Source organism: Cupriavidus sp. 30B13, from assembly GCF_049059565.2.
In the GTDB taxonomy this organism is placed as follows: domain Bacteria; phylum Pseudomonadota; class Gammaproteobacteria; order Burkholderiales; family Burkholderiaceae; genus Cupriavidus.
In genome coordinates, this window is record NZ_CP188223.1 from 4,045,817 (window position 1) to 4,159,886 (window position 114,070).

Here is a 114,070-nt window from a genome sequence, read left to right on the forward strand (position 1 = left end):
CGGCCTACCTGGACGCGCCGGTGTCGGGCGGCGAAGTGGGCGCCAAGGCGGCCTCGCTGACCATCATGGTGGGCGGCCCGCAGGAGTCGTTCGAGGAGGTCAGGCCGCTGTTCGAGCTGATGGGCAAGAACATCACGCTGGTGGGCGGCAACGGCGACGGCCAGACCACCAAGGTGGCCAACCAGATCATCGTGGCGCTGAACATCCAGGCGGTCTCGGAGGCGCTGCTGTTCGCCTCCAAGGCGGGCGCCGATCCGGCGCGCGTGCGGCAGGCGCTGATGGGCGGCTTCGCGGCGTCGCGCATCCTGGAGGTGCATGGCGAGCGCATGGTCAAGCGCACCTTCGACCCGGGCTTTCGCATCGAGCTGCACCAGAAGGACCTGAACCTCGCGCTGCAGGGCGCCAAGGCGCTCGGCGTGGCGCTGCCCAACACCGCCACCGCGCAGGAGCTGTTCAACGCGTGCGCGGCCAACGGCCTGGGCAAGCAGGATCACTCGGCGCTGTGCCGCGCGATCGAGATCATGTCCAACCACGAGATCGCCAAGGGCGGCAAGTAAGTACGCCAGCGCGGCCTGCCAGCGCCGCAGGCCAGTACCGCTCCCCGGCCGTGCCGGGGAGACAGCATTTCCGGATCCAGCCATGTACGCCACCGATTCTTACTCCGCCCTGCTGGTGCCGCCACGCCCGGCCGGCCTCAGCGATCCCCGCGCGCTGCTGCGCGACCTGTTCGACACGGCCGTGGCCGCCGCCAGCGCCGGCCATTGCCTGCCGCCGCGCCTGCCCGCGCCGCCCAGGGGGCGCACCGTGGTGATCGGCGCCGGCAAGGCCGCCGCCGCGATGGCGCAGGCGGTGGAGCTGCACTGGCAGGGCGAGTTGTCCGGGCTGGTGGTCACGCGCTATGGCCACGGCGCGCCGTGCCGCAAGATCGAAGTCGTCGAAGCCGCGCACCCGGTGCCCGACGAGGCCGGCCAGCAGGCTGCCCGGCGCATGGTGGAACTGGTCGGCGGCCTCACCGCCGACGACCTCGTGCTGTGCCTGGTCTCGGGCGGCGGCTCGGCGCTGCTGGCCGCGCCCGCGCCCGGCATCACGCTGGCCGACAAGCAGGCCGTGAACCGCGCGCTGCTCAAGAGCGGCGCCGACATCGGCGAGATGAACTGCGTGCGCAAGCACCTGTCCGCGCTCAAGGGCGGCCGCCTGGCGCTGCACTGCGCGCCGGCGCGCGTGGAGACGCTGCTGATCTCCGACATTCCCGGCGACGATCCCGCGCTGATCGCCAGCGGCCCGACCCTGCCCGACGCCACCACCTGCGCCGACGCGCTGGCGGTGCTCGCCAGGTACGGCATCGCGGTGCCCGCCCACGTGCGCGCGCACCTGGAGAGCGGCGCCGGCGAAACGCCCAAGCCCGGCGACGCGCGCTTCGCCGGCCACCGCAGCATCACGCTCGCCACCGCGCAGCAGGCGCTGGAAGCGGCCGCCGCGCGCGCGCGCGAACTCGGCATCGAGGCGCACGTGCTGTCCGACAGCGTCGAGGGCGAGGCGCGCGAGGTGGCGCTGGTGCACGCCGCCATCGCCCGGCAGGTCGCCCAGCACGGCCAGCCCTTCCGCAAGCCGTGCGTGCTGCTGTCCGGCGGCGAGACCACGGTGACCGTGCGCGGCCGCGGCCGCGGCGGGCGCAACGCCGAGTTCCTGCTGGCGCTGGCGGCCGCGCTCGACGGCCAGCCCGGCGTGCATGCGATCGCCTGCGACACCGACGGCATCGACGGCTCCGAGGACAACGCCGGCGCGCTGCTGTCGCCGGACACGCTGGCGCGCGCGGGGGCGCGCGGCCTGTCGGCGCTCGCCCGCCTGGCGGACAACGACGGCTACGGTTTCTTCGACGGCCTCGGCGACCTGATCGTGACCGGCCCGACCCGCACCAATGTGAACGATTTCCGCGCGATCCTGATCGTGTAGGCAACGCGTACGAACCCAGGCGCGCCCGCCGCGGCGCGCCGCCCGAGAATGGAAGAGGAGACAACATGAGACGCCAGCGCAAAGCCAAGATCGTTGCCACGCTCGGCCCGGCCAGCACCGACATCGCGGTGATCCGGCAATTGTTCGAGGCCGGGGCCGACGTGTTCCGCCTGAACTTCAGCCACGGCTCGCACGAGGACCACCGCCGCCGCTACGACGCGGTGCGCCAGGTCGAGGCCGAGACCGGCCGGCCGATTGCCGTGCTGGCCGACCTGCAGGGCCCGAAGCTGCGCATCGGCACCTTCGCCGCCGGCAAGGTGGCGGTCCGGGCCGGCGACGTGTTCGTGCTCGACAGCGACCCCAGCCCCGGCGACGCCACGCGCGTGCACCTGCCGCATCCGGAACTGTTCCGCGTGGCCGCGCCCGGGCAGTCGCTGCTGATCGACGACGGCAAGGTGCAGCTGACGATCGAATCGGTGGCCAGCGGCAGCATCGTCACGCGCGTGGCCAACCACGGCACGCTGTCCGACCGCAAGGGCGTCAACGTGCCCGACGCGGTGATCCCGATTCCCGCGCTGACCGAAAAGGACCGCAAGGACCTCGACTTCGCGCTGGCGCTGGGCGCGGACTGGATCGCGCTGTCGTTCGTGCAGCGCCCGGCCGACATCGTCGAGGCGCGCGAGATCATCGGCACGCGCGCCGGCGTGCTGTCCAAGATCGAGAAGCCGGCCGCGCTGCAGCAGCTCGAGGAAATCGTGCGCGTGTCGGACGCGGTGATGGTGGCGCGCGGCGACCTCGGCGTGGAACTGCCGCCGGAGCGCGTGCCGGGCGTGCAGAAGCGCATCCTGCGCGTGTGCCGCGAGCACGGCAAACCCATCGTCATCGCCACGCAGATGCTGGAGTCGATGATCGACTCGCCGGTGCCCACGCGCGCCGAGGCCTCCGACGTGGCCAGCGCGATCTACGACGGCGCCGACGCGGTGATGCTGTCGGCCGAGTCGGCCAACGGCCGCCACCCGGTGGCGGCGGTGGCGATCATGAACCGCATCATCGCGGAGGTGGAACGCGACCCGCTCTACCGCAACCTGCTCGACGCCCAGCACGAGGCGCCGCTGTCCACGCGCCAGGACGCCATCTGCGCGGCGCTGCGCGAGGTCACGCGGATCATCGGCGCGGTGGCCACGGTCGCCTACACCTCGTCCGGCGCCACGGCCTTGCGCGCGGCGCGCGAGCGGCCATGCGCGCCCATCGTCAGCATCACGCCGAACCTGGAGATCGCGCGCCGGCTGGCGATCGCGTGGGGCGTGCACTCCACCGTGAGCCCGGACGTGCAGAGCGTGGACGAGATGGTGAACGCCGCCATCCGCGCGGCGCTGGCCGAGGGCTACGCGCAGGCCGGCGACCAGATCACCATCGCGGCGGGCATGCCGTTCGGCCAGGGCGGCACCACCAACCTGCTGCGCGTGGCCGAAGTCACGGCCGCCGAGCCGGCGCGCGCGCAGGCCACCGCGGTGGCGGCCGCGTCCCCCGCCACGGTTACGGCCTGATACATCACTCCCATGCGCTGGCCGCACCGCCGTTGCTATACTGACCGGCACGCCGCGGCACGCTTCGTGCCGCGGCCACCGGACACCAGCCAGACCAGCAATGCGGAGCCACCATGCGTCTCGATGACGAAGCCGAAAGCCAGAACATAGAAGACCGCCGCGGCGACGGCGGCGGCGGATTCGGGGGCTTCGGCGCGGGGCCGAAGACGATCGGCATCGGCACCATCATCGTGGCGCTGGCCGCGTCGTATTTCTTCGGCATCGACCCCACCGTGATCATGCAGGGCGCCTCGGTGCTGCAGGGGCAACAGCAGCAGGCGCAGCCGCGCGCGCCCAGCCACCCGCCCGCCAACGACCAGATGACGGTGTTCGTGCGCAAGGTGCTCGGCAATACCGAGCGCACCTGGTCGCATATCTTCGAGACCGATCTCAACCGCCGCTACGCGCCGCCCACGCTGGTGCTGTTTACCGGCGCCACGCCCACCGCGTGCGGCACCGGCCAGTCGGCCATGGGCCCGTTCTACTGTCCCGGCGACCAGAAGGTCTACATCGACCTGGCCTTTTATGACGAACTGCGCAAGCGCTTCGGCGCGGGCGGCGACTTCGCGCAGGCCTATGTGATCGCGCACGAGGTGGGCCACCACGTGCAGAACCTGCTCGGCGTGTCCGGCAAGGTGGACGCCGCGCGCCGCCGCATGGGCGAGGCGCAGGCCAACCAGCTCTCGGTGCGCGTGGAGCTGCAGGCCGACTGCCTGGCCGGCGTGTGGGCCGCCACCGCCGAGCGCATGAACCAGCAACTGCTCGAACCGGGCGACATCGAGGAAGGCCTGAAGGCCGCCGCCGCCATCGGCGACGACCGGCTGCAGCGCCAGGCGCAGGGCTACGTGGTGCCGGAGGCATTCACGCACGGCACCAGCGAGCAGCGCGTGCGCTGGCTGCGCCAGGGCCTCGACAGCGGCGACATCCGCAAGTGCGACACCTTCGCCGCCAAGCAACTGTGAACTGTGAACTGTGATGACGCGCGAACGGCATCGACCGCGTTCAGGCGGGCCGGGATGAGATAGCTGCGGGGAAACTGTGCCGGAAACGGCGCGGGAGCAACCGGTGGCGGACTGGCGGCGGACTGGCGGCGGACTGGCGGGGGGGGAAAAATCACCCGCCCGGCGGGAGAGAGAAGGAGGAGGAGGTCAGCCGGGCGGGTGGGAGATAAAGCGGTGATGCGGTGCGGCAGCACGTTACGGCGTGCCGTAACGCGAGGCGGCCACCTAAGTGACCGCCAGGCGACACGGGCGCCGGGTCAGACCCGGTAGCCGTACAGCGAGCCGTCGCCGGAGCGCGAGTTGTCGAGCGAGGATGCCGCGACTTCGCCGGTGAAGGCGGCATGCCTGCCTTCACTGAAGGAGTCGAACTTGCCCTGGCGCAGGCCGTCGGTGAACGGGTCGAACTTGTCTTTCTTGGCGCCGTCCGTGTACACGTCGGCCTTGCTCAGCGCGTCTGCGTAGACGTCGAACTTGCCGACCTTGCTGCCGGCGGGGGCCGCCAGGGCCGCGGCCGACGAGGCCAGGATCAATGCGCCTAAGGCGCTGCCAAGGATGCGTTTGGCATTCATTTGGGACTCCTTCAACTGATTTATGTATCTTTTTCTGTCTGCTTTGCTGGCTGCCCCGGCAAATCTGTGTTGCGCTGCAGGCACGGACTGAAGATTAGTGGGTTGGGCCGCAACGAGAAATACCACTGCGACGAATGGTGCGTTGTGTGTCGTGAAACGCTGGAAGTGCGGACGAACGGCGTCTTTGCCGCGACGAATGGCGCCCGCGGGACGCGGACGACGGCGGGACGGGGTGGCGCAAAGGCCGCCCCCAGGCGGCGGCCAGCCCAGGCTGGAGGCGGGCTGGCGGGAATCCGGGAGGCGCGCGAAGCGGCATTTTTTCGCCGCCGGCGCGGCATGGCGGCGCGGGCCGGGAACGCCCGCAGGCGGTGTTCCCGAATCTGCGTAATGTGGCGATTGCGGCGATTGCGCCGCTTGCCGATTTACAGCGTGAACTGGCCGTTGGCCTCGGGCTGGAACGACAATTCGAGGACGGTGACTTTCTGCTCGCGCCCGTCCGGCAGGCGGTAGCTCACGCTGTGGCCCGCGCGCGCGCCCAGCAGCGCCTGGCCCACCGGCGACAGCACCGAGAGGCGGCCGGCGTCGAAATCGGCGGTGTCCGGGTAGACCAGCGTCCACTGGCGCGGCGCGGCCTCGCCTTCCAGCGCGCACGTCAGGCTGGAGTTCATGGTCACCACATCCTTCGGAATGGCATCGGCCGGCACGATGGCGGCGCGCTCGAGGATGCTGTCGAGCATCTCGGCCAGCGGCGCCGCGCCGGCGCGGCTGGCGATGCGCTCGAGGCGGGTGACGTCGAGTTCGGTGAGGTAAAGGGTCGGTTGCTGCTTGGATGAAGCCGTCATGGTGGATCCTCGCTCAATGGCGATGCGTGGACCCGGCCCGCGGGCACGGTCCGCGCGGGACCGGCCCGGTGCTGCCAGGTCATGGAATAAGTCGGACCGTCAGGTGCGACGGGAAAAACCGCGAACAGGGGGTGTGGCTTGGCCCGGTTCGGTGCTTGCCTGCGTGCGGGGAGACGTCAGGCGGGGAACCGGGCGGGATCAGGCGGTGCGCTGACCCGGCGGCAGGCCGTGGCCTGTTTGGCTTGCGCGCGCCGTGCCGGCGCTACCCGCGCGCGCGCGCCGGCCTGCCCGGTACGGGCAAGCGTGGCAGCGGTCGGAGCGAGGCAGCGAGGCATCATCGGCGGACGGCAAGAATGTGGTGGGCGGTCTGCAACGCAGACAGCGGATACGAACTGTGGAAAAGCGCGCCGCGGGCGGCATGCGGCGAGAGCGATGGCTCACTCGGGCGCCGCCGGCCGGTTGTCCGGCATGCCCCATCCGCTGCGTTTTCACCGACGTGGCGCGCGGCGCAGGCGCTGCGGAGTCTCCACAGACAAGGGGGATCGTAGCACAGGCGGCGTCTTCTTTTAAGAAGGCGCCACATACGTCAGTGATGGCCCTGGGGGTGCGGATGGCATTCGCAGGCGGCGCCGGCCGCGGCCTGCTGCAGGTTCTGCAGGATGCCGCATTCGCTGGCCGGATGCGGCTGGTCGCAGGTGTGGCGCAGGGCCCGGAGCTGGCCTTCGAGCGCCTCCAGCGCCACGCGCTGGGCATGGATCTGCTCGATCTGGCGGTCCAGCAGCGCGTTGATGTCGTCGCAGGCGAGCGTGGGGTCGCGCTCGAAGTCGCGCAGCCGCCGCACGTCGGACAGGCTCATGCCGAGCGAGCGGCAGTGCCGCACGAAATTGAGCTGCAGCAGGTGGCCGTCGCCATAGCGGCGGTAGCCGTTGTCTTCGCGCTGGGGCGCGTCGAGCAAGCCCTCGCGCTCGTAATAGCGGATGGTTTCCACGTCGCAGCCGCTGTGGCGGGACAGTTCACCGATTCTCATGCCGACTCCGGATGATGCCTGCATCAGGCAGAAGACCCTGTAGTCATTACAGGGTTGCCTTGAGTCTAGTCCATCGCGCCCGGTCCTGCCAGCGCGGCTCGCGGCGCGCCGGTCCGCATCCTGTTCGCGCATGCCGACCTGTCCGGCCTGTACCCCGCGCGCGGCTGCATGCGCATGGCGGCATCCTGTAGAATTCTCGGCACGGTTTCGTGTCGAACATCGTGTCGAGCAATTCGATCCCGATTCGATCCCGCGAATCCGAACCCGACGTCATCCTTCGTGCGCGCCATCCGCCTGTTGCTGCTGCTCCTCATGCTTGCCGTGATGCCCTTCCAGAGCTGGGCAGGCGGCGCCACGTGCGCGGGCGGCAACGCCGGCGCACCGCACGAGCAGGCGTTCGCCGCGGTGGCCGGCGAGAGTGGCGGCCAGGCTGCCGTGATGCTGGCGGCATTCGCCCCGGACGCCGCGGACACCGGCGCCGCCGGCCATGGCGACAGCGACGGCTCCGACGTGAAAGACCCGGCCCAGGGCGGCGCCGACCTGGCCGAATCCCTGCTGCCCGCCGCGCCGCTGCGCTTTGCCGCCGGCCTCGCGCGCGCCGGCGCGCCGTCGCACCGTCCGGGCCTGCTGCCCGATCCCGACCTCCCGCTCCAGCAGCGCCCCCCGAGCGCCTGAGCCCGCGCGCCTGCCTGGCGCGCCCTTCGTTTCCCGCACCTTGCCGCTGGCACCCGTGCGCCGTGCGCGGCGCGCCGCGTGCGCACAGTCAGCGCGATGCGCACGCGCGCAAGGTGCCAGCGCCGCTTTGCCGTTTTTCCCTTCGAACAGACAGACCTTCCTCACAGACAAGAAATGAAACGCGTCCTGCTCTTCCTGGCGACCAACCTCGCCGTCATGCTCGTGCTCAGCTTCACCGCCAGCCTGCTTGGCGTGAACCGCTTCCTGACCAGCAACGGGCTCAATCTCGGCATGCTGCTGGCGTTCGCCGCGCTCATGGGCTTCGGCGGCTCCTTCATCTCGCTGCTGATGTCCAAGACGATCGCCAAGTGGTCCACCGGCGCCCAGGTCATCACGCACCCGAGCAACAGCACCGAACTGTGGCTGGTGCAGACCGTGCAGAAACTGGCCCAGCGCGCCGGCCTGCCGATGCCCGAAGTCGCCATCTACGAAGGCGAACCCAACGCCTTCGCCACCGGCGCCACCAAGAACAGCTCGCTGGTGGCGGTGTCCACCGGCCTGCTGCAAAGCATGTCGCACGACGAGGTGGAAGCCGTGCTGGCGCACGAAGTGGCCCACATCGCCAACGGCGACATGGTCACGCTCACGCTGATCCAGGGCGTGGTCAACACGTTCGTGATCTTCCTGGCGCGCGTGGTCGGCTACTTCGTGGACTCGATGCTGCGCAAGAACGACGAAGAGTCGAGCGGCCCCGGCATCGGCTACATGATCACCGTGGTGGTGTGCGAGATCGTGTTCGGCATCCTGGCCAGCATCATCGTGGCCACCTTCTCGCGCCACCGCGAGTTCCGCGCCGACGCCGGCGCGGCCAGGCTGATGGGCACCCCCACGCCGATGGTGGCCGCGCTGCGCCGCCTCGGCGGCCTGGAGCCCGACGGCCTGCCGCAGAACATGCAGGCGATGGGCATCGCCGGCGGCAAGTCGTGGCTGTCGCTGTTCTCCAGCCACCCGCCGATCGAGCAGCGCATCGCCGCGCTGCAGGGGCAGCGCTGAGCGGGCTTGCGCCCTTCGGGTCATGCGCGGAACGCCGCGCGGTAACGCTCGGGCGTGGTCTGCATGTGCCGCTGGAACGCCTGCCGCATCACGTCGGCATTGGTGAAGCCGGTGGCGCGGGCGATGCCTTCCAGGCGGCGCCCGTCTTTCTCCAGCAGGCGCCGCGCCGCCTCCACCCGCAGCCGCTCCACGTAGCGCGCCGGCGTCTCGCCGACCTGGCGCGCGAACACGCGCGCGAAGTTGCGCGGGCTCATGGCCACGCGCTCGGCCAGCACCGGCACCGACAGGTCGCGCGCCAGGTGCTGCGCCATCCATCCCTGCAATTCCCGCAGTTCCGGGTTCTGCGCGCTCTGCGCCTGCAGCAGCGTGGAGAACTGCGCCTGGTTGCCGGGGCGCTGCAGGAACAGCACCAGCTCGCGCGCCACCGCCAGCGAGGCGGCGTGGCCGAGATCCTCCTGCACCAGCGACAGCGCCAGGTCCATGCCGGCGGTGACGCCGGCCGAGGTATAGAGCTCGCCCGCGCGGATCCAGATCGGGTCGGGGTCGACCTGCACCTGCGGATGCTGCGCGGCCAGCCGCGCGGCGTGGCGCCAGTGCGTGGTGGCGCGGCGCGCGTCGAGCAGGCCGGTGCGCGCCAGCACGAAGGCGCCCGTGCACACGGCGCCGAGCCGGCGCACCCGGGGCGCCTGCGCGCGGATCCACTCGATCAGGCGGGCGTCCCCGGCCGCCGCGCGGTGGCCCGCGCCGCCGGCGATCAGCAAGGTGTCGATGGGGCCCGGCAGCATCTCGCCGATGCGATGGTACGGCGCGTCGGCCAGCAGCCGGATGCCGCTTTCGGTATGCACCACGGCGTCGTCGCGCGCGCTGGCGACGCGGATGTCGTAGGCCGGCACGGTCCTGCCCTCGAGGCGGTTGGCGTGGCCGAAGACCGCGCTCGGTCCGGTCACGTCGAGTTCCTGCGCCGGGTCCGGCGCGACGATCACCACGATGCGGGGCGGATCGTCCGGCAGGGGAAGGCTGGCTGGCATGGCGTCTGGCCCGGGTCGGGAGCCTGTCGGAATGGATGGCCCGTCGATCATACCGGCGCGCGTCTTCATCCGGCCAGCACCGCGCGGCGCGCCACGCCGCGCTGCCAGCCCAGCGTGACCAGCAGCGCCACCGCCAGCGCCGGCAGCACGGCCAGGTTGACCGCCTGCCAGCCATGGCGGTACAGCACCTGTCCGGCCGCCAGCGTGGCGAGCGCGGTCAGCGCCGCGGCGCTGAATTCGGCCAGCGCCTGGGTGCGCGCGCGCTCGGCCGGGCGGTAGCTCTGCGCCAGCAGCGTGGTGCCGCCGATGAACATGAAATTCCAGCCCACGCCCAGGCACAGCAGCGCCACATAGAACGCCGGCACCGCGGTGGACGCCAGCGCCACCAGCGAACCCGCCGCGGCGAGCGCGATGCCGCACATCAGCATCGGCCCGCGGCCGAAGCGCTGCAACAGCCAGCCCGAGAAGAACGACGGCGCGTACATGCCGACCAGGTGCCACTCGATGATCTGCGCGCCCTGGCCGATGGTGTGGCCGCACGCCACCGCGGCAATCGGCGTGGCGGTCATGACGAACATCATCACCGCGTTGCCGATGCCGTTGTTGGCGAAGGCCGCCAGGAACACCGGCTGGCGCGCGATCTGCGCGAGCGGGCGCGCGGGCAGCGCGGCGGCGCTCTCCTGCGCCGCGGCGTGGGCGGGCGCGTCGCGGTAGCCGAGCGCCAGCAGCAGGACCGTGGCCAGCCCGAACCCCGCCACCACCGCGTAGGACCCGGCGAACGGCTGCGCCACCAGCAGGTCGCTGCTCCACGCGGCGATGGCCGGGCCGCACACCGCCGCCACCACGCCGCCGGTGAGCACGGTGGAAATCGCGCGCGGCTTGTCGGCGGCCGGCGCGGCATCGGCCGCGGCCAGCCGGTAGAAGCGCGCGAAGGCCTGGAACACGCCGACCAGCGCGGTGCCCACGCAGAAGGCGGCGAAGTCATGGTGCGAAATGGCCCACACCGACACCAGCCCGCCCGCGCAGCAGGCCATCCCGCCCAGGCAGAACGCCGCGCGGCGGCCCAGGCGCTCGATCAGGAAGGCCGCCGCGATGGCGGTGAAGGCGGACGCCACCGTGATCAGCGCGAACGGCAGCGTCGCCAGCGCCTTGTCCGGCGCCAGCGTGTAGCCGACCAGCCCGGTCAGCGTGAGGTCGACCGACAGGGCCGAGGTGAAGAGAGCCTGGCAGACCGCCAGCAGGCGGGCTTGGGGGATCGCGGGACGTGCCATCGGGGCGCTCCGGTAAAGTCCGGCAAAGGACATGGGGCGTTGGGGATGGCACCGAGCGTAAGGAAAGCGCCGCCGCGCCGGCTGACAATGATCCGCGCAATCCTGCCACGCCGCGGCGGCAGGTCCGTGAGAATCAGTTGAAGACGTCCTGCCGGTAGCGGCCCTGCGCGACCATGCCGGCCAGCCACCCGGACGCCGCCGCTTCCGCCATGCCGCCCTCTGCCGCGGCGATCTCGATCAGCGTGCGGCGCACGGCGGGCGCCATCTGCCGCCCGTCGCCGCACACATAGATGGTGGCGCCGTCGCGCAGCAGCGCCCACACCGCGGCGCGGTCGCGCCACAGCAGGTGCTGCACGAAGCGCCGGTCGGGCGCGCTGCCGGTCGAGTACGCGGCGTGCGCCTGCACCACGCCGGCCTGCTGCCAGCGCGCGATGTCGTCGCGGTACAGCCAGTCGTGCGCGGGATGGCGGCAGCCGTAGTAAAGCTGGCTGGCGGCGACGCGCGCGCCGGCGGCCTGCTGCGCCGCGCGCTCCTCCAGGAAGCCGCGGAACGGCGCGATGCCGGTGCCGGGGCCGACCAGGATCATCGGCCGGGCGGGATCGGCGTCGGGTGCGAACGGCGGGTTCGGCGTGCGGATATTGGCGGCCACCACCGCGCCGGGCGCGAGGCCCTGCAGCCAGGTGGACGCCACGCCGCGGAACATGCCGCGCCCGGACAGCGCGGGCGCCCACACGGTGCCCACCGTGATCGCCGCCACGTCGGGCGACACCGCCGGCGACGACGCGATCGAATAGAAGCGCGGGCGCATCGCCACCGTGCAGGCCAGCAGGCCCGCCAGCGTCAGTTCGATGGCGGGATGGCGCGCCAGCACGTCGGCCAGGCCCAGGCGCGGCGCCGCCACCTGCGCGGCATAGCCCGCGGCGGGATCGTCCGAGCCGAGCTGCTCCAGCGCGGCGCGCGTGTGCGGGCAGCGCGTGTATTGCAGCAGCGTGCGCAGGGTCTGGCGCGACACCACGTCCTGCAGCTCGATGAAATGCGTGAGCAGCTCGCGCACCGGCAGCGCTTCTTCCAGCGGCAGGCCGCGCGCGGCGCCCGCGTGCGCGGCCGACAGCGTCACCATCGCAGCGGGGTCGAGATCGAGCCGCGCGCACAGGTCGTCCACCACGGCCGGCTGGTTCTGCGGATAGACCGCGAGGTGGTCGCCGGTGGCGTAGCGCGCGCCCGGCGGCAATTGCAGCCGGATGTCGCGCGTGGAGGTGCGCGGCGCTTCCTGCGCGAAGTCCCACAGCCCGGCGGGATCGTTGACCAGCTCGGTATTGGCCAGCACCGTGAACGCCTGCGTGGACGGCGGCAGCGTGCCGGCGCGGATGGCGGCAATGTCGCGCAGCCGCACCTCGATCGCGCCGGCCGCGGCGGCGGGCGCGTCCGGCCCGGCGCCCTGCGCTTCGCGCAGCGCCTGCAGCGCCTGCCACAGCGCGGCCAGCCATTGCTCGGCGGCGTGGTCGAAGTCGCCGTTGCCGTCGGCCTCGCCGCGCGCCAGCAGCGGCGTGGCGCCGGCCGCGTCGAAGAACGCCTGCACGCGCCGGGGAAACGCCTGGTAGGTGGCCCATTGCGAGTTGCCGCAGCCGAGCACGGCAAAGCGCAGGCCGGGCGCGCGGTAGCCCGAAGGCGCCTGCGCCTGCGCATCGAGCATGGCCTCGAAGCGGCGCGCCGAATCGGGCGCGCGGCCGTTGTAGGTGGCCGCCACGATCACGGCCAGCCCCGCGGTGGGCAAGGCATCCACCGCTGCGTCGAGATCGCGCAGCGTGGCGGCGAAGCCGGCCTGCAGCGCGCCCGCGTGGATCTGCTCGGCCAGCTCGCGCGCGGTGCCCAGGCTCGAGCCGCACAGCACGGCCAGCGGCTGGCCGTCGCCGCGCACCGCGGGGCGCGCGGCGTGCGCGCCGGCCGCGCTGGGCTGCGCGGCGGCGATGCGCTCGTGCGGGCGGCGCCGGCGCGCGCGCAGCGTGAAGCCGTCGGGCTTGAGCGTGAGCGTTTCCTTGATGCGGAACTGATAATCGTGCGGATCGCTGAACTGGAAGTTGCGCAGCATCAGCGCCAGCGCCAGCTTGGCCTCGGTCAGCGCGAACTGCCGCCCGATGCAGGCGCGCTCGCCGTTGCCGAACGGCTTGTAGGCGTGCGGATGGATGCGCGCCTCGTTCTCGGGCAGGAAGCGGTCGATGTCGAAGCGGTCCGGATCGGCCCACACCTTGGGGTCGCGGTGCAGCCCGGTGAGCACCACCGAGAGGCGGCGGTCCTTCCTGATGAGGTAGCGCCCGCCCAGCAGCGTGTCCTCGAACGGCGCCACCGAGAAGCCCGGCGCGGTCGGCCACAGCCGCAGCGTTTCCTTGAGCACGCGGTCGATCACCTGCAGGCGCGCCAGGTCGGCGTAGACCGGCGGCGCGTCGCCGGGCAGCACGGCGTCCACCTCGGCATAGGCCTGCGCCAGCACGCCGGGATGGCGCATCAGCTCGTACAGCGCGAAGGTCAGCATGCCGCTGGTGGTCTCGTGCCCGGCGATCAGGAAGGTGATGACCTGGTTGCGGATGTTCACGTCGTCCAGGCGCTCGCCGCTCTCGGGGTCGCGCGCGTCGAGCATCAGGTTGAGCAGGTCGGGCTCGGGCGCCTGGCCGCGCGCGGCGGCGGCGCGGCGTTGCCGGACCACGTCGTCGACCAGCTCGCGCATGAAGCCGACGTCGGCGGCGAACTTGCGGTGCGCCGCGTGCATGAACTTGTCCTTGATGGCCATGCGCGTGAGCTTGCCCATCGCCTCCTCGAGCGCGCCGACCATCGCGTCGATGAACGGATGCAGCTGCGCGCTGGCGAAGGAATCGAAGTCGTAGCCGAAGCCGGACAGCGCGATGGTGTCGAGCGTGAGCCGCGTCATGTCGTCGGCCACCGCGATGTCGGCGTCGGGGCCCTGGCGCTCCCACTTGCCGACCAGCCGGTTGGCCACGCGCAGCATCACGTCGAAGTAACCCTTCATGGCGCGCTGGCTGAAGGCCGGCATCAGGATGCGGTGCGCGCGGCCCCAGTTCTGCTCGCCGTGGTCGGCGGTAAACAGGCCGTCGCCGCCGACGTCGCGCAGGTAGGACAGCGGCGGGCCGATCAGCTTGCGGAAGCGCCGCTCGTCGGACAGCTCGGCCACCAGCCCGGCATCGCTGACGAAGGCCACGCGCCGGCCGGCGAAGTTCAGCTCGAAGATGCCGTCGAACTCGCGGCTGCGCGCCAGCAGGTGCTGGGCGACCATGCCCGGCGTGACCTGCAGCAGGTTGCCGACCACCGGCCAGCCGGGCGCCTGCGGAATCGGTTCGGGCGGGCGCGCGGCCGGCGCGGCGGCGGCGGCAGTGGTGGCGTCGGCGGCGGATGCCGGGTTGGAGGCTGGCTGCATGTTCAGGTCACCGTTCGGAAGCGGCGTGCAAGGCGCCGGGGTTGTCTCGCGTTCGTTGTTCTTGTGGGCGTAGACAAATGTCTACTTTTGCAGCAAAGTAGACGAATGTAGACCGAGTGTCAATTCCAAACCGGCATTTCACGGCAGGTGCGCGCAACGGGCGGCACGGCCGTGCGCCGGCTTGCGCCGCCACGATATTGCAGACAAAGAGACGCCAAACCATGGACGACGTTGCCGCCGGCAAACGCAAACTGATCGACGCCGCGCTGCGCCTGGCCGCCGCGCGGCGCAGCTTCGCCGGCCTGGGCCTGCGCGAGCTCGCGCGCGAAGCGGGGCTCAACCCCAACACCTTCTACCGCCATTTCCGCGACATGGAAGACCTGGCGCTGACCGCCGTGGCCGAGGTGGGCGGCGAGCTGCGCCCGATGCTGCGCGCGGTGCGCTGGGCGGCGGCGCGCGACAACCCGGACGAGGTGGCCGCGCGCGCGTGCGCGGCCTTCTTCGCCTACGCCGAGGCGCACCGGGATGCCTTTTTCGTCGGCGTGTGCGGCAGCACCGGGCCACAGCCGGCGCTGCGCGACGCGGTGCGCCAGCTGCTGGCCGACATCGCCGCCGAGATGGCGGAGGACATCGAGCGGCTGGGGCTTTGCCCGGGCCTGCCGCGCGCGGCCATCGACGACCTCTCCGGCTACGTGGTGTCCTACCTGTTCCACCTGTCGACCGATTATCTCGAAGACGACGCGGCGGGCCGGCGCCGGCGCGTGGAGCAGTCGCGGCAACTGGTGTGCTGGCTATTGCATGGCGCCGCCGAGCAGCAGCGCGGGCTGGCGCATGCCCAGGCCGCCGCGCCGGCGGCGGGACGCAAGCGCAAGCCGCCGCCGGGCGTGCCGCATTGAACGCGGCGGCGGGCGCCGCCGCTCAGGCCAGCCGCGCGTAGCCGGCCGCCGCCGCGGCGCGCGCCATGTGCGCCACCGGCGCGTAGTGCGCGAAGCCGGTGCTGGCGATGCCGCGCAGGCGCAGCCGTTGCGCCAGCGCGGGCTCGGCATCGATCACCTGCGCCAGCACGTCGCCCACGCGCGCGCTCAGCGCCGGACTCGCATGGCGCGAGCTCACCAGCGGCAGGCCGGGCGCGGCCGCGGTGCTGGCGATCTGGCGCAGCGGCGCCAGCCGTGCGGGCAGGTGATCGCGCGCGAAGGCCAGCGTGACGCAATCGATGGCCGCCACGTCGGCATCGCCGCGCGCCACGGCATCGAGCGAAGCCAGGTGCGAACCGGTGCGCAGCGCCGCGGCGAAGAAACGTCCGCCTTGCGCCAGCGGCGCCACCGCGTGGCGCAGCGCGTTCATGCCGCTGTGCGAAGCCTCGTCGTTGTACGCCACGCGCAGCCCGCGGCATTCGGCCAGGCTGTCCGGGCCGCCGGCGCGCGTCACGATCGCGCTGCGGTAGCGCTCGCCCTCGCAGCCGGGCGCGTCGAACAGCGGCGTGCCGATCACGCGCACGTGGCGCTGCAGCCCCTGCACCAGCGGGTAGCCGCAGGTCTGCGACAGCAGCAGGTCCGGGCGGCGCCAGAAATCCTGCAACTGCGCGTGCGTGGCGCCGGGCTCGACCGCGCGCAGGAACAGCGGATCGCGCCCGCGCGCGAGCCCTTCCGCCACGCGCGCGATCAGTGCCAGCCAGTCCTCGCGCAGCGCGGGCGATACGTTGTACATGGGCAGCGCGGCCACCCAGTGCTTGCGGTCATCCATCCGGTCATCCATGCGCGCTCACCCCGTCAGCCGTGCCCGCGCGTCGTTGCCGGCCCGCCTGCCCGCCGCAACCGGCGTTGCCGGCGTTGCCGGCGCGGCCGGCGTGACCGCGGCGGCGGTGCCGCCGCGCCGCGGGCCGCGGAACAGCGGGTGCACCACCGGCGCGGCCGGACGCAGCGCGAAGCGCGCCAGCCATTCGCCGTAGCCGTTCACCACGAAGCCGCCGCTGCGCCGCCGGTAGCCGGCCTCGCGGGCGCGATAGACACGGCCCAGCGCAAACCACGGCACCACCGGCAGATCATGGTGGACGAGGTGGAAGTTGTTGTTGAGGAACAGCAGGCGCCACGGCCATGCCGCCTCGTTGAGCACGCTGCGCCGCGCCGGCAGCGCGTGCGGGCGGTGCTCCTGGAACGAGCGCACCGACGACAGCGACAGCGCCGGATACGCCACGCCCGCCAGCATCAGCCACGGCGCGATGCCGCACACGCGGTCGAGCCACGCCAGCAGCGCGGCCAGCGCGAGCAGGTGCGCGGCCCACATCGGCAGGTCGCGCAGGTCGCCGGCGCGCAAGCGGCGCGCCGCGTCGGCCGCCGTGCGCGCGATGGCGAAGGCCGGGCCCAGCAGCACGCGCCCCGCCATGGTGTTGCGCCAGCGCAGCAGCGTGCGCAGCAGCGGGCCGGCGGCCTGCCAGTCGCCCGGCAGCAGGAAATAGCTCTCCGGATCGGCGCCGGGGTGGGTGAGATCGTCGTGCGCGTGATGCTGCAGGTGTTCGCGCCGATAGAGGCCATACGGAAACCACACCGCCAGCGGCGCCATGCCGAACAGCGCGTTGAGCCACGGCAGGCGCGTGGGATGGCCGTGCAGCAGCTCGTGCTGCAGCGACATGTACCAGGTGGTGGCGAGCGCCAGCAGCGCCAGCGCGAGCGGCAGGCCCAGCCGGGCCGCGTTGAGGGCGGCGCCGAACCACAGCGCGTAGACCGCCGCGATCAGCAGCCAGGTGGGAAGCTCGGTGCGCCAGAGCCAGGCGCGGCTGGCGCGCGCGATCTCCGCGCGCTGGATGTCGTCCAGGTAGATTGCCATGGCTGCGTCATCGTTGAACGGTGGCGGGTTGCACGGCAAGCGAGGCGATGCGGACACCCAGGGCATCCCCGTTGCCGGCGCCGCCCGTGTGGCGCCCGGCGCGAGGATGTCAGTCCAGCTTACGCGCCATGGCGCAAAACGGAACGAAGGAAAGCCGATATGGATATGCGCGCCCGGGAGCCGGCACGCGCATGCGATGCAAGCGGCGCGCCGGCAGCGCGCCACGGGCTCAGTCGAGCACCTTGCCGCGCATGGCCTTGACCTGGCTGCGCTGGCTTTTCCCTTCCAGCCGCCGCATGCGCGAGCCGAAGGTGGGACGCGTGGGGCGCCGCGCGCGCGGCGGCGTGGCCACGCTGCGCACCAGTTCGTGCAGGCGCCGCACGGCTTCCTCGCGGTTCATCTCCAGGCTGCGGTGCTGCTGCGCCTTGATCACCACCACGCCGTCGCGCGTGATGCGGTGGTCATGCAATTGCAGCAGGCGCGCCTTGTGGTCCTCGTCCAGCGATGCCGACGCGCGCACGTCGAAGCGCAGGTGAACCGCGTTGGACACCTTGTTGATGTTCTGCCCGCCCGCGCCCTGCGCGCGGATCGCGGTGATCTCGTACTCGGTGTGGGGGATGACGGTTTCGCTCGGCATCGGGCAATGATAGCAAGCGCGCCGCCCGGGCGTGGCGGGCAGCGCCCGCCGGGGCCGGTCAGGCGACCGCCGCGAGCTTCACGATGTGCAGGCTGGCGCGGCCCTCCAGCACCTTGCCCAGCGCGGCAAGCGCCGCGCCGCGCCCGTGCTGCGCGAGCGCGTCTTCGTCGCGCCAGCGCTCCAGCATCACGAAGCGGCCGGCGTCGTCCAGGTCGCGATGCAGTTCGTAATATTCGCAGCCGGGCTCCAGGCGCACCTGCGCGACGGCCTGGCGCAGCGCGTCCTCGACGAGCTGCCGGTGGGCCGGCTCGGGCACGATGGTGGCGACCACCGCCACGGGTGGCTTGCGGGATTCGCTCATGATGGCTCCTGTCTGGTATGCAAAGGACATGCGGAGCCCCGATCATCCCCCAATCCGCGCCAACGGAAAATGCGCCGGAGCGCAAAAGAGTTTCCGCGATTCGGCGCAAATGATCCGTCCCCGGCCGGCGTGCTAGTCGACCTGCGCGTTGGAGCGCTTCACCACCGCGGTCCACTTCTGGATCTCGCCGTTGACGAAGCGCGGCAACTGCGCCGTGTCGAGCCGGGCGATCTCCAGCCCCTGCTCCGCCAGCTTCTTCTGCACGCCCGGATCCTGCATCACCGCCTGCATCGACCTGGTCAGCCGGTTGCGCACTTCTTCGTCCATCCCGGCCGGGCCGGCAAGCATGAACCAGGCGGTCAGGTCGAAGCCGGGATAGCCCGATTCGGCCACGGTCGGCACCTCGGGCGCGCTCACCGAGCGCTGCTGGCTGCTGACGGCCAGCGCGCGCAGCTTGTGCGCCTTGAGGTAAGGCAGCACCGCGACCGGGTGGTAGAACATGAAGTCCACCTGCCCGCCCAGCACGGCCGTCAGCGCCTGCCCGCCTTCCTTGAACGGCACGTGCGTCATGTTGATGCCGGCCATGGACTTGAGCAGCTCGCCGGCGAGATGGCCGGAGGTGCCGCTGCCGGCCGAGCCGAACGACAGCTTGTCCGGATTGGCGCGCGCATAGGCCACCAGCTCGGCCAGCGTCTTGTACGGCGCGTCGGCGCGCACCACCAGCAGCGTCGGCGTGTAGCCGGGCATGGCCAGATACGAGAAGTCCTTGGCCGGGTCGTACGGCAGGTTGCGGTAGAGCGCCTTGTTGATGGCCAGCGTGCCCACCGTGCCGAACGTCAGCGTGTAGCCGTCGCCCTTGGACTTGGCCACGTAGTCGGTGCCGATGGCGCCGCCGGCGCCGGCCTTGTTTTCCACCACGAAAGGCTGGCCGAGCTTCTTCGCCATCGCCTCGCCGAGGATGCGCGCGGTGATGTCGGTCGAGGTGCCGCCGCCGAACGGCACCACCAGCCGCACCGGCCGCGACGGATAGTCCTGCCCCTGCCCCTGCCCCTGTGCCTGCGCGAGGCCGGCGCCGCAGCTCATGGCCAGCATGGCGGCCATCATTATCTTTTTCATGTCTCCTCCTGTTTTCGGCTTACCTGGAATCGGTTTGCGCCGTGCTTCGCGTTCGCGCCAGCGCGGCGCGCACCTCGTCGTTGTGTTCGCCCAGCAGCGGCGGCGCCGTGACCTCGAGCGGGCGCTCGCCGTCGAACGACACCGGGCTGCGCACGGTCTTGAACTCGCCCAGCGTGGGATGCGTGCCCGTGACCAGCAGCTGCAGGTGCCTGGCCTGCGGGTCTTCCAGCGCTTCGCTGGTGTCGTACATCGGCGCGTGCGGCACGTCCTCGGCCTGCAGCCGCTCGCACCATTGTGCGCGCGTGCGCTGGCGGAACAGGCCGCCGAGCAGGTCGATCAGCGCCTCCTGGTTGGCGATGCGCTGCTCGCGCGAGGCGAAACGCGCGTCGGTGAACAAGGCCGGGCGCTCGATCGCGTTGGCCAGCCCCTGCCAGAACTTCTCGGGCGAGGACATATGCAGCGCGATCCATTTGCCGTCCGCGCATTCCAGCACGTAGGACTGCGACACGCTGGGCCGGCTGTACGGGCCCATCACCTCGCCGGCCGCATAGTAATGCGTGAACGCGTCGAGGTTGAAGTGGCTCATTGCCTCCAGCATCGACACCTCGACCTTGCGGCCCACGCCGGTGCGGTTGCGCTCGTGCAGCGCGCCGAGGATGCCGTAGGCGGCGTAGAAGCCGGTCATCGCGTCGGCGATGGCGGGGCCGACCACGCGCGGGTTCGCCGGGTTGACCAGCAGGTTCAGGAAGCCGCTGGCCGCCTGCGCGACCGTGTCGTAGCTCGGGCGCGAGGCGGCCGGGCCGGTCGCGCCGAAGCCGCTGATGGCGCAGTAGATCAGGCGCGGGTTGAGCGCGCGCAGCCGTTCCTCGCCGGCGCCCAGGCGCTCGGCGGCGCCGGGGCGGAAGTTCTGGATGTAGACGTCGGCCTCGCGCACGAGGTCGTCGAAGACCGCCAGGTCCTCGGCGTTCTTGGTGTTGAGCGTGATGCTGCGCTTGTTGCGGTTGTAGGTCTGGAAATGCGGGCTGTACAGGCCGCCCTTGAAGGCGCGGAACGGATCGCCCGTGTCCGGCTGCTCCAGCTTGACGACGTCGGCGCCGAGGTCGCCCAGCAGCATGCCGGCGGCGGGCCCGGTGATGAACGTGCCTTGCTCCAGGACTTTCACGCCCTGCAGGACTTTGATCATGGCTGCGGCTCCTTGCGCGCGCGGGTATGCGGGTTCATGGGCAAACTCATGCGTGAACTCATGCGCGTGGATCGAAGCCCGCCGGCGTGCTGCCGGTGTAGACCACTTCGCGCGTGGCCTGGTACGACAGCGCGAAACCGATCGACTGGCGCAGCTCCTCGCTGAGGTGGGCGATCAGGCCGCCGGTGCGCGCCAGGATCGGCACGCCCTTGAGCGCGTTGAGCGGGAAGCCGACGCCCAGCAGCACGGCGGGGATCGCCGCCGAGACGTTGAGGCTGAGGTCCTTGCCGACGATGCCCGGGATGGCCGCCTCGACCGCCTCGGCGATCTCGATGTAGGTCAGGTCCGCGCCGGCCTCGCGCGCCACCGCGAACAGCGCCGCCACGCGCGGGTCGCGCGCCTTGTGCAGCGGATGGCCGTAGCCGGGAATGGCGCGCCGGGCTTCCCGCCAGGCCGACACCACCGCGGCGGCCGCCTGTTCCTTCGCCTCCCCGCCGGCGATGCGCACGCGCACCTCCTCGAGCAGGTGGCCGGCGGTCTCGGAGGCGCCGAGGATGACCGAGCCGCAGCCCAGGATGCCCGCCGCCACCGCGCCCTGGAGCGCATCCGGCGCGGCTGCCAGCGTCATGCGGCTGGCCTGCACGCTCGGCACCAGGCCGTGCTCGGCGATGGCGACCAGGGTGGCGTCGACCACCTTGACCGCGGCCGCGTCGGGCCGCCGGCCGGTGACGAGGAAATAGAAGTATTCGGTAAAGCTGAGCTTGCCGATCAGGTCCTGGCACAGGTCCGCGCCGCGCACCACGATGGTCTCGGTGTTGGACGTGCTGATGCCGGTCTGGGGAATGGTTTCCTTGCCGATCTTCATGGTTCTGCTGTCTCCGTGCTGGGAATGGGCCGGGCGCGTGGCCGGACCTCGTGTCGTGTATGGGCAGTCTATGGGCGGCGCGTCACAGATGGAAATGATGAATATCGATCAAAATGATCGATGGCATCTATGTAGAATGCGGCGCATGCCCCGTACTCATGGTGAAAACCGTGGAACTCAGACACCTGCGCTACTTCGAAGCCCTCGCCGAGACGCTCAATTTCACGCGCGCCGCCGAGCGCATGCACGTGACGCAGTCGACGCTGTCGCACCAGATCCGCCAACTGGAAGAGGAAGTGGGCCAGCCGCTGTTCGACCGCGCCGGCAAGCGCGTGTCGATCACCGAGGCCGGCGAGACGCTGCTGCTCCACATCGGGCCCGCGCTGCGGCAGGTGGACCACGCCATCCACGCCGTGCGCGGCGGCAAGGAGCCGCTGGTGGGCGAGGTCCGCATCGGCGCCACCCACAGCTTCAACATCCAGCTCATCCCGCAGTGCGTGGCGTCGTTCCTGAACCGCTACCCGGCCGTGCGCGTCATCGTGGAGGAACTCAGCGCCGCCGACATCACGCAGCGCATCGTGGCGGGCGAGCTGGACCTGGGCGTGTCGTACCGGCCCGAGCAGACCGAGGCGCTGTGGTTCGAGCCGCTGTACAACGAGGAACTGAAGCTGGTGGTCAGCGAGCACCACCCGCTGGCGGGACGCCGGCGCGCGCGCATGGTGGAGCTGCACGGCATGCGCATGGTGCTGCTGCCCGCGTATTTCGCCACGCGCCAGTTGCTCGACGAGTGCTTTCGCGCGGCCGGCGCGGAGCCGCTGGTCATCGCCGAGCTCAACTCGATCGCGCCCATGCTGGAGCTGGTGCGGCAGACCGGCCTCGCCGCCGTGATCGGCGAGAGCGCGGATTCCGGCAGCGACAGCCTGCGCTTCATCCCGCTGGAAAGCCCCACGCCGCACCGCACGCCGGGCCTGCTGTGGAAGCGTGGCGCGCAGCGCGCCACGCCGGTGCGGTTCTTCGCCACCGCGGTGCGGCGCGCGGTGGCGCGGCTGGAAAAAAAGGACTGAGAAGGCGGACCGGGGAAGGCCGGGCGTGGCGCCACGGCCCCCGGACCCTCAGTCGATCTTCGCCCCGCTCTGCGCGATCAGCTCGACGTCGAGCTTGCCTTCGTGCGCGGCGAACGCCTTGAATTCGGCCTGCGACCTGGACGGCGCCGCTTCTTCCCCGCGGCCGGCCAGCTGCTTCTGCAGAGTGGGATCGGCCAGCACCCTGGCCGAGGCGGCGAACAGGCGGTCGACGACCGGCTGCGGCGTGCCGGCCGGCGCGAACAGGCCGTACCAGTTGGACAGGCTGTAGCCCGGCACGCCGGCTTCGGCGATGGTGGGATAGTTCGGCATCACCGGCGAGCGCCTGGCCGAGGTGACGGCGAGCGGGACCGCCTTGCCGGCGTCGATCATCGGCTGCACCGAGGCCGGCGTGGCAAAGCTGACCTGCGCGTCGCCGGCGGCCACGGCCTGCGCCGATTGCGCGCCGCCCTTGTAAGGGACGTGGGTCATGGTGACGCCGGCCAGCTTGGCGAAGTGCACGCCGGCGAGGTGGGTGATGACGCCGTTGCCGGACGACGAGTAGTTCAGCGAGCCCGGTTGCTGCCTGGCCTTCTGCAGTAGTTCGGCGACGTTGCGGATGCCGGCGGTCTTGCCGGCGACCAGCAGCAGCGGCGCGGTGGTCAGCTGCGTGACCGGCATGAAATCCGCGGGCGTGTAGCGCAGCTTCTTGTACAGCGCGTTGTCGCCGCCCATCAGGCTGGCGCCGCCGATGTACAGCGTGTAGCCGTCCGGGGGCGACTTGGCGGCGAAGTCGGCGGCGATGGTGGTGCCGGCGCCCGGGCGGTTGTCGATCAGCACGGTCTGTTTCAGCTCCTTGGCAAGGGCGTCGCCGTAGATGCGCGCGATGGTGTCGGCCGCGCCGCCGGGCGGGAAGCCGATCACGATGCGCAAGGGCCTGGACGGATAGGCGTCCTGGGCTGCCGCCGCGCCGGCGGCGCAGAGCGTGGCGACGGCAAGCAGCCGGCTTGTGTTCCAAAGCATGATGTCTCCTCTTTGATTTTTTGTTTCTTCTGATGGTTGATGCACTGCCGGATGCACGACGGGATGCACGGCCGGATGCACTTGGGACGCGCGGGCGGCTCGGGCCCGCGCGCCGCCGCCGGGGCGGCCGGCGCTCAGCGCCCGCGGAAGACGGGCCGCCGCTTCTCGGCGAAGGCCTGCCGCCCTTGCGCGTAGTCCTCGCTCGCCGCGGCCCCGTCGACCAGTGCCTGCACCGCCTCGGCCGTCATGGGGCCCGCGCCCGACGCCAGGCTGTTGAGGATGGCCTTGGCCCCGCTGATCGACAGCGGCGCGTTGTCGGCCAGGATCGCCGCGGCCTGCCGGGTGTGGCCGGGCACGTCCTGCACGATGGCGTCGACGAGGCCGATGCGGTAAGCGTCGGCGGCGTCGAGCCGCTCGCCCGAGAACAGGATGCGCTTGGCGTTCGCCAGCCCGACCAGATGGAACAGGCGGCGCGTGCCCTTGATGCCGTAGACGATGGACAGGCGCGCGGCCGGGATGGCGAACTGCGCGCCGGGGACGGCATAGCGGAAATCGCACGCCATCGCCACGTTGACGGCGCCGCCCATGCAGAAGCCGTTGATGGCGGCGATGGTCGGCTTGGATACCGCCTCGATGGCGTCGCAGCAGCCGTCCACCGCTTGTTCGTATTCGGCCACCTGGTGCTCGTTGGCGCGCACGGTGGCGAACTCCGCGATGTCGGCGCCGGCGCAGAAGCTGGTGCCGGTGCCGGTCAGCGCGATCACGCGCACGTCGTCGCGCGCGTCGAGCCGGGCCATGGTGTGGCCGATCGCGCGCCACATGGCCAGCGTCAGCGAGTTGCGCTTCTCGGCGCGGTCGATGGCCAGCACGGCGAGGCCGTCCTCCACCGTGAGCCTGAGGTGCGGATGGGGCCGGGGCAGTTCGGCGGCGGGCAGGATGGCGGCGGCGGCATTGTGCATGGTTGTCTGCGCCACGGTCAGATGGCCTCGGCTTCGGCCACCGACGGCACGCCGGCCGGGGCGGGCCGCGGCGCCTGGAGCACGGCGCCGCACGCGACCAGCCGTTCTATCTCCGCGTCGGTGAAGTTGAAGTCCCGCAGGATCTGCGCGGTGTCCTGCCCCACGCGCGGCGGCGCGCCGGCGGCGATCCTGGTCTTGCCGTTGAACAGGATCGGCAGGCCGAGCGCGCGCGCGGTGCCGCCGTCGGGCGCCTCCACGTCCACCACCATGCGGACCGCGCGCGCCTGCTCGTGCTCGAGCGCCTGCCCGACGTCCTGCACCGGGCCCGCCGGAATGGCGGCGGCATCGAAACGGTCGAGCCAGCTGGCGAGCGTGTCGGTGGCCAGCACCGCTTCGATCAGCGTGGCGAGCGTCTTGCGGTTGGCCAGGCGCAGGTCGGGGGTGTCGAAGCGCGCGTCGTCCTTCCATTCCGGGTGGCCGAGGATGTCGGCGATGCGTTCCCAGTTGGCCTGGTTGGCGCCGCCGATGGCCACGCGGCCGTCCTGGCAGCGGTAGACCTGGTAGGGCGCGATCAGCGGATGCGCGGTGCCCGACGGCTTGGGGACGATGCCGCGCGAGAAATAGCCCGCGGCATACCAGTAGAGCTGCTGCATCGATGCCTGCAGCAGCGAGGTGTCGACGCGCTGGCCCTTGCCGGTGCGCAGGCGGTGGATGTAGGCGGCGAGGATGCCGACCGCCGCCAGCACGCCGGCATTGACGTCGGCGATGGAGACGCCCGGCTTGACCGGCTCGCCGCCGTCTTCGCCGGTGACGCTGATGAGGCCGCTGAACGCCTGCAGGATCAGGTCGAAGCCGCCCTTCTTCGCGAGCGGGCCTGCGCGGCCGTAGCCGGTGATGGAGCAGTAGATCAGCGCCGGGTTCACTTCCCTGAGCACATCGTAGCCGAGCCCGAGGCGCTCCATCACGCCCAGGCGGAAGTTCTCGGTGAGCACGTCCGCCTGCGCCACCATGCGCAGCAGCGCGGCCTTGCCTTCCTCGGACTTGACGTTGATGCCGATCGAGCGCTTGCCGCGGTTGAGCATCATGAACGACGGCGGCAGGCCGCTGTCGCCTTCGCGGCGGTAGTTGCGCGCATCGTCGCCGCCGGGGAATTTCTCGACCTTGTAGACTTCGGCGCCCATGTCCGCCAGCATCAGGCCGCAGGTCGGCCCCGCCATGATCTGCGACAGCTCCAGGACCTTGACGCCTTTCAATGGCTGCTCGAAGGCCGCGCCGGCCAGGTCCCCCTGGCCCGCTTCGTTCGTTTGGTCCGCTCTGTCCGCGTCGCTCATCTGCGTCTTCCCTATTCTGGTGTGCGATGGCCGGCGCGCTCACGGTGCGCCGATGGCCTTTGGTACGCACCAGTATAAGAACGCCGTCGCTCGCAAAAAAATATGGAATGCGGATGGGTCGATAGGAAATTACGATGGATCGGCGAGTAAGGGCGAGCCCGGCAGCGCCTGCGTGCCCTTCCATTGCCCGGAGGCCAGGAGCCTGCCCAGTATGGCGGTCACGGTCGCGCGCACCACCTCCGCCGCGCGGCTCAGCGGCAGGGTGTCCGACACGCACAGGGAGATCTCGCGGTCCAGCCGGTAGCCGGCGATGGGCAGCGCGGCGATGCGGGTCTGCAGCGACACTTCGTCCGACAGCGCCGACCACGGCAGCACGGTCCAGCCGAGCCCGGCCGCGACCAGGCGGATCAGCATGTCGGTGGCGCTGATCTCGCTGACCAGGCGGTATTTGAGGCGCTTTTCCAGCAGCGCGGCCTCCACGCGCTGGCGGATCGTGCTCGGCGCGCTGGGCAGGATCAGCGGGCTGTCGGCGAGCTCCCTGAGCTTGAGCGCCTGCCGCTCGCCGGCCGCGGCCTGCGGCAGCACCGCGTACAGCGCCTCGGTGAACAGCGGTGTGACCTGCGCGCCGCGCCGGGGCTGCGCATCCACCGTGACGGCGATGTCCAGCTTGCCGGCGGCGACCAGGTCGACCAGCTCCGCGCTGGGGCGCTCCACGATCTCGAGCAGGATGGCGCCGTTGGCGAGGATCTCGCGCAGCAGCGGTTCCGCCAGCATCTTGCCGGTGCTGCCGGGAATGCCGATGGCGGTGCGGCCGGTGGGATGAAGTGCCTCTTGCGACACCGCCTGCCGCACGTCTTCCTGCTGGCGCAGCAGCGACTTGGCGTAGCTGTAGAGGACTTCCCCGGGGCTGGTCAGCCGCGCGCCGTAGACGCCGCGGTCCAGCAGGCGCGTGCCCAGCTCGGCCTCCAGGTTGGCGATCTGCTGGCTCAGCGCCGGCTGGGCGATGCAGAGCACCTCGGAGGCGCGCGTCATGTTGCCCAGCTCGGCGATCTTGACGAAGTACTTGAGTTGCTTGAATTCCATCGTGCGTGTGCGCTCGCGCGCCGGAGCCACCGGCATCGGCCGGCCGGCCGGCGTCCAATAAGAATAAGCGATGGACCAATACCGATTCAATATTTTTACTCGATTGAAGTCGTCCCTATACTTGGTCGCATAAAAAGGGAGCCTTGCCAATGAGGCGACGCCCGGCGCGCGATTGCGCGGCGCAGGCCCGCCCGCGGCCGACCGGCCGATATTCGACGGAGACAGACCAATGACCGCAAGACTGGACAGCGCCATCGCCGCGGCGCCGCCCCTGCTGGCGCCGGGGAGCTCGCAGCGGCGTGTGATCCTGGCCTCATCCCTCGGCACCATGTTCGAGTGGTACGACTTCTTCCTGGCGGGCTCCCTCGCGGTGCAGATCTCCGCCAACATCTTCTCCGGCGTCAACCCGACCGCGGCGTTCATCTTCACGCTGCTGAGCTTCGCCGCCGGCTTCGCGGTGCGCCCGTTCGGCGCGCTCGTGTTCGGCCGCATCGGCGACATCGTCGGGCGCAAGTACACCTTCATGGTGACCATCGCGCTGATGGGCGTGGCCACCTTCGCCATCGGGCTGCTGCCCGGCTATGCCAGCATCGGCATCGCCGCGCCCATCCTGTTCGTCGCCATGCGGATGCTGCAGGGCCTGGCGCTCGGCGGCGAGTACGGCGGCGCCGTGGTGTACGTGGCCGAGCACGCCGCCAACCACGAGCGCGGCGCCAAGACCGCGTGGATCCAGGCCACCGCCGCGCTGGGCCTGCTGCTGTCGCTGGCGGTGATCCTGCCCACGCGCTACTTCCTTGGCGAGGAGAGCTTCACGGCGTGGGGCTGGCGCGTGCCGTTCCTGGTGTCGCTGCTGCTGTTGCTGGTCTCGCTGCGCATCCGCATGAAGCTGCACGAGTCGCCGGAATTCGAGCACATGAAGCGCGAGGGCACCACCTCCAAGGCGCCGATCTCCGAAGCGTTCGGCCAGTGGCGCAACCTGCGCCTGGTGCTGCTGGCGCTGTTCGGCATCGTCATGGGCCAGGCGGTGGTCTGGTATGCCAGCCAGTTCTACACCATGTTCTTCCTCACCCAGACGCTCAAGGTGGAGGGCGGCACGGCCAACCTGCTGATCATCGTGGCCACCATCGTCACCACGCCGTTCTACGTGATCTTCGGCAAGCTGTCGGACCGCATCGGGCGCAAGCCGGTGTTCCTGGCCGGCTGCCTGCTGGCGGCGCTGTTCTTCTTCCCGCTGTTCAAGGCGCTGACCCACTACGCGAATCCGGCGCTGGAGCGCTCGCAGCAGTCCGCACCGATCGCGGTGCTGGCGGACCCGGCGCAGTGCAGCTTCCAGTTCAACCCGGCCGGCACCTCCGAGTTTAAGAGTTCGTGCGACATCGCCCGCGCGGCCATCGCCAAGGCCGGGCTCAACTACACGTCCGAGGCGCTGCCCGCCGGCCAGCCCGCACGCATCGTGGTGGGCCGCACCACCATCGAGAGCTTCGAGGGCGGCGGCCCGGATGCCGCGGCCCGCACCAAGGCGCTCAATGCCGCGGTCGGCGCGGCGCTGAGCGAGAACGGCTATCACGTCGGCCCGGCGGACCCGGCCCAGATCAACAAGCCGATGACGGTGCTGGTGCTGATCACGCTCATGCTGTTCGGCACCATGACCTACGGGCCGATCGCGGCGATGCTGGTGGAGCTGTTCCCCTCGCGCATCCGCTACACGGCGATGTCGCTGCCCTACCACATCGGCATCGGCTGGTTCGGCGGCTTCCTGCCGGCCACCACCTTCGCGATTTCCGCCGCGGTCGGCGACATCTACGCGGGCCTCTGGTACCCGGTTGCGCTAGCCGTGGCATGCTTCGTGATCTGCGCGGTGTTCGTGCGGGAAAGCAAGGGTGTCAACATCTATTCGGCGGGCGACCAGCGCGCGGCGCGCTGACGCCGGCCCTCACATCGAGGCCATCATGCAGTTTGCAGAATCCAGCGGCGTCAAGCTCTTCGTCGAGTCCACCGGAACAGGCACGCCGATCGTCTTCGTGCACGAGTTCGCCGGCGACTACCGCAACTGGGACGACCAGGTCCGTTTCTTCGGCCGGCACTTCCGCTGCATCACCTTCAATGCGCGCGGCTATCCGCCCTCCGAGGTGCCCGGCGACGTGGAGCACTACAGCCAGGCGCTCGCGGTCGAGGACATCGCCAGCGTGCTGCGCTGGGCCGGCGTCAAGGACGCGCACATCGTGGGCGTGTCGATGGGCGGCTACGCGACGCTCAATTTCGGCCTCGCCCATCCCGCGATGGCGCGCTCGCTCACCATCGTCGGCGCCGGCCACGGCTCCGATCCCGAGCGCCACGAGCAGTTCCTGCGCGACAGCGGCGAGCTCGCCGGGCGGCTGGTCAGCCTGGGCATGGAGGAAGGCATCGTGCACTACGCCAACAGCACCATCCGGCGCCGCTTCAAGGAAAAGGACCCGCGCGGCTTCGCCACCTTCAACCGGCAGTTCGCCGAGCATTCTGCGCTGGGCTCGTCGCTGACCACGCGCGGCTGCCAGATGCGCCGGCCCACCATCTACGAGCTGGGCGAGCGCATGGCGAAGCTCGACGTCCCCACCCTGATCGTGACCGGCGACGACGACGAGCCGTGCATCGAACCGGCCTTGTTCATGAAGCGCACGATTCCCGACGCGCGCCTGTGGATCGTGCCCCGCACCACGCACGCGGTCAATCTGGAAGAGCCCGAGGCCTTCAACCGGGTAGTGTCCGACTTCATCACGGCGGTGGACCGCCAGCGCCAGGAGTAACCAGCATGGATCTGCATCTCACCGGAAAATCGGTACTCGTCACCGGCGGCACGCGCGGCATCGGACTGGCCTGCGCCAGGGCCTTCGCCGGCGAAGGCGCCAGCGTCACCATCGCGGGCAGCACGCAGGCCTCCGCCGACAAGGCGCGGCTTGCGCTGCGCGGCGAGGGCATCGAAGTGCAGGCGCTGTGCGCCGACCTGTCGCGCACGCAGGAACGGCAGGCGCTGGCCGAACGGCTGCGCAGCGTGGACATCCTCGTCAACAACGCCGGCGCCATCCCCGGCGGCGGGCTGACCGCCCTGAGCGACGAGCAGTGGCGCAGCGCCTGGGATCTCAAGGTGCACGGCTACATCGACACCACGCGCCTGGCGCTGCCGGAAATGATGGCGCGCGGCGCGGGCGTCATCGTCAACGTGATCGGCATCGCGGCGCAGATGCCGCGCTACGACTACCTGTGCGGCTCGGTCGGCAACGCGGCGCTGTCGACCTTCACGCGCGCGGTCGGCGCGCATGCCACCACGCGCGGCGTGCGCGTGCTCGGCGTCAATCCCGGGCCCACCGAGACGGACCGCCTGGTCAAGCTCTACAAGGCGCGCGCGCTGCAGAAGTTCGGCGACGAATCGCGCTGGGAAGAGATGCTGCGGCACCTGCCGTTCGGGCGCGCGGCGCGCCCGGACGAGATCGCCGACCTCGTCATCTACCTGGCCTCGGACCGCGCCTCCTACCTGAGCGGCGTCGTCATCGACGCCGACGGCGGCGCGCAGTATATGGGCGGTTGAATGCGTCCCCGAACGGGCGCCTGAGCGCCTCGCCAACCCATCCCGCATCCGGAGTCGACCCATGAGCAGTTTTGTTTTCCAGACCGCGCCGCAGATCGTCTGCGCGCAGGGCGCGGCCCTGCGTCTTCACGAACTCGCGCAATCGTTCGGCGCGAAGCACGTTTTCTTCGTCACCGACCGCGGCGTGCTGAACGCCGGCATCGCGGCCGGGCCGCTCGCCGCGCTGCAGCGCGCCGACATCCAGGCCACGGTCTTCTCCGACGTGCAGGCCGACCCGCCCGAGGCCGTCGTGCTGCAGGCTGTCGAAGCCGCGCGCGCGGCCGGCGCCGACATGGTGATCGGCTTCGGCGGCGGCAGCTCGATGGACACCGCCAAGCTGGTGGCGCTGCTTGCCCGCACGCCGCAGCAGCTCGGCGCGATCTACGGCATCGGCCTGGCCGCCGGCCCGCGCCTGCCGCTGGTCCAGGTGCCTACCACCGCCGGCACTGGCTCCGAAGTCACGCCGATCTCGATCGTCACCACGCCCACCGCGGAAAAGAAAGGCGTGGTCACGCCGCTGCTGCTGCCCGACGCCGCCGTGCTCGACAGCCTGCTCACGCTGGGCGTGCCGCCCGCGGTCACCGCCATGACCGGCGTCGACGCCATGGTGCACGCGATCGAATCGTTCACCAGCCGCCACAAGAAAAACGCCATCTCCGACGCGCTCGCGGTCAAGGCGCTCCAGCTCCTGTACGCGAACCTGCGCGAGGTGGTGAGCGCCGGCGCTAGCCCCGGCGCGCGCGAGAACATGCTGCTGGGCTCCATGCTGGCCGGCATGGCCTTCGCCAACGCGCCGGTCGCGGCCGTGCACGCGCTGGCCTACCCGCTCGGCGGCCACTACCACCTGCCGCACGGCCTGAGCAACTCGCTCATGCTCGCCGTGACCCTGCGCTTCAACCTCTCCCACGCCACCGCCGAATACGCGGCGCTGGGCCGCGCCATCCTGCCGGCGCTGGCCACCTCGCCGGACGCCGAAGCCGCCGAAAGCTTCGTGCAGGCCATCACCGACATCGTCGGGGAAATGCCCTACGCGCAATCGCTCGGCGAAGCCGGCGTGCCGCGCGACGCGCTGCCGCTGCTCGCCGGCGATGCGATGAAACAGCAGCGCCTGCTGGTCAACAACCCGCGCGAGGTCACGCCCGGCGACGCGCTCCACCTGTACGAAGCCGCATTCTGAAGAGGCCGCCATGCGCGACGAAGTCCGGGAGAACTTCCCGCACCTCACCCCGCTCACCACCCGCTGGATGGACAACGACGCCTACGGCCACGTCAACAACGTGACCTACTACAGCTACTTCGACACGGCGGTCAACAAGTACCTGATCGACGGCGGCGCGCTCGACATCCACGCGGGCAAGATCGTCGGCCTCGTGGTCGAGACCGGCTGTTCGTACTTCCGCCCGATCGCGTTCCCCGATGCGCTGGAGGTAGGCATCCGCGTCGGCCGCATCGGCACGTCGAGCGTGCGCTACGAGGTCGCGATCTTCCGCGCCGGAGACGAGCGCGCCTGCGCGGCGGGCCACTTTGTCCACGTCTACGTGGATCGCGGCACGGGGCGGCCGGTACCGGTGCCCGGGCAGACGCGGGAATTGCTCGACGCGCTGCGGTGGCCGCGCGAGGCGCGGCGCGATTGAGATAGGCGAAAGACGGGGTGGCGGCGGGACGGCAGCGGAACAGCCGCGCGGCTGATCCGCCGGCAACGCCGGCCGGCCGCGCCGCTTGAGCAGCGCCTGCGCCATCTTCTCGCCGGCCAGCTGGGGCAGCGCCTCCCGCGCAGGCCGCATGCGCGCGAGTTCCGCGCCGCGATAAATGTGAAGATATGCCGCGGGCGTCGCTCGCTGTGACGCCTGCTCGCGGGATTCGCGAACTCGAGAAGACGGAAACCATGCGCGGTGCGTCACAGCGTCGCAGGCGGAAATGCCAACGCCCAAGCCGGAGGCAATTCAGGTGCAGTCGCCTCCCGGCAGAACGGGAAACGCGGGAAAGACCTTGCGGTGATTGGTGCGCCCGGCTGGGATCGAACCAGCAACCCCTGCCTTCGGAGGGCAGTACTCTATCCATTGAGCTACGGGCGCGGAGGGTATGACGCTGGCAACGCACGAATGGCGCCGCCGGAAAGTCGCATAGCATACAGCGTTTGCCGGCCAGCGTCCATGACCGGTGCCCTTTCGGTGGCGCCGCGACGTTTCTTTCAAGCCGCTTTTGCTTCGATCCCGGGGGGCTTTGGGGATATAATCGCGAGTTATTTGTGTACAAACGGGGCTGCGCCGCGTCCACATGGAGTCAGGGACGGGGCAAGGCTGGCTCCGCCTGCCGGCGCTCTCAGGGCTGGCGGGGAATGGATAACGGTCGATGCGCGCAACTGGCCGGGAGGTTCGGCCACTGGGCAAGCGGCCTGACAAGGCAGCCATCGCGAGCTGCTACGGGTTTCCTGCAAAATCGAGAGTTCAGCATGAGCGACGTCCAAAACGAGCACGAAGAACACGAGTCTGTCATCAAGACCCCCAAGCAGCTGATCGCAGTGGTGATTGCGGCCTTCCTGGTGCCGATCATCGTGATCATCCTGCTGGTCAATTTCGTCGGACATGGCTCCAAGGAAGGCGCCGGCTCCTCTTCCTCGGCCGAAGCCGTCAATGACCGCATCAAGCCGGTCGCCTCTCTCGAACTGAAGGATCCCAATGCGCCGCGCGTCTTCAAGACGGGCGAGCAGGTCTACAAGGAAGTGTGCGCCGCCTGCCACGCCACCGGGGCCGCCGGCGCGCCCAAGTACAGCAACGCGGGTGACTGGGCGCCGCGCATCGGCCAGGGCTTCGACGGCCTGCTGAACTCGGTGCTGCACGGCAAGGGCGCCATGCAGGCGCGTGCCGGCACCACGCCGGACGACTATTCCGATTACGAACTCGGCCGCGCCGTGGTCTACATGGCCGACGCCGGTGGCGCCAAGTTCCCCGAGCCGGCCGCGCCGGCCGCCGCCGCGCCGGCCACGGCTGCCGCTTCGGATGCCGGCGCTGCGCCCGCGGCCGAGGCCGCCGCACCTGCGGCGCCCGCGGCACCTGCTGCGGCCCCGGCTGTCGCTGCGGCCCCGGCTGCCGCCGCCGCGCCGGCTTCGGCCGAGGTGGGCAAGAAGGTCTACGAGCAGGTCTGCGCCGCCTGCCACGCGGCCGGTGTCGCCGGCGCGCCGAAGTTCGGCGACAAGGCGGCCTGGGCGCCGCGCCTGAAGGAGGGCATGGATGCGGTCCACGCGTTCGCCCTGAAGGGCAAGGGCGTGATGCCGCCGAAGGGCGGCTACGCCGGCCCCGACGCCGACGTGATCGCCGCGGTGGACTACATGGCGAACGCCGCGAAGTAATTGCCCTGCGCCGCGCGAGCGGCGTGGCGGCCCCAGGAAAAAGCCCGGCGCATGCGCCGGGCTTTTTCGTTGGGGGGCCCGCAGGATGCGCCGGCCTCAGACCACGCGCGAGTAGCGCAGCGGCGCCTCGGCGGGCGTATGCGCCGGTGTATGCGCCGGCGTACCCGCATCAGCGTCGCGCGCCGGCGCGGCGGCCTGGGCGGCGCGGCCGGCATCGGCGCGCAGGTAGCTGTCGAACACCATCGCCACGCGGCGCACCAGCAGCCGGCCCAGCGGCGTGACTTCGATGCGCGCGGGTTCGATGCGCACGAGGCCGTCGGCGGCCAGCGTGGCGAGCTCGGCCAGCTCGACGGCGAAATGCGCGGCGAAGTCGATGCCTTCGCGGGCCTCCAGCGCCGCGACGTCGAGCACGCCGTTGCACATGAGGGCGCCGATCACTTCGCGCCGCAGGCGGTCTTCGCCGCTGGTGGCGAGGCCGCGCATCACCGGCAGCGCGCCCCGGTCGAGCGCGCCATAGTAGTCGTCGAGGGTGCGCGCGTTCTGCACGTAGCGGCCCGCGACCGCGCCGATCGACGACACGCCGAAGCCGAGCTGGTCGTGGCCGGCGTGCGTCGAGTAGCCCTGGAAGTTGCGCTGCAGCCGGCCTTCGCGCTGGGCCGCGGCGAGCGCGTCGCCGGGCAGCGCGAAGTGATCCATGCCAATGTAGACGTAGCCGGCCGCGCTGAGCTGCGCGATGGTGCCGACCAGGATGTCGAGCTTTTCCGCGGGCGCGGGCAGCGCGCGCTCGTCGATGCGCCGCTGCGGCTTGAAGACGTGCGGCAGGTGCGCGTAGCTGTAGACCGAGAGCCGGTCCGGGCGCATCGCCAGCACCTGCTCGACGGTGGCGGCGAAGCGCGCCGGGGTCTGGTGCGGCAGGCCGTAGATCAGGTCCATGCTGACCGAGCGGAAACCGAGCCGGCGCGCGGCGTCGACCACGGCACGGGTCTCGGCCTGCGACTGCACGCGGTGGATGGCCTGCTGGACCTCGGCATCGAAATCCTGCACGCCGAGGCTGATGCGGTTGAAGCCGAGCCCGGCCAGCAGCGCCATCTGCGCGTCGCCGACGCGGCGCGGGTCGATCTCGATGGAATGCTCGCCGTCGGGCAGCAGGTCGAAGTGCGCGCGCATGGCGTCCATCACGCGGCGCATCTCGGCGGCGTCGAGGAAGGTCGGCGTGCCGCCGCCCCAGTGCGATTGCACCACCGCGCGCCGCGCGCCGAGCCGCCCGGCCACCATGCGCATCTCGCGCACGAGGTAATCCACGTAGCGGCCGCTGCGGCCATGGTCGCGCGTGATGATCTTGTTGCAGCCGCAGTAGTAGCAGATGTTCTCGCAGAACGGGATGTGCACGTAGAGCGAAAGCGGCGCCGGTTGCGCGGCGCAGTCGGCCAGGGCCTGCAGGTAGTCGGCCTCGCCGAAGCGGCCGTGGAAGCGGTCGGCGGTGGGGTAGGAGGTGTAGCGCGGCCCGTTGATGTCCATGCGCCCGGCCAGCGCGCGGAAGTCCGCCAGCGCGTGGCCGCCGGGCTGCTTGCCGGTGCAGGCTGCGCCGCAGTTGCCCGAGCAGGCGCGCGGCTGGCCGGCGGCGGAAACCGGGATGCGGAGGGCGGACGGCGGGGTGGCGTGCGGGGCGGGGGCTGGCGCGGACATGGGGCGGCCTTCGTGTCGGATGTCGATGGCCCATCCTAGAGGCGGCCGGCCCGGCCGGCGTTGACCGGCGTCAAGCCGCGGCCAGTGCGGCCGGGCCGGCATGCCGCGGCGCCGCGCCGGCGTCACCCGCGGGCTCAGGCGCGCGGCAGCGTGATGCGCACGCGCAGGCCGCCTTCCGGGCGGTTGGCCAGGTTCAGCTCGCCGCCGTGGCGCGCGACGATGTCCGAGGCGATCGACAGCCCCATGCCGACCCCGCCGGTGGTGCGGCTGCGCGACGTTTCCAGCCGGTAGAACGGCTCCAGCACGCGCGCCATGTCTTCGGGCGGGATGCCGGGCCCGTTGTCGCACACGTCGATGAGCACGCGCTCGGGGCTGTCGGCCAGCTCGATGCGGGCGCTGCCGCCGTAGCGGTGCGCGTTTTCCACCAGGTTGACCACGGCGCGGCGCAGTTCGGCCGGGTAGGCCAGCAGCGGCGCGGCGGCGCCGGCCAGCGTGACGTCCTGCCCGATCTCGTTGGCGTCGTCCACCACGGCCTGCAGCAGCGCGTGCACGTCCACGCGCTGGCGCGGCGCGGCATTGCCGTCGCGCTCGCGCAGGTAGTAGAGCGTGGCGTCGATCAGCCCGTTCATCTCGGCCAGGTCCTGGCGCAGGCGGTAGCGCACGCGGTTGTCCTCCACGCCTTCGATGCGCAGGCTCATGCGCGTGAGCGGCGTGCGCAGGTCGTGCGAGACGGCGGCCAGGAAGCGCGACTGCTGCGCGAGCTGGGTGCGGATGCGGCGCTGCATGTGGTTGAACGCGCCGGCCGCCGCACGCGCCTCGGCCGGGCCGCTGTCCTCGTCGAGCGGCGGCGCGTGCACGTCCTGCGCCAGCCGGCCGGCGCCGCTGGCCAGGCTCTGCACGGGCCGCGCCAGCAGGCGCGCGCCCGCCCACGAGGCGGCGATGATGGCGGCGAACTGGAACAGCAGGCCGAGGCGCGGCGGGCCCAGGCCACGCGGCGGATGAAGGTGGTGGTGCGTCGGCGCGGGAGCGCCGCCGGCGGCGGCGCCAGTGGCCGCCGGCGTGGCCGGAAGCGCCGCGGCGGGACTGTTGCCGGCGTTGCCGGCGCGGGGCTGGCCCGGATCGTCGGGCGGCGGGTCGTCGCCCGGCAGCAGCGCGATGCCGATCGCGCCGGGGCGCGGGAAGATGCTTTCGATCACGGTGACGCCCAGCACGTGCACGGCCAGCATGATGGCCGTCATCACCAGGAACAGCCGCACGAACATCGTGTCGTGGCGGGCCAGCCAGCCCGCGCGCTCAGCCTTCGACGGTGCCGGTGAAGACATAGCCCTCGCCTCGCACGGTGCGGATCAGCGCCGGGTCGCGCGGGTCGTCGCGCAGCTTCTGGCGCAGGCGCGAGACCAGCAGGTCGATGCTGCGGTCGAATACGTCGAGGTCCCGGCCGCGCGCCTGGTTGATCAGCAGTTCGCGGTCCAGCACGCGGTTGGGATGCTCGATGAAGGCCAGCAGCAGGCGGAATTCGGCGTTGGACAGCGGCACCACGGTTTCCTCGCCGTCCACCAGCTGGCGCAGCGTGGTGTTGAGCCGCCAGTTGCCGAAGCGCAGTTCGTGGCCGGCCACCGTCGCCGGGCGCTTCTGGCCGGCGCCGCCGCGCGCGCGGCGCAGCACGGTGTGGATGCGCGCCACCAGCTCGCGCATCTCGAACGGCTTGGTGACGTAGTCGTCGGCGCCCACTTCCAGGCCCACCACGCGGTCCGCCAGCTCGGTGCGCGCGGTCAGCATGATGACGGGCAGGTCGCCGCGCTCGCGGATCTCGCGGCACAGCGCCAGGCCGTTCTCGCCGGGCAGCGACAGGTCCAGCACCACGAGGTCATAGTCGCGCGCGGCCAGCGCGGCGCGCATGGCGGTGCCGCCCTCGGCGCCGTCGGCCGCGATGCCGAAGGTGGCCAGGTATTCGGCCAGCATGGCGCGGATCTGCGGATCGTCGTCGACGACCAGCAGGTGCAGGGGCGAGGCGGGGGACAAGTCCATCGGGATATCGGTGTGGCAGGTTGCGGCAGTTGGCGGCATGGCTGGCGGCGCGGCGGCGCCGGGAGGTCTGCTGGCGCGCGGCGCGCGCGCCAAGGCGGGCAGGCGCGTTGCCTGCGCCAGGCGATCACTCTACCAGCATGGCGGCGCGCACAGATGGGTGCGGTGTGGCTTCTTTGTATCGAAATCGACATGAAGCGGGCGGCGGCGCACGCCAGTGTCTGGCCGTCCGTGGCCAAACGCGCAAGCAGCCGCGCGCGCGTCTCCTAAGATGGTATGTGCGTGCCGCACCGCTTTGCCGCGAGCTGTCCCGGCGCGGCGGCGCCCGCTATGCTGAACGTGACCGGCATGAGAAGCCGGGGCGCGGGAATGCCGCTTCCCCGCGCCTGCCACTGGAGACTGCCATGAATCCACTGCAAGCCGCACCGGCATGGCCGCGCAGCCCGCCGCCGGCCGGGGGCGCCGCCGGCGTACCCGGCGCTGCGCCGCCACGCCGGGAGGGCACCCGCGATGCGCGCTAAGCCCGCCTTGCCGGATGACGGCCGGCGCCGCTTCGTGGGCGGCGCCCTGGGCGCGGGCCTGCTCGGGCTGGCCGGCGAGGCCGGGGCCGCGCGCGGCCCCGTCATGCCGCCCCTGTGCACACTGACGCCGGAACTGACCCAGGGCCCTTTTTATATAGACCAGGCCCTGGTGCGCAGCGATATCCGCGACCGCCGGCCCGGCCTGCCGCTGCGGCTGCGCGTGGTGCTGATGGACACCGCGCGCGGGTGCGCGCGGGTGCCCGGCGCGGTGGCCAGCATCTGGCATTGCGATGCCGGCGGCCGCTACAGCGGTGTCGAACGGGACGACCCGCCGCCGGACGGCGCCAGCGCGCCGCGGCCCGTGGCAGGCCCCGCCGCGCCCGGCAATGCGCAGCGCTTCCTGCGCGGCGTGCAGACCACCAGGCGCGACGGCAGCGCCCAGTTCCTGACCATCTATCCGGGCTGGTACGCGCCGCGCGCGGTGCATATCCACCTGAAGATCCATCTGGGCGAGCAGGCCGTGCTGACCACGCAGATGTTCTTCGACGACCGGGTCAGCCGCGTGGTGCATACGACCCATCCCGCCTACCGCGCGCGCGGCCCCTCGCCGGTGGCGACGCGCCAGGATCCGCTCGCCGGCGCGCATCCCGGCCTGGTGATCGTCCACCGCACCAGCGAGGGCGCGCTGCTCGAAGGCGAGTTCCTGGTCGGCGTCGCGCTGGCCTGAGCCGCGGCAAGCGCACAAAAAAACGCCCCCGGACGCAGGGTGCGGGGGCGTCGAAACAGGGAAGAAGTCGGGCATACCGCCCGGCCGCGCCCACTCCGAAGGGACGGAGCGGCGCGGCGCCCGGACCCGTAAAGCAGTCGAGGCACCTGCGATGGTAGGAGGCCGGGGGCCGGCGATCTTGTCCCCCTTGTATGCCAATGTATCGACTTTGTACGACGGGCCGGCGGCCGCGGCCGGGCGTCAGGGCGCGGCGGTCTTGCCCGGCGTGCCGAGCAGCGCCTTGAGGCCGGCCAGCCGGTCCTTGGGGCTCATGGCGGGCGTGGCGTCGGCCGGCGCCGGGGCCTCTTCGAGCTTCATCTCGCCGATGAAGCGCGAGGGCTCGCAGGAATAGGTGTCGCGCGCGCGCTTGCGCTTCTTGCACCAGCTGATGTGCAGGCTGCGCTGGGCGCGCGTGATGCCCACGTACATCAGGCGGCGCTCTTCCTCGATCTTCTCGTCGCCAAGGTCTTCGTCCTCGCGGCAATGCGGCAGGATGCCTTCTTCCACGCCGACCAGGAACACGTGCGGATATTCCAGCCCCTTGGAGGCGTGCAGCGTGGACAGGCGCACCGCGTCGGGATCTTCCTCGCGGCCTTCGAGCATGCTCATCAGCGCCACGGTCTGGGTCAGCTCGAGCAGGTTCTTGCCTTCGTCGCCGAAGCCGTCGGCGGTGTCGAAGCCGGTGGCCTCGCCCTCGCCGGTGCCCTCGGGCTTGGTGCCCTTGCGCTTGAGCCAGTCGAGGAATTCGAGCGTGTTGGTCCAGCGCGACTGGGCCTGGCGCTCGTCGAAGGTGTCGTACAGGTAGGCTTCGTAGTGGATGCCTTCCATCATGTCGTCGAGCACTTCGCTGGCGGGATCGCTGGCGGCGCGGCCGGCCAGGCGCACCATGGCTTCGCAGAACACGCGCAGCGGCTCGAGCTGGCGCGGCTGCAGCTTGCCTTCGATGCCGCCCATCATGGCCGCCTCGAACAGCGAGACCTTGGCCTGGCCGGCGAAGGTGCCCAGCACTTCCAGCGTGGCGTTGCCGACGCCGCGGCGCGGCGTGGTGATGGCGCGGATGAAGGCGGGATCGTCGTCCGGGTTGGCGATCAGGCGCAGGTAGGCGCAGATGTCCTTGATCTCGGCGCGGTCGAAGAAGCTCTGGCCGCCGGACAGCACGTAGGGAATGCGCTCGCGCCGCAGGATCTGCTCGAACAGCCGCGCCTGGTGGTTGCCGCGGTAGAGGATGGCGTAGTCGCGGAACTGCGCGCGCCGCTCGAACTTGTGCGCGGACAGGCGGAACACCACCGACTCGGCCTCGTGCTCCTCGTCGTTCATCGGGTTGACGGCGATGGGGTCGCCCATGCCGTGCTCGCTCCACAGCTTCTTGTCGAACAGCTTGGGATTGTTGGCGATGACCGCGTTGGCGGCTTCCAGGATGCGCACCGTGGAGCGGTAGTTCTGCTCCAGCTTGATCACCTTGAGGTCGGGGAAATCGGTCTGCAGCAGGCGCAGGTTGTCCAGCGTGGCGCCGCGCCAGCCGTAGATGGCCTGGTCGTCGTCGCCGACCGCGGTGAAGGCCGGCGCGCGCAGGTGCGAGCCGCCCGCCAGTTGCTTGAGCAGCGCGTACTGGCAGGCGTTGGTGTCCTGGTACTCGTCCACCAGGAAATAGCGCAGGCGGTTCTGCCATTTCATGCGCACCGCTTCGTCGCGCGCGAACAGCTCGGCCGGCAGGCGGATCAGGTCGTCGAAGTCCACCGCCTGGTAGGCGTGCAGCGTGGCCACGTAGTTGCGGTAGACCAGCGCGGCCTGGTGGTCGTCGGCGCTCTCGGCGGTGGCGATGGCGGTCTCGGGGTCGACCATGCCGTTCTTCCACAGCGAGATGGTGCTCTGCACGCTGCGGATGAGCTTCTTGTCGGTGGTGGCGAGCTGCTCCTGCACCAGGCCGAAGCAGTCGTCCGAGTCCATGATGGAAAAGCGCGGCTTGAGGCCCACGTGCTCGGCCTCGGCGCGCAGGATCTGCACGCCGAGCGAGTGGAAGGTGCTGACCGTCATCTGCTTGAGCGGAATGCGGCGCCCTTCGCGCGTGGTCTTGCCCTCCATCAGCTTGGCGATGCGCTCCTGCATCTCCTTGGCGGCCTTGTTGGTGAAGGTCACCGCGGCGATGTGCCTGGGCTCGAATCCCTTGTCCTCGATCAGGTGCGCGATCTTCTGCGTGATCACCCGCGTCTTGCCCGAGCCGGCGCCGGCCAGCACCAGGCAAGGGCCGTCGAGATAGCGGACGGCTTCGGATTGGGCGGGATTGAGTCCGTGGGTCATGCGTTTGGCTTGGTGGCGGAAGCGGATGGCGAAATGGCTGGCGCAGACGGAACGGCCAGGGCTGCCTGTGAAGACCGCGGCACCGCGGCGGCGGGGCCGGCGGCGTAGCGCAGCGGCAGATGTTAACACGCCGGGGGCGTGCCGCCCGGTGCCCGCGCGGCACGCGTTGACAAGCCACCGGGGCTGCCTGTAGAGTCGCGCCATCCGGCCGGGAGAGCGCGCAGATCTTGCGCCGCCGAAGGGGTATCACCCGAAAACTCTCAGGCACCATGGACTGGTCGGATCGGCGTTCAACATGCACACGATGCACGCCGTACTCTGGAGAGCGGCACCCGCCATCCACGCAGCGCACCGGCGCATTGCGTGAAGCCTGGCGAGCGTGCCCACCGAAGGGGCGCGCAAGGCACTGGTCCGCGGGACCGCCTTGTAATCTCTCAGGTATCGAGGACAGAGGGGTCATCCGCCGCGGCGGACCTGGCAGCGCCATTGCGCGCCGGGTCCGGCGGCGGATGACCCTTTTTTCGTTTTCGAACCGAGATTTCCGCCTTCCCGAGGATTACATGACGCTCCAGGCCACGCCCCTCAATGCCATCCACCGCGCGCTCGGCGCCCGCATGGTCGACTTCGGCGGCTGGGACATGCCGGTCAACTACGGCTCCCAGATCGAGGAACACAACGCCGTGCGCACCGACGCCGGCATGTTCGACGTGTCCCACATGTGCGTGGTCGACCTGGCCGGCGCCAATGTGCGCGCCTTCCTGCGCGGCCTGCTGGCCAACAACGTGGACAAGCTGCAGACGCCGGGCAAGGCGCTCTACTCGTGCATGCTCGACGAGCACGGCGGCGTCATCGACGACCTGATCGTCTACTTCTTCGCCGAGGACCGCTTCCGCCTGGTGGTCAACGCCAGCACCGCCATCGGCGACATCGAGTGGATCGTGGCGCGCAATGCCGCCACCGGCAGCGGCGTGGCCATCACCCCGCGCCGCGCCGACAACGCTCCGGCCGGCGCGGCGCCGCTGGCCATCGTCGCGGTGCAGGGCCCCAACGCGCGCGCCAAGGTGTGGAGCGCCTTCCCGGCCACCCAGCCCAGCGAAGCGCTCAAGCCGTTCAACGCCATCGTGGTGCAGGACCCGGCGCTGGGCGAAGTCATGGTGGCGCGCACCGGCTATACCGGCGAAGACGGGTTCGAGCTGGTGGTGCCGGCCGAGAACGTGGCCGGCCTGTGGGAAAAGCTGATCGCCGCCGGCGCGCGCCCGGCCGGCCTGGGCGCGCGCGACACGCTGCGCCTGGAAGCCGGCATGAACCTGTACGGCCAGGACATGGATATCCACACCTCGCCGCTCGACGCCGGCCTCGCGTGGACGGTGGACCTGCAGAGCGAGCGCGACTTCACCGGCAAGGCGGCGCTCGCCGCCGCCGGCCAGGCCCGCCAGTTCGTCGGCCTGATCCTGCGCGAAAAGGGCGGCGTGCTGCGCGCCCACCAGAAAGTGATCACCCCGGCCGGCGACGGCGAGATCACCAGCGGCACCTTCAGCCCTTCGCTGAGCCAATCCATCGCTTTTGCCCGCCTGCCGCTCGGCGTTGCCATCGGCGCCGAGGTGCAGGTCGAGATCCGCGACCGCAAACTCGCCGCGACTGTGGTTAAACTGCCGTTTGTGCGCAATGGCAAGGCACTCGTGAGCTGAACGCTCGCACCCGGTCACAGCGCGCCCGCCGGCGGCTACCCCCGCTCCAAGCGATCCCCCGCCCGGCTGGCGCTGAATAACAAACTGCATCTGGAGAATCCCATGAATTTCCCCGCCGACCTGAAGTACACCGAATCCCACGAATGGGTGCGCGTCGAAGCCGACGGCACGCTGACCATCGGCATCACCGACCACGCGCAGGACGCGCTGGGCGACATCGTCTTCCTGGAGCTGCCGGAAGTGGGCAAGTCGGTCGGCGCGGGCGACGCGCTGGCGGTGGTGGAATCGGTCAAGGCCGCGTCCGACATCTACGCCCCGGTGGCCGGCGAAGTGATCGCCGTCAACGAGGCGGCCGTCGCCGCGCCGGAAAGCGTCAATGCCGACGCCTTCGACGCCTGGCTGTTCAAGCTCAAGCCGGCCAACAGCGACGACGTCAACGGCCTGATGTCGGCCGACGCCTACAAGGCCAACGTCGGCGCCTGACACCGCGCGCCGCCACACCGCGCCGTTCCCGCGCCGCAGCCATGCCGCGGGACGGCGACTGAATACCGATGCACGGCGGCCAGGCCGACCACCTGCCGCCCTGCGCTCCAACGAGGTTCTTGCCATGAACGCCCCGCTTCCCACCACCGCCGCCCAAGGTGCCCGGCCCACGCTGGCCGAACTGGAGGCGCGCGACGCCTTCGCTTCCCGCCATATCGGCCCCGACGCCGCCGAGCAGCAGCACATGCTCAAGGTGCTCGGCTACGACAGCCGCGCCGCGCTGATCGATGCCGTCATCCCGGCCGCCATCCGCCGCCGCGACGGCATGCCGCTGGGCGAATTCACCGAGCCGCTCACCGAGGAAGCCGCGCTGGCCAGGCTGCGCGGCCTGGCCGGCAAGAACCAGGTGTTCAAGAGCTTCATCGGCCAGGGCTACTACAACACGCTGACGCCCGGCGTCATCCTGCGCAACATCTTCGAGAACCCGGCCTGGTACACCGCCTACACGCCGTACCAGCCGGAGATTTCGCAAGGCCGCCTCGAAGCCATGCTGAACTTCCAGCAGATGGTGACCGACCTGACCGGCCTGGACATCGCCAACGCCTCCATGCTCGATGAAGGCACTGCCGCGGCCGAGGCCATGACCCTGCTGCAGCGGGTCAACAAGCACGCCTCCAATACCTTCTTCGTCGCCGACGACGTGCTGCCGCAGACGCTGGAAGTGGTGCGCACGCGCGCGCTGCCGCTGGGCATCGAGGTCAAGGTCGGGCCCGCGGCCGACGCCGCCGGCGCGCATGCCTTCGGCGTGCTGCTGCAATACCCGGGCGTCAACGGCGACGTGGCCGACTACCGCGCCATCGCCGAGGCCGTGCACGCCGCCGGCGGCCTGGTGGTGGCCGCCGCCGACCTGCTGGCGCTGACCCTGATCGCCGCGCCCGGCGAATGGGGCGCCGACGTGGCGGTGGGCAATTCGCAGCGCTTCGGCGTGCCGCTGGGCTTCGGCGGCCCGCACGCGGGCTACATGGCGGTCAAGGACGCGTTCAAGCGCTCGATGCCGGGCCGCCTGGTCGGCGTGACCATCGACGCGCAGGGCAACAAGGCCTACCGCCTGGCCCTGCAGACGCGCGAGCAGCACATCCGCCGCGAGAAAGCCACCTCCAATATCTGCACCGCGCAGGTGCTGCTGGCGGTGATGGCCTCGATGTACGCCGTGTACCACGGCCCGCAGGGCCTCAAGCGCATCGCCCAGCGCGTGCACCGCCTGACCGCCACGCTGGCCGCCGGCCTGGAGGCGCTCGGCTACACCCGCGCCAACGCGGCCTTCTTCGACACGCTCACGCTGGTGACCGGTTTCCACACCGAGACCATCCATGCCGCCGCCACGGCACGCGGCATCAACCTGCGCCATGCCGGCGCCAACCGCATCGGCATCTCGCTCGACGAGACCGCCTCGCGCGCGGACGTGGTCGCGCTGTGGGAAATCTTCGCCCAGGGCAAGCCGGTGCCCGCGTTCGACGCGCTGGAAGCCACCGTGCAGGACGCCTTCCCCGCCGCGCTGGCGCGCCAGAGCGCGTACCTGACGCACCCGGTGTTCAACACGCATCACGCCGAGCACGAGATGCTGCGCTACCTGCGCGCGCTGGCCGACAAGGACCTGGCGCTGGACCGCACCATGATCCCGCTCGGCTCGTGCACCATGAAGCTCAACGCCACCAGCGAGATGATCCCGGTGACGTGGCCCGAGTTCAGCAAGATCCACCCGTTCGCGCCGCTGGACCAGACCGTGGGCTACCGCGAGATGATCGACCAGCTCGAGGCCATGCTGTGCGCGGCCACCGGCTACGCCGCGGTGAGCCTGCAGCCCAACGCCGGCTCGCAGGGCGAGTACGCCGGCCTGCTGATCATCCACGCCTACCACGCCAGCCGCGGCGAGAGCCACCGCGACATCTGCCTGATCCCCTCCTCCGCGCACGGCACCAACCCGGCCTCGGCGCAGATGGCCGGCATGAAGGTGGTGGTGGTGGCCTGCGACGAGAACGGCAACGTCGACCTCGAAGACCTGGCGAAGAAGGCCGAGCAGCACAGCCGGAACCTCGCCGCCATCATGATCACCTACCCGTCCACGCACGGCGTGTTCGAGCAGGGCGTGCAGCAGATCTGCGAGATCGTGCACAAGCACGGCGGCCAGGTCTACGTGGACGGCGCCAACATGAACGCCATGGTCGGCACCGCCGCGCCGGGCCAGTTCGGCGGCGACGTGTCGCACCTGAACCTGCACAAGACCTTCTGCATCCCGCACGGCGGCGGCGGACCCGGCGTGGGCCCGGTCGCGGTCGGCGCGCACCTGGCGGACTTCCTGCCCAACCAGGACAGCGTGGGCTACCGCCGCGACGACAACGGCATCGGCGGCGTGTCCGCCGCGCCGTTCGGCTCGGCCAGCATCCTGCCGATCTCGTGGATGTACATCGCCATGATGGGCTCGGCCGGCCTCACCGCCGCCACCGAGAACGCGATCCTGGCCGCCAACTACGTGGCGCGCCGCCTGTCGCCGCATTTCCCCGTGCTCTACACCGGCCAGCACGGCCTGGTCGCGCACGAGTGCATCCTCGACCTGCGCCCGCTGCAGAAGACCACGGGCATCTCCAACGAGGACGTGGCCAAGCGCCTGATGGACTACGGCTTCCACGCGCCGACCATGAGCTTCCCGGTGCCGGGCACGCTGATGATCGAGCCGACCGAGAGCGAGGCGCTGCACGAGCTGGACCGCTTCATCGACGCCATGATCGCCATCCGCGCCGAGATCGCGCGCGTGGAGGACGGCAGCTTCGACCGCGAGGACAATCCGCTCAAGCACGCCCCGCACACCGCCGCGGTGATCACGGCCGACACGTGGGAGCACAAGTACACGCGCCAGGAAGCCGCCTACCCGGTGGCCTCGCTGCGCACGCAGAAGTACTGGCCGCCGGTGGGCCGTGCCGACAACGTGTACGGCGACCGCAACCTGTTCTGCTCGTGCGTGCCGATGAGCGAGTACGCCGAGGACTGAAGCACGCCCGCGCGGATCTGTCGGGCGGCGTCCGGCAGACGCGGACGCCGCCGCTGCGCTATGCTGCGGCAGGCAAGCGCCGGCGCGTGCCGCGCTCCTGAGCGGAGGTCTGGCCGATGTGGAATCTCAGCGCCCCCTGGTGGGAATTCGTCCTGCGCGGACTGATCGTGTACGTCAGCCTGCTGGTGCTGCTGCGGCTGTCGGGCAAGCGCCAGATCGGTCAGCTCACCTCGCTGGACCTGGTGCTGCTGCTGGTGCTGTCCAACGCGGTGCAGAACTCGATGAACGCGGGCGACAACTCCGTCACCGCCGGGCTGATCCTGGCCGTGACGCTGGTCGGCGCGAACCTCCTGCTGGCCTGGCTGAGCTGGCGCAGCCGGCGCTTCGAGGACGTGGTGGAAGGACGCCCTCAGGTGCTGATCCACGAAGGGCAGGTCTATCCCGACGTGATGAAGAACGCCTTCATCAGCCGCGACGACCTGCACAAGGCGCTGCGCCATGCCGGCTGCGAGCGCGTGGCGGATGTGCATTTCGCGATTCTCGAGAACGACGGCACCATCAGCGTGATGGTGCGCAAGGATGCGCCCGCCACGCCGCGCGACGCGGCCACTTCGCTGTGGCGCACCCCCATCAACAACGATAGCGACGCGCCGGTCTGAAGCCGGCGCCAGCAGTTTCCCCCCCCCAGGAGCCATGCCGTGGCAGTCAGCGTCTTCGACCTGTTCAAGGTGGGCATCGGCCCGTCCAGCTCGCACACCGTGGGACCGATGCGCGCCGCGCTGATGTTCGCGCAGGGGCTGGCACGCGACGGCCTGCTGCCGCGGGTGGCCAGCGTGCGCATCGAGCTGTACGGCTCGCTCGGCGCCACCGGCCGCGGCCACGGCACCGACCGCGGCGTCATCCTCGGCCTGCTGGGCGAGGCGCCCGACACCATCGACCCGGACACCATCGAGCAGCGCCTGGCCGCGCTGCGCGCGGCCCGCACGCTGGCGCTGCTGGGCACGCACCCGGTGCCCTTCGTGGAGAAGGAGCACATCGTGTTCTACCGGCGCGAGGCCATGGCCGAGCATCCCAACGGCATGAAGTTCCACGTCTACGACGCGGCCGGGCAAGCGCTGCGCGAAGGCCGCTATCTGTCGGTGGGCGGCGGCTTCGTCGTCACCGCCGGCGCGGCCAACACGCATATCCTCGACGCCGACCAGCTGTTGCCGCACCCGTTCCGCAGCGGGCGGGCGATGCTGGAGATGGCCGCCGCCAGCAAGAAAAGCATCGCGCGCCTGATGATGGAAAACGAATGCGCGTGGCGCAGCGAGGCCGAGGTCAACGCCGGCCTGCTGCAGATCTGGGCCGTGATGCAGGCCTGCGTGGCGCGCGGCTGCCGCACCGACGGCGAGCTGCCCGGGCCCTTCAAGGTCAGGCGGCGCGCGCCGGAGCTGTTCCGCAATCTCACCGAGCATGCCGAGCGCGCGCTGGCCGATCCGCTCTCGGTGATGGACTGGGTCAACCTCTACGCCATCGCCGTCAACGAAGAGAACGCCGCCGGCGGGCGCGTGGTGACCGCGCCCACCAACGGCGCGGCCGGCATCATCCCGGCGGTGCTGCATTACTACGACCGCTTCGTGCCCGGGGCCAGCCCGCAGGGCGTGATCGACTTCCTGCTGACCGCCGGCGCGATCGGCATGCTGTACAAGCTCAACGCCTCGATCTCGGGCGCCGAGGTCGGTTGCCAGGGCGAAGTCGGGGTGGCCTGCTCGATGGCGGCCGGCGCGCTCGCCGCGGTGATGGGCGGCACGCCGGAACAGGTGGAAAACGCCGCCGAGATCGGCATGGAGCACAACCTGGGCCTGACCTGCGACCCGGTCGGCGGGCTGGTGCAGATCCCCTGCATCGAGCGCAATGCGATGGCCTCGGTCAAGGCCGTCAACGCCGCGCGCATGGCATTGCGCGGCGACGGCGAGCACTATGTGTCGCTCGACTCCGTGATCAAGACCATGCGCGAGACCGGCGCCGACATGAAGACCAAGTACAAGGAAACGGCGCGCGGCGGGCTGGCGGTGAATATCGTGGAGTGCTGAGGCGCCGGGGCCGGAGTGCCTGGCCGAACCGGCGCTTTCTGCTACGCTAGCCCGGCTCACCACCAACCACCACGACGGAGACCCGGCATGATCAAGATCAGCATCCTCTATCCGTACCGCAAGGACGGCAAGTTCGATTTCGACTACTACCGCACGCGTCACATGCCGCGCGTGGTCGAGCTGTACGGCGCCCAGCCGGGCTACCGCGGCGTGGCGGTCGAGCGCGGCCTGGGCGGCGGCGCGCCGGGCTCCGACCCGGCCTACACGGCGATGTGCCACATCCTGTTCGACTCGCTGCCCGAGTTCGCCGCCGCCTCCCAGGTGGCGGGCAAGGAACTGCAGCAGGACATCCCCAACTACACCGACGCCGTGCCGGTGGTGCAGGTCAGCGAAGTGGTGGAGATCGGCTGAAGGCCGCCCGGGCGAGGCAAAATGGCGCCGCGCGCGCCCGCCGCGGCGCTATCATGCGAGCAAGTTACCGAGCGGGCGGCGCCATGCAGACCTTCCACCAGCTGTTCGACGAAACCTCGTCGACCTACACCTACCTGCTGATCGACGCGGCCACGCGCGAAGCGCTGCTGATCGACCCGGTCGACCGCCAGCTCGGGCGCGACCTGGCGCTGCTCGCGGCGACCGGCGCCACGCTGAAATGGGTGGTGGAGACCCACGCGCACGCCGACCACATCACCTCCGCCGGCCACGTCGCGCAGCAGACCGGCGCCCGCACCGCGGCGCCGTCGGGCTGCGACATCCGCCCCGCGCAGATGCAGCTGATCGACGGCGACACGCTGCGGTTCGGCGCCCAGGTACTGCGCGCGCTCCACACGCCCGGCCACACCGCCGGCAGCATGAGCTACCTGTGGGAAGAAAGCACGCCGGCCGGGCCGGTGCGCCGCGTCTTCACCGGCGACGCGCTGCTGATCGACGGCTGCGGCCGCACCGACTTCCAGTCCGGCGATGCCGGCACGCTGTACGATAGCCTGACCACCCGCCTCTTCGCGCTGCCGGCCGACACCGTGGTCTACCCGGCCCACGACTACAAGGGCCGCACCGATTCCACCATCGGCCACGAGCGCGCGCACAACAGCCGCGTGGCCGGCCGCACGCGCGCCCAGTTCGTCGAGATGATGGGCCAACTCAACCTGCCCAAGCCGAGGCTGATCGACGTGGCCGTGCCGGCCAACCGGCGGCTCGGGCTGCGCGAAGGGGAGCAGGTGCCGCACGGGGTCTAGCGGCACGCACGCGAGGCGAAACGAGGCTTCTCAGCCCGCCCAGCAGTCGCAGGTCTGGCGCACCGTCTCGCGCAGGCTGCGCGTGTCGGCGTCGATCTGGCGCACGCGCTCGGCGTCGCCGTCGCGGCTCCTGGCGAGCGCGCGGATATTGGCCAGCGCATCGAGCGAGCCGAGCGCCTCGGCGTGCGGCACCAGCGCGTCGCAGATCGTCACGATGTGATCGGCGATGGGCATGCGCGTGAGCTCGTTGGGGTGCACGTACTCGCCTTCGAGGCCGAAGCGGCAGGCCTGGAAGCGGTTGAAGGTGTAGACCAGGTAGTCGTCTTCCTGCGGCATGAACGGGCGCGACAGCAGCAGGTAGCGCGCCAGCGCCTGGATGTAGGCGGCGATGTCGCAGGCGCGCTGCACCGTCAGCGGGGTGTCCATCACGCGAACCTCGATGGTGCCGAATTCCGGCTTGGGACGGATGTCCCAGTAGAAGTCCTTCATGCTTTCGATCACGCCCGTCTTGCGCATCTTCTCGAAGTAGGCGGTGAACGCGTCCCAGGTCAGCAGGTGCGGCGCGCGCCCGCTCATGGGGAAGGCCGCGACCGAGTTCAGCCGCGCCGAGGCGAAGCCGGTGTCCACGCCCTGCACGAACGGCGACGAGGCGGCCAGCGCGATGAAATGCGGCACGTAGCGGCCGATGGCGTGCAGCAGGAACAGCGATTCGTCGGCGCTCGGGCAGCCGATGTGCACGTGCTGGCCGAACACCGTGAACTGCTTGGCGAGGTAGCCGTACAGCTCGGAGATGTACTGGTAGCGCGGCGAATCGGAGATGGTGCGGTCGGCCCATTGCTGGAACGGGTGCGTGCCGCCGCCGCAGATGCCCAGGTTGAGCGAGTGCGAGGCCTCCACCATCAGGTCGCGCATGGTGCCGAGCTCGTCGAGCGCCTGTGCATAACTGTGGCAGATGCCGGTGCTGATCTCGATCATCGACGGGCTGATCTCGGGCTTGATGTCGCCGGCGTGCTGGGCGCCCTTGAGCGCACGCAGCAGGTCCGGCGCGAACGGCGCCAGGTCATAGTCGTGGCGGTTGACCAGCTGCAGCTCCAGCTCCACGCCGAAGGTCAGCGCCTCGGAGTGCTTGAACGGTTCGAGTGACATCAGCGCCCTCCTCCATTGCCTCTGACCTCGCCCGCATAGCGAAGTGCCCAGGCGGCCACGGTGGGCCCCAGCAATTGCTCGATCGCCAGCGTGCACAGGATGATGGCGGCCAGCGGCTCGCCGGTGGCGGGATAGAGCCGCGCCACGTCGCTCATCAGCAGGTAGGCCAGCCCCGACATCGGCGCCAGCGCCAGGCCGAGCGCCACGCACTGGCGCAGGCTCAGGCCCGAGAACGACCCCAGCGAGGCCACGCCGGCCAGCTTGGCCAGGTGGCGCAGCACCACCAGCGCCGCCGCGGCGCTGCCGCCGATGGCCCAGTCGTGCGCGGTCAGCGGCAGGCCCAGCGACACCACCATGACGATGATGAGCAGGCTGCCGGCGCTGCCGAAGTGCGCCGGCCACACGCGCGGCTGGCTGTCCTGGTGCTTGAACACCACGCCGGCCAGCATCAGCGTGAGCGGCATGGACAGCTTGAGCACGCGCGTGAGCGCCAGCGTGAACAGCACCAGCCCCACCAGCACCAGGAAGCTGTAGTGGTCGTCCGAGGCCATGCGCGCGTAGATGGCGTGGCCCAGCTTGCCCACCACCCAGGCCAGCAGGCACGAGCCCACCAGCAGGTAGAGCGGGTGCAGCAGCGCCGCGCCGAGGTTGCCGTATTCCGAATGCAGCCAGCCGGTGGCGACCTGCACGATGGCGGCGGCGTAGATGCTGTTGAGGGCGGCCATGGCCAGCAGCCGCTCGGTCACCTGCCCGTCGGCGCGCAGTTCGTTCTTCAGCTGCAGCACGATGGTGGGCGAGGTGCTGACCGCGATGCCGCCGGCCAGGATGGCGACCGCCGGCGTCACGCCCATCCATTGCAGCGCGGCCGCCACCAGGCCCCAGGTCAGCAGGCTCTCGAAGGCGCTCGTAAACAACAGCCAGCGGTTGGCGCGCAGCCAGGTCAGCGACAGGCGGTGACCCAGCTCGAACAGCGCCAGCGCGAGCGCCATGTCGATCAGGATGCGCGTCTGCGCGATCATGTCCTCGGTCACGATGCCGCGGCCGAGCAAGCCGGCAAACAGCCCGGTGGCGGCATAGCCGACGATGCGCGGCAGCCCCAGGTAGGTGCGGCATACCTCTCCCGCCAGCCCCGCCCCGACCAGCGCAAGCCCGACCCAGAACAGCCCGCCCGGTGTCAGCGGCAGGCTCGGAAACAGTTGGCTCAGTCCATTCATGGGTGACATGGTAACGGAGCCTTGTGACATTCCGTGTCGGAGTTTGTCCGACAGGGCACGTAAGTTGCAGGGAACGTGGTGCGTTCGTGCATAAAAAAACGCCATCTCTCAGGATGGCGTTTTTCCGCAAGCGTCCCGCGGGCAGCTTGCTACACCCCCCAGAACTTCCACGCGGGCCGGGTGGCGCGCAGGCCGGTTTCCATGCGCGCGTACTGCGTGCGCGTGCGGCCCTGCGCGGCGCCGGCCGCGCGGGCCTTCTCGAAATAGGCCAGCGCGGTCTCGCGCCGGGCCAGCCCGAGCGCGGCTTCGACTGCGCCGAGCCAGGCCTCGCCGTCCCAGCCGTCGCGCGCGGCGAAGGCGGCCTCGAAGTCGGCCAGCGCCTCGGCATGCTGCTTTTCGCCGTTGCGCAGCAACGCGCGCTGCACGCGCGGCAAGGCCTGGTCCCACGGATCGCCCTCGGTCAGCGCGATGGCCTGCTCGAACAGCGGCAGCGCGCGCTCGGGCGCGCCCAGGTCGCGCCAGACCAGGCCGAACGCGTTGCACAGCCAGGCGTCCTCGATCAGCAGCGCGCGCCGCTGCAGGGCCTCGATCTCGGCCAGCGCGTCGGTGCGGTCGTGCTGGTCCATGCTGGCGGTGCCGTTGCGCAGCAGGCCGGCGAAATGCGCGCGCGCGTGGGCCAGCGCATGCGCGGCCTGGCTGCGCTCTTCCACCGGCAGCGCATCGGCGCGGGCATCCATGTGGGCCAGCGCGTCGCGCGCCGCCGACGTCACCTCGAGGCCGCCGATGCCCTTCCAGGCGTCCATCAGGCGGCTGAACACCCAGCCCACGTTGGCCGGGTCGCGCTCGAGCGGGTAGCGGTTGAGCACGTCGCCGGCCACCTCCACCGCCTTGGCGTGCTGGCCGCCGGCCACCAGGCAATCGAGCAGGTCGATCCAGTGCTCAATGAACTCGCTGGCCGCGATGCCCTTCTCGTGCAGCGCGATGCGCTCGGCGCGCTGGCCGGCGCCGTCGAGCCGCTGCGCCAGGTTGTGGCACAGCATCGAATACAGGTGCGGGTCGGCGTCGTCGTAGCCGCCTTCGCCGCTGGCGAAATATTGCTCGAAGCGCGCCAGGCCGAGCCGGTAGGCCTTGACCACATGCGGCGCCAGCGCCGCCTCGGCGGCCGGCACGGTGTCGATGAATTCGGCCAGCGCCACGCCGGCGTTGTAGTAGCCGGCCGCGTCGGTGGCGTTCTCCGCGAAGGCGAAGCGCGTCCACGGCTGTTCCTCGCCGGCCTGGTGGCGCCATTCCAGCTCGCGCACCTGCGCCTTCGGGTCCGGCGCCTGGCGCTGGTAAGTGGCCAGGTCGTCCCACGCGCCGTCCAGCTCGCCGGCGCGGTAGCGCAGCGGCGCGCGGATGCGGCGCGCATGGGGATGATCGGGCCGGCCGGCCAGCACGATGGCGGCCTGCTCGGCGGCAAAGGCATCGCCGGCGGCTTCGTCGAGCTCGAGCAGGTCGGGGTTGTCCAGCCCGATGCGCGCCAGGCACAGGCGCAGCATCGGCTCGGCCTGCGCGCCGGCGGCGTTCACGTGCGCCGCGGCCTGCGCCAGGATCTCTTGCGCGCCCAGGTCCGGCGCGCGGTACAGCAGGTCGTACCAGTAGGCGCCGGCGCGGGCGAAATCGCCCAGCCGGTAATGCACCAGCCCGGCGTGCAGCCGCGCGCTCCACTCGCCCGAGGACAAGCCGTTGCGCAGCGCGGCTTCGTCCAGCCAGGGCTGCGCTTCCCGGAAACGCTCCATGCTCACCAGCAGCATGCCGTAGCGGTGCGCGACGATGCCGCGCGAAGACCAGCGGTGCGCGGGATGCAGGTTCAGCCCCGGCAGCTTGGCCAGCGCGGCGTCGAGCACGGCGAAGGCCTGGGGGGCATCGCCGCGGTCGAAGTGCAGGCGCGCCCGCAGGCAATCGAAATCCACCACCTGCGGCTGCGCCTGCGCGAGCTGGTCGAGAATGACCAGCGCCTCGTCGTAGCGCTCGGCATTGGCTAGCTCGATGGCGTGGTCGTAACTGACTTCCTGCACGGACACGGACAGCTCCTTCTGGGGTGGAATGTGCGAGTGCGGGATTATGCGCCATGCGCAGGTTTCGCGGTCCGCAGTGGAAGGGGGCCTTCCCGGCCCGTTTCCACCGCGGCGGCGCGGGCACGGGAAGCCCGCGGCGGCCTCCTGCCCCGTTCAGGGGCGCCGGCCCGACCTGAGACTCCCGCCGGCGCCGCGCCGGTCCGACCACGCGAACAGGCAGGCCAGCAGCAGGTAGACACAGGCCACCGCCTCGGCGCGGAACAGCGGCGTGGTTTCCGCGTGCACCGGCAGCGCGCCGGCCAGGCCGCACAGGACCAGCAGCAGCGCCAGCCACCAGCCCTTGAGGCGGCCGTCGAGGATGGGGTCGGCGCCGAACACGGCGGCGTTGAGCCACAGCCAGGCGGCCACCGCCAGCCACGGCTCGGCCGACAGGTCCCATTGCATCTGCACCGCCAGCAGCGCGGCGCCGGCGGCCAGCGCCGCGCACTGGCCCTGCAGCAGGCGCGCGCGGTGGCGCTGGCGCAGCCAGGCGCGCGTGGGCAGCACCAGCGACAGGTTGGCGCAGGCCAGCAGCAGGCCGAGCGGGAATGCCAGCGCATGCGCGAACGGCGCGAACAGCGCCACCGCCAGCACCACGTACATGCCGCCGATGGTCAGCGCGCCGCCCACGCCGATGCGCTGCAGCGCCGGCAGGTAGAGCAGCGCGAAGGCCAGCAGCAGCGCGTACAGCTCAGCGCCGATGAACCAGCCGTAGAGCGACGGCAGCGAGCCCGCGAACATGGCGAACGCGCCGATCACGGCATAGAGGCCGAACCAGCTCCACTGCACGCCGGGCCGTGCGCGCCAGCGCGCCAGCCGCTGCATGACGGCCTGCTGCCAGAACCGCACGTACCAGATCCACAGCAGCATCGGCGCCGCCAGCACGGCGCCGCAGGTGCCCAGCGCCAGCCACGGCGACACCGCGCCGCGCCCGGCGCGCTCCTCGTGCATCACCACGATCATCAGCGCCACGCTGGCCGCGATGGCGCCGATCCACAGGGCGTGGAACAACTGGCCCCACGACAGCAGCGGGCGCGACACCGCGTCTTCCCATGCCGCCAGCACGCCGTCGTCGAAATGGAAATGGCGCGTCTCGGGGGTCTTCCAGCGCAACTGCTCCAGCAGCGCGCGCATGTCCCTGACGAAGCCGCCGCCCATCAGCGCCCGCCAGCCGATGCGGGCCGGCGGCGGCGCCAGCAGCGCCCGCGCCGCCGCCGAGCCCTTGGCATAGGTGCGGAAATAGCTGAACTGCCGGTCCGCCAGCGCGCGGGCGACGGCGTGCCGGGTCAGCGCGCCGTCGCGCCGCGCCAGGTGGGCGGCCTGCTCCTCCCAGCCGAAGCCTTCGAACAGCGCCGTGCGCGCCGCCGGGCTGGCGTCGTCGCGCGCGCAGTAGCACAGTGCCAGCCACTCGAACTGGGCGCGCGCCTCGATGCTGACGAAAGCGTCGTCCTGCAGGCAGCGCTGCAGCGCCTCGGCCACCGGCAGCGACTGCGCGGCCAGCTCGCCGCGGTCGGGGCCGGCGTGGCTACCGGCGGACGCTGCCGGCGGCGGCGGGAAGCTGGCGGCCAGGCGCGCCCACATCGCCTGCGCCAGCGCGGCGGGGTCGGGCAGCGCGGCGGCCGGCGGCACCGGCGAAGTGAACGGAACGGGGGACGCCGGCGAGCGCGACGGCAGGGATGGCGACGGCTGGGCCGGCGGCGGCGCCGGCAGCGGCAGCGGCAGCGGGCCGATGGCCGGCAGGCTGCCGCGCACCGGCGAGGCGGCCGTGACCAGCGGCGACGGCGGCGTCGCCTCGGCCTGCGGCGCGCCCGGCGGCGGCGTGCCGGCCGCGGCCTCGGGCGTGCCGGCAGCGTCCGGGGACCCGGCCGCGTCGTCCTGCGCATGGTGGCGCGCCCACTCCAGCGCGAACTCGTAGGCGGCGCGCAGCGCCTGGAACGCCTCGGCGTCGTCGTCGGGGCGCGTGACCTTGAGGCGGGCGGCGTAGGCGGAGCGGATGCGGCGCGTGTCGGTGGTGGGCGCCAGTTGCAGGACTTGCCAGTGCATGGGACGGGGCGGGAGGAGGTGCGTGGCGGGCAGGCGGCGAATGAGCGGCGAATGAGCGGCGGACAGGCGGCCCGGTCAGTCCCAGAGCTGGGTGTCGAGCGAGTCGAGCAGGCGCCGGACGGGCGCGCGCAGCGCGCGGATGCGCTCGCCGTCCTGCGCCTCCAGCGCGGCCTGGAACTGCGCCAGCGCGCCGCCGATCTGGTCGCGCTCGTGGCCCAGGCATTGCTGGTAGAGGCGGTCGGCGCGCGCCACCAGTTGCGCGTTCTCGGCCTGGTCGCGCGGATGGATCTTGATCCCGGCGAGCGCGGCCAGCCGCTCGGCCACCTCTTCGTCGCTCAGCACGCCGGGGTTTTCCTGGATCACGATACGGTGCGCGGCGCCGGTGGCCACCACCGTGGCCTGCACTTCGAGGATGCCGTTGACGTCGTAGGTGAAGCGCACGTCCACGCCGGACTCGGCGGCGCTCAGGCGCGGCAGCGGCACGGCGACCTCGCCGAGGAAGACGTTCTCCGCCACCATCCGCCCCTCGCCCTGGAAGACGCGCAGCGCCAGTACTTCCTGCTGGTCGGCGAGCGGGTGGAGGCGCTCGACGCGGCTCACCGGCACCACCGAGTTGCGGTCGATCACGGGCTGGTAGTGGCCGTGGGTGAACGCTTCCGGACTTACCCGGCGGCTGGTCTCGATGCCCAGCGAATACGGCGCGACGTCGGTCATGACGACTTCGTCGAGCGCCGCGTCGCGCGCTTTCAGGCCGGCCTGCACGGCGGCGCCGAGCGCCACCACTTCGTCGGGATGCAGCTCGGTGACCGGGAAGCGGCCGAACATGCGGCTCACCAGCCGGCGCACCAGCGGCATGCGGGTGGCGCCGCCGGCCAGCACCACGCTGTCGAGCTCGGCCGGGCGGATGCGCGCGTCGCGCATGGCCTGCTCGATGGGCTTGCGCAGGCGCTCCAGCAGCGGCGCGCTGAGCTCGGCGAACCCTTCCTGGGTCACGGTGGCGGCGAAGGCGCGGCCGTCCCACTCCACCGACATGGCCACGCTGGCGGCCTCGCCGAGCGCCCGCTTGGCGCTCTCGGCGGCGTTGCGCACGCGCTCGCGCAAGGCCGGGGGCCAGCGCTCGGGCTGCTCGTCGCCGGCGAACGAGCCGCGCGCGGCAAGATGCGCGTCGAGGCCGCTGTCGCGGCCGAAGGCGCGCATCAGCGCGCTAACGAAATCCTCGCCGCCGAGGAAGTTGTCGCCGGCCGAGGCGCGCACCTCCATCACGTTGTCGAACAGTTCCAGCACCGAGACGTCGAAGGTGCCGCCGCCCAGGTCGAACACCAGGAAACGGCTTTCCTCCTTCTGCTGCAGGCCGTAGGCCAGCGCCGCGGCGGTCGGCTCGTTGAGCAGCCGCTCCACGCGCAGCCCGGCCAGCTCGCCGGCCACGCGCGTGGCGCGGCGCTGGGCGTCGCTGAAATAGGCCGGCACGGTGATCACCGCCTCGTCCACCGGCGCGCCGAGCCAGGCCTCGGCGTCGGCCTTGAGCGCGCGCAGCAGGAACGACGACAGCTCCTCGGGACGGTAGCGCCGCTCGCCCAGCGCGGTGGCGCGCGCGGTGCCCATGTGGCGCTTGAACAAGGCGGCGCTGTGCGCGGGATGGGTCAGCAGCCGGTCGCGCGCCGGCTCGCCGACCACGATGGCGCCGTCCTCGAGCACGCTCACGCAGGACGGCGTGAGGCGCTTGCCGAGCGAATTGGGAATGATCTGCGCGTGCCCGTCGCGCCAGACCGCGGCCAGGCTGTTGGTGGTGCCAAGGTCGATGCCGATGATGGTGTGCTTGCGTTCCATGTTCCGGTCTTGCTGGTGGCGGCGCTCGGTTGCGCAGCAAGCGCAACATTAAGCGGCAATCCGGCAGGATGGAAATGGTGGCGGCACGCCATGTTGTGCCTGCGAGACATTGTGGCGGGTGCGCGAAAAAAAGCGCCACCCGGAGGTGGCGCTAGGGCGGCTTGCATGCATCCCGTCGCCCGAGGTTTGCTCCCTGACCACCCCTGAAGAAAGGACAGGGGGAAAGAAGAAACTTGTGGTGGTCTAATGATCCTGGACACTTCAAAAGGTAGACTTCCGGTCAACTAGAGAGGTGATGATGGGACGCAGAGATTTCTCCGACGAGTTCAAGGCCGACGCAGTGAACTTGGTGCTAGAGCAGGGGTATTCAGTGACCAATGCCGCCAAGGCACTGGACATTGGTGAGACAGCGCTTCGTCGCTGGATTGGCAATCGCCAGGCGAAGCCGGTACCGACCACAAGTGACCCGACGAGCTTGACGCCCGACCAGCGCCGCATCCGGGATCTGGAGCGGCAAGTGGCCCGGCTGGAGCGGGAGCGTGACATCCTAAAAAAGTCCACGGCCTTCTTCGTCAAGGAACTCGATCGCAATACGAAGTGATCGAACAGGCGGAGAAGGTCTGGCCGGTGGCGGTGGTGTGCGAGACCCTGGGCATGCCGCGCAGCACCTACTACGCGTGGAAGGCCCGGCAAGCCAAGCCGCGTGCCCAACGTGAGGCGCTGATGGGTCAGGTCCAGGCGATTCATGAGACGAGTGGGCAAAGCTACGGCAGCCGCCGCATGTCGCAGGAGCTGCGCAGACGAGGCCATGCTGTCGGACGCCATCGAGCCAGAGGATTGATGCGGGAAGCCCAGGTCGCGGTCCGGAAGGCTCGCAAGCATTATTACTCGAAGGGCGGGAAGTCCTCGGCCATAGCGCCGAACCGATTGAACCGGCAGTTTGCCGTCGCGCAACCGAACCGGGTGTGGGCTGGAGATGTGACCTTCATCTGGACGCAGCAAGGCTGGCTGTACCTGGCCGTGGTGATGGACCTATTCTCGCGGCGGGTGGTGGGTTGGGCTTACTCGAATTCGGCCGACACGCGGCTAGTGGTGAGGGCACTGAGAATCGCGCTGTCGAGCCGGCAGCCGGCCGAGGGCCTGATGTTTCACTCGGATCAGGGCAGCCCGTATGCCAGCCATGCGTTCCAGGAATTGTTGCGCGAGGAAGGGATCACACCGAGCATGAGTCGGGCGGGCAACTGCTGGGACAACGCGGTCGTCGAGCGTTTCTTCTGCAGCCTGAAGGGCGAGCGCATCCGCGACCGGATCTACTGCGACCGCGCGGAGGCACAGGCGGACATCACGAACTACGTGCTGTTCTTCTACAACCAACAGAGATTGCACTCGGCCGCGATGAACATGCCGCCAGCCGAGTACGAGAATTTAAAGGTGGAAGTGGCCAGAAAAGTGTCCACGATTACTTGACCACCACAACTCTCACATGGCGAGCAATTTGAGGATTCGGAATGAGGCGCCATGCAGATATTTCTTGCCCCCAATTCAGCAATTGCTGATTGAGAGCCCAAGTACCTCAGACCTACCTTGGACAAATAGGGTCCTCTCGATCCTCCAAGCAGTTTCGATACTAGATCGCTCGGGTCATTGGGCTGGTCGGTGCGACTATACGATCACGGATGGCTACATTTCCGCAAAACCGGCATGCAGGCCACCTATGTGCGCCAGTTATCGCCCTCCAATTCGCGGGTTGTATCGCTGCGACAGATTCGTTATCGATGCCTATACGCCGCTAGGAGGCGGAAACCTGACGATGTGGACCAGTATGTTCAAGTCCACGACGCCCGAAGGCCTGTTCAGCCTGCTAAACGAACGTGGCGTGGTGATCGGAAAAAATAACGCTGGATATGACGCCATGAAGCTACGCCTCGCCCTGCCTGGACTGGCCGCCGTGGCCCTGGCCGGTATAGCCTCGCTGTTCTTCGCCCCTTCGGCCGAGGAGGCGGGCCGGAATACCCCGGCCATGCGAGAACCCGCCGCCGTCGCGGCCGCTTCCATGGCGCCGCCGGAGGCTATCGGAAAGCGAGACATGGACGACGCCGCGGCGCTTCCGCGCGGAACCGGCTTCGAGACGCTCCGGCACCGCACGCAAAAGACGGTCTCCGACCCGGCCTTCACGGCCGCGCAAAAATTCGATGCGCTGTGGCGTGATTTCGAGCGCTTGGATCACGATCCGGCAGGTGCGCAATACCTGCTGGACACGATGCGATTGCTGCCGCTTCAGCCTAGCGCGGCAAGAGCCTCGAAGATCGAGGCCGGCCTGTATGGCGGAATCCACGCGGAGCCGGTCAAGCGCTCGCTGGTCAATCTCCTGGCGTCCCAGTACGAGACCGATCTCACGCTGTCGGCCGCGGAACAAGCCCGCCTCCGCGCCAACCCCCAGGTCGCCGCCATGCTTGCAAGGGCCGCCCGCTCTCCCGACGCCGAAATCGCGCATCAGGCAGTCATGCAATATGCGAGGGCAGGCCTCTTCCCCGACAGTATTTCGATCCTGGACGCGGCGTTGGCCAGCGGCACGATCACTCGCGCGGAATACACGAAGGAACTGGGATTTCTTCTGCCCCTGATCCAGGCACCAGAGGCCCAGCAGCAGGCATTGCAGGCGATCCGGCGCGCCGGCGTGTCCGACAGCGCGATTGCGGAAGATCTGGCGGCGATGGTCCTGCTGCCCCACGCGCTCGCATCGATCCACGGACAAACGCTGCGCTCGCTGCAAGATATCCTCGCCGGGGCCGAGCCGGCTTTCGCCACGCCCCCCGCGCCCATGGACTTTCTCGATCTGGTTCGCTACAGCGACTGGATCTCGGCCCGCGCCGCGATCGATGCAACGCTGTCCGGCGGCAGCAAGGAAGACCGCGTCGCCACGCTCGTCATGCAGGAAAACACCGATCCCCGAGGACTGCTTGCAGTCCTCGCCTCGCCTCTGGCGGAGCAGGTATCCCGTGCTCTGGCGCAACGCGGCCAGACACAAGCGGCCCAGCAGCGGCTCTCGCACCTGTCATTGCAGACAGGCAATGATGCGGCGGCGTTTCGCATGATCGAGGAGGCCCGGATCCGCATCTCCCAATCCCCGCGATGAACGGGCGCGAGTGCCGCTTCGCGAAGCGGCACTCGCGTCGTCTCGCCGCTCTCAAGCCACGCACAAAAAAAACGCCATCCGGCCGGGATGGCGTCCATGCGAGGCGGTGCATGCTCCCGGCCGGGAGCCGGGCCTTGGGCCTTACTTGCCGCCGACCGTCTCCAGCACGGTCCACTTGCCGCCGACCACCTTGTAGACGGTGATGCCGCCGTCCTTGAGGTCGCCGCGCGCGTCGTAGGCCAGGGTCTTGGTGGTGACGCCCTGCATGCTGGTGGCGGCCAGCACCGGCAGGTAGCGCGCCGGGTCGGCCGAGCCGGCCTTGATCATGGCGGTCATCATCGCGGTGGCGCCGTCATAGGCGTAGGGCGAGTAGGTCTGCACCTTGCCGCCGAAGCGCTTCTCGTACTTCTGCTCGTAGGCGGTGCCGCCGGGCATCTGCTCCAGCGGCAGGCCGGCCAGCGACACCACGGTGCCTTCGGCAGCCGGGCCGGCCAGCTTGAGGAAGTTGTCGGTCTTCGACATTTCGCCCGACACCAGCGGCGACTTCATGCCGAGTTCCTTGACCTGCTTGGCCATCGGCGCGGACTGGGTCTCGGCGCCGCCGTAGAAGATCACGTCCGGGTTGCTGCGCTTGATGTTGGTCAGCACGGCCTTGAAGTCGACCGCCTTGTCGTTGGTGAACTCGCGGCGCACGATCTTGCCGCCGGCCGCGCGCGCGGCCTTCTCGAACTCGTCGGCGAGGCCCTGGCCGTAGGCTGTGCGGTCGTCGACGATGGCGATGTTCTTGGCGCCGAGCTTCTTCACCACGAAGGCGCCGATGACCGAGCCCTGCTGGGTGTCGGAGGTCATCATGCGGAAGGTGGTCTTGAAGCCCTGGCGGGTGTATTCCGGCGCGGTCGCCATCGCGATCTGCGGGATGCCGGCGCGGTTGTAGACCATCGACGCGGGGATGCTGGTGCCGGAGTTGAAGTGGCCGAGCATGCCCTGGATGCCGCCGTCGACCAGCTTCTGGGCCACCACCGAGCCGGTCTTCGGGTCGGCCTGGTCGTCCTCGGAAAGCAGTACGAACTTGACCTCCTTGCCGCCGATCCTGGGCTTGGTGGCGTTCATTTCCTCGATGGCGAGGACCACGCCGTTCTGCATGTCCTTGCCGTACTGGGCCTGCCCGCCGGTCATCGGCGCGGCGAAGCCGAGCTTGATTTCCTGGGCCTGGGCGAAGGCGGCCGAGCTGGCGCACACGCCGGCGAGGGACAGGGCAACGGTCAGTGCCGTCTTGTGGAAAGTCGAGTTCATCAGTTCTCCTTGGTGGCTTTTCGATAGCCTTCTGCTGCGTTTCTGGATGCGTCCGGGTGCGGCGCGAAACGCTCCCCGATTGACATACGCAAGGCGTGCGGGATCGCCGCCGCCCTGCGTCTCTTCGATCGACGCCCGGCTGCTCAGCCGATCGTCATCAAACTGGCATTGCCGCCCGCCGCCGCCGTGTTGACGGACAGCGAACGCTCGATCAACAACCGCTCGATGGCCACGTTCGGCTCACCGTGCGCGAGGCCCTGCACAGCAATAATCGGGCCGGGCCGCGTCGCCAGCTGTTCGCTGACCGCGCGCAGCTGGTCGGAATCCCCGTGGTGCAGCACCGCATCGAAACCGGCGTCGCCGGCGGCCCAGTCGGGCACCAGGCGGACGCGCGATTGTACTGCCTTCGGCAGGCGTGCCGACAGTGCGCGGGCCACCGGGCCGTCCGGCCACACGGCCTGGCTGCCGGCGGCCAGCACGGCGGCCAGCTGCACGGCCAGGTCGGCCTCCTGCCGGGCCAGGCACAGCACGGCCGCGCGCGGCAGCAGCGTGTAGGTGTTGCGCTCGCCGGTGGGCCCGGGCAGGGTCACCGACAGGCCCGCCGGCGAGGCGGCGGCGAAGCGCTCGCACGCGTCGGCCAGTCCGGGCAGCGCGGCACCTTCGCTGTGGGCCCAGGCCTTGAGCGTACCCAGCGCATCGGCCACCGCGGCGCGCACCGGGCCGGCCTGCGCGGCGGCGCCCGCCACGTCGGAGGCGCGCACGGCGCGCGCCACGGCGTCCTGCGGGCAGACCGACAGCAGGCGGTGCAGGTAGAGCGGGCCGCCGGCCTTGGGGCCGGTGCCCGACAGGCCTTCGCCGCCGAACGGCTGCACGCCGACCACGGCGCCGACGATATTGCGGTTGACGTAGAGGTTGCCCACCTCGGCGCGCTCGACGATCTCGGCGATGGTTTCGTCGATGCGCGTATGGATGCCCATGGTGAGGCCGTAGCCGGTGCCGTTGATCTGGTCCAGCAGCGCGCCCAGCGCGGGGCGCTGGTAGCGCACCACGTGCAGCACGGGGCCGAACACCTCGCGCTGCAGTTCCTCGATGCTGTCGAGCTCGATCAGCGTGGGCGGCACGAAGGTGCCGTTGCGGGTGGCGGCTTCCTCCGCTTCGCCGCGCGCGGCCTGGTGGATGCGGCGGCCCTTGGCGCGCATGGCCTCGATATGGCGCACGATGTTGCCGCGCGCTTCTTCGTCGATCACCGGGCCGACGTCGGTGGACAGGCGGTCCGGGTTGCCCATGCTCAGCTCGTCCATGGCGCCCTTGAGCATGGCCAGCACGCGCTCGGCCACGTCTTCCTGCAGGCACAGCACGCGCAGCGCGGAGCAGCGCTGGCCGGCCGAGTCGAAGGCGGAGCTGAGCACGTCGCCCACCACCTGCTCGGCCAGCGCGGAGGAGTCGACGATCATGGCGTTCTGCCCGCCGGTCTCGGCGATCAGCGGCACCAGGCGGCCGGCCGCGTCCAGGCGCCCGGCCACGCTGCGCTGCAGCAGGCGCGCCACCTCGGTGGAGCCGGTAAACATCACGCCCTTGACGCGGGCGTCGCCCACCAGCGCCGCGCCCACGGTCTCGCCGCGGCCCGGCAGCAGCTGCACCGCGCCGGCCGGCACGCCGGCCTCGCGCAGCAGGCGCACGGCCTGCGCGGCGATCAGCGGGGTCTGCTCGGCGGGCTTGGCCAAAACGGTGTTGCCGGCGGCCAGCGCGGCCGCGACCTGGCCGGTGAAGATGGCCAGCGGGAAATTCCACGGGCTGATGCAGACCACGGGCCCGAGCGGGCGGTGGGTGTCGCCGGAGAAGGTCTCGCGCACCTGGGCGGCGTAGTAGCGCAGGAAGTCCACCGCCTCGCGCACTTCGGCGATGGCGTTGGAGAAGGTCTTGCCGGCCTCGCGCACGATGATGCCCATCAGCGACTGCATCTGCGCTTCCATCAGCTCGGCGGCGCGCTCCAGCACGGCGGCGCGCACGTCGGCCGGGGTGGCCTGCCAGATCGGCGCGGCGTTGACGGCGGCCTGCAGCGCGGCATCCACCTCGGCCGCGCTGGCTTCGGTGACGTGGCCGACGATGTCGCGCAGGTCGGCCGGGTTGCGCACCGGCACCGGCGGGTTCGCCTGCGCGCCCGGCGCGGCCTCGGCGCCGAGCAGCGGCACGGCGGCGACGGCCTCGCCGGAGCCGGCCAGCAGCGCCGAGGACAGCGAGGCCAGGCGATGCTCGTTGGACAGGTCGATGCCGGCGGAATTGGCGCGCGCGCCGCCATACAGCGCGCGCGGCTGCGGGATGCGCGGGTGCGGCAGGCCGAGCGCGCCTTCTTCGGCGTTGATGCGCTCGACCACGGCGACCGGATCGGCCACCAGTTCGTCGAGCGAGATGGAATCGTCGGCGATGCGGTTGACGAAGGACGTGTTGGCGCCGTTTTCCAGCAGGCGGCGCACCAGGTAGGCCAGCAGCGTCTCGTGCGTGCCGACCGGCGCGTAGATGCGGCACGGGCGGTTGTACTTGCCGTCGGCCAGCGGGCCGACCACCTGGTCGTAGAGCGGCTCGCCCATGCCGTGCAGGCACTGGAACTCGTACTGGCCGGGATAGTAGTTGTGGCCGGCGATCTGGTAGATGGCCGCCAGCGTGTGCGCGTTGTGGGTGGCGAACTGCGGGTAGATCGCGTCCGGCACCGACAGCAGCTTGCGCGCGCAGGCCACGTAGGACACGTCGGTGTAGACCTTGCGCGTGTAGACCGGGTAGCCCTCCAGGCCGTCGACCTGGGCGCGCTTGATCTCGCTGTCCCAGTAGGCGCCCTTGACCAGGCGGATCATCAGGCGGTGGCGGCTGCGGCGGGCCAGGTCGATCAGGTAGTCGATCACGAACGGACAGCGCTTCTGGTAGCCCTGCACCACGAAGCCGATGCCGTTCCAGCCGGCCAGCTCGGGCTCGAAGCACAGGCGCTCGAGCAGGTCCAGCGAGATCTCCAGGCGGTCGGCTTCCTCGGCGTCGATATTGATGCCGATGTCGTACTGGCGGGCCAGCAGCGTGAGCGATCTGAGGCGGCCATACAGCTCGGTGACCACGCGCTCGTGCTGGGCGCGGCTGTAGCGCGGGTGCAGCGCCGAGAGCTTGATCGAGATGCCCGGGCCTTCATAGATGCCGCGCCCGCGCGAGGCCTGGCCGATGGCGTGGATGGCCTGCTCGTAGGAAGCCAGGTAGCGCTGCGCGTCCGCCTCGGTCATGGCGGCCTCGCCGAGCATGTCGTAGGAGTAGCGGAAGCCTTCGGCCTCGTACTTGCGCGCGTTGGCCAGCGCCTCGGAAATGGTCTCGCCGGTGACGAACTGCTCGCCCATCAGGCGCATGGCCATGTCCACGCCCTTGCGGATGAGCGGCTCGCCGCCCTTGCCGATGATGCGGGTGAGCGCGCGCGACAGGCCGGCCTCGGTGTGGGTGGCGACCAGCCGGCCGGTCAGCAGCAGGCCCCAGGTGGCGGCGTTGACGAACAGCGACGGGCTCTGGCCCAGGTGCGACTGCCAGTTGGCGCCGCTGATCTTGTCGCGGATCAGGGCGTCGCGGGTGGCCTTGTCGGGGATGCGCAGCAGGGCCTCGGCCAGGCACATCAGCGCCACGCCTTCCTGCGACGACAGCGAGAACTCCTGGATCAGGCCCTGCACCAGCCCTTCGCGGCCGGTGCCGACCTTGCGCTCGCGCAGCCGCGTGGCCAGCGCGCGGGCCATGGCCAGCGCGGCTTCGGACTGCTGCCGCGGCAGCCGGGCCTGCTCCAGCAGCACCGGCACGCACTCGGTCTCGGGGCGGCGGTAGGCGGCGGTGATGGCCGCGCGCAGCACCGACTGCGGCTGCACGCTCTGGGCGAATTCGAGGAACGGCTGCGGCGCGCCTTCGGCGCCGGCCGCGTCGAAGCCGTCCGCGCCGTCCGCCGCGCCGTCGGCGGGCGCGCCGGCGGCACCGGCCTCGGCCGGCTGCTGGCCGCGCTCGACCTGCTCCAGGTAGGTGAAGATGGCCTGCTTGATGAGCCAGTGCGGCGTGCGGTCGATGGACTGGGCAACGCGCTTGAGGCGCTCGCGGGCAGCGTCGTCCAGCTTGACGCCGAGGGTGGTGGTAGCCATGCGCTTGATTCTCCGAAGGGTGCGGATGCAAGGCGCCGAGACTCCCGAAGCGCCCGCGGGTTGGCGCGATCATACTCCCGGGCAAACCGAAGGTGCAACTAGGTACAACCACTGAATCCCAATCGCACCACAGGTTGCACCTGACCCGGGCCGCATGCACCGGAACGTGCCCTGCGCAGGCAGGATCAGATGCGCAGCGGGTCGATCTCCAGCTGCCACTTCACCCCCCTGGCAGCGGCCAGGACGTCGCCAAAAGTCTGCACCCACTCGCTGACAAACCGTTGCAGGGCAGCGCGCGAGGTGCTCTCCACCAGCATCTGCGCGCGCTCGCGGTTGGCCACGCGCACCATCGACATCGGCACCGGGTCGTGGAGTTGCACCTCGGGCGCCATGCGGCAGGCGTCGGCGCGGTCGCGCGCGCCCTGCAGGAAGGCCAGCGCGCGCTCCAGCTGCCCATGTTCCGCCGTAACCAGCACCTGGTAGGCGAATGGGGGCAACCCGGCCTGGCGCCGCTCGCGCAGCTGCGCGGCCGCGAATCCATCATAGTCATGGCGCACCAGCGCCTGCAATGCCGAGGCGTCCGGGTAGCGGGTCTGGATCAGCACCTCGCCGGCCAGCCCGGCGCGCCCGGCCCGCCCGGCCACCTGCATCAGCGAGGCGAACAGGTGCTCGGCCGCGCGGAAGTCGTGGCTGAACATGGCGGCGTCGGGGTGGACGATGCCGACCAGCGTGACGCGCTGGAAGTCGTGGCCCTTGGCCACCATCTGGGTGCCGACCAGGATGTCGACCTCGCCGGCGTGGACTTCGTCGAACATCGCCTGCGCGCTGCCCTTGCGGCGCGTGGAGTCGGCGTCGATGCGGGCGATGCGGGCCTGCGGGAAGCGCGCGGCCAGCGCCTCCTCGATGCGTTGCGTGCCGCGGCCCAGCGGCGCGATGTCCACATCGCCGCAATCGGGGCAGTGATGCGGCACCGGCGACTCCAGTCCGCAGTGGTGGCAGCGCAGCCGGCGCTCGGGCCGGTGCAGCACCAGGTAGGCGGAGCAGCGCGGGCAGCCTGACAGCCAGCCGCAGCTGCCGCAGGCCAGCACCGGGGCGTAGCCGCGCCGGTTGAGGAACAGCAGGCTCTGCTCGCCGCGCGCCAGGCGGGCTTCGATGGCGTTCAGCAGCGGCACCGAGAGCCCTTCGTAGAGGGCGCGCTGGCGCTGGCGCTCCTGGTTCAGGTCGACCAGGCGCACGGTCGGCAGCGCCGCGTCGGCCTGGGCGCGTTCGCGCAGCACCAGCTTGCGGTAGGCGCCCTGCTCGGCGCGCCACCAGGATTCCATCGACGGCGTGGCCGAGCCCAGCACCACCGGGATGCCGAGCTGCTTGGCGCGCCAGATGGACAGGTCGCGCGCGGAGTAGCGCAGGCCTTCCTGCTGCTTGTAGGACGTATCGTGCTCCTCGTCCACCACCACCAGGGCAAGGTGCGGCAGCGAGGCCATCACCGCCATGCGGGTGCCGAGCACGATGCGCGCCTCGCCGCGGTGGGCCGCCAGCCATTGCAGCGTGCGCTCCTGGTCGGCCAGGCCGCTGTGCAGCACCGCCAGCGGCAGGTGCGGGAAGCGCGCCGCGATGCGGCCCTGCAACTGCGGCGTCAGGTTGATTTCGGGCACCAGCATCAGCACCTGGGCGCGCGGGTCGCGGGCGAGCACCTCGGCCATCGCGTGCAGGTAGACCTCGGTCTTGCCGCTGCCGGTCACGCCGTGCAGCAGGAACGGGGAGAACCCCCGCGCCTGGCCGATCGCTGCCACGGCCGCGCGCTGCTCCTCGTGCAGCGGCGGGGCGGCCGACGGCGCGGCGCCGGGCGCGACGGCCAGCAGGGGCTGGTCGGCATGTCCGGCGCTGATCCAGCCGGCTTCCAGCCACTCCGCCAGGCGGGCCGGCGCGGCGCTGCACAAGGTACGCGCCTCGGCGGCGGCGACCGCCCCGCCCTGCCCGCCCGCAGCCACCAGGGCCTGGGCCAGTGCCAGCACGGTGCGCGCGCGCGCCGGCACCGCGGCCAGCAGCGCCGCCTCCTGGCCCGGCACCACGCGGTAATGCTCGCTGCGCGCGCGCAGCGCCAGCCGCGGCCAGCTCTCGGCCTCGCGCAGGCCCGGCGGCAGCGCCGGCAGCATGACTTCGCCGAGGCGGCGGTGATAGTAGAGCGCGGCAAAGCGCGCCAGCGCGATCCAGTGCGCGCCCAGCGGCGGCAGCCAGTCCAGCCGCTGCGCGACCGGGCGCAGGCGGTCCAGCGGCACCTCGGAGCGGGTGGCGCGGGTGACGGCGACGCCCACCAGCTGGCGGCGGCCGAACGGCACGGTGACGAGGTCGCCGGGCTGCACCCCGGGCAGTGCGAGATAGTCGAAGACGTCGTCGGCCGGGGTGTCGAGCGCCACCCGCACGATGTCCGGCGGCGCCGCGCCGGCGTCGTCCGCCGGCCGCGGCGGGGCGGCTTCGGGTTGCATCGGGGCGTTCATCGCGCGGCTCCGGCGCGCAGCACCGGGTACGGGCCAGAATGGGGCAGGCATGTGGACAGGCCGGCCCAACACAAGTGCAGGACGGAACTGAGCCGCATGCCAGACAAATTAAGTGTGCGGCGCAACATCAACTTAAAGTAACGCTTCAAATGTGCCCCTAAGTCGATGATAGATCGCCGCTTTTCCCGCTTGCGCACAGTGCCTGTGGATAACTTTGTTGAAAACTCGTCCGGCGTTTCCGCCAAGCCCCGTAAAACAAGGCTCCCACGGGTATTCGGGTGCCCGATTGACCAGATGCAAATCCTTGTAAATCAAGGACTTGCAAGCCTCCCTCAGATGAGTTAGGGACTAACCCGCTCTTGCACTGCGGAAAACCCATTGATGTGCATAAGTCAAGCCTTGACAAGCGCGAAGCGGCACCGAAAGGGCGAAATATTGCAAAATAGTTTACTTGACAGTGCCTTGTGCCAGCCTCCCGCGCCACCCGGATTCACCAAGGCGGCGCAGCCGCAACGCTCGCTGCGCCGCACTGCCGGCGCGGGCCAGCCCGGGCGGGAGCGTGCCGCGCGGCTCACCTGGCGGCGCTGCGCAACTGGCGGCTGTAGCGATGCACCTCGTCCACCAGCACCGTCACGTTCTCGGGCGGCGTGAACTGGGAAATGCCGTGGCCGAGGTTGAAGACGTGGCCGTCGCTGCCGCCGCCCGCGGCATAGCTGTCGAGCACGCCGCGCACCTGCGCGCGGATCGCGGCTTCCGGCGCGAACAGCACATTGGGATCGATATTGCCTTGCAGCGCGACCTGGCTGCCGGTGCGGCGGCGCGCCTGCTGCAGGTTGACGGTCCAGTCCAGCCCGAGCGCGTCGGCACCGATGCCGGCCAGCTCTTCCAGCCACAGGCCGCCGCCCTTGGTGAAGGCGATCACCGGCACCTGCTGCCCGTCGTGCTCGCGCTTGAGGCCGGCCACCACCTGCCGCATATAGGCCAGCGAAAAGGCCTGGTACATGCCGTCGGCCAGCGTGCCGCCCCAGGTGTCGAACAGCATCACCGCCTGCGCGCCGGCCTCGATCTGCGCGTTCAGGTAGGCGGACACCGCCTGCGCGTTGATCTCCAGGATGCGGTGCATCAGGTCCGGGCGGCCGTACATCATGCTCTTGACCGTGCGGAAATCCGCCGAGCCGGCGCCTTCGACCATGTAGCAGGCCAGCGTCCAGGGGCTGCCCGAGAAGCCGATCAGCGGCACGCGCTGGCGGCCGTCCTGCACCAGCGCGCGGCGGATCTCGCCGACCGCGTCGAACACGTAGCGCAGCGAGGCCATGTCGGGCACCGCCAGCTTCATCACGTCGCTCTCGGTGCGCAGCGGGTGGGCAAAGCGCGGGCCTTCGCCCTGCGCGAACGACAGGCCCAGGCCCATCGCGTCGGGCACGGTGAGGATGTCGGAGAAGAGGATGGCCGCGTCGAGCGGGTAGCGCTCGAGCGGTTGCAGGGTCACCTCGGTGGCGTAGGCCGGATTCTTGGCCAGCCCGAGAAAGCTGCCGGCGCGCGCGCGCGTGGCGTTGTACTCGGGCAGGTAGCGGCCGGCCTGGCGCATCAGCCACAGCGGGGTGTACTCGGTGGGCTGCCGGCGCAGTGCGCGCAGGAAGGTGTCGTTCTGCAGTGCGGTCATGGTCGTCCTCGTAAGACCGCCATTCTAAGGGATGGCCGGGCCGCGCCGGCGCTCCCCGGGGCCGGCCCTGCGCGGCGGCCCGCCGGCCGGCGCGTCAGATATCGTCGGCCAGTTCCTTGAAGGCCTGCGCGGCGCGGCGCATCCATTCGCGCGCGCGCGGCGCCTCGGGCTGCAGGCGGGCGAAGCCGTGCGTCATGCCGCTGGCTTCGAGCGTGATGACCGGGGCGCCGTAGCGCACCAGGTAGTCGGCATAGGCCAGGCCATCGTCGCGCAGCACGTCGTGGGCGGCCACCATCACCACGCTGGCGGGCGGCAGGTGCCGGGGGGCCGCGCCCATCAGGTGGATGCGCGTGTCCTCGATGGCGGCGCCGGCGGCAAGCTGCTGGGCGCCGATGAACTGGGTCCAGAACCAGGCCATTTCGTCGCGCGTGAGGCCCGGGCCGTCGGAGAACGCGCGATAGCTTTCGGTGGTGAGCGCGGGCGCGGTGACCGGGTAGATCAGCAACTGCGCGTTGACCAGCCCGGGATGGCCGTGCGCGTTGGCCCAGCGCGCGGCCTGCGCGGCCAGGTGGCCGCCGGCGCTGTCGCCGGCCACGGCCAGGAAGCGGGTATCGAGGCGCAGCCGGGCGCGCTGCTCGGCAAACCACAGCACGGAATGCAGCGCGTCGTCGCACGGCGCCGGGAACGGGTGCTCGGGCGCCAGGCGGTAGTCGACGCTGGCCACCGCGCAGCCGGTGTCGGCCGCCAGCAGGGCGGCCACGGTGTGATGCGTCTCGTGCGAGCCGACCACCCAGCCGCCGCCGTGGAAGTAGACGATCAGGCGCGGCTCGGCCACGCCCTCGGGCCGGAACAGGCGTGCCGCCAGCGTGCGGCCAGCCAGCGGGATCTCGAGGTCGGTGGCGGCGATGCCCTCGGGGTCCGGCGCGAGCGAAAGCGCCGCGATCTCGGCGAAGCGCGCGCGGGCCGCGGCGGCATCGGCCGGCGCGGGCTGCCCGGCATAGCGTTCGCCGAGGCGGCGGTAGTAATCGAGGAGCTGGGGATCGATGGCCATGGCTAGGTGGTGCGGATCTGGTCGGGTCGGGTTGAAGCGGCGGACGTGCTGGCACGCCGCGCGATCCCGCAGTGTAGCGGCGTTCGCGGGTTCAGGTGTTCAGGCGTCCGCGCGCAGCAGCTCGATCTTGGCGCAGCGGTCCTGCACCGCCAGCAGGCCGGCGGCGCGGGCCTGCCCGAACGCGGCGTCATTGACGATGCCGAGCTGCAGCCAGACGCCGCGCGCGCCGATGGCGATGGCGTCCGCCACCACCGGGGCCACGTCCTCGGCGCGGCGGAAGATGTCCACCCAGTCGATGCGCCGCCCTTCGGCGGCCAGTGCCCGCGCCGCCTCGGCCAGGCTGGCGTGGCAGGGCTGGCCGAGGATCAGGGCCCCGGCGTGGCGCGGATTGACCGGCACGATGCGGTAGCCGCGCGCCTGCAGGAACGCCGCCACCTCGTGGCTGGCGCGGCCGGGGTTGTCGGACAGGCCCGCCACGGCGACGGTCTTCATCGCCAGCATGCCCTCGATGGCTGTTTGCATCGCTGTCTGCATCTCGCTCACGTCTGCGCTTCCTTCTGGTCGGGTTCGGGGGATCGGTCGCGGCTTTCGCCGGGCTGGCGCGCGCAGGCGCCCAGCCGCGCGAACGGCACCGCGACCTGGTACGTGCCCTGGGCGAACGGCCCCACGGCATAAGGGGCATAGTGCAGCACCACGCCGCCACGGTATAGCGTAAAGGGCGTGCGCGCGTCGCGCAGGGCGGGCTCGTCGAGCAGGCCGCGCTCGGGATCGGCCGCGCCCTGCCGCTGCAGCGATGCCTGCAGTTCGGCATTGAGCTTCTGCACGCAGTCCTTGCCCGGGGCCAGGAGGTCCGCGAGCCGGACCGGCACGTAGACGGCCTCGCCGGCGGCGCCGGCGACCGGCGCGGCATCGTCGCGGCGCCACGTGCCGCCGGCGTAGTCCAGGCTGCCGTGCGCGCCGCCGCTGTAGCGCCAGGTGGTGCGCAGCAGGCTGATCGTGCCGGCATCGAGCCGCGCCAGTTCCACGGCGCTGCGGCATTCGCGCTCGCCCTCGCCGCAGCCGCCGGCGCGCACCGACGCGACCAGCGCGTCGAGGGCAGGGTTGCCGGTTTCCGGGTAGCGCTCGGTGAAGCGCACGCCGGCCGCTTCCGTCACCCGTTCGCGATAGACCGCCTTGCGCGTAAGCATCAGTTGCCGCGCGACTCCGTCCGCGCCGGTCCATACGCCGCTGGCGCTGCGGCCGTCGGGCGCGACGTTGCCTTCGAAACGGATGTTGCCGTGCGCCTGCATGTCGTCGTCAGCGGCGGCCGGCGAGGCATCGCGCTCGCGCACGCTCAGACGGCCGTCGGCTGTCAATTGGCCATCCAGTTGACGCGGGGTGGCCGCGAGCCTTGAATCGTAACGAAGGGTGGCCTCGACCCGCTCCGTTCCGGGACGCGGAAATAGGGTCAGCGACAGCTGCCCGGCGTCGCCGGGCTCGCCCTGCCAGAAGGTGCCCGCGGCAGCTTGCGGCGCGTCCGCAAACGCCAGGCCGCATGCCAGCGGCGGCGCGGCAAGAAAGGCGGCGAGGCCAAGCTGGGCAAGGCCACTTCGGACTTGTACGGCGTTGCGGCGGGGAAACGGAATGGCGGAAGGATGCGGCATGGCAGTCGGCGGCCAGACCGCGGCGCGGATGGCTGGCAAGCGAAAGCTATGGGACCGGCGGTGCCCGGTGATGTTCCCGCCGCGTTACAGTCTGGGCGGAGTTTTGGGCAGGATGAGGCCTATTTGGCCGACGTTTTAGTTACGGCGCTTTCAACTTCTTGCAAACCGATACATTTTGTTACTGCCATTGCCAAAAGTTTCCCCCACAATGCTTTAACACAATCAGTTTTTGTGAAAGGCGTTCCCTCCCCCAAACAGAAAGGGAGGGCGTCGTGAAGAAAGCCTTTGGAAGCAATTCCCACCCAGTTTGACCGGATCGCAGGCCATGCCTGCGGTCGGTGTACCAGGTTGAAAGATTGTTGGCGCGTTGCGGTTTCGGCTGGTTGGATCGTCTGATTGCGATCGGTACCGCCTGACCGGATGGTTGGCCACCTTGCCGGATACGATGATCCGGCTGGAAAGTGACCGGCGCCTGTTGGATGACCTGGACCTTACCCGTTCCTTCGAATTGACCCCTCGAAGGGATTTTCCCGTCCGCGCGGTGCCTCCCCGGCCCGCGCGCTTTTTTTTGCGCTGAGCCGACAGAATAGTCGTACGCTCGTGAAAAAGGCAGCCTCGCGGCTGCCTTTTTTTATCGCCACGGCCAAAAAACAACAGCCGCGGCGGTACCGCCTTTTCTCAGCGCTTGCGGCGCAGGCGCGCGATGGCGGCCAGTTGCGCAGCCGCCACAGCCAGCTCGCTCTGGGCACGTGCCAGGTCGAGATCGCTGCTCTGGTTCTGCATCAACTCCTCAGCCGCGCGCTTGGCTTCCTGCGCCTTGGCTTCGTCGAGGTCGCTGCCGCGAATGGCGGTGTCCGCCAGCACGGTCACATGCTTGGGCTGCACTTCGAGAATGCCGCCGGCCACGAACACGAACTCTTCGCTGCCGTCTTCCTTCTCGATGCGCACCGCGCCCGGCTGGATACGCGTGATCAGCGGCGTATGGCCCGGCAGGATACCCAGCTCGCCCGACTCGCCCGGCAGCGCCACGAACTTCGCCTGGCCGGAGAAGATCGACGATTCGGCGCTGACGACGTCTACAAGAATGGTTGCCATGTGAATTCCTTTGTTCCAGAAAGCGTTGACTTCCCGTTGCCAGGAAGCAAGTTTCCGCCTTCAGGCCGGGTCCGGCGCCCCGCGGACATGCTGTCCGCGGCACGGCCGTGGCCCGCGCGAAGGCGAAAGACGCTTACTGGAGCTTCTTGGCCTTCTCGAAGGCTTCGTCGATCGAACCGACCATGTAGAACGCCTGTTCGGGCAGGTGATCGCACTCGCCGTCCACCAGCATCTTGAAACCACGGATGGTTTCCTTCAGCGGCACGTACTTGCCCGGCGAGCCCGTGAACACTTCCGCGACGTGGAAGGGCTGCGACAGGAAACGCTGGATCTTGCGGGCGCGCGACACCGACTGCTTGTCTTCCGGCGACAGTTCGTCCATGCCCAGAATCGCGATGATGTCGCGCAGTTCCTTGTAGCGCTGCAGCGTCTGCTGCACGCGGCGGGCCACGTCGTAGTGCTCCTGGCCGACGACCTGCGGGTCGAGCTGGCGCGAGGTCGAGTCGAGCGGGTCGACGGCGGGGTAGATACCCAGCGCGGCGATGTCACGCGACAGCACGACGGTCGAGTCCAGGTGCAGGAAGGTCGTTGCCGGCGACGGGTCGGTCAAGTCGTCCGCAGGGACGTACACGGCCTGGATCGAGGTGATCGAGCCGGTCTTGGTCGAGGTGATGCGCTCTTGCAGCTTGCCCATTTCCTCGGCCAGCGTCGGCTGGTAGCCCACCGCCGAAGGCATGCGGCCCAGCAGTGCCGACACTTCGGTGCCGGCCAGCGTGTAGCGGTAGATGTTGTCGACGAAGAACAGGATGTCGCGGCCTTCGTCGCGGAACTTCTCGGCCATGGTCAGGCCGGAGAGCGCCACGCGCAGACGGTTGCCCGGCGGCTCGTTCATCTGGCCGAACACCATGGCCACCTTGTCGAGCACGTTCGAGTCCTTCATTTCGTGGTAGAAGTCGTTCCCTTCACGGGTACGCTCGCCCACGCCGGCGAACACCGACAAACCGCTGTGCTGCTTGGCGATGTTGTTGATGAGCTCCATCATGTTCACGGTCTTGCCGACGCCGGCGCCGCCGAACAGGCCCACCTTGCCGCCCTTGGCGAACGGGCACACCAGGTCGATCACCTTGATGCCGGTTTCGAGCAGGTCCACGGAAGGCGACAGTTCGTCGAACTTCGGGGCCTTCTGGTGGATCGAGCGCAGCTCGTCCGAGGCGATCGGGCCGGCTTCGTCGATGGGACGGCCGAGCACGTCCATGATGCGGCCCAGCGTGCCGTGACCGACCGGCACCGAGATCGGGGCGCCGGTGCTCTTGACCGACATGCCGCGGCGCAGGCCGTCGGACGAACCCAGGGCAATGGTGCGGACCACGCCGTCACCGAGCTGTTGCTGCACTTCGAAGGTCAGGCCCTTCTCGGCGAACGAGGCTTCGTTGCTGTCTTCCAGCACGAGCGCGTCGTACACCTTCGGCAGCGCGTCGCGGGGGAACTCGATGTCCACCACGGCGCCAATGCACTGCACAATATTTCCGATACTCATTTCGTATCTCCGATAGCTTGAATACTTGACGCCTTAGACGGCTGCGGCACCGCTGACGATTTCCGACAGTTCCTTGGTGATCGCTGCCTGACGGGTCTTGTTGTAGACCAGTTGCAGTTCGCCGATCACGTTCTTGGCGTTGTCGGATGCCGCCTTCATGGCCACCATGCGCGCCGACTGCTCGGACGCCATGTTCTCGGCCACGGCCTGGTACACCAGCGCTTCGACGTAGCGGACCAGCAGTTCTTCCACCACGGTCTGGGCGTCGGGCTCGTAGATGTAATCCCACGAGTAGGCGCGCTTTTCATCTTCGGTCTGGGCAAACTTGTCGGCGGGGAGCGGCAGCAGCTGCTCCACCATCGGCTCCTGCTTCATCGTATTGATGAAGCGGGTGTAGGCCAGGTACACGGCATCGACCTCACCATTGGTGAAAGCGTCGAGCTGGACCTTGATCGCACCGATCAGTTTTTCCAGATGCGGGGTGTCGCCGAGGTGCGTCACGTGCGAGATCACCTTCGCGCCGATGCGGCCCAGGAACTGCATGCCCTTGGAACCGATGGCGGTGCTCTGCACCTGCACGCCGCGGTTCTGCAGATCGCGCAGCTCGTTGGTCACCGCGCGCAGCACGTTCGTGTTCAGGCCGCCGCACAGACCCTTGTCGGTCGTCACCACGATCATGCCGGCGCGCTTGACTTCGCGCGCCACCATGAACGGGTGCTTGAACTCGGGGTTGGCCTCAGCCAGGTGCGCCGCGATATTGCGCACTTTCTCGGCGTAGGGGCGGGCGTTGCGCATCCGTTCCTGCGCCTTGCGCATCTTGGACGCGGCGACCATCTCCATCGCCTTGGTGATCTTGCGCGTGTTCTGCACGCTCTTGATCTTGGTTCGAATTTCTTTCGTTCCGGCCATATCTTCCTCTCCATTCGTGCTGCGCCGGGGCCGTCATGGCAACGGCGGTCCGGCGCAGATTCGTGGAATTACGCGGTTAGAACGCGGCGGACTTCTTGAAATCCTCGATCGCGGCACGCAGCGTGGCTTCGTCTTCCTTCGACAGATCCTTGGTCTCTTCGATGCGGTTGACGAGGTCGGCGTACTTGGTCTTCAGATGGTCGTGCAGGCCCTTCTCGAACGGCAGAATGTCCTTCACTTCCACGTTGTCGAGGAAGCCGTTGTTGGCTGCGTACAGCGACGCGGCCAGTTGCCACACCTGCAGCGGCAGGTACTGGGCCTGCTTGAGCAGTTCGGTCACGCGGCGGCCGCGCTCGAGCTGCTTGCGGGTGGCATCGTCCAGGTCGGAGGCGAACTGCGCGAACGCAGCCAGCTCACGGTACTGGGCCAGGTCGGTACGGATACCGCCGGACAGCTTCTTGATGACCTTGGTCTGGGCGGCACCACCGACGCGCGACACCGAGATACCGGCGTTGATTGCGGGGCGGATACCGGCGTTGAACAGGTCGGTTTCCAGGAAGATCTGGCCGTCGGTGATCGAGATCACGTTGGTCGGCACGAACGCGGACACGTCGCCGGCCTGCGTTTCGATCACGGGCAGCGCGGTCAGCGAGCCGGTCTTGCCGGTCACCACGCCCTTGGTGAACTTCTCGACGTAGTCGGCGTTCACGCGGGCGGCGCGCTCGAGCAGGCGCGAGTGCAGGTAGAACACGTCGCCGGGGTAGGCTTCGCGGCCCGGCGGGCGGCGCAGCAGCAGCGACACCTGGCGATAGGCCCAGGCTTGCTTGGTCAGGTCGTCATAGACGATCAGCGCGTCTTCGCCGCGGTCGCGGAAGTACTCGCCCATCGTGCAGCCGGCGTAGGCGGCCAGGTACTGCATGGCGGCCGAGTCCGAAGCCGAGGCGGCGACCACGATGGTGTATTCCATCGCGCCCAGTTCTTCGAGCTTGCGCACCACGTTGCTGATGGTCGAAGCCTTCTGGCCGATCGCCACGTACACGCAGAAGACGCCCTTGCCCTTCTGGTTGATGATGGCGTCGACGGCCACGGCGGTCTTGCCGGTCTGGCGGTCGCCGATGATCAGCTCGCGCTGGCCGCGGCCGATCGGCACCATGGCGTCGATCGACTTCAGGCCGGTCTGCACCGGCTGGCTCACCGACTGGCGCGCGATCACGCCAGGGGCGACCTTCTCGATCACGTCGAATTCCTTCGCGTTGATCGGGCCCTTGCCGTCGATCGGCTGGCCCAGCGTGTTGACCACGCGGCCCAGCAGCTCGCGGCCGACCGGCACTTCCAGAATGCGGCCGGTGCACTTGACCGGGTCGCCTTCCGAAATGTGTTCGTAGTCGCCCAGCACCACGGCGCCGACGGAGTCGCGCTCGAGGTTCAGCGCGAGGCCGAAGGTGTTGCCGGGGAATTCCAGCATCTCGCCCTGCATCACGCCGGACAGGCCGTGCACGCGGCAGATGCCATCGGTCACGGAGATAACCGTGCCGGTGTTGCGCACTTCAGCGTCGGCGCCAAGACCCGAGATGCGGGACTTGATCAGCTCGCTGATTTCTGAGGGGTTCAGTTGCATCACAATGCTCCTAATTCTTCAATCCGTCGGCCGGTGAGCGCTCGCGCGCATCAGGCGGTCAGCGCGACTTGCATCGCAGCCAGGCGGGCACGCACGGAGGTGTCGAGGACTTCGTCGCCAACCTTGACGCGCACGCCGCCGATCAGCGACGGGTCTACCGCAACCGAGGGCTGCAGCTTGCGGCCGAACTTGCGTTCGAGCGCGGCGACGAGGTCGGTCAGGGTCGCGCCTTCGATCGGGAAGGCACTCGTGATCTCGACATCGGCCGACCCTTCACGGGCGTTCTTGAGCGCATGGAACTGCTCGGCGATTTCCGGCAGGACTGCCAGGCGGTGGTTTTCCACCAGCAGGCCGACGAAGCGTCTGGCTTCGTCGTTGACCGGAGACTTCAGGGCCGACAGGAACAGTGCAGCCAGCTTGTCGCCGGGCACGTTCGGATCGCCAGCCACCGCCTTCATGTCGGGATTGGCGGCGACCTGCCCCATTTCCGACACCAGCTCGGACCATGCATCCAGATTGCCGCTCGACTCGGTCGCGACGCGAAACAGCGCCTCGGCGTAGGGACGGGCAATGGTTGCGGTTTCAGCCATGATTAGAGCTCAGCCTTGAGTTGATTGAGCAGGTCGGCGTGGACCTGCGCGTTCACTTCGCGCTTGAGGATCTGCTCGGCACCCTTGACGGCCAGCACGGCAACCTGGTCGCGCAGCTGTTCGCGCGCGCGGGTAACCTGCTGTTCCGCCTCGGCCTTGGCCTGGGCGATGATGCGTGCGGCTTCCGCCTGGGCGTTGTGCTTGATCTCGTCGGCCGTCAGCTGGGCGCGCTTCTCGGCGTCGGCGACGCGTTGAGCACCTTCGGTGCGGGCTTCGGCCAGAGCCTGGTCCACACGCTTGTTGGCGAGTTCGAGCTCAGCCTTGCCCTTTTCGGCAGCGGCGAGGCCATCGGCGATCTTCTTTGCGCGTTCGTCGAGCGCCTTCACCAGCGGCGGCCAAATGAATTTGGCAACTACCCACCACAGGATGAAGAACACGACCATCTGCGCAAAAAACGTTGCGTTCAGATTCATGGTGTGTTCCTTTCGGTAATCAAACTACAGATAAATGCGCAAGGGCGGCCAGGCTAAGTGGCCCGCGCCGCCCGTCAGCATCATGCAGACCGAAAAGAAATTACTTGATGACAGCCAGCAGCGGGTTGGCGAATGCGAACAGCATTGCAACGCCCACGCCGATCAGGAATGCCGCGTCGATCAGGCCAGCCAGCAGGAACATCTTGGTTTGCAGCGGGTTCATCAGCTCGGGCTGACGTGCGCACGCTTCGATGTACTTGCCACCCATCAGGGCGATGCCCAGGCAGGCGCCGATGGCGCCCAGGCCGATGATGATGCCGATACCAATAGCGGTCAGACCCTGGATGTTGGCGAGATATGCTTGCATGACGACTCCTTAAATTGAGAAGAGACTTAGAACCAAAAAACCAAAAAACCAAAAACCGGAAAATCAGTGGTGATCATGTGCCTGGCCGATGTACACCAGCGTCAGCATCATGAAAATGAAGGCCTGGAGCAGGACGATCAGGATGTGGAAGATCGCCCATACGGTACCGGCCAGCACGTGACCGACGAAGCCCAGCGCGGACAGGTCCGCACCGAACGTCCAGATGGAACCCAGCAGCGCGATCAGCAGGAACACCAGTTCGCCGGCATACATGTTGCCGAACAACCGCATGCCCAGCGAAACCGCCTTGGCGAGGAATTCGATGAGGTTCAGGACCAGGTTGAACGGGGCCAGGTACCACTTGGCGCCGAACGGGGCCGAGAACAGCTCGTGCATGAAGCCGCCGGCGCCCTTGATCTTGAAGCTGTAGTAGATCATCAGCACCAGCACCGAGCACGACATGCCCAGCGTGCCGTTCAGGTCGGCCGTGGCGACGGCGCGGTGGTGCGGCAGGTGGATGTGGAAGATGGCCAGCAGCTGGTTCAGGCCGGTGACCCAGTCGACCGGGATCAGGTCGATGGCGTTCATGACGGTGATCCAGCAGAACACCATCATCGCCAGCGGAGCGATGAACGAGCGGTCGCCGTGGATGATGCCCTTGGCCTGGTCATCGACCATCTCGACGATCATCTCGACGAAGGCCTGGAAGCGGCCCGGCACGCCGGCCGTGGCGCGGCGCGCGGCGGCGTACAGGAAGATCACGGCGATCGCGCCGCACAGGACCGACCAGAACACCGTGTCGTAGTTGAGGACGCTGAAATCGACCACGGAGGCTTGCTTGCCGCCGACCGTGTTCAGGTTCTGCAAGTGTTCGGCGATATAGCCGGAGGGGGTGAGCGCCTGTTCGGCGCCTTGAGCAGCTGACATGTCGAAACGAACCGTAATATTGCGAAACCAGTTGCCGGCGTTCTGCCGGTACGCTTCTTGCACCGCCTTCAGCATGAGTCGCTGGTCACCGCGGGCAAGGACGTCTAACTTATCTGCGCCGCGCTTCACCGCTGTGACGCGCCACGCCAAAAAACTCTTGATATTCCGTTTTCGTGCCCCACCTCGGGTGGAATGCACTGCCTTCGAACCACCGCGCCTTGCCGCCCGGCCTGTGGACAAGTCCACGGCGCCGGCGCTTGCAGCGCGCATTCCGGTGCGCTTTCCGATGCAGCCGCCGGCGCGCTCCTCAGCGAATCGCCAGTGCCACCCAGTAAGCCTTCAGCGCAAGCAGGAACGTGACCAGCATCGGCACCCAGCGCAACTCGCGGTACAGCACCACCACCAGCACAAGCAGGCCGACGGTGGCAAACACCTTGATGGCCTCGCCAACGACCAGGCCGCTGATCGAGGTACGCTCGCCCGACAACCTCAGGCGCAGCGCGAAGAAACCGCTCGGCACGAAACACGCGATGCCGCCAAACAGCGCGGACCAGCCCGCTGCCGCGGCATTGCCGCCGGCAAGCAGTCGCCAGGCAAGGGCCGACAAAACCGTCACCGCCACCTGCGCCAGCACGACCCTGCCGGGCGTCATGCGCGAAGGGCGCAGCGCACGCGCGCCGAACAGCGTTTCCGCGTCCGCGCGTGACAGCGGTTCGACCGCCTCTTCTGCGCGCTCTGCCTCGTCATCCCAGGCATCGCGCGGCTGCCAGTCCTTTTGCCGACCGGCATCTCGACGATCTGAAACCACCTGCTTATTGCCTCTGCTGGTTGTTTACTCCACCCGGAACTTTCTCGAACCGGCCAGAATTCAAACCGCACGATTTTACGAGGAATGCACCATGCGAGTCAATCTGCTTACAGACTCCTTGCAACGGTGCGCAACGTGCGCCCACGTGCCGATAGTGCCCGCGCGGCGGCCGCAGGCCAATGACGCGGCAGGTAATTGAGACCATCGGCGCGGGTGGCGCAACATCATCGTTTATCGCCTTTGCGTAGACCTTGCGCAAGCGCGCGGCACAGGTGCGGCCGCCGCACCGGAGCGGACACCTTCGTGCGTTAATCGCGCACTATTTTTGGGAAGCGGACGCGGGACGGACAAGATGCGGACCCGCGCCGGCGCTCAGGCCGGCGACTGGCTTTCGCCCTGCTCGCGCAGCCGCGTGAGCACGCCGTCGAGCGCGTCGTTGCTGGTGAAGTGAATGGTGAGCTGGCCCTTGCCGCGCACGCCCAGCTTGATCTGCACCGGCAGGCCGAGCGCGTCCGACAGCTCTTCTTCGAGCCGGGCCACGTCGCGCGCCGGCGCGGCGCCCTTCTGCCGCATCGAGCGCAGATCGAGCGGCTTGAGCGTGGACGCGACCAGCTTTTCGGTCTCGCGCACCGACAGCCGCTTGTTGACGATCTGGTTGGCGAGCGTGATCTGGTTGGCGCCGTCCACGGCGAGCAGCGCGCGCGCGTGGCCCATGTCGAGGTCACCCGCCATCAGCATGGTCTGCACCGGCTGGGCCAGGTTCAGCAAGCGCAGCAGGTTGGACACGGCGCTGCGCGAGCGCCCCACCGATTCGGCCGCCTGCTCGTGCGTGAAGGAGAACTCGCGCACCAGGCGCATGATGCCCTGCGCCTCTTCCAGCGGATTGAGGTCTTCGCGCTGGATGTTCTCGATCAGCGCCATCGCGGCCGCGGCCTCGTCGGCCACGTCCTTGACCAGCACCGGCACTTCCTCGAGCCCGGCGATGCGCGAGGCGCGGAAGCGCCGCTCGCCGGCGATGATCTCGTAGCGGTCCGGCTCGGCCACGCGCCGCACCAGGATCGGCTGCATCAGGCCCTGCGTGCGGATGCTCGCGGCCAGTTCCTGCAGCGCGCCCTCGTCCATGCGCGTGCGCGGCTGGTACTTGCCGGGCTGCAACTGGTCCAGGCGCAGCACCGACGGCGCGCCCTCCTGCTTCACGGCGTCGACGATTTCGGCGGGGCCGCCCAGCAAGGCTTCCAGTCCGCGGCCCAGCCCCTTCTTCTTTGCGGTGCTCATCTCGTTATCCTGACTTGGTGGCAGCCTGGCGGCCGCCCGGTATCCTGTGTACGTCGTCGTGTGTACGCCGTGTCGCCGTGTCTCGGGCCGTGCGCTCAGTCGAGCAGCCTGACCCGCGCGATCATCTCCGCGCCGAAATCCAGGTAAGCCCTGGCGCCCTTGGAGGACGGGTCGAAGGCCACGCCCGGCACGCCATAGGACGGCGCTTCCGCGAGCCGCACGTTGCGCGGGATCACGGTCTTGAAGACCTTCTCGCCGAAGTGCGATTCGAGCTGGGCCGAGACCTGCTGCTGCAAGGTCACACGTGGATCAAACATCACACGCAGCAAGCCGATCACCTTCAGGTCGCGATTGAGGTTGGCGTGCACCTGCTTGATCGTGTTGACCAGGTCGGACAGCCCTTCGAGCGCGAAGTACTCGCACTGCATCGGCACGATCACGCCGTTGGCGGCGCACAGCCCGTTGAGCGTCAGCAGCGACAGCGACGGCGGGCAGTCGATCAGCACGAAGTCGTATTCGCCATCGACCTCGGCGATGGCGTTCTTCAGGCGGCGTTCGCGCTGGTCCAGTTCGACCAGCTCCACCTCGGCACCGGCCAGTTCGCGGTTGGCCGGCAGCACGTCGTACTTGCCCGACTCGGAATGCTGCCGCGCCTGTGTGATCGTCGAGAGGCCGACCAGCACCTGGTAGACGCTGTGTTCGAGCGATTGCTTGTCGATGCCGGAGCCCATCGAGGCATTGCCTTGCGGATCGAGGTCGATCAGCAGCACGCGCTGCGCCTGCGCCGCCAGCCCGGCGGCGAGGTTCACCGTGGTGGTGGTCTTGCCGACGCCGCCCTTCTGGTTTGCGATCACGAATACCTTGGCCATAAGCTCTTAGCTGCTCCTGCTTGATTTCAACCTGCCGGGGGTGGGCGCCGGCAACAACCACCGGCCGGGTCAGCGGCGCGACAGCACCACCAGGTGACGTTCCGCATCCAGTTCCGGCACGGCCAGGCGCGGCACCGCCTCCACCTGCCAGCCGGCCATCAGGCCGGCCGCTTCCATGCGGTCGAGTTCGGGCTGTGGATAAACGCCCTTCATCGCGATCAGCTTGCCGTGCGGCGCGAGCAGGTGGCCGGCGAGCGAAACGAAGTCGCTCAGCTCGGCGAACGCGCGCGAGGTGATGACGGCATAGCCCTTGTCGTCTTCGAGCTTTTCCACCGGGCCCCAATGGGCGGCGGCATTCGACAGCCCGAGCTGCGCCCGGCACTGCGTCAGGAAAGCGGTCTTTTTCTGCACGATGTCGACCATCAGCACGGACAGGTCCGGGCACGCGATGGCCAGCGGCAAGCCGGGCATGCCGCCGCCCGAGCCCACGTCGAGCACCCGGCCGCGCGCGCCCTCTTCCACCGCCGCGCTGCGCGCCGCCTCGGCCAGCGCCGGAACGGCGGCCAGCGAATCGAGCAGGTGATGGGTCAGCATCTCGTCGGGATGACGGATGGCGGTCAGGTTATAGATGGCGTTCCATTTGCGCAGCAGCGCCAGGTAGGCGAAGAGCTGGTCGACCTGGGCCGCCGTCAGCGCGAGGCCGATGGCGGACAGGCCGGCTTCCAGCCGGCGGCGCTGGTCGGCGTCGTCCACCGCGGGATAGCGTTGGCCCCGCACTCAGGCTGCCTCTTGGGTCGAGCCGGGCTTGGTGCGGCCCATGCCCTTTTTCTTCAGGTGAACCAGCAGCAGCGAGATCGCCGCCGGCGTCACGCCCGAAATGCGCGACGCCTGCCCGAGCGTTTCCGGGCGATGCTGGTTCAGTTTCTGGCTGACCTCGAAACCGAGGCCGCGCACTTCGGTGTAGTCGAAGCCGTCGGGCAGGCGCGTGGTCTCGTTCGCCTCCAGCTTGTCGACCTCGGCGGCCTGGCGGGCGATATAGCCGTGGTACTTGATGCCGATCTCGATCTGCTCGCGGATCTGCTCGGCCAACAGCGGATCGGCATCGAGCAGCTGCGCGGGCGCGTACTTCCCGCCCTGCAGTGCCATCAGTGCTTCGTAGGCGACCGCCGGGCGGCGCAGCAGGTCGGCCAGGTTGTATTCGCGCTCGATGGCCTTGCCCAGCAGCGGCACGGCATCGGCCTCCGGCAACAGCGCCGGATTGACCCAGGTGCTCTTCAAACGCTCTGTTTCACGTGAAACCGCGTCGCGCTTGCGATTGAATGCATCCCAGCGCACATCGTCGACCACACCAAGCTCTCGGCCGGCCTCGGTCAGTCGCATATCGGCATTATCTTCCCGCAGGCTCAAACGGAATTCCGCGCGGCTGGTGAACATCCGGTACGGTTCCGACACCCCGCGGGTGATCAGGTCATCGACCAGAACCCCAAGATAGGCCTGGTCCCGGCGCGGTGTCCAGGCATCGCGCTCGCGCACGAAGCAGCCGGCGTTGATGCCGGCCAGCAAGCCCTGGGCGGCCGCTTCCTCGTAGCCGGTGGTGCCGTTGATCTGGCCGGCGAAGAACAGGCCCTGGATGGCCTTGGACTCCAGCGAGGCCTTCAGCGCGCGCGGATCGAAGTAGTCGTATTCGATGGCGTAGCCGGGGCGCAGGATGTGCGCGTTCTCCATGCCGCGGATCGAATGCACCAGGTCGAGCTGCACGTCGAACGGCAGGCTGGTGGAAATGCCGTTGGGATAGAACTCGTTGGTGGTCAGTCCCTCGGGTTCGAGGAAGATCTGGTGGCTGTCCTTGCTGGCAAAGCGATGGATCTTGTCCTCGATGCTCGGGCAATAGCGCGGCCCCACCCCTTCGATCACGCCGGTGTACATCGGCGAGCGGTCGAGGCCGCCGCGGATGATGTCGTGGGTGCGGGTATTGGTATGGGTGATCCAGCACGGCAATTGCTGCGGGTGCTGCTCGGCGCGGCCGAGGAACGAGAACACCGGCACAGGATCGAGGTCGCCCGGTTGTTCCTCCATCACGGAGAAGTCGATGGTGCGGCCGTCGATGCGCGGCGGCGTGCCGGTCTTGAGGCGGCCTTGCGGCAGCTTCAGTTCCTTCAGGCGCGCCGATAGCGACACCGAGGCGGGATCCCCGGCGCGGCCGCCGGTGTAGTTGTCCAGCCCCACGTGGATCTTGCCATCCAGGAAGGTGCCGGCGGTCAGCACCACCGCGCGCGCGCGGAACGCGATGCCGACTTGCGTGACGGCGCCGACCACGCGGTCGCCCTCCACCATCAGATCGTCCACCGCCTGCTGGAACAGCATCAGGTTGGGCTGGTTTTCGAGCCGCGTGCGGATGGCCTTGCGGTAGAGCACGCGGTCCGCCTGCGCGCGCGTGGCGCGCACGGCCGGGCCCTTGCTCGAATTGAGGATGCGGAACTGGATACCCGATTCGTCCGTCGCGGCGGCCATCGCGCCACCCATGGCATCCACCTCCTTGACGAGATGGCCCTTGCCAATGCCGCCGATCGACGGATTGCAGCTCATCTGGCCAAGCGTCTCGATGTTGTGGCTCAGCAGCAGCGTCTGGCAGCCCATGCGCGCAGCGGCGAGTGCGGCTTCAGTGCCGGCGTGGCCGCCGCCGACAACAATGACATCGAATTCTTTTGGGTAAAGCATGGACGTACCTCCTCCGGGAGGCGTGCGGGAATCATTCGGGATGCCGAATTATAGCGGCAATCGTTGCCGCCTTTTTGCGCAGCAGCGTGTTTCACGTGAAACATGCCGCTTCGACGACTTAAGTGTGTTCCACGTGAAACAAAAAAGCCGGGCGCAAGCCCGGCTCTCCACGCCTATCCTCACCGCGAGAGTTATGCCCTCACCTGCTCCCGCAGATAAGCGGCAATCCGCTCGACCAGCCGGCCCAGGTCTGCCTGGAGCCGGGTGAAGCCGGCATTGCGCTCGCGCGTGGCCTCATCCATGTACAGCGGACGGCGGATCTCGATCTGCAGGCTGTGGCGGCGCTCGGCCGGCCGGCCGATCTGAGCGATCAGCTGCACGCCCTTGTACGGATCGTTGCAGGCCACCGTGTAGCCCATCGCCCGCAACTCGTCTGCCACCAGCGCCACGAAGGCCGGTTCGCAGGTCGTGCCGTCGCGGTCGCCGAGCACGAAGTCCGCCAGCGCGCGTTCACTGCGGATCTTGAGCCGTTCGTAAGCGTTGTTCGGCATCGAATGCAGGTTCAGGTGCCAGACCGCGCCGAAGCGGGCGTGCGCCGCCTCCACCGCAGCTGCCAGCGCCTGATGGTACGGGCGGTAGTAGCTGTCGATCCGGTTGCGCACCTCCTGCAGCGAAAGCTTGCGGTCGTAGAGCGGCGTGGCCGCATCCAGGTTGCGCCAGATCAGCCCGTAGCCCAGGCGGGTCTTCTCGCCCGGCGCCAGCAGCTCCGGCCAGGCGCCATCGAGCAGCGCCGGGTCGAGGTCGTCGAGCATGCGGTTGGGGTCGATATAAACGCGCGGGAAATTGGCGGCGACCAGTGTGCCGCCGGCCCGCGGCACCGCTTCCCACAGCGCTTCCACATGGGTATCCTCGCCGCCGCGCAGCCGTGGTCCGGAGACCGCCGCGCCGAAATCGGCCGGATATTGGGTGCCGCTATGCGGCGAATCGCACACCAGCGGCAGCGCCGCTGCCTGCGGCACGGCAAGCGTGAACGGGGGAAATGCCGGGGATGCCGCTGGTGCCGGCGATGCTTCGAAGTCCTTGCCCATGCCTCAGTCCAGCTTGATGTTGGCAGCCTTGGCCACGCGCGCGTAGCGCGCCATCGCCTGCTGGATCTGCACCTTGAAGCCGTCCGGCGTGGTCGGCACCAGCGTGCCGCCCGACTCTTCCACCTTCCGCCTGAACTCCGGGTTCTGCATTGCCTTGTGGATGGCCTGATTGAGCTTGTCGACGACAGCCGGCGGCGTGCCCGCCGGCGCGACGATGCCGAACCAGCCGCCGTCGCCCATCTCCTTGTAGCCCAGCTCGGCGTAGGTCGGCACGTTGGGCAGTTGCGGCGAGCGCGTGGCGCCCAGCACCGCCAGCGCGCGCAGGCGGCCGGATTTCACGTGGGGCAGCGTCGACGAAAGGTTGTCCGTGATGGCGTTGACCTGCCCCGCCACCGCATCGTTGAGCGCCAGCCCCGCGCCCTTGTACGGCACGTGCAGCAGGTCGATCTTGGCCAGCATCATGAAGTTCTCGATATTGGCGTGGCCCAGCGAGCCGGCACCCGGCGAAGCAAAGCTGTACTTGCCCGGGTTGGCGCGCGCCAGCGCGACGAACTCCTGCATGGTCCTGGCGGGCACGCTGGGATGCACGGCGAACACGCTCGGAATCGCCACCACGTTGGTGACCGGCGCGAAATCCTTGAGCGGATCGTAGTTCAGCTTGGGATACACCGCCGGATTGGAACCGTGCGTGCTGACCGTGGCCATGCCGATGGTGTAGCCATCGGGCGCCGCGCGCGCGACCTGCTCCATGCCCACCGAGCCGCCGGCCCCGCCCTTGTTCTCGACCACGATGGTCTGCCCCAGCTCGCGCCCGCCGAACTCCGCCACCAGGCGTGCCGACAGGTCGGTCGAGCCGCCCGCGGCGAACGGCACGATCAGGCGGATGGGCTTGCTGGGATAGCCGGCCTGTGCCATCGCGCCGCCGGCGGCGGCGAGGCTGGCGAAGGCGGCCAGGCAAGACAGGACAAAATGCCGGCGCGGCTGGCGGGCTCGGTTCATAAAGAGGTTCTCCATGGCATGTGATCTTGGTATCGACCGCCAAGTGTCGGCAGTTTACCGGCAGCGCACAAACGACTATATTGCACGCTTGCATTACCAAAGATCATGGTCAGCCAGCCGGGCCCGACCCCTGCCAAGCCCCCTCCCCCCTACGCCATGCGGCTGCAATCCCCGTCGATGTCCGAGCTCCACGCGTTCGCGGCCGCCGCCCGGCTGGGCAGCTTCACGCGCGCGGCCGAGGAGCTGTGCGTGACCCAGGGCGCCATCAGCCGCGCCATCGCCCGGCTGGAATCGCACTTTGGCCAGCCGCTGCTCAAGCGCAATGCGCATCGGCTCACCCTCACCGACGCGGGCCGGCAACTGCTCGACTCGGTGGCCGGCCCTCTCGCCGCCATCGAAAACGCCAGCGCCGCCCTGCTGTCCCGCGACCGCGAGCATCACCTGACGCTGTCCGCCGTGCCGACCCTTGCCAGCGTATGGCTGGTGCCGCGGTTGCCGGATTTCCACCGCCGCTATCCCGAGATCCGCCTCGATTTCGCGCCCTACCGGCGCGACGAGGACTTCTCCGGCCCCGCGCCGGACGCAGCCATCCTGCCAGGCACGCCCGAGCATTGGCCGCATCTCCAATGCGACTACGTCATCGGCAGCGAAGTCGTCCCCATCTGCCACCCCGACCGCGCCCGCGCGCGCCGTGAGGCCGGCCGCTGGGCCAGCCCCGCCGAACTGCTGGACGAGCCCTTGCTCTACCACACCACCGCCCCCGCCAACTGGCAGCATTGGCTGTGGGCGGCGGGCGTACCCAGTGCTGCGCCCGCGCTCGCCACGGGCTTCGACCAGGTCTCGATCCTGGTGCAGGCGGTCAAGGCCGACATGGGCGTGGCCGTGCTGCAGCGCTGCCTGGTACGCGAGGAGATCGCCGCCGGACGCGTGGTGGCGCCATTCGATCTACCGATCCGGCTGGCGCGCGGCTACTTCCTCTGCGCGCCGCGCGAGCGGCGTTCACACCCGGCCTTCGCTCAATTCCGCGCATGGCTGCTTGGTACGGCGTCACAGGACCCGGACATACTGGAAGCGCCCTCGGAGTAATTCATACGATGGATGTTATCGGATAGATTTCACCGGTAAATCAATCACCCCATAAATATAGCTGCTTCCTTCAGCCGAATAAATTCACCCGATAAATTATTCTCAGCAAAAATGCCAGTGCAGAATTTATAAAATGGATTAAAAGCGTACCAATCGCTGCGCTGCTTCCCTTCCACGGCCCCACCGGATCCATCGCCGCCCGCAATCCATCGCAAAGATAAAAAATGGCGGATCGACCCCGCCACCATCCATCCCGCGAATCCCCTTCGGAAAAGCGCCTACGCCGCCTTCTTCGCCAGGCCCAGATACGTCTCGATCACCTTGGGATTCGCCGCCAGTTCCGCCGCCGGCCCTTCCATCGCCATGTCCCCGGTCTCGATCACATAGGCGTAGTCGGCAACCTGCAGCGCGGCGCGCGCGTTCTGCTCGATCAGCAGCGTCGCCACGCCGGTGCGGCGCAGGTCGCTGATGATGTGGAAGATCTCCCTGACGATCAGCGGCGCGAGGCCGAGGCTCGGTTCGTCCAGCATCAGCAGTTGCGGCTTGGCCATCAGGGCGCGGCCGAGCGCCAGCATCTGCCGCTCGCCGCCCGAGAGCGTGCCCGCCTCCTGCCGGGCCCGTTCCTTCAGCCGCGGGAACAGCTCGTAGACCACGTCCATCTGGTCGAGGAAGCGCTTCTCGCCGGCCCGCCTGCGGCGATACGCGCCCAGCACGAGGTTGTCGGCCACGCTCATCGAGGCGAACAGTTCGCGCTTCTCGGGCACCAGGCACATGCCGCGCGCGACCCGGCCTTCCACCGGCAGCCCGGCCATGTCGTGGCCGAGGTAGCCGACCGCGCCGGACGACGAACCGCCGGCCGGCAACGCGCCCATGATGGCGTTGAGCATGGTGGACTTGCCGGCGCCGTTGGGGCCGATCACGGTCACGATCTGGCCGGCCTCCACCTTGAGGCTGGCGCCGTGCACGGCTTCGACCTTGCCGTAGCGTACGTGGAGGTCCTTCACTTCGAGGATGGGGCTCATGGCGTCTCCTTACTCCACGCCGCCGAGATAGGCTTCGAGCACCGCGGGGTTCTTCTGCACGTCCTCCGGCACGCCCTGCGCGATGCGCGTACCAAACTCCATCACCACCAGGCGGTCGGTGAGGTTCATGACGAAGTCCATGTCGTGCTCGACCAGCAGCACGCTCATGCCCTCGCCCTTGAGCTTCTTCAGCAGCCCGGCCAGTGCCTGCTTCTCCTTGTAGCGCAGGCCCGCGGCGGGCTCGTCGAGCAACAGCAGCGCCGGGTCGCAGCACAGCGCGCGCGCGATTTCCAGGATGCGCTGCTGGCCCAGCGCGAGGCTGCCGGCTTCCATGTACATGCAGTCGGCCAGCCCCACGCGCTCGAGCTGGCGCGCGGCCTCGTGCAGCAGCTTGTCTTCCTCGGCCCGGTTCATGCGCAGGATGGCGGCGGCCACGCCGCCCCGGGCCGCGAAGTCGCCGCGCAGGTGCGCGCCGATCGCCACGTTCTCGAGCACCGTCATGGCCGGCAGCAGATGCACGTGCTGGAAGGTGCGGCCGATGCCGCGCCTGACGATCTCGCGCGACGGCAGCCCCGAGATGGGCTCGCCGCGATAGCGCACCTCGCCGCGCGTGACCGGCAGCACGCCGGTGACAAGATTGAAGGTGGTGGACTTGCCAGCGCCGTTGGGGCCGATCAGCCCGACGATCTCGCCGGCATGCACCTGGAAGCTGACGTCGTTGACCGCCACCAGTCCGCCGAACTCCTTGCGCGCGGCGCGCACGTCGAGGATCAGTTCGCCGGCCCGGGGCTTCTCGCGCAGCGGCAACGGCGCGGCGTGCCGGGGGGCCAGCACCGGCGGGCCGCCCGGCAACAGCCTGCGGATGAACGGCCAGATGCCGTCGCGCGCATGCTGCAGCAGCAGCACCATCAGCACGCCGAACACGATGGTCTCGAAGTTGCCGTTGGCGCCGAGCAGCCTGGGCAGCACGCCCTGCAGCACGTCCTTGAGGATGGTGAGGATGCCCGCGCCGAGCACCGCGCCCCACACGTGCCCCACGCCGCCCACCACCGCCATGAACAGGTACTCGATGCCGTAGTTCAGCCCGAACGGCGTCGGGTTCACCGCGCGCTGCAGGTGCGCGTAGAGAAAGCCCGAGATGCACGCCAGCACCGCCGCCACCACGAAGATCACCACCTTCATCCACGCCGTGTCGACGCCCATCGCCTCGGCCATGAGCCCGCCGCCCTTGAGCGCGCGGATGGCGCGGCCCGGGCGCGAGTCGAGCAGGTTGTGCATGGCGATCGCGGCCAGCAGCACCACCGCCCAGATCAGATAGAACATCGCGCGGCCGGAAGCCAGCTCGATGCCCAGCACATGCAGCACGGGAATGCCGTTGAGGCCGTCGTACTTGCCGAGGAACTCCAGGTTGCCGAACAGGAAGAACAGCGACAGGCCCCAGGCGATGGTGGCCAGCGGCAGGTAATGCCCCGACATGCGCATGGTGACCAGCCCGATCACGTAGGCCGAGGCCATCGTGATCGCCAGCCCCGCCAGCAGGCCAAGCCACGGCGACAGCCCGAACTGCGTGGTGAGGTACGCCGTGCTGTACGCGCCCAGGCCGACGAACGCCGCCTGGCCGAACGACGTCATGCCGCCCACGCCGGTGAGCAGCACCAGCCCGATGGCGACGATGCCGTACAGGCCGATGTAGTTGCCCAGCGTGATCCAGAACTCCGGCGTGGGCAGCACCGGCAGCAGCGCCAGCACCACGGCGAAGGCCAGCAGGAAGATGCGGTTGCGGCGCGCCGTGCCGCCCGCCATGCCCGTCCCCGCCGCCGTGCCCGTACCGGCCACGGCATCCTTGCCGTGCGCGTTCTTCGCGTTTGCATTGCTCATGGCCTGCTCCTTATTCCTCATCTTCCACGTGCTTGCTGTTCAGCGAGCGCCACAGCAGCACGGGCAGGATCAGGGTGAACACGATGACCTCCTTGAACGCGCTGGCCCAGAACGACGAATACGATTCGAGCAGCCCGACCAGGACGGCGCCCGCGGCGGCCACCGGATAGCTCGCCAGGCCGCCGACGATGGCGCCGACGAAGCCCTTGAGCCCGATCAGGAAGCCCGATTCGTAATAGACCGTGGTCAGCGGCGCGATCAGGATGCCGCACAGCGCGCCCATCGCCGCGGCCAGCGTGAACGACAGGCGCCCGGCCTGCGCGGTGCCGATGCCCACCAGGCGCGCGCCGAGCCGGTTGACGGCGGTCGCGCGCAGCGCCTTGCCGGCGATGGTGCGCTCGAAGTAAAAGTACAGCGCGGCGATCAGCAGGCCGGACGCGCCCACCACCCACAGGCTCTGTCCCGAGACCGCCAGGCTGCCCAGCTCGAAGCGCGCCTCCGAGAACGCCGTGGTGCGCGAGCCCTCCGCGCCGAACATCACCAGCCCCAGCCCCACCAGCGCGAAGTGCACGGCCACCGAGACGATCAGCAGCACCAGCGTGCTGGCCTCGGCCAGCGGCTGGTAGGCCAGGCGGTACAGCATCGGGCCCAGCGGGATCACGATCAGCAGCGTCAGCGCGATCTGCGCGGCCATCGGCATCGGCAGCGCGCCGTATCGCTGCGCCAGCAGGTGCACCGCCAGCGGAAACACGAGGTACTTGCCGGCCAGCACCGCCAGCCGCGTGCCCGCGGTGCGGCGCAGTTCGGCGCTGCGCAGCACCGTGGCGGTTTCGTAGACGAAGGTCAGCACGCCCAGGGCCAGCAGCAGCCAGCTGCTCTGCGGCGCATGCCCGGCCTGGATCGCCGCCAGCGTGAGCGCGCCGTAGGCGACGAACTCCCCCTGCGGGATGAAGATGACGCGGGTCACCGAGAACACCAGCACCAGGGCCAGCGCCAGCAGCGCGTAGATGGCGCCCGACGTGATCCCGTCCTGCGCCAGGATGGCGGCGATCGATAGGTCCATTGTCTCCCCGTATTTGTTCGATATGCGCGGCCGGCAAGAGGAGCCGGCGGGCTGGTGTTACGGATTTGCAGGTTACGAAATAGTAAGCAAGTTACGCATAGCGCAAATCCTCACCAACCCTAGCTTGCGCGGTGCGGCAGCCGCAGGCCCGGCGCGGCGCGGCAAACGAAAAAGGGCGCATGGCTGACCATGCGCCCTCCTCGTTGTCTCAGCTCCCAAGCCGGCCTACTTGGTCTGCAGCTTCCACTTGCCGTCCGCGATCAGCACCATCACGCGCGCGCGCTGGTCCAGGCCGAGGTGGTCGCTCGCCGTCATGTTCATGATGCCGTGGGAGACCGGCAGCTCCCGGGTCTGCTCCAGCGCATCGCGCAGCCCCTTGCGGAATTCCCTGGTGCCGGGCTGGCCCTTCTTCAGCGCTTCGGGAATGGCGCGTTGCAGCAGCAGGCCCGCATCCCAGGCGTGGCCGCCGAAGGTGGAGACCTGCCCGCCGAAGGCCTTCTCGTAGGCCGTCTTGTAGGCCAGCGCTGGCTTCTTCACCGGGTTGCCGTCGGGCAGCTGCTCGGCCACCAGCAGCGGGCCGGCCGGCAGCAAGGTGCCTTCGCAATCCTTGGCGCACACGCGCAGGAAGTCCGCGTTGGCCACGCCGTGCGTCTGGTAGATCCTGCCCTTCCAGCCGCGCTCCTTGAGCGCCTTGGCCGGCAGCGCGGCGGGCGTGCCCGAGCCGGCGATCAATACCGCGTCCGGATTGGCCGCCATCATCTTCAGTACCTGGCCGGTGACCGAGGTATCGGCGCGCGCGAAGCGCTCGTTGGCCACCACCTTGATCTTGCGCATCTCGCCGACCTTGGCGAACTCCTGCGCCCAGCTGTCGCCGTAGGCATCCGCGAAGCCGATGAACGCCACCGTCTTCACGTTGTGGTCGGTCATGTGCTCGGCAATCGCGGTCGCCATGTGCGAGTCGTTCTGCGGCGTCTTGAAGACCCACGCGCGCTTGGCGTCCATCGGCTCGATGATGCGCGCGGAGGCGGCCAGCGTGATCATCGGCGTCTCGTTCTCGGCCGCCACGTCGACCATCGCCAGCGAGTTCGGCGTCACGGTGGAGCCGATCACCACGTCGACCTTGTCTTCGCTGATCAGCTTGCGCGTGTTCTTGACCGCGGTGGTGGTATCGGAGGCATCGTCGAGCACGATGTACTCGATCTTCTTGCCGGCGATCTCCTTCGGCAGCAGCGAGATCGTGTTCTTTTCCGGAATGCCCAGCGAAGCCGCCGGTCCCGTGGCCGAAACCGTCACCCCTACCTTGACCTGTGCGCTGGCGGTGCCAGCGCACAGGGCGGCGGCGGCGAAAGCCAGCAGGCTGGCGCGCTTGAATGTCATCGTGTCTCCTCCATTGCGGCAAACGGAAAAGGCATCCGCGCCGGCTTCCGGCCGGTCGGATGCCTCGGTCTGGTCTTCTTGCTCTTCTTGTCTTTGTCTTTTTGCCGGTGTCCTCGCGGACCCGTGTCCAGGCGCAACGCCGGCGCCTGCCTGCTGCCCGGTGCGCGCGGCACCCGTGCGCTGCGCACCCCTGTCTCCCGTTCCGCGCGTCCGTCCCGGCGGCGCGTTGCCGCTGATTCGCCGACCGCACGGTCGGGAATGCGTAGCGAGTCTAGCAACAGCGATATGGCCCGCAAAGCGGGATTAACCCGGAGCGCCCCGGGGCACCGCTCAATGCCCGAAGGCGTCCCACGCGGTCTTCACGATCAGCGCCGCCACCACCACGATGAACACGCGCCGCACGAAGCCGCTGCCGTGCTTGAGCGCCAGGCGGCTGCCCACCTGGCTGCCCGCCACGTTGGCCACCGCCATCACCAGGCCGAGCTGCCACCACACGTGCCCCTTGGCCGCCAGCAGCAGCAAGGCCGCGAGGTTGGTGGCCAGGTTGACCACCTTGGTCGAGGCCGAAGCGTGCAGGAAGTCGTAGCCGAACACGCGCACGAACACGATCATCAGGAAGCTGCCGGTGCCGGGCCCGAACACGCCGTCGTAGAAGCCGATGGCCGCGCCGGCCAGCAGCGCCGCGGCGCGCTCCTTGCCGCCCGAGAGCGTGGGCGCATGCTCGGTGCCCAGGTTCTTCTTGGCCACCGTGTAGACCAGCAGGATCACCAGCACGAACGGCAGCGACTTGCGCAGCGGCCCGGCGGGAATCAGCGTCAGCGCATAGGCGCCCGCCATCGAGAAGGCGAATGCCGACAGCATCGCCGGCAGGGTCGCGGCCCAGTAGATGCGCACGCTGCGCCCGTAGCGCACCGCGGCGTTGGCGGTGCCGGCGAGCGAGGCGACCTTGTTGGTGCCGATCAGCGTGGCCGGCGGCAGATTGGGATACGCGGAGAACAGGGCCGGGATCTGCACCAGGCCGCCACCGCCGGCGACAGCATCGATCAGGCCGGCAAGAAAGGCGGCGACAGCGAGAAACGCGAATTCCATGGAACGCTCGGGGAAACGAAAAAGGGAAAAGGAGAAGAAAGAAGGCGGAAAGAAAGGACGCCGGCGGCGCGGCCGGAGCCAGGCGCGGCAGCGGCGCGCCTCAGCCCAGGTGCTTGGGCGCCGGCGAAAGATTGCGGTGCCACAAGCCGCCGGCATGCGGCACGAAGCCCGCGGCGGCGGCCTGCGGCGGCGTCAGCAGCGCGGGCGACAGCAGCAGGTGCCGCACGCCGTGCGCCTGGCACCAGTCGGCCAGCAGGCTGCAGCAGGCCAGCAACGGCTCCGCCTGCGCGCCCGCCGGCCGCGCCCACCATTCCGCGGCGAACGCCGCCAGGCCGCCGAGGCCGAGATGCGGCACCAGCGCGACGGGCAGGCAGCCCAGCAGCCCCTGCTCCGCGTCTTGCACCACCACGCAGGCCCCGCGCTCGGGCCGGGCCAGCAGGCCTTCCACCAGCGCGTGCCGCGCGCGCGCGGCGGCGACCGGCAGCGGCTGCGCGGCCTGGAGCCACTCGGCGAGCCACCGCGCGTCGGCGGGCGCCGCAAGACGCACGCGCGGCGCGGCACGGGCCGCTAGCGGATCATGCGGCGCATCAGGCACTAAAGGGGAAGAATCGGAAGACATGGCGGGCACGGAAGGTGGAGACGGATTGTCTCATGTGGCCCTGGTCCTTCTTATGCAGATTCCGCATGGCGCGGTCCGGCGCACCAGAATCGGGCACGAAAGCGCTGCGAGCAGGCATGAAAAAAGGCGTTGCCAGGGATCACCCGGCAACGCCCTCATCTTATATTGACACTGCAGCCTAGTGACCGCGCGCCTGTCGTCTCCTCGCTTCCGCCTCCATCTAACCTGCGAAAACCGTATATGCAATGTAACGAAGCGGTGCGTTTTGAACAAGCTAGAAGAAACCCTAGCCCCAAAATCGGGCATGTCTCCCCATCATCACTCGCGGGCCTTGCCGAAGCGGGCCAGCAGCTCGCCCATGATGCCGCGCCGGAAGGTCAGCACGCAGATCACGAAGATCACCCCGGTGACCATCGTCACCGACTCGCCCAGCGAGCCGAACCACTCGATGCCGGTGACCGAGGCCAGGAAGTTGCCGATGTCGCCAAGCTTGTTCTCCAGCGCCACCACCACGAAGGCGCCCACCAGCGGGCCTGACAGCGTGCCCAGGCCACCCACCAGCGTCATCAGGATCACCGAGCCCGACATCGACCAGTGCACGTCGGTCAGCGTGGCAAAGCCGAGCACCAGCGCCTTGATCGAGCCGGCCAGCCCGGACAGCGCCGCCGACAGCACGAACACCATCAGCTTGAAGCGGTCGGTGTCGTAGCCCAGCGAGATGGTGCGCGGCTCGTTCTCCTTGATCGCCTTGAGGATCTGCCCGAACGGCGAATGCACGGTGCGCACGATCAGCCCGAAGGCCAGCACGATGATGAGCAGCGCCACGTAGTACAGCGTCAGGTCGCTGTCCAGCGGCAGCACGCCGAACAGCTTGCCGCGCGGAATCCCCTGCAGGCCGTCCTCGCCGCCGGTGTAGGGCACCTGCAGGCAGAAGAAGAACAGCATCTGCGCCAGCGCCAGCGTGATCATGGCGAAATAGATGCCCTGGCGGCGGATCGCGATCCAGCCGACCACGTAGCCGATCACCGCGCCGGTCAGCGTGCCCAGCACCAGCCCCACTTCCGGCGTCACGCCCCACACCTTCATGGCATGGCCGGCCATGTAGGCCGCGCCGCCGAAGAAAGCCGCGTGCCCGAACGACAGCAGCCCGGTATAGCCGATCAGCAGGTTGAACGCGCACGCGAACAGCGCGAAGCACATCACCTTGAGCACGAACACCGGATACGCACCGGCCATCGGCGCCACGATCAGCGCCACCAGCAACAATCCGTACCCCAGCCACAGTTTCTTCTGCACGCCCTGCCCCTGTCTTGTCTGCCCCGCGGCCGCGGCCGCGCCCGATGTCTGGCTCATCACTTCTCCCTCCCGAACAGCCCGGCGGGGCGCAGCATCAGCACGATCACCATGATGAAGAACACCACCGTCGACGACGCCTCGGGGTAGAACACCTTGGTCAGCCCCTCGATCACGCCCAGCCCCAGGCCGGTGAGGATCGAGCCCATGATCGAGCCCATGCCGCCGATCACCACCACCGCGAACACGATGATGATCAGGTTCTGCCCCATCAGCGGCGAGATCTGGATCACCGGCGCGGCCAGCACGCCGGCGAACGCCGCCAGCGCCACGCCGAAGCCGTAGGTCAGCGTCACCATGAGCGGCACGTTGACGCCGAACGCTTCCACCAGCTTGGGGTTCTCGGTGCCGGCGCGCAGGTAGGCGCCCAGCTTGGTCTTCTCGATCAGGAACCAGGTGGCGAAGCACACCACCAGCGAGGCCAGCACCACCCACGCGCGGTAGTTGGGCAGGATCATGAAGCCCAGGTCGGTGGCGCCGGTCAGCAGTTCCGGCGTCGAGTACGGCAGGCCGGACACGCCGTAGATCGAGCGGAAGATGCCCTCGATCACCAGCGTGATGCCCAGCGTGAGCAGCAGGCCGTAGATGTGGTCGAGCTTGTAGATCCAGCGCAGCATGGTGCGCTCGATCACCACCCCGAGCAGCGCCACCACCAACGGCGACAGCACCAGCGTCACCCAGTAGTTGAGTTCGAAGTAGTTCATGCCCATCCAGGCCAGCACCGCGCCCAGCATGAACAGCGCCCCGTGGGCGAAATTGATGACGTTGAGCAGGCCGAAGATCACCGCCAGGCCAAGGCTCAGCATCGCATAGAAGGCACCGTTGACCAGCCCCAGCAGCAACTGGGACAGCATGGCGGGCAAGGGAATACCGAAGATGTCCATCGCGGGCGTTACCGTTCGCGCGCCGGCCGGGATGCGTCGTGGCCTCCCGGCAAGGCGCAGTCAAATGAAGCGAAGCCGCGGCGGCCCGGATGCCGGCTCTCGGAACCCGGGCCGCCGCGGCGGGGACAGCACACTCAGTTCAGGCGCTTACTTCTTCAGCAGCGCGCACTTCGATTCCGCCACCGTGGTGAAAGCCTGCTCGCCCGGGATGGTGGTGACCACCTTCATGTAGTCCCACGGCTTCTTCGACTCGGCCGGCGACTTCACCTGCATCAGGTACATGTCGTGGATGGCGCGGCCGTCCTGGCGGATGTAGCCCTTGGTGTAGAAGTCGTCGATCTTGGCCTTCTTCAGCTCGGCCATGACCTTGTCCGGATCGTCCGTCTTGGCCGCCTCCACCGCCTTCAGGTAAGTGCGGATGGCGGAGTAGTCGGCGGCCTGCAGGCTGCTCGGCATCTTCTTGACCTTGCCGAAGAAGCGGTTGGCGAACTTGCGCGTCTCGTCGTTCGTGTCCCAGTACCAGCTGTCGGTCATCAGCAGGCCCTCGGTGTTCTTCAGGCCCAGGCTGTGCACGTCGTTGATGAACATCAGCAGCCCGGCGATCTTCATCGTCTTGGTGATGCCGAATTCCTTGGCCGCCTTGATCGAGTTGATGGTGTCGCCGCCGGCGTTGGCCAGGCCCAGGATCTGCGCCTTGGAGGACTGCGCCTGCAGCAGGAACGAGGAGAAGTCCGACGCGTTGAGCGGGTGGCGCACCTGGCCCACCACCGTGCCGCCGTTGGCCTTCACCACCGCCGCGGTGTCCTGCTCCAGCGAGTGGCCGAAGGCGTAGTCGGCGGTCAGGAAGAACCACGACTTGCCGCCCTGCTTGACCACCGCGCTGCCGGTGCCCTTGGCCAGCGCCACCGTGTCATAGGCGTAGTGCACCGTGTACGGCGAGCACTCCTCGTTGGTCAGGCGCGCCGAGCCCGCGCCGATGTTGAAGTAGACCTTCTTCTTCTCCGCGGCCACCTTGGCCATGGCCAGGCCGGTGGCGGAGTTGGTGCCGCCCAGCAGCATGTCCACGCCCTGCTGGTCCATCCATTCGCGCGCCTTCGAGGCGGCGATGTCGGCCTTGTTCTGGTGGTCCGCCGACAGCAGCTCGATCGGCTTGCCCAGCACCTTGCCGCCGGCGTCCTCGATCGCCATCTTGATGGCCTCGAGGCCGCCCGGGCCGTCGATGTCGGCGTACAGCCCCGACATGTCGGTGATGTAGCCGATCTTGACCGTGTCGCCCGAAACCTGTGCCGAGGCCGAACCCATTGCCACGCCCGTTACGATGGCCGCCAGAGCAGCCGCCAGCCGAGTCATCTTCATTACCTGTCTCCTTAGTTTCGGCGGCACCTGTCGCCACCCGTTCCTGCCCTAGAACAATGCCCGCGATCGATGCCCCGCCAACCGCGCGACGCATGCTGCGCACGCGGCATCAGACCCCAAGCAACTCGTTGAGCACCGGCATCTTCGCCTGCAGTTCCGCCGCGGCGAAACGCTCGACGATGGTGCCGTGCTCCATCACGTAAAAGCGGTCGGCCAGCGGCGCGGCGAAGCGGAAGTTCTGCTCCACCATCACCACCGTGTAGCCCTTCTTCTTGAGCATCAGGATCATGCGCGCCAGCGCCTGCACGATCACCGGCGCGAGGCCCTCGGAGATCTCGTCGAGCAGCAGCAGGTTGGCGCCGGTGCGCAGGATCCGCCCGACCGCCAGCATCTGCTGCTCGCCGCCCGACAGGCGCGTGCCCTGGCTCTGGCGGCGCTCCTTGAGATTGGGGAACATCTCGTAGATCTCGGCCTCGCTCATGCCGGTGCCCGCGCCGCTGCCCCTGGCCTTGAGCAGCGGCGGCAGCATCAGGTTCTCCTCGCACGACAGGCTGGCGAAGATGCCGCGCTCTTCCGGGCAGTAGCCGATGCCGCAATGCGCGATCTTGTGCGTGGGCATGCCGATGGTCTCGGTGCCGTTGACGCGGATCGAGCCCTTGCGCTGGCCGGTCAGGCCCATGATGGCGCGCAGCGTGGTGGTGCGCCCGGCGCCGTTGCGGCCCAGCAGCGTGACCACCTCGCCGGGGTTCACGGTCAGGTCCACGCCGTGCAGGATGTGCGATTCGCCGTACCAGGCGTGCAGGTCCTTGATTTCGAGTGCGGGCGTCGCCGATGTTGTGCTCATCCTGGTTCCTCAGTGCGCGCCCTGCAGCTCGGCCTCGACCGTGCCCATGTAGGCTTCCATCACGCGCGGGTCCTTCGATACCTCGGCGTACGGCCCTTCGGCCAGGATCGCGCCGCGCTGCAGGACGGTGATCTTGTCGGCGATCGACGACACCACGTTCATGTTGTGTTCGACCATCAGGATGGTGCGTCCCGCCGCGACCTTGCGGATCAGCTCGGTGACGCGCGCCACGTCCTCGTGGCCCATGCCCTGCGTGGGCTCGTCCAGCAGCATCAGCTCGGGCTCCATCGCCAGCGTGGTGGCGATCTCGAGCGCGCGCTTGCGGCCGTACGGCAGATTCACGGTGACGATCTGCGCCGCATCGGTCAGGCCGACCTGGTCGAGCAGCTCCATGCCGCGCGCATTGAGCACGTCGAGCGTGCGCTCGCTGCGCCAGAAATGATAGGAAGTGCCGAGCTGCCGCTGCAGGCCGATGCGCACGTTCTCCAGCACCGTCAGGTGCGGGAACACCGCCGAGATCTGGAACGAGCGGATCACGCCGCGCCGCGCGATCTGCGCGGGCGCTTCGCGCGTGATGTCGATGCCGTTGAAGAGGATGGTCCCCGTGGTCGGCTCGAGAAACTTCGTCAGCAGGTTGAAGCAGGTCGTCTTGCCGGCGCCGTTGGGGCCGATCAAGGCATGGATGGAACCGCGCGCCACCTTCAGGTTGACGTCGCTCACCGCGGTGAACCCCTTGAATTCCTTGGTGAGGTTCCGCGTCTCCAGGATCGTGTCTTGCTCGTTCATGGTCTCCTGCCCGCCTCTTGCCGCGGCGCCGGCTTCTGGTCGGCACCGCCAATGGTCAGAACCGTGGCGCTGTTTGCGCCACCACTGCACGAGTCACGCCAATCCAGTCGCGCTCCCCGTGGCTATTGCGGCTTGTCCGCCGCTTGTCTTTTTATTGCCACCCGATTCATTGCTGCCGGTTCGTTACCGGCTCGTTGCCGGCACCCAGGCCCTCAACGCGCGACGCGCCCTGGGTAGGGCGCGCCAATGTGAGCGCTGCTGCACGGCATCTGGGCGTCTATTGTGTGCGTCTGCTGCGTCGCAAAACATCCGGGTTTGCACTGATCATGAAACATGAACCAGATGTCAGGTCTGCGGCGCCGCCCCGCTCCTGGCATGGAGCGCATCGGGCACGCCGGCGGCGGCTGGCGCGGCGCTCCCCGCGGGGCTTTCGGCCACGTCGCCGGCCGCGTCCGCCGTGCCGCCCAGGCGCCGGCGCCGGTCTTCGCGGATCATGTCGCTGGCGCGCTCGGCGATCATGATGGTGGGCGAGTTGGTATTGCCCGAAGTGATCAGCGGCATCACCGACGCATCCACCACGCGCAGCCCGTCGACGCCGATCACGCGCAGGCGCTGGTCCACCACCGCGGCGGGATCGTCCGCGCGGCCCATGCGGCAGGTGCCGACCGGATGGAAGATGGTGGTGCCGATCTCGCCGGCGGCCTGCGCCAGCTGCTCGTCGGTCTCGAAGGCCGGGCCCGGCAGCCACTCCTGCGGCTTGTACGGGGCCAGCGCCGGCGAGGCCACGATGCGCCGCGTCAGCCGCAGCGAGTCGGCGGCCACCTTGCGGTCGGCCTCGGTGGCCAGGTAGTTGGGCTCGATCACCGGCGCCTTGCGGAAGTCGGCGTCGCCGATGTGCACGCTGCCGCGCGAAGTCGGACGCAGGTTGCACACGCTCGCGGTAAACGCATTGAAGCGGTGCAGCGGATCGCCGAACTTGTCGAGCGACAGCGGCTGCACGTGGTACTCGAGGTTGGCGCGCGCCTGCGACGCATCCGAGCGCGCGAACGCGCCCAGCTGCGACGGCGCCATGCTCATCGGCCCGCTCTGGTTGATCGCGTATTGCAGGCCGATGCCGAGCTTGCCCCACCAGCTTGCCGCGCGCGTGTTGAGCGTGCGCACGCCCTCCACCTTGACCACGGTGCGCAGCTGCAGGTGGTCCTGCAGGTTCTCGCCCACGCCCGGCAAGGCATGGCGCACCGCGATGCCGAGCGCCTGCAGCCGTTCCGGCTGGCCGATGCCGGACAGCTCCAGCAACTGCGGCGAGTTGACCGCGCCGGCCGCGAGGATGACTTCCTCGCGCGCGGCGGCCGCGTGCGCGGCGCCGCCGCCGAGGTAGGACACGCCGCTGCAGCGGCGGCCGTCGAAGTCGAGCGCGCTGACCTGCGCGCCGGTGATGATGGTCAGGTTGGGCCGCTCGGCCGCGCGCCGCAGGAAGGCCTTGGCGGTGTTCCAGCGGATGCCGCGGCGCTGGTTGACCTCGAAGTAGCCCACGCCGAAGTTGTCGCCGCGGTTGAAGTCCTCGGTGCGCGGAATGCCGGCCTGCCCGGCCGCGTCGATGAAGCGCTCCAGGATGTCCCAGCGCAGCCGCTGGCCCTCCACGCGCCACTCGCCGCCGGCGCCGTGGAACGCATTGGCGCCGCGGTGATGGTCCTCGCTGCGCTTGAACAGCGGCAGCACGTTGTCCCAGCGCCAGCCGTCGTCGCCGGTCAGGCGCGCCCAGTCGTCGTAGTCCTCGCGCTGGCCGCGCATGTAGATCATGCCGTTGATCGACGACGAGCCGCCCAGCACGCGCCCGCGCGGATAGCCCAGCGCGCGGCCGTTCAGCCCGGCCTGCGCGGTGGTGCGGTACATCCAGTCGGTGCGCGGGTTGCCGATGCAATACAGGTAGCCCACCGGGATGTGGATCCAGTGATAGTCGTCGCGCCCGCCCGCTTCGAGCAGCAGCACGCTCACCTCGGGGTCCTGGGTCAGGCGGTTGGCCAGCACGCAGCCGGCCGATCCCGCGCCGACGATGATGTAGTCGTAAGTCTCCATGCTTTTATCTTTGTCTGGCCTTGCGCCGCGATTGGAAGGGTTGAAGATGGCCCGCGCCGCAGCGCGGCCTGCCGGTCTTGGGCCATGGCGGCGCGCGATGGTTCGCGCGCCTGCCGTCATGCCTGCGGTTGCAGGTGCTGGCGCAGCCAGCCGGCCAGCGCGGCGAACACTTCGCCGCGCAGCGGCTGCGCCTCGTTGAAGAGCTCGTGGTAGCCGCCGTCGAACCAGCGCAGCTCGCGCAGGTCCGGCGGCGCGGCGTCGCAGAAGCGGCGGCTGCCGGCCGGGTCGACGATGCGGTCGTCGCCCGCCACCAGCAGCAGCGCGGGCGCTTCCAGCAGCGCCGCGTCGGCCTGCGCCTGCGCCATGCCGCGCACGAAGGTTTCCAACACCCCGGCGCTGATGGTGCCCTGCACCAGCGGATCGGCGCGGTATTGCGCCACCGCCGCCGCATCGTGGGAGAGGTAGCGCGCGTCGATCGGATTGGGTACGCGCAGGTTCGGCGCCAGCGCCAGCAGCGTGCGGTGCAGCATCAGCATCGCGCCGGACAGCCGCAGCGCCAGCGCCGGCGACGACAGCACCAGCGCGCGGATCGGCCGCACGCGCGCGGTGGCGAAGCGCGCCGCCACCAGGCCGCCCATGCTGTGGCCGAGCAGGAACGGCAGTTCCTTCCACTGGTCCACGGCCGCGTCATGGATCTCGGTGAGATCCTCCACATAGACATCGGGATGCCCCGCCGCCATGCGCGCGCCGCCGCTGGCGCCGTGGCCGCGCTGGTCGTAGGCGCGCACGCGCAGGCCCAGGCCGCACAGCAGCTCGGCCACATGCTGGTAGCGCCCGCAGTGCTCGGCCAGGCCGTGCACCAGCAGCAGCGAGCCGGTGGTTTCGGGAAACAGGCCGGGATCGGGCTGCCAGGTGCGCAGCAGCAATTCGGTGCCGTCGCGCATGCGCTGGCGGCTTTCGGCGGGCACCAGCGGCCGCGCGGGCGCCGCCGCGCCGGGGCCGGCGCCTTCGTCCTGGCGGGCATGGCCGGCGGGTCCCGGCGCAGGCCCCGCCGGCCCGCCGGACTCGGCGGGAACAGCGGTACTGGGTTGGTCCATCCGGTTGGTCTCCATGTCCGTTTCCGCTTGCGTTGCGCCCGCCGGCGTGGCCGCGGCGCTACGCCGCCATGCCGCCCCCGCCGTGCCGGTGGCAGGCCGGCGGCGCCGTGCCGGCGCCATCGCCTCCATCGCCTCCATCGCCAACATCGCTGCCGTCGCCAAGCCGCGCCATGTCGGCGAGGATCGGGCAATCCGGCCGGTGGTCGCCGCTGCAGGCCTCGGCCAGCTGGCGCAAGGTGTCGCGCATGGCGGCCAGCTCGGCGATGCGCTGCTCCAGATCCGCCACGTGCCGCAGCGTCAGCGCCTTGACGTCGGCGCTGGCGCGGGCCCGGTCGTGCCACAGCGACAGCAGGCCGCGGATCTCGTCCAGCGAGAACCCGAGATTACGGGCACGCCGCACGAAGCGCAAGGTGTGCACCGCGCGTTCGTCGTAGCGCCGGTAGCCGCCCTCGCTGCGCGGCGGCGCCGCCACCAGGCCGATCGATTCGTAGTGCCGGATCATCTTGGCGGACACGCCCGAGGCCTGTGCCGCTTCGCCGATATTCATGCTTGCTCTCCCGCCGGCTTCCAGCGCCGCAGCAGCAGCGCGTTGCCGACCACGCTCACGCTGGAAAACGCCATGGCCGCGCCCGCCACCACCGGGTTGAGCAGGCCGGCCGCCGCCAGCGGGATGCCGATCACATTGTAGAAGAAGGCCCAGAACAGGTTCTCGCGGATCTTGCGCACGGTGCGGTGCGAGATCCCCAGCGCGTCGGCCACCAGCGCCGGGTCGCCGCGCATCAGCGTGATGCCGGCGGCATGCATGGCCACGTCGGTGCCGGTCGACATGGCGATGCCCACGTCGGCCGCGGCCAGCGCCGGCGCGTCGTTGATGCCGTCGCCCACCATCGCCACCACCGCGCCGCCGGCCTTGAGCGCCAGCACGCGCTCGGCCTTGTCGGCGGGCAGCACCTCGGCCTGCACTTCGTCCAGCCCGAGCGCCTCGGCCACGCGCGCGGCGGCGCCGCGGTTGTCGCCGGACAGCATCACGGTGCGCACGCCGGCCGCGCGCAGCCGTTCGACGGCGCGCCGCGCGCCGGGCTTGATGGCGTCGCCGAAGGCCACCAGCCCCAGCACGCGCGGTGCCTCCGGCGCGCTGGCGTCGATCAGCCAGGACACCGTGCGCCCCGCTTCCTGCAGCGCCTGCGCGCGCGCCTGCAGCGTTCCCGCCGCCGCGCCCAGCGTGGCGCGCAGGCGCTCGCTGCCAAGCTGCAGCGCCATGCCCTCGACCGTGCCGGCCAGGCCCACGCCCGGCAGCGCGCGCACGTCGCTGGCCACCGGCGCGGCCACCGCGCGCTCGCGTGCCGCGGCCAGCACCGCATGCGCCAGCGGATGCTCGCTGCCGGCCTGCAGCGCGGCCAGCAGCGCCAGCACGCGCAGCTCCTCGCCTTCGCCCATGCCCTGCGGCACCGCCAGCGCCACCACTTCCGGCTTGCCGACCGTGAGCGTGCCGGTCTTGTCGAACGCCACCACGTTGACCCGGTGCGCCACTTCCAGCGCCTCGGCGTCCTTGATGAGGATGCCGGCGCGCGCGCCGGCGCCGGTGCCGGCCATGATGGCGGTCGGCGTGGCCAGGCCCAGCGCGCACGGGCAGGCGATCACCAGCACCGCCACCGCGTTGAGCAGCGCCGCTTCCCAGTTGCCGCCGAACACGCCCCAGCCCAGCAGCGTGAGCAGCGCGATGCCCAGCACCACCGGCACGAACACCGCGCTGACGCTGTCCACCATGCGCTGGATCGGCGCCTTGGCCGCCTGCGCGTGCTCCACCATGCGGATGATGCGCGCCAGCACCGTCTCGGCCCCCACCGCCACGGTGCGCGCCACCAGCCGGCCTTCATAGTTGATGGCGCCGCCGGTCAGGCGGTCGCCGGGCGCCTTGGGCACCGGCAGGCTCTCGCCGGTCAGCATCGACTCGTCGGCATGGCTGGTGCCCTCGATGACCTCGGCGTCCACCGGCACGCGCGCGCCCGGCAGCACCACGATCTCGTCGCCCACCTGCACCGAGGCCAGCGGCACCGTGGCCTGCGCGCCGGCGCGGCGCACGATGGCGCTGTCCGGGCGCAGCGCCGCCAGCGCGCGGATCGCGTCGGCGGTCTGGCGCTTGGCGCGCGTTTCCATCCACTTGCCCAGGCGCACCAGCGTGATCACCACCGCCGCGCTTTCGAAATACAGGTGCGGCATGCCGTCCGCCCCGCGCCACATCAGCCACAGCGACAAGCCATAGGCTGCCGAGGTGCCGAGCGCGACCAGCAGGTCCATGTTGCCGGCGCCCGCGCGCGCCGCCTTCCAGCCCGCCTTGTAGAAACGCCAGCCGAACACGAACTGCACCGGCGTGGCCAGCAGCCACTGCACCCAGGCCGGCAGCATCCAGTGCACGCCGAACCACCCGGCCACCATCGGCGCCACCAGCGGCAGCGACAGCGCCGCCGAGATCGCCACCGGCCACGGCCCGGACCAGAAGCCCTCGCGTGGCGCGGCGCCGGCCGGCTGCGCCTCGCTTACCGGCACGGCGCCGTAACCGGCGCGTGCCACCGCCGCGGCCAGCGCGGCGGCGTCCGCCGCGCCGCGCAGCACGGTCACCGCGGCGCGCTCGGTCGCCAGGTTGACCTGCGCGTCGGCCACGCCCGGCACCGCCTTGAGCGCGCGCTCCACGCGCGCCACGCAGGACGCGCAGGTCATGTCGCTGATCGACAGTTCGACGGCCTGGTACGGCACCTCGTAGCCGGCCGCCTTCACCGCCGCGGCCGCGGCCGGCAGCACGGCGGCGCTGTCGGCCTGCAGCGTGGCCTCTTCGGTGGCAAGATTCACGGCGACCTTGCGCACGCCGGGCACCTTGGCCAGCGCGTTCTCGACACGCCGCACGCACGAGGCGCAGGTCATGCCGCCGATGGGCAGGCGCCATTCGGCATCCGGCGCGCCTGCTGGCGCGCCGGACAAGGGAAGAGTCTGGGATGAAGCGGACATGGCGTGGATGGGGAGAGATGCCACAGGGGCGACAAGCACATCATGGACCTTACCATGTTGGGAAGGTCAAGGACGGAAGCGAAGCCGCCCACGCATCACTTGCCGGTCACGCCCTCCCGCCAACAAAGCCCTTGCGCTTCCCACGGTGGGAAGGTGCACACTCCAGTCCGGATCGCAATCCGGCCGGCGCGCAGCGGTGGGTACGCCGCGGCGATTGCGCCTTTATTTGTTTTCGCTTTTCCGTTGTTTTTCCGTTTTGACAGGAGAACCCAGATGATCCAGTTCCAGGTTGAAGGCATGTCGTGCGGCCACTGCGTGGGCGCCATCACCCGCGCCGTGCAGGCCGTCGATCCGGCCGCCAAGGTGTCGGCGGACATCCCCGCGCAGGCGGTGACCGTGGAGGCCGCGGCCAGCAAGGAAGCGCTGCGCGCGGCCATCGAAGACGCCGGCTATCCGGTCAAGAACTGAGGCGCGCGGACGGCTCGCACAGGCGCCTCGCGGCTCGCTTCTCCCCGCCACGAAAGCAAGAAGGGCTTCCGTTTCCGGAAGCCCTTTCTTTCTCTTTTGCCTGGGGCGAAAGACCGCTCAGAACCGGTAGCCCACGCTCAGGAAGGTCACCACCGGGTCGATCTTGATCTTGGTATGCGACTGGATGGTCTGGTTGGCGCCCGCGCCGGCGTTCTGCGCCGTGAAGCTGGCGGTGGTCGACAGCGGCAGGTAGGAAACCGAGACGCCGACGAACCAGTTGTCGGTCACGGCGTAGTTGGCGCCGACGTTGAACACCGGGTTCCACGAGCTCTTGGCGCTGGCCGACATGGTCGCGCCCGGGCCGAACTCCGACTTCACGAAGGTCTGGTTGGTGATGGTCTCGTCGGTAAACCACGTGTAGTTCACGCCGATGCCGACATACGGGCGGAACCTGGCCTTGGCTTCCAGGAAGTGATACTTCAGCAGCACCGCGGGGCTCCACTGCTTCACGTTGCCCAGCATGCCGTACTTGGCGAAGGTGCCCTCGCCCGTCACGTCGTGCTTGGGCGGGACGCCGACCACGAACTCGACGCCGATGTTGTCGGTGACATAGTGCTCCAGCGAGATCCCCAGCGTATCCGCCGACTTGATCTTCGCGCCCGTGCCGGCCTTGGCCATGCCGACCGGGAAACCGTTGATGCTGTCCACGGTGAGCGGGTCCGCCGAGCTGTTCGGCATCAGCCGGAACCAGCCGAGGCTGACGACGTTGCTACCTGCGCTCTGTGCTTGCGCGGCCCCTGCAATCAGCATGGCAACGCTGGCCACCAGAATCTTCTTATGGGTCATGCCTACTCCTTGTTGTTTCTCTGCCTCGAGGTGAGGGATGCATTATCCCGTCTGCGATCTGCCGTCTGTTTCAAACGTGCAACGCTTTCATAGAGTGAGGCCCCTAAAGAGCGGGTTAACCACTAAAAAATGGGGGAAATAGCGGGAAAAGCGTGCGAAAACTGTACCGAATTTGCGACGCCTGCCCGCCGCAAAACCTACTCTGCGGTATAGACCTACTGGGGGTAAGGGAATTCGGACCAGGCGCGGCGGCGGCGGCCGCTTGCCGGCGCGCCTTCAACGCGCCTTCAACGCGCCTTCAACACACCTTCCATGCGCCTCAGGCGGCACCCGGCGCGCCCGCGGCGCTGGCCAGCACGCAGGCCGCCAGGTCCCACAGCGCATAACCCACGCTCTTGAACACCAGCGGACTGCCGCCGCGCGCGCGCAGCGCGCCGGCGGCGAGGATGGCCTGCTCGAACGGCTGCACGGTGGCCCAGTCGATGCCGGCCTGCAGCAGGTCGCCGGCCTCTTCCTCGATGCCGAACAGCGTGTCGGCGAGCAGCCGCCCGCTGGCCGACGCGGCCTGGCACAGCGCCGGCGGCAGTTCGCACATCTCGGGACGGAAGGCGCCCACCGCGGCGACGAAATGGTCGTCGCGCCACAAGCCGCTATCGAGGTCCGGCAGCACCGGCGCCAGGCTGGAGGTCACGGTGACCACCATCGACACCCGCGGCAGCACGGCGCGCACGTCATCCACGGCCTGCGCCTCGGTGCCCAGCGCGCGCGCGTGCGCGGCCAGCGCCCCGGCCTTGGCGGACGTGCGCGAATGCAGCCACACGCGGCGCGGCGCCAGGCCGGCGATAAAGGCTTCGAGGTGGGTCAGCGCCTGCACGCCGGCGCCGACGATGAGCAGCTCGCCGTCGGCGCGCGGCGCGAACTGCTGCGCGGCCAGCAGCGATACCGCCGCGGTGCGCCGCCCGGTCACGGTGGGCCCGTCCAGCAGCGCCAGCCGCCGGCCGGTGTGCGCGTCGGCGACCACCACTTCGCCGAGGATGTTGGGCAGGCCGCGCCGCGGGTTGTCCGGGTGCACGGTGATGTTCTTGGTCATCACCAGCTCGCGGTTGCGCGCCGGCATCACCAGCAGCGTGCCCGCGCCGCCCTCGGCGTCGCCCACCGGCAGGGCGATGCGCGGCGGCGCCATGGCGGTGCCGGCGCGCAGTTCGGCCAGCATGTCGGCGATGGCGCGCGCCAGTTCCGGATACGGCAGGCGGGCGGCGGTCTGGTCGGCGTCGAGCAGGGCGAGGGACACGGCGGGTGGCTCCGGAAGCGGTTTGCGATGCCGGATTATCCGCGATCCCCGCCCTGCCCCGCTCGCTCGTTCAGCGCGCCAGCAACGGCATGACCTGCTCCGGATAGCGCGTGCCCGCCGCCGCGTCCGGCGGGAACACGGCATCGATGGCCGCCAGCTCCGCCGCGTCCAGCTTCACGTCGAGCGCGCCGAGGTTGTCGTCGAGGTTGGCCACGCGCCGCGTGCCGGGGATCGGCACCATGTCCTCGCCGCGCGCCAGCACCCAGGCCAGCGCGAGCTGCGCCGGCGTGCAGCCCTTGCCGTGCGCGATCTCCCTGACCTTGTCGGCCAGCGCCAGGTTGCGCGCGAAGTTCTCGCCGACGAAGCGCGGGCTGGTGCGGCGGTAGTCGTCCGCGGCGAAATCGTCCGGGCTGCGGATCGCGCCGGTGAGAAAGCCGCGGCCGAGCGGACTGTACGGCACGAAGGCCACGCCGAGCCGCCGGCAGGTGGCCAGGATGCCGTGCTCGCCGCCCGCCTCCACGTCGCGCGTCCACAGCGAATACTCGCTCTGCAGCGCGGCGACCGGATGCACCGCGTGCGCGCGCTCGAGCGTGCCCGCGCCGGCTTCCGACAGGCCCAGCCAGCGCACCTTGCCAGCGCGCACCAGCTCCGCCATCGCGCCCACGGTTTCCTCGATCGGCACCTGCGGGTCCACGCGGTGCTGGTAGTACAGGTCGATGTGGTCCAGGCCGAGCCGCCGCAGGCTGGCGTCGCAGGCGGCGCGCACGTACTCGGGGCGGCCGTCGACGCCGCGCGCCACCGGGTTGGCCGCATCGCGCACGATGCCGAACTTGGTGGCCAGCACCACGCCGTCGCGGCGGTCCGCGATGGCGCGGCCGACCAGGCGCTCGTTGGTGTGCGGGCCGTAGATGTCGGCGGTGTCGATCAGGTTGACCCCGCGCGCCAGCGCATGGTGGATGGTGCGGATGGATTCGGCGTCGTCGTGCGCGCCGTAGAACTCGCTCATGCCCATGCAGCCGAGGCCGAGCGGAAAGACTTCCGGGCCGTGGCGGCCCAGCTTGCGTAATGCGGTCATGCCGACTCCTGGAAAGACGTTGGCTGAAACACCGGCGGCGGCAACGGGCGGCTCGCCCGCCGGCGCATTGCGCGCGGCCCTCGCGGCATCCGGCGCGCGCAACCCTGGCAGCATAGGCCGGATCGGCGGCGCGCGCAGGTGTGCCGCGATGTGCGCCTCAGCCGCGCGGCGCGCCCTTCGCCACCGCGCCGCGCACCTCGATGCCGATGCGGTCCACCACCTTGCCGCTGGCGTCGACCAGCTCCACCTGGTGGCGCCCCGGCCACGGAAACCACGCCAGCTGCGCGCCGCGCCCGAGCGGCTTGCCGTCGATGCGCCAGCGCACGCGCCGCGCCGCCTGGCCGCCCACGCCCTCGGCATGGAACCAGACCCGCTGCGCCGCCGGCGGGATGTCGGGGTCGAGCGCGAACACGGTGCCGTCGGCCGGGCTGCCGATGGCGGGCACGCCATCCTGCGCCGCCGTGCGCGCCGGCGCCGCGCCGGCCACGTCGACCACGCGCATGGCCGTGCCGGCGAGGAACACCTCCTCGCGGGCCGGCTCCAGGTCGCCGGCAAAACGCAGCGCCACGCGCTCCACGCCGGGCGGCATGGCGGGCGCCGCGCTCGGCACCGTGCCGTGCAGCGCTTCCATGACGTCGTGCCACACGGGCGCCGCGCCCGACACGCCGGACACCTCGTGCATGCTCGCGCCGCTGGCGTTGCCCACCCACACCCCCACCGTGTAGCGCTGCGACCAGCCGATGCACCAGTTGTCGCGCATGTCCTTCGAGGTGCCGGTCTTCACCGCGGTCCAGAAGCGCGTGGTGAGCGGGCTGTCCAGGCCGAAGGTGCGCGCCCGCGCATGGCGGTCGGAGAGCACGTCGGCGATCAGGTAGCTGGCCGCCGGCGCCATCACCGCGCGCGCCGGCGCCGCGGCGGCGTCCGCGCGCATGCGCACCGGCGCATAGCTGCCGCCGTTGGCGAACGCGCGATACGCATTGGCCAGCGCCAGCAGCGGCACGTCGGCGCTGCCCAGCGCCAGGCTGTAACCGTAGTAGTCGCCGGCCTGCGGCAGCGGCAGCCCGAGCGCGGTCAGGCGCCGGTGGAAACGGTGCGGCGTCACCATCACCAGCGTGCGCACCGCCGGCACGTTGAGCGACGACGCCAGCGCCGCGCGCATGCTGACCCAGCCGGCATAGCGGTGGTCGTAGTTCTGCGGCACGTACAGGCCGCCCGCGCCGCCGGTGGGCAGGTTGACGGGACGGTCGTCGAGCAGCGAGGCCGGCGTCAGGCGCCGCGCTTCCAGCGCCTGTTCGTAGAGGAAGGGCTTGAGCGTGGAGCCAGCCTGGCGCGGCGCCGCGGCGTGGTCCACCTGCGCGGCGCCGGACAGCGCGCCGGACGAGCCCACGTAGGCCAGCACGTCGCCGCTGGCGTTGTCGAGCACCACCACCGCGCCGTCTTCCACGTTGCGCCCGGCCAGCTCGCGCAGGTGCCGCCCGAGGCTGTCGGCGGCAACGCGCTGCAGGCCGGCGTCGAGCGTGGAGGTGATCGATGCCGGCATCGCGGCCGCCGCATTGGCCGCATTGGCCGTGCGCAGCCGGGCGCGGGCCTGCGCCACCAGCAAGCGTGCCAGGTGCGGCGCCAGGTCCGGCCCGGGCGCCGTGGCTTGCGCGCCCCCGGCCACTCCCGCGCCCGCGCCACCGCGCAGCAAGGTCAGCTGCGCGAAGCCGTCGAGCCCTTCGCACGATTTCGGCAGGCCCTGCTCGCGCAGGATGCCGCAGGCACGCTGCGCGACCTGCGGCGCGCGCGCGTTGGGCGCGCGCACCAGCGCCACCGCCAGGGCCGCCTCGCGCGCGTCGAGCCCGCCCGGGTACTTGCCGAACAGCGCCTGCGACAACGCGGACAAGCCCACCAGTTCGCCGCGCAACGGCACCAGGTTGAGATAGGCCTCGAGGATCTGGTCCTTGCTCCAGCCGCGTTCGAGCGCGGCGGCGCGCACCGCCTGCGTCATCTTCTGGCCCACGCTGCGCCCGCCGCCGGCGCGGCGCAGGTCGTCGTCGAGCAGGCCGGCGAGCTGCATGGTCAGCGTGGAGGCGCCGCGCGTGCGCGTGTTCCACAGGTTGGCCCAGGCCGCCGCCGCCACGCCTTGCCAGTCCACGCCGCTGTGCGCATAGAAGCGCCGGTCCTCCGACAGCACGATGGCGGTGCG

General features: G+C 69.8%; 93 protein-coding genes, 1 tRNA gene and 2 riboswitches (2 of these 96 cut by a window edge). Of the genes, 26 read left to right on the forward strand and 68 right to left on the reverse strand.

Going from position 1 to position 114,070, the window contains the following annotated elements; translation table 11 throughout:
* The 4 genes from glxR to ypfJ all read left to right on the forward strand — a co-directional run.
* Window positions 1-557: the 3' portion of a 2-hydroxy-3-oxopropionate reductase gene (gene glxR / locus ACKI2N_RS18725; protein ID WP_420996097.1), read on the forward strand. 367 nt of this gene lie to the left of the window's left edge; the window shows 557 of its 924 coding nt (coding positions 368-924); its start codon lies beyond the left edge, outside the window; it ends in the stop codon at window positions 555-557.
* Window positions 558-639: 82 nt separating this feature from the next.
* Window positions 640-1,953, forward strand: coding sequence for a glycerate kinase type-2 family protein (locus ACKI2N_RS18730; protein WP_420996098.1), 1,314 nt, complete (start codon window positions 640-642; stop codon window positions 1,951-1,953).
* Between the two features lie 65 nt (window positions 1,954-2,018).
* Window positions 2,019-3,500: a pyruvate kinase gene (gene pyk / locus ACKI2N_RS18735; RefSeq protein ID WP_420996099.1), complete on the forward strand. Its 1,482-nt coding sequence runs from the start codon at window positions 2,019-2,021 to the stop codon at window positions 3,498-3,500.
* Between the two features lie 113 nt (window positions 3,501-3,613).
* Complete coding sequence (ypfJ, locus tag ACKI2N_RS18740) at window positions 3,614-4,501, forward strand: KPN_02809 family neutral zinc metallopeptidase (protein WP_420996100.1); 888 nt, start codon at window positions 3,614-3,616, stop codon at window positions 4,499-4,501.
* Window positions 4,502-4,797: 296 nt separating this feature from the next.
* Here ypfJ and ACKI2N_RS18745 read toward each other — a convergent pair whose 3' ends face one another.
* From ACKI2N_RS18745 to ACKI2N_RS18755, 3 genes are all read right to left on the reverse strand, one after another.
* A complete protein-coding gene (locus tag ACKI2N_RS18745) occupies window positions 4,798-5,109 on the reverse strand; it encodes a hypothetical protein (RefSeq protein WP_420996101.1) in 312 nt (103 codons plus the stop codon).
* A 422-nt stretch (window positions 5,110-5,531) separates the two neighbouring features.
* Window positions 5,532-5,951: a nucleoside diphosphate kinase regulator gene (rnk, locus tag ACKI2N_RS18750; RefSeq protein WP_420996102.1), complete on the reverse strand. Its 420-nt coding sequence runs from the start codon at window positions 5,949-5,951 to the stop codon at window positions 5,532-5,534.
* A 586-nt stretch (window positions 5,952-6,537) separates the two neighbouring features.
* A complete protein-coding gene (locus tag ACKI2N_RS18755) occupies window positions 6,538-6,978 on the reverse strand; it encodes a Cd(II)/Pb(II)-responsive transcriptional regulator (RefSeq protein ID WP_420996103.1) in 441 nt (146 codons plus the stop codon).
* A 279-nt stretch (window positions 6,979-7,257) separates the two neighbouring features.
* Here ACKI2N_RS18755 and ACKI2N_RS18760 point away from each other — a divergent pair, with 279 nt between their 5' ends.
* Window positions 7,258-7,653 carry a hypothetical protein gene (locus ACKI2N_RS18760; RefSeq protein WP_420996104.1) on the forward strand — a complete coding sequence of 132 codons (396 nt, stop codon included), beginning with the start codon at window positions 7,258-7,260 and terminating at the stop codon, window positions 7,651-7,653.
* Window positions 7,654-7,827: 174 nt separating this feature from the next.
* Complete coding sequence (htpX, locus tag ACKI2N_RS18765) at window positions 7,828-8,706, forward strand: protease HtpX (protein ID WP_420996105.1); 879 nt, start codon at window positions 7,828-7,830, stop codon at window positions 8,704-8,706.
* 20 nt (window positions 8,707-8,726) lie between these two features.
* Here htpX and ACKI2N_RS18770 read toward each other — a convergent pair whose 3' ends face one another.
* The 3 genes from ACKI2N_RS18770 to ACKI2N_RS18780 form a co-directional block, all read right to left on the reverse strand.
* Complete coding sequence (locus tag ACKI2N_RS18770) at window positions 8,727-9,734, reverse strand: GlxA family transcriptional regulator (protein ID WP_420996106.1); 1,008 nt, start codon at window positions 9,732-9,734, stop codon at window positions 8,727-8,729.
* A 65-nt stretch (window positions 9,735-9,799) separates the two neighbouring features.
* Window positions 9,800-11,005 carry an MFS transporter gene (locus tag ACKI2N_RS18775; protein WP_420996107.1) on the reverse strand — a complete coding sequence of 402 codons (1,206 nt, stop codon included), beginning with the start codon at window positions 11,003-11,005 and terminating at the stop codon, window positions 9,800-9,802.
* A gap of 133 nt (window positions 11,006-11,138) precedes the next feature.
* Window positions 11,139-14,432, reverse strand: coding sequence for a bifunctional cytochrome P450/NADPH--P450 reductase (locus tag ACKI2N_RS18780; protein WP_420996108.1), 3,294 nt, complete (start codon window positions 14,430-14,432; stop codon window positions 11,139-11,141).
* Window positions 14,433-14,653: 221 nt separating this feature from the next.
* On the opposite strand from ACKI2N_RS18780, the gene ACKI2N_RS18785 reads away from it, so the two are divergent.
* The gene (locus ACKI2N_RS18785; RefSeq protein WP_420996109.1) at window positions 14,654-15,328 is read left to right on the forward strand and encodes a TetR family transcriptional regulator; all 675 of its coding nucleotides are present in this window, start codon (window positions 14,654-14,656) and stop codon (window positions 15,326-15,328) included.
* Window positions 15,329-15,350: 22 nt separating this feature from the next.
* On the opposite strand, the gene ACKI2N_RS18790 is transcribed toward ACKI2N_RS18785, so the two are convergent.
* The 7 genes from ACKI2N_RS18790 to ACKI2N_RS18820 form a co-directional block, all read right to left on the reverse strand.
* Window positions 15,351-16,175, reverse strand: a complete 825-nt coding sequence (locus ACKI2N_RS18790) for a phosphate/phosphite/phosphonate ABC transporter substrate-binding protein (protein WP_420996110.1) — start codon at window positions 16,173-16,175, stop codon at window positions 15,351-15,353.
* An 18-nt stretch (window positions 16,176-16,193) separates the two neighbouring features.
* Window positions 16,194-17,255: a fatty acid desaturase gene (locus tag ACKI2N_RS18795; protein ID WP_420996111.1), complete on the reverse strand. Its 1,062-nt coding sequence runs from the start codon at window positions 17,253-17,255 to the stop codon at window positions 16,194-16,196.
* Window positions 17,256-17,484: 229 nt separating this feature from the next.
* A complete protein-coding gene (gene arfB / locus ACKI2N_RS18800) occupies window positions 17,485-17,892 on the reverse strand; it encodes an alternative ribosome rescue aminoacyl-tRNA hydrolase ArfB (protein WP_420996112.1) in 408 nt (135 codons plus the stop codon).
* A 58-nt stretch (window positions 17,893-17,950) separates the two neighbouring features.
* Window positions 17,951-18,253, reverse strand: coding sequence for a putative quinol monooxygenase (locus ACKI2N_RS18805; protein ID WP_420996113.1), 303 nt, complete (start codon window positions 18,251-18,253; stop codon window positions 17,951-17,953).
* A 132-nt stretch (window positions 18,254-18,385) separates the two neighbouring features.
* The gene (locus tag ACKI2N_RS18810; protein WP_420996114.1) at window positions 18,386-19,369 is read right to left on the reverse strand and encodes a Bug family tripartite tricarboxylate transporter substrate binding protein; all 984 of its coding nucleotides are present in this window, start codon (window positions 19,367-19,369) and stop codon (window positions 18,386-18,388) included.
* A 19-nt stretch (window positions 19,370-19,388) separates the two neighbouring features.
* Window positions 19,389-20,552, reverse strand: coding sequence for a CaiB/BaiF CoA transferase family protein (locus tag ACKI2N_RS18815; RefSeq protein ID WP_420996115.1), 1,164 nt, complete (start codon window positions 20,550-20,552; stop codon window positions 19,389-19,391).
* A gap of 58 nt (window positions 20,553-20,610) precedes the next feature.
* On the reverse strand, window positions 20,611-21,417 hold the full coding sequence (locus tag ACKI2N_RS18820; RefSeq protein WP_420996116.1) for a citryl-CoA lyase: 807 nt from the start codon (window positions 21,415-21,417) through the stop codon (window positions 20,611-20,613).
* A 170-nt stretch (window positions 21,418-21,587) separates the two neighbouring features.
* On the opposite strand from ACKI2N_RS18820, the gene ACKI2N_RS18825 reads away from it, so the two are divergent.
* Window positions 21,588-22,481 carry a LysR substrate-binding domain-containing protein gene (locus ACKI2N_RS18825; RefSeq protein WP_420996117.1) on the forward strand — a complete coding sequence of 298 codons (894 nt, stop codon included), beginning with the start codon at window positions 21,588-21,590 and terminating at the stop codon, window positions 22,479-22,481.
* A 48-nt stretch (window positions 22,482-22,529) separates the two neighbouring features.
* On the opposite strand, the gene ACKI2N_RS18830 is transcribed toward ACKI2N_RS18825, so the two are convergent.
* The 4 genes from ACKI2N_RS18830 to ACKI2N_RS18845 all read right to left on the reverse strand — a co-directional run bounded on the left by ACKI2N_RS18830 (window position 22,530) and on the right by ACKI2N_RS18845 (window position 26,874).
* Complete coding sequence (locus ACKI2N_RS18830) at window positions 22,530-23,501, reverse strand: tripartite tricarboxylate transporter substrate binding protein (protein ID WP_420996118.1); 972 nt, start codon at window positions 23,499-23,501, stop codon at window positions 22,530-22,532.
* 134 nt (window positions 23,502-23,635) lie between these two features.
* Window positions 23,636-24,460, reverse strand: a complete 825-nt coding sequence (locus ACKI2N_RS18835) for an enoyl-CoA hydratase-related protein (protein WP_420996119.1) — start codon at window positions 24,458-24,460, stop codon at window positions 23,636-23,638.
* Window positions 24,461-24,477: 17 nt separating this feature from the next.
* Window positions 24,478-25,791, reverse strand: coding sequence for a CaiB/BaiF CoA transferase family protein (locus ACKI2N_RS18840; protein ID WP_420996120.1), 1,314 nt, complete (start codon window positions 25,789-25,791; stop codon window positions 24,478-24,480).
* Between the two features lie 129 nt (window positions 25,792-25,920).
* Window positions 25,921-26,874 carry a LysR substrate-binding domain-containing protein gene (locus ACKI2N_RS18845; RefSeq protein ID WP_420996121.1) on the reverse strand — a complete coding sequence of 318 codons (954 nt, stop codon included), beginning with the start codon at window positions 26,872-26,874 and terminating at the stop codon, window positions 25,921-25,923.
* Between the two features lie 328 nt (window positions 26,875-27,202).
* Between ACKI2N_RS18845 and ACKI2N_RS18850 the strand changes: the two genes are divergently transcribed.
* The 5 genes from ACKI2N_RS18850 to ACKI2N_RS18870 all read left to right on the forward strand — a co-directional run bounded on the left by ACKI2N_RS18850 (window position 27,203) and on the right by ACKI2N_RS18870 (window position 32,109).
* The gene (locus ACKI2N_RS18850) at window positions 27,203-28,798 is read left to right on the forward strand and encodes an MFS transporter (RefSeq protein WP_426990850.1); all 1,596 of its coding nucleotides are present in this window, start codon (window positions 27,203-27,205) and stop codon (window positions 28,796-28,798) included.
* Window positions 28,799-28,823: 25 nt separating this feature from the next.
* Window positions 28,824-29,657, forward strand: coding sequence for an alpha/beta fold hydrolase (locus ACKI2N_RS18855; RefSeq protein WP_420996123.1), 834 nt, complete (start codon window positions 28,824-28,826; stop codon window positions 29,655-29,657).
* A 5-nt stretch (window positions 29,658-29,662) separates the two neighbouring features.
* A complete protein-coding gene (locus tag ACKI2N_RS18860) occupies window positions 29,663-30,436 on the forward strand; it encodes a short-chain dehydrogenase/reductase (RefSeq protein ID WP_420996124.1) in 774 nt (257 codons plus the stop codon).
* A 61-nt stretch (window positions 30,437-30,497) separates the two neighbouring features.
* Window positions 30,498-31,652, forward strand: a complete 1,155-nt coding sequence (locus tag ACKI2N_RS18865; RefSeq protein WP_420996125.1) for an iron-containing alcohol dehydrogenase — start codon at window positions 30,498-30,500, stop codon at window positions 31,650-31,652.
* Window positions 31,653-31,662: 10 nt separating this feature from the next.
* Window positions 31,663-32,109 carry an acyl-CoA thioesterase gene (locus ACKI2N_RS18870; RefSeq protein WP_420996126.1) on the forward strand — a complete coding sequence of 149 codons (447 nt, stop codon included), beginning with the start codon at window positions 31,663-31,665 and terminating at the stop codon, window positions 32,107-32,109.
* Window positions 32,110-32,474: 365 nt separating this feature from the next.
* Here the strand turns inward: ACKI2N_RS18870 and ACKI2N_RS18875 are convergent.
* Window positions 32,475-32,550: transfer RNA gene (locus ACKI2N_RS18875), tRNA-Arg, on the reverse strand.
* A gap of 377 nt (window positions 32,551-32,927) precedes the next feature.
* Between ACKI2N_RS18875 and ACKI2N_RS18880 the strand changes: the two genes are divergently transcribed.
* Window positions 32,928-33,824, forward strand: a complete 897-nt coding sequence (locus ACKI2N_RS18880) for a c-type cytochrome (protein ID WP_420996127.1) — start codon at window positions 32,928-32,930, stop codon at window positions 33,822-33,824.
* A 96-nt stretch (window positions 33,825-33,920) separates the two neighbouring features.
* On the opposite strand, the gene hemN is transcribed toward ACKI2N_RS18880, so the two are convergent.
* From hemN to ACKI2N_RS18895, 3 genes are all read right to left on the reverse strand, one after another.
* Window positions 33,921-35,342, reverse strand: coding sequence for an oxygen-independent coproporphyrinogen III oxidase (gene hemN / locus ACKI2N_RS18885; RefSeq protein ID WP_420996147.1), 1,422 nt, complete (start codon window positions 35,340-35,342; stop codon window positions 33,921-33,923).
* Between the two features lie 302 nt (window positions 35,343-35,644).
* On the reverse strand, window positions 35,645-36,832 hold the full coding sequence (locus ACKI2N_RS18890; RefSeq protein ID WP_420996128.1) for an ATP-binding protein: 1,188 nt from the start codon (window positions 36,830-36,832) through the stop codon (window positions 35,645-35,647).
* Entirely contained in the window at window positions 36,804-37,538 is a 735-nt protein-coding gene (locus tag ACKI2N_RS18895) for a response regulator (protein ID WP_420996129.1), read from the reverse strand. Before ACKI2N_RS18895 ends, ACKI2N_RS18890 begins: the two co-directional genes overlap by 29 nt.
* A 507-nt stretch (window positions 37,539-38,045) precedes the next feature.
* On the opposite strand from ACKI2N_RS18895, the gene ACKI2N_RS18900 reads away from it, so the two are divergent.
* On the forward strand, window positions 38,046-38,783 hold the full coding sequence (locus ACKI2N_RS18900; protein WP_420996130.1) for a protocatechuate 3,4-dioxygenase: 738 nt from the start codon (window positions 38,046-38,048) through the stop codon (window positions 38,781-38,783).
* A gap of 240 nt (window positions 38,784-39,023) precedes the next feature.
* On the opposite strand, the gene ACKI2N_RS18905 is transcribed toward ACKI2N_RS18900, so the two are convergent.
* A complete protein-coding gene (locus ACKI2N_RS18905; RefSeq protein WP_420996131.1) occupies window positions 39,024-41,120 on the reverse strand; it encodes a UvrD-helicase domain-containing protein in 2,097 nt (698 codons plus the stop codon).
* 199 nt (window positions 41,121-41,319) lie between these two features.
* A riboswitch (glycine riboswitch) is annotated at window positions 41,320-41,407 on the forward strand.
* A gap of 21 nt (window positions 41,408-41,428) precedes the next feature.
* A riboswitch (glycine riboswitch) is annotated at window positions 41,429-41,581 on the forward strand.
* A 99-nt stretch (window positions 41,582-41,680) separates the two neighbouring features.
* Between ACKI2N_RS18905 and gcvT the strand changes: the two genes are divergently transcribed.
* From gcvT to ACKI2N_RS18940, 7 genes are all read left to right on the forward strand, one after another.
* A complete protein-coding gene (gene gcvT / locus ACKI2N_RS18910; protein WP_426990147.1) occupies window positions 41,681-42,808 on the forward strand; it encodes a glycine cleavage system aminomethyltransferase GcvT in 1,128 nt (375 codons plus the stop codon).
* A 102-nt stretch (window positions 42,809-42,910) separates the two neighbouring features.
* A complete protein-coding gene (gene gcvH / locus ACKI2N_RS18915; RefSeq protein WP_420996133.1) occupies window positions 42,911-43,291 on the forward strand; it encodes a glycine cleavage system protein GcvH in 381 nt (126 codons plus the stop codon).
* Between the two features lie 124 nt (window positions 43,292-43,415).
* Window positions 43,416-46,337, forward strand: coding sequence for an aminomethyl-transferring glycine dehydrogenase (gene gcvP / locus ACKI2N_RS18920; RefSeq protein WP_420996134.1), 2,922 nt, complete (start codon window positions 43,416-43,418; stop codon window positions 46,335-46,337).
* Window positions 46,338-46,453: 116 nt separating this feature from the next.
* On the forward strand, window positions 46,454-46,996 hold the full coding sequence (locus tag ACKI2N_RS18925; RefSeq protein WP_420996135.1) for a DUF421 domain-containing protein: 543 nt from the start codon (window positions 46,454-46,456) through the stop codon (window positions 46,994-46,996).
* 39 nt (window positions 46,997-47,035) lie between these two features.
* A complete protein-coding gene (locus ACKI2N_RS18930; RefSeq protein WP_420996136.1) occupies window positions 47,036-48,412 on the forward strand; it encodes an L-serine ammonia-lyase in 1,377 nt (458 codons plus the stop codon).
* Window positions 48,413-48,499: 87 nt separating this feature from the next.
* On the forward strand, window positions 48,500-48,823 hold the full coding sequence (locus ACKI2N_RS18935) for an EthD family reductase (protein ID WP_420996137.1): 324 nt from the start codon (window positions 48,500-48,502) through the stop codon (window positions 48,821-48,823).
* Window positions 48,824-48,906: 83 nt separating this feature from the next.
* The gene (locus ACKI2N_RS18940) at window positions 48,907-49,644 is read left to right on the forward strand and encodes an MBL fold metallo-hydrolase (RefSeq protein WP_420996148.1); all 738 of its coding nucleotides are present in this window, start codon (window positions 48,907-48,909) and stop codon (window positions 49,642-49,644) included.
* A gap of 30 nt (window positions 49,645-49,674) precedes the next feature.
* Here ACKI2N_RS18940 and ACKI2N_RS18945 read toward each other — a convergent pair whose 3' ends face one another.
* The 5 genes from ACKI2N_RS18945 to ACKI2N_RS18965 form a co-directional block, all read right to left on the reverse strand.
* Window positions 49,675-50,790: a YbdK family carboxylate-amine ligase gene (locus ACKI2N_RS18945; protein WP_420996138.1), complete on the reverse strand. Its 1,116-nt coding sequence runs from the start codon at window positions 50,788-50,790 to the stop codon at window positions 49,675-49,677.
* Window positions 50,790-52,013 (reverse strand): cation:proton antiporter, encoded by a 1,224-nt coding sequence (locus ACKI2N_RS18950; RefSeq protein WP_420996139.1) that lies wholly within the window; start codon window positions 52,011-52,013, stop codon window positions 50,790-50,792. The genes ACKI2N_RS18945 and ACKI2N_RS18950 overlap by 1 nt, the downstream gene beginning before the upstream one ends.
* 140 nt (window positions 52,014-52,153) lie before the next feature.
* Window positions 52,154-54,067 (reverse strand): tetratricopeptide repeat protein, encoded by a 1,914-nt coding sequence (locus ACKI2N_RS18955; RefSeq protein WP_420996140.1) that lies wholly within the window; start codon window positions 54,065-54,067, stop codon window positions 52,154-52,156.
* Between the two features lie 147 nt (window positions 54,068-54,214).
* The gene (locus tag ACKI2N_RS18960) at window positions 54,215-56,143 is read right to left on the reverse strand and encodes a hypothetical protein (protein WP_420996141.1); all 1,929 of its coding nucleotides are present in this window, start codon (window positions 56,141-56,143) and stop codon (window positions 54,215-54,217) included.
* Between the two features lie 75 nt (window positions 56,144-56,218).
* Entirely contained in the window at window positions 56,219-57,970 is a 1,752-nt protein-coding gene (locus ACKI2N_RS18965) for an Hsp70 family protein (RefSeq protein ID WP_420996142.1), read from the reverse strand.
* A gap of 298 nt (window positions 57,971-58,268) precedes the next feature.
* Here ACKI2N_RS18965 and ACKI2N_RS18970 point away from each other — a divergent pair.
* Window positions 58,269-59,437, forward strand: a protein-coding gene (locus ACKI2N_RS18970; protein ID WP_420998560.1) for an IS3 family transposase whose coding sequence is annotated in 2 segments (ribosomal slippage) — window positions 58,269-58,527 and window positions 58,527-59,437 — 1,170 coding nt in all. Because the reading frame shifts where the segments join, the coding sequence is not laid out codon by codon here.
* Window positions 59,438-59,780: 343 nt separating this feature from the next.
* Window positions 59,781-61,106 carry a hypothetical protein gene (locus ACKI2N_RS18975; protein WP_420996913.1) on the forward strand — a complete coding sequence of 442 codons (1,326 nt, stop codon included), beginning with the start codon at window positions 59,781-59,783 and terminating at the stop codon, window positions 61,104-61,106.
* 141 nt (window positions 61,107-61,247) lie between these two features.
* Here ACKI2N_RS18975 and ACKI2N_RS18980 read toward each other — a convergent pair whose 3' ends face one another.
* The 22 genes from ACKI2N_RS18980 to ACKI2N_RS19085 form a co-directional block, all read right to left on the reverse strand.
* Window positions 61,248-62,399 carry a branched-chain amino acid ABC transporter substrate-binding protein gene (locus tag ACKI2N_RS18980; protein ID WP_420996915.1) on the reverse strand — a complete coding sequence of 384 codons (1,152 nt, stop codon included), beginning with the start codon at window positions 62,397-62,399 and terminating at the stop codon, window positions 61,248-61,250.
* 143 nt (window positions 62,400-62,542) lie between these two features.
* Window positions 62,543-66,544: a trifunctional transcriptional regulator/proline dehydrogenase/L-glutamate gamma-semialdehyde dehydrogenase gene (gene putA / locus ACKI2N_RS18985; protein ID WP_420996916.1), complete on the reverse strand. Its 4,002-nt coding sequence runs from the start codon at window positions 66,542-66,544 to the stop codon at window positions 62,543-62,545.
* 185 nt (window positions 66,545-66,729) lie between these two features.
* On the reverse strand, window positions 66,730-69,039 hold the full coding sequence (locus ACKI2N_RS18990; RefSeq protein ID WP_420996917.1) for a primosomal protein N': 2,310 nt from the start codon (window positions 69,037-69,039) through the stop codon (window positions 66,730-66,732).
* Between the two features lie 571 nt (window positions 69,040-69,610).
* The gene (gene hemE, locus ACKI2N_RS18995; RefSeq protein ID WP_420996919.1) at window positions 69,611-70,702 is read right to left on the reverse strand and encodes a uroporphyrinogen decarboxylase; all 1,092 of its coding nucleotides are present in this window, start codon (window positions 70,700-70,702) and stop codon (window positions 69,611-69,613) included.
* A 94-nt stretch (window positions 70,703-70,796) separates the two neighbouring features.
* Window positions 70,797-71,753 (reverse strand): alpha/beta hydrolase, encoded by a 957-nt coding sequence (locus ACKI2N_RS19000; RefSeq protein WP_420996922.1) that lies wholly within the window; start codon window positions 71,751-71,753, stop codon window positions 70,797-70,799.
* A 99-nt stretch (window positions 71,754-71,852) separates the two neighbouring features.
* On the reverse strand, window positions 71,853-72,275 hold the full coding sequence (locus ACKI2N_RS19005; RefSeq protein WP_420996923.1) for a CoA-binding protein: 423 nt from the start codon (window positions 72,273-72,275) through the stop codon (window positions 71,853-71,855).
* Between the two features lie 17 nt (window positions 72,276-72,292).
* Entirely contained in the window at window positions 72,293-73,396 is a 1,104-nt protein-coding gene (locus ACKI2N_RS19010) for an RsiV family protein (protein WP_420996924.1), read from the reverse strand.
* Window positions 73,397-74,074: 678 nt separating this feature from the next.
* A complete protein-coding gene (locus tag ACKI2N_RS19015; RefSeq protein WP_043350759.1) occupies window positions 74,075-74,491 on the reverse strand; it encodes a F0F1 ATP synthase subunit epsilon in 417 nt (138 codons plus the stop codon).
* A gap of 133 nt (window positions 74,492-74,624) precedes the next feature.
* Entirely contained in the window at window positions 74,625-76,028 is a 1,404-nt protein-coding gene (gene atpD / locus ACKI2N_RS19020) for a F0F1 ATP synthase subunit beta (RefSeq protein ID WP_420996926.1), read from the reverse strand.
* Between the two features lie 33 nt (window positions 76,029-76,061).
* Window positions 76,062-76,937, reverse strand: a complete 876-nt coding sequence (gene atpG / locus ACKI2N_RS19025) for a F0F1 ATP synthase subunit gamma (protein WP_420996928.1) — start codon at window positions 76,935-76,937, stop codon at window positions 76,062-76,064.
* A 76-nt stretch (window positions 76,938-77,013) separates the two neighbouring features.
* Complete coding sequence (gene atpA, locus ACKI2N_RS19030) at window positions 77,014-78,555, reverse strand: F0F1 ATP synthase subunit alpha (RefSeq protein WP_420996929.1); 1,542 nt, start codon at window positions 78,553-78,555, stop codon at window positions 77,014-77,016.
* A 50-nt stretch (window positions 78,556-78,605) separates the two neighbouring features.
* Window positions 78,606-79,145: a F0F1 ATP synthase subunit delta gene (locus tag ACKI2N_RS19035; protein ID WP_420996930.1), complete on the reverse strand. Its 540-nt coding sequence runs from the start codon at window positions 79,143-79,145 to the stop codon at window positions 78,606-78,608.
* A gap of 2 nt (window positions 79,146-79,147) precedes the next feature.
* Window positions 79,148-79,618, reverse strand: coding sequence for a F0F1 ATP synthase subunit B (locus tag ACKI2N_RS19040; RefSeq protein ID WP_017224620.1), 471 nt, complete (start codon window positions 79,616-79,618; stop codon window positions 79,148-79,150).
* Window positions 79,619-79,718: 100 nt separating this feature from the next.
* A complete protein-coding gene (gene atpE / locus ACKI2N_RS19045; protein ID WP_006157246.1) occupies window positions 79,719-79,985 on the reverse strand; it encodes a F0F1 ATP synthase subunit C in 267 nt (88 codons plus the stop codon).
* 63 nt (window positions 79,986-80,048) lie between these two features.
* Window positions 80,049-80,912, reverse strand: a complete 864-nt coding sequence (gene atpB / locus ACKI2N_RS19050) for a F0F1 ATP synthase subunit A (protein ID WP_420996932.1) — start codon at window positions 80,910-80,912, stop codon at window positions 80,049-80,051.
* A 307-nt stretch (window positions 80,913-81,219) separates the two neighbouring features.
* A complete protein-coding gene (locus ACKI2N_RS19055) occupies window positions 81,220-81,720 on the reverse strand; it encodes an ATP synthase subunit I (RefSeq protein WP_420996934.1) in 501 nt (166 codons plus the stop codon).
* Window positions 81,721-82,092: 372 nt separating this feature from the next.
* On the reverse strand, window positions 82,093-82,995 hold the full coding sequence (locus ACKI2N_RS19060) for a ParB/RepB/Spo0J family partition protein (protein WP_420996936.1): 903 nt from the start codon (window positions 82,993-82,995) through the stop codon (window positions 82,093-82,095).
* A gap of 95 nt (window positions 82,996-83,090) precedes the next feature.
* Window positions 83,091-83,864 carry a ParA family protein gene (locus tag ACKI2N_RS19065; protein ID WP_420996937.1) on the reverse strand — a complete coding sequence of 258 codons (774 nt, stop codon included), beginning with the start codon at window positions 83,862-83,864 and terminating at the stop codon, window positions 83,091-83,093.
* Between the two features lie 69 nt (window positions 83,865-83,933).
* Window positions 83,934-84,641: a 16S rRNA (guanine(527)-N(7))-methyltransferase RsmG gene (gene rsmG / locus ACKI2N_RS19070; RefSeq protein WP_420996938.1), complete on the reverse strand. Its 708-nt coding sequence runs from the start codon at window positions 84,639-84,641 to the stop codon at window positions 83,934-83,936.
* Entirely contained in the window at window positions 84,642-86,582 is a 1,941-nt protein-coding gene (gene mnmG, locus ACKI2N_RS19075) for a tRNA uridine-5-carboxymethylaminomethyl(34) synthesis enzyme MnmG (RefSeq protein ID WP_420996939.1), read from the reverse strand.
* Window positions 86,583-86,773: 191 nt separating this feature from the next.
* The gene (locus tag ACKI2N_RS19080) at window positions 86,774-87,670 is read right to left on the reverse strand and encodes an N-formylglutamate amidohydrolase (protein ID WP_420996940.1); all 897 of its coding nucleotides are present in this window, start codon (window positions 87,668-87,670) and stop codon (window positions 86,774-86,776) included.
* A 3-nt stretch (window positions 87,671-87,673) separates the two neighbouring features.
* Entirely contained in the window at window positions 87,674-88,669 is a 996-nt protein-coding gene (locus ACKI2N_RS19085; RefSeq protein ID WP_420996941.1) for a tripartite tricarboxylate transporter substrate binding protein BugE, read from the reverse strand.
* 156 nt (window positions 88,670-88,825) lie between these two features.
* Between ACKI2N_RS19085 and ACKI2N_RS19090 the strand changes: the two genes are divergently transcribed.
* Window positions 88,826-89,755, forward strand: coding sequence for a LysR substrate-binding domain-containing protein (locus ACKI2N_RS19090; RefSeq protein ID WP_420997004.1), 930 nt, complete (start codon window positions 88,826-88,828; stop codon window positions 89,753-89,755).
* A gap of 278 nt (window positions 89,756-90,033) precedes the next feature.
* On the opposite strand, the gene ACKI2N_RS19095 is transcribed toward ACKI2N_RS19090, so the two are convergent.
* The 15 genes from ACKI2N_RS19095 to ACKI2N_RS19165 all read right to left on the reverse strand — a co-directional run bounded on the left by ACKI2N_RS19095 (window position 90,034) and on the right by ACKI2N_RS19165 (window position 108,202).
* Window positions 90,034-90,777 carry an ABC transporter ATP-binding protein gene (locus ACKI2N_RS19095; protein ID WP_420996942.1) on the reverse strand — a complete coding sequence of 248 codons (744 nt, stop codon included), beginning with the start codon at window positions 90,775-90,777 and terminating at the stop codon, window positions 90,034-90,036.
* Window positions 90,778-90,786: 9 nt separating this feature from the next.
* Complete coding sequence (locus ACKI2N_RS19100; protein ID WP_420997005.1) at window positions 90,787-92,580, reverse strand: ABC transporter permease subunit; 1,794 nt, start codon at window positions 92,578-92,580, stop codon at window positions 90,787-90,789.
* Between the two features lie 85 nt (window positions 92,581-92,665).
* Window positions 92,666-93,718: a branched-chain amino acid ABC transporter permease gene (locus ACKI2N_RS19105; protein ID WP_420996943.1), complete on the reverse strand. Its 1,053-nt coding sequence runs from the start codon at window positions 93,716-93,718 to the stop codon at window positions 92,666-92,668.
* Between the two features lie 225 nt (window positions 93,719-93,943).
* The gene (locus ACKI2N_RS19110; RefSeq protein WP_420996944.1) at window positions 93,944-95,095 is read right to left on the reverse strand and encodes an ABC transporter substrate-binding protein; all 1,152 of its coding nucleotides are present in this window, start codon (window positions 95,093-95,095) and stop codon (window positions 93,944-93,946) included.
* Window positions 95,096-95,425: 330 nt separating this feature from the next.
* Window positions 95,426-96,184, reverse strand: a complete 759-nt coding sequence (locus ACKI2N_RS19115) for a sulfite exporter TauE/SafE family protein (protein WP_420996945.1) — start codon at window positions 96,182-96,184, stop codon at window positions 95,426-95,428.
* Window positions 96,185-96,284: 100 nt separating this feature from the next.
* On the reverse strand, window positions 96,285-96,731 hold the full coding sequence (locus tag ACKI2N_RS19120) for a hypothetical protein (protein WP_420996946.1): 447 nt from the start codon (window positions 96,729-96,731) through the stop codon (window positions 96,285-96,287).
* 390 nt (window positions 96,732-97,121) lie between these two features.
* Window positions 97,122-98,156 carry a branched-chain amino acid ABC transporter permease gene (locus ACKI2N_RS19125; RefSeq protein ID WP_420996947.1) on the reverse strand — a complete coding sequence of 345 codons (1,035 nt, stop codon included), beginning with the start codon at window positions 98,154-98,156 and terminating at the stop codon, window positions 97,122-97,124.
* Complete coding sequence (locus ACKI2N_RS19130) at window positions 98,156-99,040, reverse strand: branched-chain amino acid ABC transporter permease (protein ID WP_420996948.1); 885 nt, start codon at window positions 99,038-99,040, stop codon at window positions 98,156-98,158. Before ACKI2N_RS19130 ends, ACKI2N_RS19125 begins: the two co-directional genes overlap by 1 nt.
* 147 nt (window positions 99,041-99,187) lie before the next feature.
* A complete protein-coding gene (locus ACKI2N_RS19135) occupies window positions 99,188-100,396 on the reverse strand; it encodes an ABC transporter substrate-binding protein (protein ID WP_420996949.1) in 1,209 nt (402 codons plus the stop codon).
* Between the two features lie 109 nt (window positions 100,397-100,505).
* Entirely contained in the window at window positions 100,506-101,240 is a 735-nt protein-coding gene (locus ACKI2N_RS19140; protein WP_420996950.1) for an ABC transporter ATP-binding protein, read from the reverse strand.
* 9 nt (window positions 101,241-101,249) lie between these two features.
* The gene (locus ACKI2N_RS19145; protein ID WP_420996952.1) at window positions 101,250-102,026 is read right to left on the reverse strand and encodes an ABC transporter ATP-binding protein; all 777 of its coding nucleotides are present in this window, start codon (window positions 102,024-102,026) and stop codon (window positions 101,250-101,252) included.
* A 345-nt stretch (window positions 102,027-102,371) separates the two neighbouring features.
* Window positions 102,372-104,102, reverse strand: coding sequence for a GMC family oxidoreductase (locus tag ACKI2N_RS19150; protein ID WP_420996953.1), 1,731 nt, complete (start codon window positions 104,100-104,102; stop codon window positions 102,372-102,374).
* Between the two features lie 116 nt (window positions 104,103-104,218).
* Complete coding sequence (locus tag ACKI2N_RS19155) at window positions 104,219-105,199, reverse strand: lysophospholipase (RefSeq protein ID WP_420996954.1); 981 nt, start codon at window positions 105,197-105,199, stop codon at window positions 104,219-104,221.
* 58 nt (window positions 105,200-105,257) lie between these two features.
* On the reverse strand, window positions 105,258-105,746 hold the full coding sequence (gene cueR / locus ACKI2N_RS19160) for a Cu(I)-responsive transcriptional regulator (protein WP_420996955.1): 489 nt from the start codon (window positions 105,744-105,746) through the stop codon (window positions 105,258-105,260).
* A complete protein-coding gene (locus ACKI2N_RS19165) occupies window positions 105,743-108,202 on the reverse strand; it encodes a heavy metal translocating P-type ATPase (RefSeq protein ID WP_420996956.1) in 2,460 nt (819 codons plus the stop codon). Before ACKI2N_RS19165 ends, cueR begins: the two co-directional genes overlap by 4 nt.
* A 273-nt stretch (window positions 108,203-108,475) precedes the next feature.
* Between ACKI2N_RS19165 and ACKI2N_RS19170 the strand changes: the two genes are divergently transcribed.
* Window positions 108,476-108,670, forward strand: coding sequence for a heavy-metal-associated domain-containing protein (locus ACKI2N_RS19170; RefSeq protein WP_420996958.1), 195 nt, complete (start codon window positions 108,476-108,478; stop codon window positions 108,668-108,670).
* Window positions 108,671-108,787: 117 nt separating this feature from the next.
* Here ACKI2N_RS19170 and ACKI2N_RS19175 read toward each other — a convergent pair whose 3' ends face one another.
* The 4 genes from ACKI2N_RS19175 to pbpC form a co-directional block, all read right to left on the reverse strand.
* Entirely contained in the window at window positions 108,788-109,516 is a 729-nt protein-coding gene (locus tag ACKI2N_RS19175) for an OmpW/AlkL family protein (RefSeq protein WP_420996959.1), read from the reverse strand.
* Between the two features lie 319 nt (window positions 109,517-109,835).
* Window positions 109,836-110,807, reverse strand: a complete 972-nt coding sequence (locus ACKI2N_RS19180) for a delta(1)-pyrroline-2-carboxylate reductase family protein (protein WP_420996960.1) — start codon at window positions 110,805-110,807, stop codon at window positions 109,836-109,838.
* A gap of 70 nt (window positions 110,808-110,877) precedes the next feature.
* On the reverse strand, window positions 110,878-111,882 hold the full coding sequence (locus ACKI2N_RS19185; protein WP_420996961.1) for an aldo/keto reductase: 1,005 nt from the start codon (window positions 111,880-111,882) through the stop codon (window positions 110,878-110,880).
* Between the two features lie 157 nt (window positions 111,883-112,039).
* A protein-coding gene (pbpC, locus tag ACKI2N_RS19190; RefSeq protein ID WP_420996962.1) for a penicillin-binding protein 1C crosses the window boundary here: on the reverse strand, window positions 112,040-114,070 show its 3' portion. Its footprint extends 216 nt past the window's final position; 2,031 of the gene's 2,247 nt are visible here — the last part of the coding sequence; its start codon lies off the right edge, out of view; the stop codon is at window positions 112,040-112,042.

Excerpts from the sequence above, each read along its gene's own strand:
- ACKI2N_RS18730 (WP_420996098.1), top strand. The coding sequence starts at position 640 with ATGTACGCCACCGATTCTTACTCCGCCCTGCTGGTGCCGCCACGCCCG.
- pyk (WP_420996099.1), top strand. The coding sequence starts at position 2,019 with ATGAGACGCCAGCGCAAAGCCAAGATCGTTGCCACGCTCGGCCCGGCC.
- ypfJ (WP_420996100.1), top strand. The coding sequence starts at position 3,614 with ATGCGTCTCGATGACGAAGCCGAAAGCCAGAACATAGAAGACCGCCGC.
- ACKI2N_RS18745 (WP_420996101.1), bottom strand. The coding sequence starts at position 5,109 with ATGAATGCCAAACGCATCCTTGGCAGCGCCTTAGGCGCATTGATCCTG.
- rnk (WP_420996102.1), bottom strand. The coding sequence starts at position 5,951 with ATGACGGCTTCATCCAAGCAGCAACCGACCCTTTACCTCACCGAACTC.
- ACKI2N_RS18755 (WP_420996103.1), bottom strand. The coding sequence starts at position 6,978 with ATGAGAATCGGTGAACTGTCCCGCCACAGCGGCTGCGACGTGGAAACC.
- htpX (WP_420996105.1), top strand. The coding sequence starts at position 7,828 with ATGAAACGCGTCCTGCTCTTCCTGGCGACCAACCTCGCCGTCATGCTC.
- ACKI2N_RS18770 (WP_420996106.1), bottom strand. The coding sequence starts at position 9,734 with ATGCCAGCCAGCCTTCCCCTGCCGGACGATCCGCCCCGCATCGTGGTG.
- ACKI2N_RS18775 (WP_420996107.1), bottom strand. The coding sequence starts at position 11,005 with ATGGCACGTCCCGCGATCCCCCAAGCCCGCCTGCTGGCGGTCTGCCAG.
- ACKI2N_RS18780 (WP_420996108.1), bottom strand. The coding sequence starts at position 14,432 with ATGCAGCCAGCCTCCAACCCGGCATCCGCCGCCGACGCCACCACTGCC.
- ACKI2N_RS18785 (WP_420996109.1), top strand. The coding sequence starts at position 14,654 with ATGGACGACGTTGCCGCCGGCAAACGCAAACTGATCGACGCCGCGCTG.
- ACKI2N_RS18790 (WP_420996110.1), bottom strand. The coding sequence starts at position 16,175 with ATGGATGACCGCAAGCACTGGGTGGCCGCGCTGCCCATGTACAACGTA.
- ACKI2N_RS18795 (WP_420996111.1), bottom strand. The coding sequence starts at position 17,255 with ATGGCAATCTACCTGGACGACATCCAGCGCGCGGAGATCGCGCGCGCC.
- arfB (WP_420996112.1), bottom strand. The coding sequence starts at position 17,892 with ATGCCGAGCGAAACCGTCATCCCCCACACCGAGTACGAGATCACCGCG.
- ACKI2N_RS18805 (WP_420996113.1), bottom strand. The coding sequence starts at position 18,253 with ATGAGCGAATCCCGCAAGCCACCCGTGGCGGTGGTCGCCACCATCGTG.
- ACKI2N_RS18810 (WP_420996114.1), bottom strand. The coding sequence starts at position 19,369 with ATGAAAAAGATAATGATGGCCGCCATGCTGGCCATGAGCTGCGGCGCC.
- ACKI2N_RS18815 (WP_420996115.1), bottom strand. The coding sequence starts at position 20,552 with ATGATCAAAGTCCTGCAGGGCGTGAAAGTCCTGGAGCAAGGCACGTTC.
- ACKI2N_RS18820 (WP_420996116.1), bottom strand. The coding sequence starts at position 21,417 with ATGAAGATCGGCAAGGAAACCATTCCCCAGACCGGCATCAGCACGTCC.
- ACKI2N_RS18830 (WP_420996118.1), bottom strand. The coding sequence starts at position 23,501 with ATGCTTTGGAACACAAGCCGGCTGCTTGCCGTCGCCACGCTCTGCGCC.
- ACKI2N_RS18835 (WP_420996119.1), bottom strand. The coding sequence starts at position 24,460 with ATGCACAATGCCGCCGCCGCCATCCTGCCCGCCGCCGAACTGCCCCGG.
- ACKI2N_RS18840 (WP_420996120.1), bottom strand. The coding sequence starts at position 25,791 with ATGAGCGACGCGGACAGAGCGGACCAAACGAACGAAGCGGGCCAGGGG.
- ACKI2N_RS18845 (WP_420996121.1), bottom strand. The coding sequence starts at position 26,874 with ATGGAATTCAAGCAACTCAAGTACTTCGTCAAGATCGCCGAGCTGGGC.
- ACKI2N_RS18850 (WP_426990850.1), top strand. The coding sequence starts at position 27,203 with ATGTTCGAGTGGTACGACTTCTTCCTGGCGGGCTCCCTCGCGGTGCAG.
- ACKI2N_RS18855 (WP_420996123.1), top strand. The coding sequence starts at position 28,824 with ATGCAGTTTGCAGAATCCAGCGGCGTCAAGCTCTTCGTCGAGTCCACC.
- ACKI2N_RS18860 (WP_420996124.1), top strand. The coding sequence starts at position 29,663 with ATGGATCTGCATCTCACCGGAAAATCGGTACTCGTCACCGGCGGCACG.
- ACKI2N_RS18865 (WP_420996125.1), top strand. The coding sequence starts at position 30,498 with ATGAGCAGTTTTGTTTTCCAGACCGCGCCGCAGATCGTCTGCGCGCAG.
- ACKI2N_RS18870 (WP_420996126.1), top strand. The coding sequence starts at position 31,663 with ATGCGCGACGAAGTCCGGGAGAACTTCCCGCACCTCACCCCGCTCACC.
- ACKI2N_RS18880 (WP_420996127.1), top strand. The coding sequence starts at position 32,928 with ATGAGCGACGTCCAAAACGAGCACGAAGAACACGAGTCTGTCATCAAG.
- hemN (WP_420996147.1), bottom strand. The coding sequence starts at position 35,342 with ATGGACATCAACGGGCCGCGCTACACCTCCTACCCCACCGCCGACCGC.
- ACKI2N_RS18890 (WP_420996128.1), bottom strand. The coding sequence starts at position 36,832 with ATGTCTTCACCGGCACCGTCGAAGGCTGAGCGCGCGGGCTGGCTGGCC.
- ACKI2N_RS18895 (WP_420996129.1), bottom strand. The coding sequence starts at position 37,538 with ATGGACTTGTCCCCCGCCTCGCCCCTGCACCTGCTGGTCGTCGACGAC.
- ACKI2N_RS18900 (WP_420996130.1), top strand. The coding sequence starts at position 38,046 with ATGCGCGCTAAGCCCGCCTTGCCGGATGACGGCCGGCGCCGCTTCGTG.
- ACKI2N_RS18905 (WP_420996131.1), bottom strand. The coding sequence starts at position 41,120 with ATGACCCACGGACTCAATCCCGCCCAATCCGAAGCCGTCCGCTATCTC.
- gcvT (WP_426990147.1), top strand. The coding sequence starts at position 41,681 with ATGACGCTCCAGGCCACGCCCCTCAATGCCATCCACCGCGCGCTCGGC.
- gcvH (WP_420996133.1), top strand. The coding sequence starts at position 42,911 with ATGAATTTCCCCGCCGACCTGAAGTACACCGAATCCCACGAATGGGTG.
- gcvP (WP_420996134.1), top strand. The coding sequence starts at position 43,416 with ATGAACGCCCCGCTTCCCACCACCGCCGCCCAAGGTGCCCGGCCCACG.
- ACKI2N_RS18925 (WP_420996135.1), top strand. The coding sequence starts at position 46,454 with ATGTGGAATCTCAGCGCCCCCTGGTGGGAATTCGTCCTGCGCGGACTG.
- ACKI2N_RS18935 (WP_420996137.1), top strand. The coding sequence starts at position 48,500 with ATGATCAAGATCAGCATCCTCTATCCGTACCGCAAGGACGGCAAGTTC.
- ACKI2N_RS18940 (WP_420996148.1), top strand. The coding sequence starts at position 48,907 with ATGCAGACCTTCCACCAGCTGTTCGACGAAACCTCGTCGACCTACACC.
- ACKI2N_RS18945 (WP_420996138.1), bottom strand. The coding sequence starts at position 50,790 with ATGTCACTCGAACCGTTCAAGCACTCCGAGGCGCTGACCTTCGGCGTG.
- ACKI2N_RS18950 (WP_420996139.1), bottom strand. The coding sequence starts at position 52,013 with ATGTCACCCATGAATGGACTGAGCCAACTGTTTCCGAGCCTGCCGCTG.
- ACKI2N_RS18960 (WP_420996141.1), bottom strand. The coding sequence starts at position 56,143 with ATGCACTGGCAAGTCCTGCAACTGGCGCCCACCACCGACACGCGCCGC.
- ACKI2N_RS18965 (WP_420996142.1), bottom strand. The coding sequence starts at position 57,970 with ATGGAACGCAAGCACACCATCATCGGCATCGACCTTGGCACCACCAAC.
- ACKI2N_RS18975 (WP_420996913.1), top strand. The coding sequence starts at position 59,781 with ATGTGGACCAGTATGTTCAAGTCCACGACGCCCGAAGGCCTGTTCAGC.
- ACKI2N_RS18980 (WP_420996915.1), bottom strand. The coding sequence starts at position 62,399 with ATGAACTCGACTTTCCACAAGACGGCACTGACCGTTGCCCTGTCCCTC.
- putA (WP_420996916.1), bottom strand. The coding sequence starts at position 66,544 with ATGGCTACCACCACCCTCGGCGTCAAGCTGGACGACGCTGCCCGCGAG.
- ACKI2N_RS18990 (WP_420996917.1), bottom strand. The coding sequence starts at position 69,039 with ATGAACGCCCCGATGCAACCCGAAGCCGCCCCGCCGCGGCCGGCGGAC.
- hemE (WP_420996919.1), bottom strand. The coding sequence starts at position 70,702 with ATGACCGCACTGCAGAACGACACCTTCCTGCGCGCACTGCGCCGGCAG.
- ACKI2N_RS19000 (WP_420996922.1), bottom strand. The coding sequence starts at position 71,753 with ATGGCCATCGATCCCCAGCTCCTCGATTACTACCGCCGCCTCGGCGAA.
- ACKI2N_RS19005 (WP_420996923.1), bottom strand. The coding sequence starts at position 72,275 with ATGCAAACAGCCATCGAGGGCATGCTGGCGATGAAGACCGTCGCCGTG.
- ACKI2N_RS19010 (WP_420996924.1), bottom strand. The coding sequence starts at position 73,396 with ATGCCGCATCCTTCCGCCATTCCGTTTCCCCGCCGCAACGCCGTACAA.
- ACKI2N_RS19015 (WP_043350759.1), bottom strand. The coding sequence starts at position 74,491 with ATGGCAACCATTCTTGTAGACGTCGTCAGCGCCGAATCGTCGATCTTC.
- atpD (WP_420996926.1), bottom strand. The coding sequence starts at position 76,028 with ATGAGTATCGGAAATATTGTGCAGTGCATTGGCGCCGTGGTGGACATC.
- atpG (WP_420996928.1), bottom strand. The coding sequence starts at position 76,937 with ATGGCCGGAACGAAAGAAATTCGAACCAAGATCAAGAGCGTGCAGAAC.
- atpA (WP_420996929.1), bottom strand. The coding sequence starts at position 78,555 with ATGCAACTGAACCCCTCAGAAATCAGCGAGCTGATCAAGTCCCGCATC.
- ACKI2N_RS19035 (WP_420996930.1), bottom strand. The coding sequence starts at position 79,145 with ATGGCTGAAACCGCAACCATTGCCCGTCCCTACGCCGAGGCGCTGTTT.
- ACKI2N_RS19040 (WP_017224620.1), bottom strand. The coding sequence starts at position 79,618 with ATGAATCTGAACGCAACGTTTTTTGCGCAGATGGTCGTGTTCTTCATC.
- atpE (WP_006157246.1), bottom strand. The coding sequence starts at position 79,985 with ATGCAAGCATATCTCGCCAACATCCAGGGTCTGACCGCTATTGGTATC.
- atpB (WP_420996932.1), bottom strand. The coding sequence starts at position 80,912 with ATGTCAGCTGCTCAAGGCGCCGAACAGGCGCTCACCCCCTCCGGCTAT.
- ACKI2N_RS19060 (WP_420996936.1), bottom strand. The coding sequence starts at position 82,995 with ATGAGCACCGCAAAGAAGAAGGGGCTGGGCCGCGGACTGGAAGCCTTG.
- ACKI2N_RS19065 (WP_420996937.1), bottom strand. The coding sequence starts at position 83,864 with ATGGCCAAGGTATTCGTGATCGCAAACCAGAAGGGCGGCGTCGGCAAG.
- mnmG (WP_420996939.1), bottom strand. The coding sequence starts at position 86,582 with ATGCTTTACCCAAAAGAATTCGATGTCATTGTTGTCGGCGGCGGCCAC.
- ACKI2N_RS19080 (WP_420996940.1), bottom strand. The coding sequence starts at position 87,670 with ATGGGCAAGGACTTCGAAGCATCGCCGGCACCAGCGGCATCCCCGGCA.
- ACKI2N_RS19085 (WP_420996941.1), bottom strand. The coding sequence starts at position 88,669 with ATGAACCGAGCCCGCCAGCCGCGCCGGCATTTTGTCCTGTCTTGCCTG.
- ACKI2N_RS19090 (WP_420997004.1), top strand. The coding sequence starts at position 88,826 with ATGCGGCTGCAATCCCCGTCGATGTCCGAGCTCCACGCGTTCGCGGCC.
- ACKI2N_RS19095 (WP_420996942.1), bottom strand. The coding sequence starts at position 90,777 with ATGAGCCCCATCCTCGAAGTGAAGGACCTCCACGTACGCTACGGCAAG.
- ACKI2N_RS19100 (WP_420997005.1), bottom strand. The coding sequence starts at position 92,580 with ATGGCGGGCGGCACGGCGCGCCGCAACCGCATCTTCCTGCTGGCCTTC.
- ACKI2N_RS19105 (WP_420996943.1), bottom strand. The coding sequence starts at position 93,718 with ATGGACCTATCGATCGCCGCCATCCTGGCGCAGGACGGGATCACGTCG.
- ACKI2N_RS19110 (WP_420996944.1), bottom strand. The coding sequence starts at position 95,095 with ATGACATTCAAGCGCGCCAGCCTGCTGGCTTTCGCCGCCGCCGCCCTG.
- ACKI2N_RS19115 (WP_420996945.1), bottom strand. The coding sequence starts at position 96,184 with ATGGAATTCGCGTTTCTCGCTGTCGCCGCCTTTCTTGCCGGCCTGATC.
- ACKI2N_RS19125 (WP_420996947.1), bottom strand. The coding sequence starts at position 98,156 with ATGAGCCAGACATCGGGCGCGGCCGCGGCCGCGGGGCAGACAAGACAG.
- ACKI2N_RS19130 (WP_420996948.1), bottom strand. The coding sequence starts at position 99,040 with ATGGACATCTTCGGTATTCCCTTGCCCGCCATGCTGTCCCAGTTGCTG.
- ACKI2N_RS19135 (WP_420996949.1), bottom strand. The coding sequence starts at position 100,396 with ATGAAGATGACTCGGCTGGCGGCTGCTCTGGCGGCCATCGTAACGGGC.
- ACKI2N_RS19140 (WP_420996950.1), bottom strand. The coding sequence starts at position 101,240 with ATGAGCACAACATCGGCGACGCCCGCACTCGAAATCAAGGACCTGCAC.
- ACKI2N_RS19145 (WP_420996952.1), bottom strand. The coding sequence starts at position 102,026 with ATGAACGAGCAAGACACGATCCTGGAGACGCGGAACCTCACCAAGGAA.
- ACKI2N_RS19150 (WP_420996953.1), bottom strand. The coding sequence starts at position 104,102 with ATGGAGACTTACGACTACATCATCGTCGGCGCGGGATCGGCCGGCTGC.
- ACKI2N_RS19155 (WP_420996954.1), bottom strand. The coding sequence starts at position 105,199 with ATGGACCAACCCAGTACCGCTGTTCCCGCCGAGTCCGGCGGGCCGGCG.
- cueR (WP_420996955.1), bottom strand. The coding sequence starts at position 105,746 with ATGAATATCGGCGAAGCGGCACAGGCCTCGGGCGTGTCCGCCAAGATG.
- ACKI2N_RS19165 (WP_420996956.1), bottom strand. The coding sequence starts at position 108,202 with ATGTCCGCTTCATCCCAGACTCTTCCCTTGTCCGGCGCGCCAGCAGGC.
- ACKI2N_RS19170 (WP_420996958.1), top strand. The coding sequence starts at position 108,476 with ATGATCCAGTTCCAGGTTGAAGGCATGTCGTGCGGCCACTGCGTGGGC.
- ACKI2N_RS19175 (WP_420996959.1), bottom strand. The coding sequence starts at position 109,516 with ATGACCCATAAGAAGATTCTGGTGGCCAGCGTTGCCATGCTGATTGCA.
- ACKI2N_RS19185 (WP_420996961.1), bottom strand. The coding sequence starts at position 111,882 with ATGACCGCATTACGCAAGCTGGGCCGCCACGGCCCGGAAGTCTTTCCG.